The organism is Modicisalibacter radicis (assembly GCF_900961225.1).
Lineage (GTDB): Bacteria > Pseudomonadota > Gammaproteobacteria > Pseudomonadales > Halomonadaceae > Modicisalibacter.
Genome location: NZ_CAAHFN010000033.1, coordinates 56,425 through 140,136, shown reverse-complemented (window position 1 = coordinate 140,136; position 83,712 = coordinate 56,425). Strand labels below are relative to the sequence as shown.

Genomic DNA, 83,712 nt, shown 5'->3' with positions numbered 1-83,712 from the left:
CCGCCTTCGGCGGCTACAAGAAGTCCGGCGTGGGTCGCGAGACCCACAAGATGGCGCTGGAGCACTATCAGCAGACCAAGAACCTGCTGGTCAGCTACGACACCAACCCGCTGGGCTTCTTCTGAGCGCTAAAAGCAGCCGTGTCATGTCAGCGGAGGCGACCCGAGGGTCGCCTCCGTTCTTTCATGGCCAGTCTGCAATAGCACTGGGCTGGTGACGTCGACTTCCCTCGGGAGTAACCGGCCTGTACCTTGGTCGATTCGACATCGCAACACAGGAACGATGGCCCCATGCTAACGAGACAGACCTTACTCCCCGGCCGGCACGTCTGGCAGTTGGCGCTGCTGATGGCCATGGCGATGCTGGTGTCGGGCTGCGGCATCAACAACATCCCGACCTACGACGAGCAGGTCAAGTCGGCGTGGTCGCAGGTCGAGAACCAGTACCAGCGCCGCGCGGACCTGGTGCCGAACCTGGTCGAGACGGTCAAGGGCTTCGCCGCTCAGGAGCAGGAGACGCTGACCGCGGTGATCGAGGCGCGCTCCAGGGCGACCTCGATCCAGGTCGATGCCTCGTCGCTGGACGATCCGCAGAAGATGCAGCAGTTCCAGCAGGCCCAGCAGCAACTGAGCGGTGCCCTGAGCCGGCTGATGGCGGTTTCCGAGCGCTACCCCGAGCTGAAGTCCAACCAGAACTTCCTGGCCCTGCAGTCGCAACTGGAAGGCACCGAGAACCGCATCGCCGTGGCGCGGCGCGACTTCATCCAGGCGGTCGAGCGCTATAACACCGAGATCCGCACCTTCCCGGGACGGCTGTGGCACAGCCTGCTCTACAGCGAGATGCCGCTGCGCGAGAACTTCGAGGCGACGACCGAAAACGCGGACCAGGCCCCGCAGGTGGAGTTCTGATGACTCATTGTCTACGCATTGTCCTGTTTGCACTGTTGCTGTCGCCGGCGCTGGGCGCCCAGGCCCAGCAACAGCCCGAGTTCCCTGAGCTGACCGGACGGGTGGTGGACCAGGCGGGATTGCTGGACGCCTCGGTCGAGCAGCAACTGAGCGAAAAGCTCAAGGCGCACGAAGACGCCACCACCGAGCAGCTGGCGGTGGTCACGGTGAACGACCTGCAGGGGCGTTCCATCGAGGAGTATGGCTATCAGTTGGGACGCCACTGGGGGATCGGCCAGGCCGAGGAGGACAACGGCGCGCTGCTGATCGTCGCTCCCAATTCCCGCGAGGTACGCATCGAGGTCGGTTATGGCCTGGAGGGCCGGCTGACCGACGCGCAATCCTCGGCGATCATCAATCAGGCCATCACCCCGGCCTTTCGCGAAGGCGATTACGCCGGCGGCATCACCCGGGGTGTGGAGGCGATGATCCAGGTGCTGGGCGGCGACCCGATGGCCGCCAGTGAAACCGCCGAAGCCCGTGGCGGCGATCCCCGCGGGCCGGCTTCGATCTTCTTCTTCATCATGCTGGCAGTCGTCATGGCGCTGGTACGCGGCGGGGGCGGCGGCAGAGGTCGCGGTGGCCGCTCGGGGCTGCTGGCCGGCGCATTGCTGGGTGGCGCCCTGGGGCGTGGCGGCTCCGGTGGTGGCTTCGGCGGAGGCGGTGGCTTCGGTGGCGGAGGCGGCGGCTTCGGCGGCGGCGGTGCTTCCGGTGGCTGGTAAGGGCCAAAAGAGCTTACCGGCGGCCAGCCCGCCGACGATTACCTCAGGATTCGGAGCAGACAAGCCATGGCACTATTGAGTGAAAGCGAGCAGCGGCAGGTAGCCGAGGCGATCAACCGGGTCGAGCGCGAAACCGACGCCGAACTGGTCACCGTGCTCGCCCCCCAGGCGGACAATTACGCCTACATCCCGCTGCTGTGGGCGGGCATCCTCGCCCTGGTGGTCCCCGGCGCGATCAATTACTTTCCCGGCTGGCTGAACGCCTACGAACTGCTGCTGACCCAGTGGGCGACGTTCATCGTGCTGGGGCTGGTCTTTCGTCTGCCGCGTATCACCACGCGGCTGATCCCGCGCTCGGTGCGCTATTGGCGGGCCGCCAACCTGGCCCGTCGGCAATTCCTCGAGCAGAAGCTGCACCACACCCATGGCGGGACGGGGATGCTGATCTTCGTCTCGGAAGCCGAACGCTACGTGGAGATCCTGGTCGACCGGGGCATTTCCAGCCGCCTGAGCGACGACACCTGGGAGTCGATCGTGGCGGCGTTTACCCGTGACGTGAAGGGCGGGCAGACCCTCAAGGGCTTTCTGGGCTGCATCGAGTCCTGCGGCGAGCATCTCAAGCAGCACGTGCCGGCGACCCACGAGCGCAACGAGCTGCCCAATCACCTGGTGATTCTCGACTAGGCCGCTTGTTGAATGTGGCGATGACGTTTAGAAGAACGGGGCGCGACTCAGTCGCGCCCCGTTCTTCTTTGCATGGCCTATTTCCGGATTGCGCGGAACCGCGCCCAGCGAGGTCTCAGACGATGTGCTGAAGCATCTTCTCCATGCTCAGGTTGTACGCTCCCGGCTGCAACACCGCCTCGATCTCCAGAGCGCCCTCGCCCCGGTTGCCGTCGTTCGCCAGGTCGATGATCGTTTCGGGAATGGTCCGCTTGTGCTCGTCGAGACTCACCAGTACCCGTGGATGAAGGCGGTCGTCGGGGTCGACCGAGAGCACCATGCCGACCATGCCGTTGCTCAGCTCTATGATCGTCCCGGGCGGGTAGATGCCGATGCACTCGATGAAGCGAATCACCAGGGCATCGTCGTAATGGTTGCCGCGTGCCTTGTAGAGAATGCGCAGGGCCTCCGAGGGCGGCCGGGCCTTGCTGTAGGGGCGGTCGCTGGTGATCGCGTCGTAGGTGTCGACGATCGCGATGATTCGGGCGATCAGGCCGATTTCCCCGCTGTGCTTGCCGTACGGGTAGCCGGTGCCATCGAGACGTTCGTGATGATCCCGGGTGGTGGTCTTGACGGCAAGCGGGATCTCGATGTCGTCGACCAGCATCCGATAGCCCTGCAGGGCGTGGGTACGGATGTGCGCGAACTCGGCGGCGGTCAACTTGCCCGGCTTGTCGAGGATCTCCCGATCGAGTTTCATCTTGCCGACGTCGTGAAGCATGCCGGCCAGGCCCAGTTCCTCGATCTGTGGGCGGTCGTAGCCCAGATGGCGGCCGAAGATCATCGCCATGACGCCGACGTTGAGACAGTGCTCGGCGGTATATTCGTTCTCGTTCTTGATCCGCGAAAGCCAGCTGAGCGCACTGGGATTGGCAAGCACCGATTCGGCGAAGCGCCCCACGGTGTCCTTGACCTGGGGGATGTTGCGATGCCAGGTCTGCTCGTCGTGCATCATGCGCCGGAACATCTCGCGTGCTTCGGTGAAGGCCGGGCTGACGCGGCGCAGCTCCTCTTCGGCGGGGCGTTCGATGGGATGAGCGCGATAGACCCGATACCTCGGATCGGCCGCGGGGCCGGGGCGCTCCAGGGGGATCGCGCGCTCGCGAAGCAGCGACTGGACTTCCGGGTTCGAGCGCCCGGGGTCGACGTAGACGCGCCGGCACAGTCGACGCAGCCGCTCCAGTTCGTCGGCCTCGCTCAGGCGCAGGCCCTCGATGAGAAACGGCGTCTCGATCCAGGGGCGATCGAGATCGCTGACATACATGCCGATCTGGAGGTGGTCGACCGAGATCGCGCACAGGTGTTCAACGGATCGCTCGGGCGCCTTGAGCTCCTGCATGGCCTGACCTCATGCTGTAATGAATCCAGTCATAGCAGAAGCGCCTATTGGGCGGTAGACGCCGTTAGGTCAAAGGGCCATCGCCGGTATCCATGCCGGCGAGTGGCTTTGTATCTGCTTTCTACACCACAATGCTGGGACAGCGCTTGGTAGAAAGAGTAACGGCGGCGATCGATAGAACTTGAGCCTGCCGCACATCGATCATGTCAGCCGTAGGGTCGTTGTCAGCCGAGAACGTCGCCCCTTCGGGCTCTTCCTAAGCGGTCCTGGCTATCATCGCGGGCGATGAGATGCGCTGGTTCGAACTGTCATCGCGGGGCTGATGCGGCGATCTTGGCGTGCCGGCTGGCGTCTCCGCCAGTTCGAAGGTCGCCATTGCATCGAGTAGATGCCGGGCGCGTTCGCGCAAGTCGTTGGCGATTGTGGCGCTACTGCCGACCAGCAAGGCATTCTGTTGGGTGTCCTGATCCATCTGGGTCACCGCATGGCTGACCTGGGTGACGCCTTCGCTCTGCTCGCTACTGGCGCTGCTGATCTCACCCATCAGGTGGGTGACGCGCTGGATCGACGCGACCACCTCGCTGGTGGTTTCACCGGCTCTGGCGACCAGTTGCGAGCCCTCTTCGGCGCGGCTCAGGTTGCCGGTGATCAGTTCGTTGATTTCCTTGGCCGCCTCGGCGCTTCGCTGGGCGAGCTGACGGACCTCACTGGCGACGACGGCAAACCCGCGGCCATGCTCGCCGGCTCGTGCCGCTTCTACCGAGGCGTTGAGTGCGAGGATATTGGTCTGAAAAGCGATTGAATCGATCACTGTGATAATTTCGGCGATTTCCTTGGAGCTACGGTTCAGGTCGCCCATGGTCTCGACCACTTGGGTCATGACCTCGCCGCCTTGCTCGGCGATGCGCGAGGCGTTACTCGCCTGTTCGTTGGCCAGCCGCGAGTTTTCGGCATTCTGTTGCACGGTGCTGCCGAGCTGCTCCATCGACGAGGCGGTTTCGGTCAGGGCGCTCGCCTGCTGTTCGGTACGCGTAGCGAGTTCATTGTTGCCTTCGGCGATCTGCTCGCTGCCGGTGGCCACTGAATTGGCCGAGGCGCGTACGTTGCTCACGGTCGCCTGGAGCTGCCCAGCCATGGTGACCAACGAGGCCATGATGCTATGACGGTCGCCTTGGCGCAGGTCGACCCGGGTCGACAGCTTGCCCTGGCCGATGGCCTCGGCAAACGCCCTGACCTCGCCCGGCTCGGCGCCCAGCTGGCGCAACAGCCAGCGGGTCAGCAGGGCTGCCACCAGTAATCCAATGGCGATGGCCACGGCACTCAGCAGAATCATGAATATTTCGAAGCCACTGGTAAGTTCGCGTGCGGCCGCTGTCTCCGTGATGTTCATGCTTTCCTGAAGGTCGATGAACTCGTTGATGGCCACCAGCCAGTCGCTGAATGCCGGCCCTGTCTCGTCGAGTAGCAGCCGCCGCGCGACTTCGATATTGCCGGCCAGGCGCTGTGCTATGACCTGCTCGGCCAATGGAAGGGCACGATCCTGGATCTGCTGGATAGCATCCAGTGCCTGCTGCTCTTCGGCGGTGATATCGTCACGTTGATTGAAAAGAGCCCGCATCTCGCTGTCGGCCTGGGCATAGTTCGCCTGGAGGCGGCTAATATCCTCGATGGCCGCGGCGACTCGGGCCTCGTCCTGCCATAGGGTAACGTCGCGCAAGGCGATCGCTCGATCGTGAACGCTGCCACGGTAGTCGATGGCGTGGCGCTGCTTGACACTGTTGACGTCGTTGATGGTGGTCAGGTGCTGATCGATACTGTTGACGCGCTGAATGCCGATGACGGTCAGAACGACAATCAGCAGCAGGACGGTGGAAAAGCCTGCGACAAGCCGAGCACGCAGGCTAAGATTATGTAATGACGGGGTTTTTGAGCTGCTCACGTCTGCGGATCCTCGGGATTTTAGTCTTTGCGCTGCCGTGCTTTCGGCAGTCATGGATTGGGAAGAACCCCCGGTAATAATTTTTATACCGTCGCTGGGTTGCTGGTTGAGACAAGGTCATGAGCGACTGCTGTGTATCCGACAGTCGCGCGAGGGATCAGGGCCTGCTGGAAACCATGGCTGCAGGCGACGTGATCAAGTTAACGGCAAGAATCGGTAGGCCTTTAACGGATCGGTTCGGTGTGCGCTGGGATCAGGTAGAGACAGAATTTTCTGGGCAGGGGGCTGCATAGATGGCGTTACTGGCCGATAATTCCATGGCGGAGCGGTTACAAGCCAAAGCGCCACGACACCAGACACAACAATAGCTGCAGGGAACGAAGACCATGCCATTCATACAGTTCAGCGCCGTTTGGCGGCGTGGTGCCGGGGCCGTGCTGGTTGCCGTGTGCATCGCGGCTATCGGCTGGAGTTCGACGGTGTCGGCCGGGACCAACCCGCGTTATGCCGGTATCGTCGTCGATGTCGCCAGTGGCGAAGTGCTCTACAACGACCGAGCCGACGAACCGCGCTACCCGGCGTCGTTGACCAAGATGATGACGCTCTATCTGCTGTTCGAAGCCATCGAGCGTGGCAGCCTGACGCTCGATGACACCCTGTCGGTGTCGGCCCATGCCGCCGCTCAGCCGCCGACCAAGTTGTGGCTCGAGGCCGGCGAGCGGTTACCGGTGGAAACGGCGATCCTGGCGCTGATCGTGCGCTCGGCCAACGACGTCGCCGCCGTCGTCGCCGAGGGGCTTGCCGGCAGCGAGCCGGCATTCGCCCGCCAGATGACCGACAAGGCGCGTGCGCTGGGCATGCGCGAAACCACCTTCCGCAATGCCTCGGGGCTACCGGACGAGGTTCAGGTCACCACCGCGCGCGACATGGCCCGGCTGGCATTGCACCTGATGCAGGATTTCCCCGGCTACTACGACTATTTCGCCAGCACGCAATTCGCCTACCGGGGCAAGATCTACCGTGGCCATAATCGCGTCCTGACGCGTTACCCCGGCGCAGACGGATTGAAGACCGGCTTCATCCGTGCTTCGGGCTTCAATATCGCCACGTCGGCGGTCCATGACGGCCGGCGCATCGTCTCGGTGGTGATGGGGGGCTTCACGGCCCAATCGCGCGACGACCATGTCATCGATCTGCTCGACCGCGGTTTCGCCCGGGCGGCGCTGATGGATCGCGGCGACTGGGTCGCCAAGACGGCGATCTTCGACAACGAGCCCGCGGTGGTCGCGCATCCGGCGCAACCGGCCGACGAGGATCCGATCGGCCAGCTGATCGCCGGTCTCGACAGGCAGGACGCGGGCACCGTCGGTTGGGCCGTGCAGGTCGGCGCCTTCAGCGATTCCAGTCAGGCGAGGGCGCTGGCAAGCCGGGCGGCCGGTTATGTGGATGCCGCCGGCGCCGCGCCGAGCGTCTCGGTGACCCCGACCGAGAATGGCCAGCCGCTGTTTCGCGCGCGGGTCATCGACCTCCAGGAAAACCAGGCCCGCCAGAGCTGCCGCAATCTGCAACAGCAGGGGATCGACTGCGTGGTGGTTGCCGGGGTCGGCGGCTGAGCCGAGTCCCGGGCGTCAGCGACGCACCTCGCCTTCTCCCTGCTTCTATCAATGCCCCGCCTCGGCGGGGCGTTTGCGTTGAAGGCCCCTTGCCAGCCATGGACGCCCGGTTTCATTCGCTGCATTGGCCGAGGTTGCGGCCAGCGTTGAATGGCGATCGTCCCGCTTTGGCGGTGGCTGCTATCATCTAGAAACCGGACTGTCATCCAAGTGTCATGTGGGCGTCACCCGGCAACGGCATCATCTCGTCTAGCAAGAAACACAAGAAGCAGCACACAACAGGAGATGAAGGTTCATGTCGATCAGTCGTCGTCGCTTCCTGCAGGGCTCGCTGGCCGCGGGGGCCGCCGCTTCGTTCCCCGGCTTCTATATCAACAAGGCACTGGCGCAGGAGCAGACCCTGCGGATCTATGCCTGGGCCGGCTATTTCAGCGATGAAATGCTCGCCGACTTTCGCGAGAAGACCGGCATCAATGCCACCTTCACGCCCTACGGCACCAACGATGAATTGATGAATTCGCTGCGCGCCACCGATGGCAGCGGCTTCGACGTGATCATGCCCACCGTCGATCGCGTGCCGGGCTACCTGGACTACAACCTCGTCCAGCCGCTCGATCAGTCGCGCATCCAGTGGCAGGGCTGCCTGGACAGCGCGCTGGAGGGTTCGGAGGTCGGTGGCGTGGTCGACGGCAAGCGCTACTTCGCGCCCAGCGACTGGGGCACCGAGGCGATCGCCTTCGACCGTCGCTATGCGGCCGTCGATCCCGACAACCTGAGCTACGGTGACCTGTGGAACCCCGACAACGGCCAGGGTGTCACGGTACGCAGTCATTCCGCGCTGGTGGGCATCGGCCTGTGGCTGCAGGGTCAGGGCAAGCTGCCGCGTCCGTTGCTCGAGTCGTACCGGAACGAAGAGGCGATGCGCGCCAACTTCGAGGTGATTCTCGAGGAGGCGGTCAAGCACAAGAACATGATCGCCCAGTTCTGGTCGACCGAGAACGAGGCCCAGGCGGCGTTCCGCACCAATGGCGCGGTGATCGGCCAGACCTGGGACAGCACCGCCTTCCGCTTGCAGGACGAGGGCATGGATATCGCCTATCGGGCACCGAAGGAGGGCGCCCTGGCGTGGATGGAAGGCTTCGTGATTCCCAGCAACGCCCAGAACGTCGATGCGGTCTACGAGCTGATCAACTGGTACTACACGCCGGAAGCCGGGGCGATGTTCGTCGAGTCGACGGGTTACAACTCCACGGCCAAGGGCGCCGAGAAGCTGCTGCCCGAGGCGTCGCGGCAGTTCTTCGAGGCCTCCTACTCCAAGCAGGATCTCGCCAACCTGTGGTGGTGGCCGATCCAGGAGCCCTGGTACGTGGCGCTGCGCAACGAATATCAGGATCGCTACCTCTCGGCCTGATTCTGGCCGACGGGCGTGCGAACGAACCGGCTGGTTAGAGCTCGTTTCCAAACCTCAGTGATGATGGGCGCCGGGGGATAAGGTGAAGCGAGGGTCCTTTGCCATGGATGGCAAAGGTAGCGCCCAGGGAAGGGTTCACAGCGCCCTCGCGAAGTCTTACCCCCGGAAAAGCCCACTTAGTCTGCCGGGTTGTGAAAGAAACTCTTAGCCCTTGGCCGGTTCGTTCGTGCAGGGCGATCATTCGGCCGCCCCGGATTTCGACAATAACCGACAAGAAGAGCGCCTATGGACGGTAGCGTCACGCTGGACCGGATAGTCATGCGTTTCGGCGATTTCACGGCCATCGAGCCGACTCGGCTGACGATCGAGTCCGGCGAGTTCTTCAGTTTTCTCGGCCCCTCGGGATGCGGCAAGACGACCCTGCTCAATATCGTCAGCGGCTTTCTGTCGCCGAGCGAGGGGCAGGTATATATCGGCGGCGAGCCGATGGTCGGCGTGCCGGTCAACCGGCGACCCACGGCGATGATCTTTCAGAACCTGGCGCTGTTCCCGCTGATGAGCGTCTACCAGAACATCGAGTTCGGGCTCGAGGTGCGGGGTATGGAAAAACGCGCGCGGCGGCAGCGCTCGGACGAACTGCTCGAGCTGGTGGCGCTTTCCGGCAGCGGCGACAAGCCGATCTCGGCGTTGTCGGGGGGCCAGAAGCAGCGCGTGGCGATCGCCCGGGCACTGGCGGTGGAGCCGCGGGTGCTGCTGCTCGACGAGCCGCTATCGGCGCTCGACCTGAAGCTGCGCCAGCACATGCGCAACGAGCTCAAGGCGATCCAGCGCAAGACCGGCATCACCTTCATCTACATCACCCATGACCAGGGCGAGGCCTTGGCCATGTCGGATCGGGTCGCGGTGATGTCGGCGGGGCGCATCCAGCAGGTGGCCGATCCCGAGACGCTCTATCACCGACCCGGGACGGGATTCGTGGCGGCCTTCGTGGGCGAGAACAATCGCCTGCCGGGAATCGTCGTCGAGGTGACCGAGACACTGGTCACGCTCGAGGTGGCGGGCCTCGGGCGGCTGACCGGACGCGCCGGGCAGGCCGCGCTGGCCGTCGGCCAGCGCGCGGCGTTGTACGTGCGCCCCGAGCAGCTCTTGCTGCTCGACGAGACGGCAGCGGGGACGGCTGCACCGGCGACACTGGAGGCCGAGGTGGAGTCGGTCAACTTCGAAGGCGCCTGGCGCATGCTCGAGGCGCGACTCAGTGCGACCGGCGAGCGGCTGCGGATCCTGCTGGGGCAGGGTGGCGATTCCCGGCAATCGCTGGCCCCCGGTGCGCACGGGCGCTTCGGCTACGATCCGCAGCAGGCGATCGTGCTGGCCGACGACGACTCGCCGCGACTCGACGCCGAGACCGGCGAAGTGGTGTCCGGACAGCCGCGGGAGCGCTCCCATGCTGCGTCAGCTTAGGGCACGCTTCGGCGGCCCGGTGGCCATGGCCATCGTCGGCCTGCTGTGTATCTGGCTGATCGCCATGGTGGTGCTGCCGCAGCTGCAGATGATCGACTACTCGCTGCGCCCCAATCTGCTGCCGGCCGAGCAGGGCGGGCCCCGGGATCACTGGAGCCTGACCAACTACGCCACGCTGTTCGACAACCGGATTCACCTGGCGATCTTCTTCAAGACCCTGTGGTCGAGCGTGCTGGTGACGGTACTGACGCTGCTGGTCAGCTACCCCATCGCCTATTATCTGGCCAAGATCGCCACTCCGGGGCAGGCGGCGCTGTGCCTGCTGCTGCTGATCATCCCGTTCTGGATCAACGAGATCCTGCGCACCTTCTCGTGGTTCATCATCCTGGCATTCCGTGGTCCGCTCAACGAGCTGCTGCTGACGCTGGGGCTGATCGAGCGGCCGGTGCGCTTCCTCAATGGCGATGCCGGCGTGCTGGTGGGGATGGTCTACGCCTACATCCTGTTCATGATCTTCCCGCTGTACAACGCCATCGAGAGCCTCGACGGCAACCAGGTGCGTGCCGCCCGCGACCTGGGCGCCGGTACCCTTCGTACCCATTGGCGCATCGTCATTCCCCATGCCAAGCCGGGCATCGCCACCGGCTGCATCATGACCTTCATGCTCGCCGCGGGCAGCTATGCGGTGCCGGCGCTGCTGGGCTCGCCGGGTAGCCGCTGGTTCACCCAGATCATCTACAACTGGTTCTTCGAGGGCGGCGACTGGAACCAGGGCGCGGCCTATGCCTTCCTGCTGCTGGTGCTGTGCATCGGCTTCATGTCGCTGGTGATGCGGCTTTTCAAGGTGGGGCTGGCCGACATTGCGAAATAACCACAAGAGAGTCGCCCGATGAGTGCGCAACGTTTTCTCGACTGGGGGCTGCGGCTGTATATCGGCGTGTTCTTCGTCTATCTGTTCCTGCCGTTGGTGATCATGGGGGCGGCGACCTTCAACGACAGCCGCTTCCCGACCATCACGCCCTGGCGCGGCGCGACGCTCAAGTGGTTCGCCGAGCTGGCAGGCGACGCCGGCATGTGGGCGGCATTGGGCAACAGCCTGCTGGTGGCCATCGGCGTGCTGTGCCTGGCGGTGCCGATCGGCGTCGCCTGCGCGCTGTTCCTGACCACGGTGGAAAGTCGCGCCAAGCCCTTCGTCTACGGCCTGATCCTGTCGCCGTTGCTGACCCCGGGGGTGATCATCGGCATCTCGACGCTGATCTTCTGGCGCCAGTTCGGCGTTGCCGGCGGTACGCTGCTCACGGTTCTGGGCCAGACCACCTTCATCTCGGCCTATGTGATGCTGATGGTCATGGCGCGCCTGCAGCGCTTCGACCGGACCCTGGAGCGTGCGGCCCTGGATCTGGGCGCTTCGCCCTGGCAGGCGTTTCGTCGGGTACTGCTGCCGTTTCTCAAGCCGGCGATCCTGTCGGCGGCGGTGATCGCCTTCCTGCAATCCTTCGAGAACTACAACACCTCGCTGTTCGTGGTCGGCTACGACACCACCCTGACGGTGTATATCGCCTCCAAGGTGCGCACCGGACTGACGCCTGCAGTCAATGCGCTGGGCCTGATCCTGATCCTGATCACCGTGGCGTTGGCGGTGGGCTACGAAATCAAGCGACGGCGCGAGGCCCGCATGCGCCCGCCGCTCGCATGAGGCAGGCTCGAGACAGGCAAACGGCGACTCCCTGGAGTCGCCGTCGTGTTACTGCAGGGCTGTGCGGCCGAGGCCGCCGGGCTCAGGCCGGCTCGGCCTGGGGCTGTTTGGCCTCGATCGCGGCACGCACGCCCTTGCCGTAATCGGGATGAACCCGATCGAAGAGCGCCAGTTGGCGATCGACGATGAATGACGGAACTCCCGCCATGTGATCGGCGATGTTGCCGAACAAGCGCTGACGCTGACCTTCGTCGAACAGCAGGAACAGCGCTCTGGGCTGGCTGAAGTCGTCGTTGCCGAGGCGATGATCGTGGCGATCGGCATCGCCCTCCAGCGGCAGCGGCGGTTCGAGCACGTCCGGGCGCTCCTGTGGGCCACCGAACGAGTTGGGCTCGTAGTAGGCGTCCGGCTGCGGATTGTTGGCGAAGAAGCGCATCGGACCATCCTTGTGATAGTGATGCACCGGACTGCGCGGCTGGTTGACCGGCAGTGCCTCGTAGTGGGTCCCCAGACGATAGCGATGGGCGTCGGCATAGGAGAAGACCCGCGCCTGGAGCATCTTGTCCGGTGAGAAGCCGATCCCGGGGACCGTGTTCGAGGGGCTGAACGCGGCCTGTTCGATCTCGGCGAAATAGTTGTCCGGGTTGCGGTTGAGTTCGAGCGTGCCGACATCGATCAGCGGGAAGTCGCCATGTGGCCAGACCTTGGTCAGGTCGAACGGGTTGAAGGCGGTCTGCCTGGCTTGGTCCTCGGTCATCACCTGGATACACACGCGCCAGCGGGGGTAGTCACCCTTTTCGATCGAAGTAAAGAGGTCTTCCTGGGTGGTCTCGCGGTTCTTGCCAACGATCCCTTCGGCCTCGGCATTGGTATAATGGCGATGGCCCTGCTGGGTCTTGAAGTGGAACTTGACCCACACGCGCTGATTGTCGTCGTTGATCAACGAATAGGTATGCGACCCGTAGCCATTGATGTGGCGGACGTCGGTCGGCAGGCCGCGATCGGACATCAGCATGGTGACCTGATGCAGCGATTCCGGCGACAGCGACCAGAAGTCCCAGGCGGCCGTGGCCGAGCGCATGTTGGTACGGGGGTGGCGTTTCTGGGTGTGAATGAAGTCGGGAAACTTGTAGGGATCGCGGATGAAGAATACCGGTGTATTGTTGCCGACCAGGTCCCAGTTGCCCTCCTCGGTATAGAACTTCAACGCGAAGCCGCGCACGTCGCGTTCCGCGTCGGCCGCGCCCTGTTCCCCGGCGACGGTCGAGAAACGCGCCAGCATCGGCGTCTGGGTGCCGAGCGTGAAGACCCTGGCCTTGGTGTAGCGGGAAATGTCATGGGTGACGGTCAGCGTGCCGTAGGCGCCCCAGCCCTTGGCATGTACGGTACGCTCGGGGATGCGCTCACGGTTCTGGTGGGCCAGCTTCTCGATGAGCTGGTAGTCCTGCATCAGCAAGGGCCCCCGCGGCCCCGCTGACTGGCTGTTCTGATTGTCACCGATCGGGGCGCCGGCCGATGTAGTTAGCGTTTTCCGGTCGCTCATGGCAAACCGTCTCCTCTGCAAACTGGGTATCCGATTACCTGCGTTTACAGAATACTGAACGCCATATTGAACGATAAATCGGCTTTCGCTATGCCAACGATAGGCAAGTCTGGCACTCTGCATTTACTTGAGTTAACGCACCGATCATGAGGGCCGGGTTGAAAGGGCGGAAACGTGAACCAGTGAAGCGCGTGCTGCGGTCATTCGGCGCGGGTATCAAGTCGATGCACATGCGATTGCTGCTCGGGCTGGCGCTGGGCTGGATCGCGATCGTGTGCGTATTGCTGGTTGCTGCCTGGTTTTCCGGCCAGCGCCAGATCCGCGAGGTCAACGACAACCACCTGAAATACGAAGCGAGGCTCATCGCCGAGCAGGTCGACCAGGAGCTATCGCTGCGGCTCGACGCCCTGCAACGGCTCGGCGATACGCTCGACCCGGTCATGGCGGACGACCCTGCCTATGCACGTGCCAAGCTGGCGCAGAACGATGTGCTGCTGGAGCTGTTCGATGCGTTGATGGTGGCGGACGGCAATGGGCACGTGGTATCACGCTGGCCCGAGCCGCAGACTCCGCGCCGCGTCGATATCTCGGATCGCATGTATTTCCAGTTCATCAGCTCCGTGGAGCGCCCCTACATCAGCGAGCCGTTCGTCGGCCACTTCAGTCATACGCCCCTGATCATGCTGGGGACGCCGCTCAAGGACTCCGATGGGCAGTTCGTCGGCATGCTCGGGGGCGTCATCAATGTCCTGAAAGGCAGCCTGTTCGATCGCTTGCGGCATATTCGCATCGGCAGCGAAGGCTATGCCAGCATTATCACCGCTTCCGGACGGGTCCTGGTGCATCCGCAAAGCAACTGGATACTGAAGTCGGCCCCCTCGGCCGAACAGAATCCGTGGCTGGATCTGGCGCTTTCCGGCTGGGAAGGCACCGCGTTGGGGCCAATCGCCGACGGCAGCATGGCGTTGCAGGCCTATGAGCAGGTGTGGCCGGCGAACTGGGTGGTCGGCGTCTTTCTGCCGAGTGATCAGGCCTATGCGCCACTGGAGTGGTTCGTCCGGCATCTATGGCTGGTGGGGAGCGTCACGGTGCTGGTGATGCTGGCTTTGCTCTGGTGGTTGCTTCATCAGGCGCTCAGGCCGTTGCATCGTCTGGAGCGCCAGATCGAGGCCGTGGGCCAGGGGTATCGCGATTTCGTCGATGTGAATACCCGCGCGCTGGAGATACAGCGGGTCGCCGATACCTTCAATCGCATGGCGAGCAGCCGGCGCGAGACCGAAACGCGGCTGCACGATCGGCAGGCGTTCCTCGATGCCGTGCTGGCGTCGTCTCCGGTGGGGATGTTCGTCTACAATCTCGATGGCGAGATTCGCTACGTCAACCCGGCCATGATCGAGCTGACCGGTTACAGCCTGGATCAGTTTCGCGACAAAGGGCATGCCGAGCGCGCCCACCCCGACGACCGCGACGATGTCGCCGATCTATGGCGCTCGAGTCTGATGTCGGGGCGCGACTTCCAGCGCCAGTACCGCTACCTCAAGGCCAATGGTGAAGTGATCTGGGTCGAAGTCCACGCAAGCCTGGTGCGGCTGGAAACCGGACTTCCGCTGGGCTTCGTGGGCACGCTCAAGGACATCACCGAACATCAGCAGGTCGCGGCATTGCAGCGTTGGGAAGCCGAACATGATCCGCTGACCGGACTGCTCAATCGGCGCGGTTTCGAACGCCGGCTTGAAGAGGCCCTGGCGGACTGGGTCAAGGGCCGCGTTCCGGCGGCGCTGATTCTCTTCGATCTGGATCACTTCAAGCCGATCAACGACGAGGGCGGGCATGCCCTGGGCGACGAGATGCTCAAGATGATCGCCGACACGATCGGTACCAGGGTGCGCAAGAGCGACTTCCTGGCCCGTTATGGCGGCGATGAGTTCGCCGTGCTGATGCCCGGGTGTGGCCTGGAACAGGCGCGTCAGACGGCAGAGGCCCTGCGCCGGGCAGTCGAGACGCTCAGCGTCTCGCACGATGGCGCGACCTATCGTGTCACCCTCAGCCTGGGCGTCACGGACCTGCGCAGCGGCGACAGCAACAGCGATCACCCCATGCGGCGTGCCGACCGGGCGAGCTACCTCGCCAAGGAAGGGGGTCGCAACCGCATCGTGGTGACCGATGACTGACAGCAGCGCGCCGGGGCTGAATGAAGCGCCCTCGGCCCAGCGTTTTACGTCTCACTACTGCAGGGCTTTGCTGATATAGCGTCTGCCCTGAATCATCTGGCGAATGGCGCCGGGCAACTCATCGGGGTCGCCCTTGAGGACATAGCCTTGAGCGCCCGCCGCCATGGCCTGCTCGGCATAGTGCCGCTCGCCATGGCCGGACAGGATGGCGCACGGCAGCCCGGGATGGCGGGCTTTCACCGACGCGACCAGGTCGAGCCCGCTGACCCCGGGCAGCGACAGGTCGATCAGCATGAGATCCGGCGAGGCCTGAGCGATCTCCTCCAGTGCCGCTTCCGCGGAACTGGCGGTGGCGCAGACCTCCAGATCCGCTTCCTGCGAAATGAACACGTGGAGCATTTTCTGCATGATGGCATGGTCTTCGACGATGAAGACCCGTGCCGCGTTCTCTTTGTTCATGGTCAATCCTTTGAAGAAACGGCGCTACTTCCCAATGGCGCCGAGGCGCCCGGCTATTGCGAAGCCGTTTCCGCCGCTGCGTGACGTGTCGGCATCGTCACCAGTATAGAAGTACCCGCGCCGGGTGCCGTATCGATCTCCATGTAACCACCGAGCAGGCGCAGCCGTTCGCGTATGCTGAACAGCCCGAACCCGGGGTGCTCATCCTGCTCCACTTCCATGACCGCGAGGTCGAAGCCGTGCCCCGAGTCGCTGACGCGGATGCGGATCTGCTCCTCCGTCTGGTCGAGTCCGATTCGGGCATGGTCCACGTCGGCGTGCTTCTTGACGTTGAACAGCAGCTCCCGGACGACCTGGAAGAGCAGGACGCGCATGTCTTCATCGGGTATCTCGGGCGGCCGATGGGTCTCCACGTCCACGTCGAGATCGTGCAATTGCTTCATCTGCCGCTTCAGCCACCCGAGCGCCTCGACGAGCCCCTCCTTCTTGAGAATGGGCGGGCTTAGGTCCACGGTCAGCTGACGCGTCGTCTCGATGGCCTGCACCACCCATGACTGGGTCCCCGCGAGGAGTTCCTGCACGTTCTCGTCACCCGATGCCTTGAGCTTGTCCTGAGCCATGCGCAGCCGCATCTGCAGGCCATAGAGCAGTTGCTGCAGGTCGTCATGCAATACCTGGGAGACGCGCCGACGCTCCTCCTGCTCGGCCATGGTCAGTCTCGACGCCAGATCGCGTACCTGCTGCGTACGCTCCTGAACGCGTGCCTCGAGGGTCTCGTTGATCTCCTTGAGCGCCTGCTCGGCGAGTTTCTGCTCGTTGATATCGGTATTCATGCCGACCCAGCCATGGATCGTGCCGTCGGGGTCGCGCAAGGCGCCTGCCCTGACCTCGGTCCAGCGATAGCCTCCGCTGGGTGCATGGTAGAGCCGGAATTCGGCATGAAAGGGCGTGCTCGTCTCGATTGCCTGCTGCCATTGCGCCTTGGCACTCGGGCGATCGCTGGGTTCGACGGCGCTGGCCCAGCCCCAGCCCTTGAACTGATCGAAGCTCTGTCCGGTGTAGGCGCGCCAGGAGGGCGAATCCTCGAAGATGCGGCCCCTGGCATCGGTGGTCCAGATGATCTGGGCCGAGGTGGCGACGAGCACGCGGAAGCGTTCTTCACCGGCGCGTAGCTCCTCTTCGAAGCGCTTGCGCTCGGTGATGTCGATGAAGGTGATCACCACGCCGTCGATACGATCGTCGACGTTGCGGTAGGGGCGTACGCGGGTCAGATACCAGCGATCTTCGTGGTCCTTGACCTCATGCTCGACGGGGGTGAGCTGGTCGAGTACCGCCTGGGCGTCGTCGGTCAGGCCGTCGTAGCCCAGGCGATGGGTCAGGTCCGAAAGCGGCCGGCCGCGGTCGGCGGTGCGAATATTGAACAGCGCACCGACCTGGGGGGTGAAACGCAGGATACGCAGCTCGCGGTCGAGGAAGATCGTGGCGATGTCGGTGGCCGTCAGCAGGTTCTGCAGATCGCTGGAGAGCTGGCTGAGTTCCTCGACCTTGTGGCGGTTTTCCTGATTGACCGTGGCGAGCTCCTCGTTCATCGACTGCAGCTCCTCCTTGGAGGTCTCGAGCTCCTCCATCGTCGAGCGCAGCTCCTCGTTGGCCGACTGCAGTTCCTCGTTGGCCGCCTTCATCTCTTCCTGACCGGTCTCGTACTCCTCGATCACCGCTTGCAGGCGCTGCTTGTTGAGATCGAGCTCCGCCTCGAGTTCCTGCGACGAGGCCTCGTGCTGGGCATCGCTGGTGTTCGTGGCCGTGCTGCGAGTCTCCGTGCGTTCCTCGAAGATCACCAGAATCAGTCCCTGGTCCTCGCACTCCTCGGCGGGGCGTACGTGCATGATGACGTTGCGTTGCTCGCCCTCCAGGCGCACCGCGATCGGCTTCGAGCGGACCGATTGGCCATCCTTCTCGGCTGCCACCAGGGCGGCGCGCAGATCGAGGCGCAGCTCCTCGCGCAGGAGCTTGAAGACGGACGAGGTCGGCTCCCCGCCGGGATGGGTCAGAAAGCGCCCGGCATGCTCCGAGAAATGCACGATCTTGTGATCGGCATTGACCAGGATGCTCGGCGGCGCATAGCGCTCGACCATCTTCTGATGCAGCGAACCATATGTCTGCGGCGCGCGTGGATTCGTTTCCGTGGGTTTCTCCTCCGCGGGGCGGCGGGACTGGGTCAGTGGAAACACCGGCAGGTGCAGGCCATGGGTGGGTACGTTGCGCTTGCGGTACAGGCACAACGGCTTGTTTTCGGTATGGAACAGGTCGGAGCGATCGGCCGTTTCCGAAGTGCCCAGCAGGAGGTAGCTGTCGGCATTCAACGCATAATGAAAGACCTCGATCACATCCTGCTGCACGTCGCGTTGCAGGTAGATAAGCACATTGCGACAGGCGACCAGGTCTAGCCTGGAAAACGGCGGGTCGCCGAGCAGATTGTGCGGGGCGAAGACCACCAGCTCGCGGACTTCCCGGCGAATCCGGAACCCCCCGTTCTCCTTGACGAAAAAACGGCCTAGGCGCTCGGCGGAGACGTCGATCTCGATCGCCCCCGAGTACAGCCCATCGCGCGCGGTCTTCAACGAGTGGTCGTGAAGGTCGGAGGCAAAGACTTGCAACTGGGGCGGATTCGCGTGGTGCGATGCCGCCTCCAGCAGCAGCATGGCCAGTGAATAGGCTTCCTCGCCGGTCGCGCAGCCCACCGACCAGATGCGGATCTGATCCTCGGGGCCCTTGTCGGCGAACAGCTGCGGAATGACGTCTTTCTCCAGCGTCTCGAAGACTTCGCGGTCGCGGAAGAAGTTGGTCACGGTGATCAGGAATTCGTCGGCCAGCGCGTGGGTTTCCTCGGGCTGTTCGCGCAATAGCGCGAGGTACTGACCGAGATCCTCGATATGATGGAGCTGCATGCGGCGCTGAATGCGGCGCATCACGGTGGAACGCTTGTAGCGGGTGAAGTCGCGCCCGCTGCGCGCGCGGACCTGGGCGAAAATCTTCTGCTGGATCGAGCGCTGGGTCTCATCCAGTTCCACGCCCTCCGTGGGCACCACGACCCTGGGGCGGGTCGTGGCGTAGCGAATGATCTCGTCGGCGATCTGTGCCAGCGGAAGAACCCGGTCGATGAGCCGGGTGGAGAGCGCACTCTGCGGCATGCCGTCGAATTCCGCCTCGCGGGGATCCTGGATCACCGTCATGCCGCCGTGCGCCTTGATCTCCTTGATGCCCAGCGTACCGTCCGAGCCCGTGCCGGTGAGGATCACCCCCACCGAATCGCCATCGAAGGTGTTGGCGAGCGTGCGGAAGAAATGGTCGATGGGCGCTCGCTCGCGGCGCCTGTCTTCGAGTTGCGAGAGCCGCAGGTGCGTGTCGACGGTATTGAGGTTGCACCCCGGCGGGATCACGTAGACACGATCCTGCTGCAGTGGCACGGTTTCCGTGACCTGCTGGACAGGCAGCTTGGAGTAGGGCTGCAGCAGGTCGGCCAGATGGCTTTCGTGCTCCGGCGACAGGTGCATGACGACGACGAAGGCCAGCCCCGAGTCTTCGGTGACGTTCGAAAAGAACTGCTTGAGCGCCGCGAGGCCGCCGGCCGAGGCGCCGATGCCCACGACGGTCGTCGGCCTGCGGCTGTCCGTCATGCGCCCCGTGTCGTGCTGACGCTCTTCGCTCATGGCTTCATCCTCGCTCATCGCCCCACGCTGGCTTCCCTGCTCGAGGCCCCGACACATGGTGCCGGGGCGATCTGGAGCAATCCGGTCCGTCACTATAACGTGGCACAAGCCCTGCGTCGCAAACCGGCGTGTGTTGACCCGAGTGGTGAGTGCCGGCCCTGGAGCGCATGGCCTGGCTGAGCCATTGCGAACGAAAAAAGCGCCGTCAGGCGCTTTCGAACTTCTTTCACGAATCGCTGGCCATGCCCGCCATGGCAAGGGGGCCCGGCTTTGCCTTGCCACCGGCGCCTGAATTGCCGGGCGTGTGGAAATGTGTTCCTGGCGGAACTACTTGACCCCGGCGCTGGGCAGGTAGTCGTTCAGTTTTCCGATGCGGTAGATGTCATGCATGTAGCCATCGAATTTTGACAGGACATGCGTAAAGAGGATCAGTGCATAAATGATAACCATCAAATTGAAACTGCTGTTGGCCCAGGAAAGAGAATCGATCGTCACCTCGTAGGCCATGGTGTAAACGCCCAGGCCGCCGAGGAATAGCACCGCAAGCGAGTTGACGATGATGACCGTGAGAAGCGTCCCCCTTATGTCCTTCGCCGGAGGGGCGGTTTTCCAGAAGGGCAGATGACGTATCCTTATTTCGCCATTGACGAGCACATGGTGCTTGCGGCGCAACAGCGCTTCCGCATTGTACTGGGCCTTTTCAGTGGAAAAGGCAGCCAGTATCACTCTGGGGTCGAGACCGCGTCCGTAAATGGCACCCGCCGCCTGCAGGAAATCGGAGGAACTACCCGTCGCCGCCTGTTCCCGCGCCTTGAGGGCCAGGCCTTTTAGATCCTCCCTCATTGCATACGTCTTGTTGTCTTCCTCTTCGATGCTTTGGCTCTGGTTGCAATAGATGTCGTACAGTTGATAGATGGATACTGCAACCCCGGCGTAAATCAGAAACAGAATCAAGAATTCCAGCATATCCAGTCACCTTTGAATTAATGCACCAACGCCCAGAGAAGCCACGCCATCAACGTAAGGCCCTGATGGTGCTCCGCTGCATCGTCCAGATCAACCGAGAATGCACTGGATGCGCTGTTTTACCGCACTTGTTTTTTCAAGGGACCCGCCGGAGCTTTAGAGCACCAGATTGAGTTCGAGGACGTGGCGGATTCGCTCGCCATCCCAGTCATAGCCCAGATGGCGGCCCTGCCGGGTGGCGGACATTACCGGCGGGCGCAGCACCGCCGCGCATTCGCCATCAGGATCCCTCACGCTGGGGTAGACGATGCCATCCGAGTGAGCGTCCCGGGCTTGCCGGCCAAACGCCTGCCCAGCCCTCCAATCGTCGGGGGACAGCAGGGGGGTGGCATCCGGGGTACTTCGCAGGTCGTGAAGATCGCCGGCAAGATCGGACAGGTAAACGCGCTGTTGCAGCTGCATGGGCGGCTCGCTGGAGTCGTGCATGAATCGCTCGGCGTGATAGCGCGTCTCGGCAATGGCCGTAGCCTCGCTCAAGGCGCAGTAGTAGACCCCGAAGGTGCCATCACTGAAGCGCGAACCCTGGCCGTTGAAATGGCAGAAAGCCGCCATGACGGGTGTCCAGCCGGGACCGTAGCGGCGATCCTCTTCCCTGACCATGTGGATGGCCCCGGCCTCTTCGCGCAGCCGGGCGGAGGTCTCACCCTCGAGCTGGTTGAGAAGATCCCGGTCGTTGGGTGAAGCCACACGCTCGAACAGGTCAATGGGCGGAAACCGGGAGGGCACGACCCGATAGCTGGGCCGCCACTGTACGGGTGAAAGCGCGAATGTCATGCGTGGCCGCCGCCCCGGGCGGCATCGAGATACTGGCGCACCACATAGAGGTCGGATACCAGCCCGCTGCGCAGCCGCTCCAGAGGCGCTTGCCCGGAGAACAAGGGGTTGCGGTTCGGCCGTCGCAGCCAACTGTCCGCCGCATCGCTACGCGGCAACAGAATCTGCAACGCCTTGTAGATCCCCAGTATCAGGGACATGCGTTCCAACTGGTTCACATCCAGGGCAGCCTTGTCCGGGTCCTTTTGCCAGCGGCGGTAGGTGGAACCGGGGACGCCGAGGAGCAGGGCGGCTTCCTGCTCCTTCAACTGCCAGTCTCTGGCGATGTTGGGGTAGGAGCGCATGGCAGCGGCGCTCATGTTCTGACGCTGCTCATGTGACATTTTGGCGATAGCCATAGTGCCTCTCCGTCCAGATGGCGATTCACTGTCATTATCCGCCATTTGGTGAATCCTGTCATTTCCCGACTGACCCCTTTCGCTCGCCAGGGGCCCCATTGCAGGGCGGTGACACACGCCCGCAAGAGTCCGTCGTGATGCCAGCATTCATGCGGCTCGGGCAGGTGTGCATGCCTCGCCCGGAAGCGGCTGATTTTTCCAAGCTGGGCTACGAGTCACGAGAATATGAGCGCAACACTGGCAGTGTTGCGCTCATTCCAGCCGAGATGCGGGGCTGCCGCCTCGCGGTGTCAGCTGAACCGATCGGCGATGGAGAGAGAGGCCCATCAGGATTCTATTTTTTAATATAAGCTGTTGTTTTTTAAAAAATAAATATTTGGCATGGAGGTCGATTATACCAATCGATATACCATGAACCCTTAATTAGCTACTCATGGGGCTACCCGAATTGTGACAGCGCAGGGGGGCTGGCCGCTTACGGCCAGGAGCAGACGTTAAGCCAGAGTAGATATAACGCTTGGGCTCAGCGGCCGATTTGGAGGCGAAGTGCGCCGGAAAAGCGGTCCGCTGCAGCCCCTGGTTATTTTCAAAGTACGATCATATCAGCCACTTGGTATCCCTGGTTCGTCACCTCAAAGATTTCGCCCTTATGACCACGCTCAATAAGCAAACTTTCCTCAACCAACTCTTGAATGGCCGCTTCCCATCTGGCCACTTCTCGACGGTCTTTGGACTGAATTAGATTTTTTCCATTGGTCTGAACGTCTGTACCCCCGATGTATCTCAGGTACATGACATTTCCATGGGGATCTGAACTGGCCTCTTTGAGTAAGACTCTCGCTTCATCTGACAACTCGGGAAGCCCACGCGAAGATTCGACAGGAACAGATGTATGTTGTCCCGATGCCTCTAGAAACATTGGGTGTTCATTGAGCTTGAGCTGGAGATGCCGGTAAAACTTTTGACGAAAATCTGAGTGGCTATCATAGCCCTCATATAATCCGCGTTTTTGGCAGGATCCTTTGAAACGCTTGAGATGCTGAAATTGTTCTAAATCTACCGAATCCATTGCGACAGGCTGACTCGAAAAGTAAAGCATTGCGGGTTTGCCTGTTCCGATGTGCCGCTCGATCTCTTCAACGGTTCCACTCGCATATTCAGAAGTTTCAGTTCCAATTCTGGTCCAGAAAACCCCAACCAAAAGATCACATTTGTCTAGAACTTGATTATTAATTATCTCTTGCGGAGAGGAGCCCATTTCAGGAGATGAGTGCGATTCCCAGCCTAAAGGTAGAAGTACGATGTCTCTTGTCATTGAATGGACCGCATTCCATTCGTAAATCACATCTCTGACAATTGAGCGCTCTGACGCAACATCCCCAGGTGAGGCAATCATCACATTGTAAACTCTTGCGTCATAGCTCATTTTCTATCCTCACTCCTTGAACATAACGCTGACAGTACCGGCACCCTTGTCGAAGCGGCGGAGGAGCGTAGACGAGGGTGTCCGAGTGACTGTAATTGTTATAAATACTCATCTTAGGCGGTAAGCTCATCTATTTTAGATAGTACTTCGCTCGCTCTTCGATCTATGAATGTTTTATAATCATCTTTTTGATAAATAGTTTTATTAATGGGTAATACATTGCTTGATAGTACGTCAGTGAAAGTATCTTGCGGGACTAATTTTTCAAAATAGATAGATGGCGCCTTTCTTGAAATCGCCTTATTAGAATCAGACGAAAGGAAGCAAAAATTCAAGACACAAAAAATATCATCATGATGCACACTTTTAGATTTTAAGTATGCCTGCGGAAAAACGTGATGATATTCTTTTCTGTTGTAGCTTGCGAGCGACGTTCCTAAATCCACCCGTTGATTTTTCACAAGGTCAACAGGATGGTATTGCGCCATCAGAAGCAGAAAAGCCCTAGTCAAAGGATTTGCTTTAGAGAACTTTGTGTTTATTAGCGTATTTTCTGTGACGGTGTACTCATAAGACGAAAAGGCGTTCGACTCACCATCTGCTATTTCCTTAATCCTCTCAATATCCGAGTCCATTTTTGCATTTGACTGACCAGAGGTATATCTATTAGAAAATGATGTTTTCCAGAAATACTGCTTAACTTGTGATATTTGCTGTGCAGTCGGCCTTTTAATAGAGTCAAAAAAGCAGGTTATGGGTATCAATTGCTGGGCATATGGCAAAAAGTCCAAATGCAGACACTTCAAGTCAGTTGCCAGGAAGTCAATGGCTTTCTTTATCGCATCAACAATCCTATCCCAGTTGTCGCGTACATCTTCCCCTTTAAGGCTAAGTATATTTTTACTTATAGTTGTTCCCTGGATTACTCCGGATATTATTTGCAATATTACTTTGTGCTTAATCCCGCCAAAGCCCTTATCTTCCAACTCTCCCAACAACCCGTTGCTGGCCTCAAGAAGGTGAAAGTCATCGGTCCATGTCCAAGCGGTCATCAAATCCAAGGGGCCAAGCTTTGTCCCTGTATTATTGATTCTTTCGAAAATTAGACCGACATCCTCCCTGTTTCGATTTTCAATCGTGACGACGGGGACTTCATAATTTAGGAATTGAGAAGCGAGAGATTGAGCCCTTTGGTGATACTTTGAATCCAAGCTACCCAAGGCAGGTATCAGAGTCTGTACATCAAGCAGAGACCTCAATGGTATAGCCGCGCCGACATTCTTAACTTCATTGTTTGGAATAAAGGAAGAAGAGATAAAATCGTAACTAATTTCAAAAATATCAGGATTGGGGTTATACCCTGTATCATCAGGTTCCTGAACAGTTTGTTGGCTGAAAACGCCATAAATACTTGCCATGCGCTGTTGGCCATCCAACGCATAGTTTACGGGGTAGTTTTCTCCTCTCTCTGGAATCTTATATCCTGCAATGTTTCTCGTGGACTTCAACTTTTCTTCCGTACTCCACAACAAAACACTACCTATTGGAAATTCAGCAACGACACTTTCCAGCAACTCAATTACCTGGCTTTGATTCCAAACGTAACCACGTTGAAACGCTGGAATTTTGATGTCGCCCTCATCGATCCGTCTAATAAGGCGGTCAATTTTTTGTGCTGTTGGCGTTAGCTCTGCAGTTCTCATAGCTTTTCTGTGGCACTCCATTGGTTACGTTGGATTTATAACAGGTATTAGACAGCGCGCTCGTTTATTGTCTTGAACGCGCATTCAGCTTTCCTCGGGCCATTCGCTCTGGGGCGGAAGCGGTCAGCATTTTCAAAGCCTGCCGGAAAAAACTTCCGCATCGACTTGCCGCTCCCCATTTCGTTGCTCTATGCAGCGCCCCGAGTCTTTTGTCGGGTGGCAGCAAAATGCATCAGACCGCATCATTTTTCTGACCCCTGAACCGCTTCGCAGCCCAGTAACAGCGGGGCCTGGCACCCCCTGCAAGGTTGCATCAAAACCGGCCCATTTAGCCCGCAGGCGGGCGGGGAGTCGACAGCGCGCCGGCGCCGAATGCCGCAGCCGGGGCGTTTCGGCCCCAGGAGCGGCAATAGCCACCCCTGTTTGATGCCTTCGAGAACACACTGGCCCATACGGGATCATTCAGGAATGCCTAATTCGTCTATCGGCAAAGGCATGGCCGCGCTTGAATACGTCTCGCCTGCTCGGCTGATCTAGAACGCGTAAAACTGCATGATTCCGCATGATTTAATGCACCCCGTGGGGACTGCCCGCGCCCAGTAGTGGCGCGGCTCGTAGTGCGGTGCATGAGTGCCTAAAAACCGACCCACTTAGCGCGCAGGCGGGGCGGGGTGTCGACAGCGCGCCGTGGGGCGACGGCGCCCAGCATCGAGGCTGGTGGCCACGGCGGCCGATGCCGGGCAGGAGAGGCCGAGAGGCGCCGTGCTGGCTCCTCGACAACGACGAGACGAATCACGTCTCGCTACGATAAGCTCGAACGAATCATCAGGGGGACGTTCCCCGCCTTGATGCCATCACGACCCCACGAGGACACGCCACGATGGACCTTGCCGTATGGATGACCTACCTCGGTGTCATCACCGCACTCATCCTGTTTCCGGGCCCTGTCGCCTTGCTTTGCATGCATCATGGGCTGCGTCACGGTCGGCGACGCGCCTTGGCGACGGTGGTGGGGGGCGCCATGGCTTCGCTTGCCTTGATGGCGCTGTCGTCCCTGGGGCTGGGGGCGATCCTCGCGACCTCTGAAACCGCCTTCCTGGTGTTGAAGGCCGCCGGGGCGGTCTATCTGGTCTACCTGGGCGTGCAGGCATGGCGGTCGCCTTCCGAGCCAATGGCCGACCCGGCGGCGGAGCCGGATGCCGTGCCGGCGGGTCATCGCTCCCGGTTCCGGCTGTTCGGCAAGGGCTTTTCCGTGGGGATCAGCAATCCCAAGGATCTGCTGTTCTTCGGTGCGCTCTTTCCCAATTTCATCGACCTGGGCCAGCCGCAATGGTCGCAGTTCGCGATTCTGGCCATGACATGGCTCGCGGTCGATCTGGCGACGATGACCACCTATGCCTCGGTGGGTTCGACGGTCAGCCGCTGGTTCGGCACGTCGCGCCGCGTGCGCCTGTTCAACCGCACCACCGGCGGGCTTTTCATGGCTGCGGGAGGGGCGTTGGCCACCTCACACCGCTAAGGTGTCACCAAGGAACAGGAATCCCATGGAATCGAAAGCCCTGCACCGGCCCATCGCGGTCTTCGATGCCGGAATCGGCAGCTATGCCATCGTGGCGGAGATACAGCGGCGCCTATCCCGTCAGGACGTGATCTACTTCGCGGATCGCGCCAGTTTCCCCTATGGGAGCAAGGCGCCCGATGAGCTGGCCCGGGTCATGGAGCGGACGTTGCGCTTTCTGGAGACGTTCGAGCCCTCGGCCATCGTCGTGGCGTCCAACGCCCCATCGATCACCGTGCTCGAATCGGTGCGCCCCATGACGCGACTGCCGGTCTTCGGCGTCTTTCCACCCCTGGAGGCGGCGCTGGCATGCTCGGCCACTCACGCCGTGGGCATCATGGGCGTCGAGTCGCTGGTCGAAAGCGAGATGCTGGAGAGCTTCGTGGCATCCCATGATCTTGCCGGTGCCCGTGTCGAGCTGATCAATGCCTCGAGCATGGTGGAGCTGGTCGAAAGCGGGGCGTTTCTGTTCGATCCGCCGGGCACCCAGGCGAGCGTCGACGACTTCGTGAAGACCCTCTTTCAGCGCAAGCCCGACATCGACGTGCTGACGCTATCGAGCACGCACCTGCCATGGCTCAAGGCGTTTTTCGAGCGTGCGCGCCCGCAATGCCGGTTTCTGGACCCTGCCGAGAGTGTGGTGGCGAGCCTCGGCACGGGCACCCCGGGCACGGGTACGGTCAGGACGCTGGTCACGGAAGACACGCGTTACTCCGTCGACGATTTCCGGCGCATGCTGGATCGGCTGGGCGTCGATCTCACGCTCGAGGTCGTCCAGGTGCCACAGTGAGTGTATATATCGTCGGTGACTTCCACCCATCCCATTCGAGGGCCGGGGCGTGTGGGAAGTGCTGGGAAGGGTGAAATGGCGCCCCCATCAGGATTCGAACCTGAGACCTTCCCCTTAGGAGGGGGATGCTCTATCCAGCTGAGCTATAGGGGCTTTGCTTGCAGGGCCTTGTGCCGGGCGACGGTCGATACATGCGCCCGAACGTGGCGCATTATAAGCGCCTGACAGCACGAGATAAACCTCTGTGCATGGCGCGTATCGTCGCATTCAGGCGAGTGACTCGGATCGAGGAACGGCTTTCAGCGGGTAGACGGGGCGTGCGTCCGCGCTCAGGTAGCGTTCGATCAACGCCGTCACCGGCATCGGCTCGCCGAGGAGAAAGCCCTGTGCCAGGTCGCAGCCCAGTCCGCGCAGCTTTTCCAGTTGCTTGTCGCGTTCCACGCCCTCGGCCAGTACCTGGCGCTGCATGGCATGGGCCATGTCGATGATGCCGCCGACGAACTGCCGCTGGTCCTCGCGTGTATCGAGATTCCGGATCGCGCTGCGATCGATCTTGAGCGTGTCGATCGGCAGGTGGTTGGCGTAGGTGATCGAGGAGATGCCGGAGCCGAAGTCGTCGAGGGCGATCGAGGTGCCCAGCAACCGCGCCTCGAGCAACTGGCTGCAGGCCAGGTCGAGGTCGTGGAAGTGGCTCGACTCCAGCACCTCGATGGTCAGGTAGGGCACCGTCAGCTTGAGCGCGTCGCGGGTTTCGACGATGGCGCGCAGGAAGCTGCCTGTCTCGATCTGGTCCTGGGAGAGGTTGATGCTGACCGGGGTGGCGTGGCCGGCATCCTGGAGGCGCTTGGCCATGTGGCCGGCTTCGCGTACCAGCCACTGGCCGAACGGCAGGCTCAGCGAGGAGTGCATGATCACGTTGATGAAATGCTGTGGCCCGAGTACCCCCTTCTGCGGGTGGCGCCAGCGCGCCAGCGCCTCGAAGCTGTGGGTCTGGTTGCTAGCCAGGTCGATGATCGGCTGGTAGTAGAGCTCGAGTTCGCCCTTCTCGAAGGCGTCGCGGATCCGCTGGAAAGCATCCTGGCTGCGCGACTCGACGAAGCGTCGGGCCTTGGCGATACGGTTCTTGCCGCCGAGCTTGGCCTCGTACATGGCATGGTCGGCGTTGTCGATCAGGGTCGGTGGGCTCTGCCGATAGTCGCTGGTGAAGGCCAGGCCGATCGAGACCGAGACGTTGACCTGCTCGCCGTTGGCGAGCAGGAAAGGCTGGGTCAGGTCGTCGATGATCTTTTGCCCGACCTTGAACGCCTTGTCGCTATTGCCCATGCCGCCGAGAGCGATGACGAACTCGTCGCCGCCGAAGCGCGCGACGATATCGGTACTGCGCATCAGCCGCTTGAGTCGTCGACTGACCTCGACCAGCAGTTCATCGCCGGCGGCGTGTCCATAGCTGTCGTTGATCGGCTTGAAGTCGTCGAGATCCATGAACAGCACCGACAGGCCGCTTTCGACGTATTGCAGGCCGGCCAGGTGGCTCTCGAGCATCACGGTAAAATGCTCGCGATTGTAGAGTCCGGTCAGCGGGTCGTAGATCGCCATACGCTCGAGGCGGGCCTGGTTGAGACGCTGCTGGGTGATGTCGCGGAACACGCCGACATAGTTGATCACCTCGCCGGCGTCGTTGCGCACGGCCGATATGGTCGAGTTCTCGATCAACTGGCTGCCATCCTTGCGGGTGTTCCAGATGTCGCCGGACCAGAAACCGTGCTTGTCCACCGCGGCAAACAGCGATTGATAGAAGGTGGCGTCGTGCTTGCCGGACGACAGCATGTGAGGCTTTTCGCCGATGATCTCGTCACGCTCGTACCCGGTCAGTGCGGTAAAGGCCGGATTGGTGTCGACGATCGTCCGTTCGGCGTCGGTGATGAAGATGCCATCGTGGGTGCTGTCGAATACTGCCTTGGCGAGCCCCTGCCGATGCTGGTCGGTGATGTCGCGATGGGTGGCGATCACGTAGCGGTGGCCATCGGTGCTCTCGGTCACCGACAGGGTCAGTTCGTCCCAGAGCTGGCCACCGTCGCGGCGACGCAGCGCCAGCGTATGGGTCGACGGGGTACGGTGGGTCAACACCTCGCTCAGCCAGATCTCGATATCCCGGGAGGCGAAAACGCTATGCGCCGGAGCCAGCGCCTCCTGGCGGGCGTAGCCGGTGAGCTGCTCGAAGCCGGCATTGACGTGCAGCACCGGGAAGCCGGCGGCCTCGCCGTCGATGATCGTGATCGCGATGCCGGGTAGCTCCAGCACCTTCACGATGGGTTCCAGCAGGGGAGGCAATTGGCCCAAGGGGGATACTCCTGTGCAGCCGGCGATCCTCTGGTAATCGATTGGTTATCGGCCGTCGTGGCGAATACTTGAGCATGACGCCAGCCGGTGGTGAAAGCTAGACTGGCGACTTTCCTGGACAAGGGTGAAAACGGTGAGCGTTCGCGACCGCATATTCGATGGCCTGGCCGACAAGTTCGCCGATAGCCTGTACGGCAAGCCGCGCGGCGAGCTGCGCCTGGCACTGCTCGACGAGCTGCTGCCACGCACCCTGGCGCTGCATGGCCAGCCGGCGCTGGATGCCGGCGGTGGGCTGGGCCAGATGAGCGCCTGGCTGGCACGGCGTGGTCACCCCGTGACGCTGGCCGAACCCTCCGTCGAGATGCTCGAGCGGGCGCGTCGTGAACATGGCGATCTGCCGATCGATTTTCTGCGAGCGCCGCTACAGGAACTAGGGCAAGTCGCGCCCGGGCCGTGGCCATTGATCGTCTGCCACGCGGTGCTGGAATGGCTCGCCGAACCCCGCCGGGCGCTGGCGACGCTGAACCGGCTGCTGGCGCCGGGGGGGCAGCTTTCGCTGATGGTCTTCAATCGCGATGCGCTGCGGTTTTCCAATGTCGTCAAGGGCAACCTGGAGAAGGCGCTGGACGATCGGCTGGCGGGTACCGGTCAGCGCCAGCGGCTGACGCCGATCTCGCCGTTGACGCATGCCCGGGTCAGCGGCTGGTTCGCCGAAGAGGGCTTGGTCGTCGAGCACGTCGCCGGTATCCGGATCTTTCACGACTACCTGCGCGAACGCGATCCGGACGACACGACGCTGAGCCGGCTGTTCGAGCTCGAACGGCGTTATTGCGACGTCGATCCGCACTGGCGGTTGGGACGCTACCTGCTCTATCACCTGCGCAAACCCGAAATCCCTGGAGATGGGACATGAGCGCGACGACGCCCGTCTGCCAGTTGCTCGAGCGCCAATCCGGCGATTACCGCGGCTGGCTGTGGGTCGCGCCGCCGGCCGATCCCTGGTTGACGACGCAGGCGCCGGGGCCGCTGTGGAGCGCCGACCTCACGCTGGCTCGACAATGGCGGGCGGTTGGCCTGACGGCATACGACTCGCTCGAGCCCCGGCTCGACACGCCGCCCGGTGCCGTGCTGTTCTGGCCCAAGACCCATGCCCTGGGCGAATGGTGGCTGCTGGCGCTATGCCGCCGGCTTCCCGAGGGCACGCCGCTACAGGTGGTGGGCGAGAACCAGGGCGGCATCAAGCGGGTGCTCAAGGTCTTGGCGGCACTGGGCCTGGGCTGCCGCAAGCTCGACAGCGCGCGCCGCAGCACGCTGTTCGAGACGCGCGTCGGGCCGGTCGCGCTGGACCCCGATGCGGTCTGGCAGCGCTTCGAGGCGGCCGGGCTCGCGCTGGCCAGCCACCCCGGGGTGTTCGGCCACGGCAAGCTGGATGACGGCACGCGACTATTGCTCGAGAACCTGCCCCATGAACTGGGTCGCCGGGGCGAGCGCGTGCTCGATGTCGGCTGTGGCGACGGCATCATCGCCGCCAGCCTGGCACAGCGCGGCGCCGAGGTCACCGCGCTCGACGTCAGCGCCTTCGCCGTGGAGGCGACGCGGCGCACGCTGGCCGCCAACGCGCTGGAAGGCACGGTGGTGCAGAGCGATGTCTATGACGGGCTGGCCGATGGGGAACGCTTCGCCGCCATCGTCAGCAATCCACCCTTCCATCAGGAGCGGGCGATCGACTACGGCCCGGCGGCGCGGCTGATCGCCGAGGCGCCCGAGCGGCTCGAGCGTGGCGGCAGCCTGCTGTTGGTGGCCAATGCGTTTCTGCCCTATCCCGACCGCCTCGAGGCGGCCTTCGGGCGCTTCTCGATTCTCGCCGACGACCGGCGCTTTCGCGTGTATCGGGCGATTCGCCGCTGACGACTAGCGGCTGGCGCCGGGATCGCGATAGTCGATGGCGGTGACGATGTAGTGCGTCTCGCCGCCCGGCGCGGCGACCGTGACCTCGTCGTCGAGCGCCTTGCCGAGCAGGGCGCGGGCCAGCGGCGCGTCGACGCTGATCCAGCGCCTGGCGGTATCGGTCTCGTCGTGGCCGACGATGCGGATTGCCAGCTCCTCGCCGTCCTCGTCTTCCAGGGTGACGAAGGCCCCGAAATACACGCGCCCGGTATCCGCCGGCAGCCGGTCGACCACCTGCAGTTCGTCGAGCCGCTTGCCCAGGTAGCGGATGCGCGCGATGACCCGGTTGAGTTCCTTCTTGTTGTAGGTGTAGTCGGCGTTCTCGCTGCGATCGCCCAGCGCCGCGGCCTCGCCGACCTTGGCCGAGATCTCGGGCCGGCGTACCCGCGACAGGTGATCGAGGATGCCGCTGAGCCGGGCATGGCCTTCGGGGGTGATCAGGTTGCTCTTGGCTTCCTGGCGCGGATCCTTGGCGGGATCGCGCCAGCGCGTCATGTTGCGGCCTTTCATGATAGTCGGATCGTCATGGCGGTTGCGGTGATCCGGCCAGCCTACGCAACCCGGCGGTCGAGGCCAAGCTGCAGGCGGGATTCGACGAAGACCGCATAGTGAATCATACAAACGTTCGTTATGTTGCTGGACAGTGGGATACGCGACGAGCCGCCTGGCTCGTTTCACCGCCGTCGAGGCGGACCTGTCGAGGAGTCGAACGATGCTTTGTAAACGCCTGCTGAAAGCGGCCGTGCTGGCCGCCACGTTGGTAACCGCCGGGGCCGCCATGGCGCAGCCCGACCCGGTCTATCCGCTGATCAAGCGCTGGGCGCAGATCAATTACCATATGCAGGGGGACGCGCAGGAAAAGGCCTTCGCGCAACTGGCCGGCGACGCCGACCAACTGGCGACGGCACAATCCGACGATGCCCGGGTGCTGACCTGGCAGGGCATCATCCTGGCCTCGCAGGCGCGCGCCCAGGGCGGGCTGGGTGCCCTGGGGCTGGCCAAGCAGGCGCGTACGGCGCTCGAAAGGGCGATCGAACTCGATTCCCGTGGCGATGACGGTTCGGCCTACGTGACCCTGGGCACGCTCTACGCCAGGGTGCCGGGCTGGCCGGTCGGCTTCGGCGATGACGAGAAGGCCGAGCGACTGCTCGAGAAAGCCGTGGAGATCCGCCCGCAAGGCATCGACACGCTGTATTTCTACGCCGACTACCTGCACGAGCAGGGCCGTGACGCCGCGGCGCTCGAGTATGCCCGGCGTGCCGAGGCGGCACCCGGGCGCCCGGGGCGGGATGCTTCCGATGCGGGGCTGCGCGAGGAGATCCGCCAGTTGCTGGCTGAACTCGGCCAGGGCAAGTAGGAAGCGAATGCATTCGCGACGAAGCCCGCAATCTGTCGGGAGCAGGTTCCTTTCCACGAGCCAGACCCAGTCTCGCATGGCGGTGAACGGCGGCATCCTTGCCGGGACGCGACTTGGAATCCGGCCACCGGCCCGGGATAATGGGGCGCATTGTGCCCGCGCCCGGGTCAGACCCGGCCGATTGGAGAGTCCATGACCGACGATGACAACTCGCAGGCCGTCGCGCGCTTTACCGGCGCCGATGTCGAGCGGCTGGAAACCGAGTCGCTCTACCGAGGTTTCTTCAGCCTCGAGCGTCGCCACCTGCGCCATCGCCTTTTTCACGGCGGCTGGAGCCGTGTGCTCGACCGCGAGGTGCACGTGCGCCGCGATGCGGTCGGCGTGCTACTCTACGATATCGAACGCGACAGCGTCGTGCTGGTCGAGCAGCTTCGTGCCGGAGCGCTTGACGACCCGCACAGCCCCTGGAAGCTCGAGCCCGTTGCCGGGCTGGTCGAGCCCGGCGAGAACCCGGCCGAGGTGGCGCGCCGCGAAGCCGTGGAGGAAGCGGGCTGTCACATCGAGGAGCTGATCGAGCTGTACAGCTATTACCCCAGTCCCGGGGGCAGCGACGAACGCGTCACGCTGTTCTGCGGGCTCGTCGACAGCCGCGAGCTGGGCGGCGTGCATGGTCTGGAGGAAGAGGACGAGGACATTCAGGTGCATGTGCTGCCGTTCGCCCGCACCAGGGAGTTGTTCGAGGCGGGGCGGCTGGATAACGCCATGTGTCTGATCGCCTTCCTCTGGCTGACACGCGAGCGGGCCTCACTGCGAGCAAGGAGATAAGCCGTGGCCAGAACCGCGTATGTCACCGATTTGAAAACGCTGCAGGGCGAATGTACCGCCAACTATCTGCGCCTGACGCGATTGCTGGGCGAGCTGCAGGCCGGCGAGGTGCGCGAGGTGCCGCTGAACGGCGCGGCGGGCTGTTTCGGCACGCTGTGGCTGGAAGTCGCCGAGCGTGCGCCCTACACGACCATCGTGCGGGTGGCTCAGACCGGGGTGCTCGACGGCATCATCGATTCGCCGCGCATGAACGTGCATCTCTATCACGACGTGCGCATGGCCGAGGTCACCGACTTTCAGCGCCAGCGCCACTTCAGCGGGCGTTACCGCTACCCCAATCCGCGCATGCATCAGCCCGACGAGAAACTCCAGCTCAACCGGTTCCTGGGCGAGTGGCTCGAACACGGTCTGGCGCACGGCCGCGCGACGGACCTCTCGACGACGCGTTGATGGCGCCCGGCAGGCCGCGAACGGCGCGTGGCTGCCGACTGATTTCCCTCTCGTCTTCAAGCCCTCGGCCGGAACGCCATGCCGTCTGGCGGGTATACACGCTCTTGCGAGCCATGGAGTGAACGTACGATGCGGCTGGTTCAAGTCACCGATTGCCACCTGCATGCCGATCCCGCGGCACGCTCGCGGATGGGCGTGCCGTATCGCCAGCTTCACGCGGTACTCGAACGGGCGCGCTCGCTGCGACCCGATCTGCTGCTGGTGACCGGCGACATCAGCCAGGACGAGTCACCGGCCTCCTATCGCCATGCCGCCGAAGCGTTCTCTGCGCTCGACTGCCCCTGGTTCTGGCTGCCCGGCAACCACGACCGGCCGCAGTACATGGCCGAGGAGCGTGAGCTGCTCGACGAGGTCGACCTGGGCGAATGGCGTCTGCTGCTGCTCGATTCGCACGTCAACGGCCAGGCCCATGGCGAGCTCGGTCAGGTCCAGTTGCAGACGCTGGCCTACGCCCTGGAGGACGACGACCGTCCCACCCTGCTGGCGCTGCACCACCCGCCGGTCGAGGTGGGCTCGGCATGGATGGATGCCATCGGCCTGGCCGACCGCGAGGCCTTCTGGCAGACCCTCGCCGCCTACGCGCAGGTGCGGGCGATCCTGTTCGGGCACATCCACCAGGCCTACACCGCGCGGCATGCCTCGGGGCAGGGCGAGATCGTCATCTACGGCTGCCCGGCGACCGCCGACCAGTTCCTCGCCGGCTCGCCCGAGTTCGCCATCGACGAGGCCTCGCGGCCGGGGTTGCGCGTGATCGACCTGGAGGCGGCGGGGATCACTACCTGGGTCGAACGTATCGACAGTTGATATTCCTTAATGCGATTAAGGAATGTTTCTTAATTCTTTGACGTTATCATTGCTCGCTGGGTACCGTATCTCCGTTCGCTTTCCCGCGTCCGGATCCGGTGTGGCCTTTTCACGCTGGGGAGGCGGGGATCCATTGCTTAGAGAGGTCGCAAGCCGAGATGCTTTCCCCCGAACGCCAGACCCACTTGAAGCAGCTTGAAGCCGAGTCGATCCACATCATCCGTGAAGTGGCCGCCGAGTTTCGCAACCCGGTGATGCTGTATTCCATCGGCAAGGACTCCTCGGTGATGCTGCACCTGGCGCGCAAGGCCTTCTACCCGGGCACGCCGCCGTTCCCGCTGATGCACGTCAACACCACCTGGAAGTTCCGCGAGATGATCGAGTTCCGCGATCGCATGGCCCAGGAGGTGGGCATGGAACTGATCGAGCACATCAACGAGGAGGGCCGCGCGGCGGGCATCAACCCCTTCGAGCACGGCAGCGCCAAGTACACCGACGTGATGAAGACCCAGTCGCTCAAGCAGGCGCTGGACAAGTACGGCTTCGACGCCGCCTTCGGCGGCGCGCGGCGCGACGAGGAGGCCTCGCGGGCCAAGGAGCGGGTCTACTCGTTCCGCGACAAGTACCACCGCTGGGACCCCAAGAACCAGCGCCCCGAGCTGTGGAACATCTACAACGCCAAGATCAACAAGGGCGAATCGATCCGCGTGTTCCCGCTCTCCAACTGGACCGAGCTCGACATCTGGCAGTACATCTATCTGGAATCGATCCCCATCGTGCCGCTGTACTACGCCGCCCCGCGCCCGGTGGTCGAGCGCGACGGCATGCAGATCATGGTCGACGACGAGCGTCTTCCGCTCGAGGAAGGTGAAGTGCCCGAAGAGAAGTGGGTGCGCTTCCGCACCCTGGGCTGCTACCCGCTCACCGGCGCGGTGGAATCCAAGGCCGCCACGCTGCCCGAGATCATCCAGGAGATGCTGCTGACCCGCACCAGCGAACGCTCGGGCCGCGCCATCGATCACGATCAGGCGGGGTCGATGGAACGGAAGAAGCGCGAGGGATACTTCTAGCGCGCCGTAGGCGCGCTGGAAAGCCGTAAGCTGTAAGCCATAAGCTTTAAGCAGCCCGGAGGACGCCGCCATAAATTTCGAGAAACTCCGGGTCTGGAAGCGCTCAGCCAGGCTATCGGCCGAGCTTTATAAGACCCTGCGGGATTTACGTGACTTCGGTTTCAAGGATCAGATCACGCGTTCAGGCTTATCGGTCCCCAGCAACATCGCTGAAGGCATGAGCCGGTCTTCGACGAAGGATAAGCGCCACTTTCTGGTTATCGCGCGCGGCTCGTGTTCCGAATTACGCACCCAGATCTATATCGGCATGGAAATCGATTACATATCTCAGGACAAAGGCCGTGAATGGCTACAGGAAACGCGCGAAATCTCCTCCATGCTCGCTGGCTTGATCGCCACCCTGGACAACGAATAGACGCAACGCCGCAAGCAGCGGTTGGGGTTTACTTACCGCTTAAAGCTTACGGCTTACAGCTCAGGATCTTGCTATGTCACATCAATCAGCCCTCATCGCCGAGAACATCGAAGCCTACCTCCAGGAACACGAGAACAAGGACCTGCTGCGCTTCATCACCTGCGGCAGCGTCGACGACGGCAAGTCGACGCTGATCGGCCGGCTGCTGCACGACTCCAAGATGATCTACGAGGATCAGCTCGCCGCGATCACCCAGGCCTCCAGGACCAGCGGCACCACCGGCGACAAGGTCGACCTGGCGCTGCTGGTCGACGGGCTGCAGTCCGAGCGCGAGCAGGGCATCACCATCGACGTCGCCTACCGGTACTTCTCCACCGACCGGCGCAAGTTCATCATCGCCGACACCCCGGGCCACGAGCAGTACACCCGCAACATGGCCACCGGCGCCTCCACCGCCAGCCTGGCGGTGATCCTGATCGACGCCCGCCATGGCGTGCAGACACAAACAAGGCGGCATAGCTTCATCGCCGACCTGCTGGGCATCCAGCACCTGGTGATCGCCATCAACAAGATGGACCTGGTCGAGTACTCCCAGGCGCGCTTCGACGAGATCGTCGCCGAGTATCGGCGCCTCGCCGACAAGCTCAACGCCCGCGACATCCGCTTCGTGCCGATCTCCGCGCTGGAGGGCGACAACGTCGTCAACGCCAGCGAGCGCATGCCCTGGTACTTTCAAGAAAACTACCAAGGCGAGCCGCTGCTCGAACTGCTCGAGACGGTCGAGATCATCCACGACAGCAACCTCGCCGACCTGCGCCTGCCGGTGCAGTACGTCAACCGGCCCAATCTGGACTTCCGCGGCTATGCCGGCACGCTGGCCGCCGGCATCCTGCGCCCCGGCCAGGCCATTCGTGCCCTGCCTTCCGGCAAGACCAGCAAGGTCGAGCGCATCGTCACCTTCGATGGCGACCTCGAGGTGGCCTACCCGGGCCAGGCGATCACCGTCACCCTGGAAGACGAGATCGACATCTCCCGGGGCGACTGGCTGGTGGAAGGCGATGCCGAGATCGCGCTGTCCAATGCCTTCGTTGCCGACATCGTGTGGATGCACGACAGTGCACTCGAGCCCGGCAAGCTCTACGATCTGAAGCTCGCCACCCGCGACCTGACCGGGCAGGTCAGCGCCATCGACTACCAGGTCGATGTCAACACCCTCGAACATCACGGCGCCGAGCGGCTGAACCTCAACGCCATCGGCCGCTGCCGGGTCGAGCTGACCGCGCCGATCCCGGTCGACGACTACCGCGCGAGCCCCGGCACCGGCAGCTTCATCGTCATCGACCGGCTGACCAACGTCACCGTCGGCGCGGGGATGGTGCGTGGCGCACTGGAGGGTGACAGCACACCCGGCGAAGTCGACTGGCAGGCTTTCGAGGTCGAGCTCAACGCCCTGGTGCGCAAGTACTTCCCGCACTGGGAAGCCAAGGACGTGCGCGAGCTGATGGGCAGGTAGACGGCAAAAGCCTCGCGCTGAAAGTCACAGCGCCCTGTCGGCGTCAGTTCGCGGCGCCGGCGGGTCGCTGCGTTTCAGGGCTTGTTGGCGACGATCACCGCGCGACGCGGCGCCGGATGCCCTTCGATGGTGCGCGTGCGATCTTCCGGGTCGAGAAAGTCGGCCAGCGACTGGAAGGTCATCCACTCGGTGCGGCGCTGCTCGTCGAGACTGGTCGGTGCCTCGTCGACGACGCGCACGTTGGTGAAGCCGCAGCGCTCCAGCCAGTGGCAAAGAGCGGCCGAGGAGGGCAGGAAATAGACGTTGGGCATCCGCGCGTAGCGCTCGCCGGGCATCAATACCGTCGTCGCATCACCCTCGACGACCAGCGTCTCCAGCACCAGTTCGCCCCCCGGGCGCAGGGCACCGCGCAATTGCAGCAGGTGATCGAGCGGCGAAGCACGATGATAGAACACGCCCATCGAGAACAGCGTGTCGAAGGCCTCGAGGTTGGCCGGAACGTCCTCGATGCCCGCCGGCAGGAAGTGGGTGCGCCCGCCGTCGGCGCCACCGACGAAATGGCGCACCGCCTGGAACTGGTAGTAGAAGCGCGGCGAAGGGTCGATCACCAGCACGAATGCCGCGCCGGCGCTGGCCATGCGCCAGGCGTGATAGCCGTTGCCGCCGCCGACGTCGAGCACCCGGCGGCCCGCCAGCGGCGCCAGGTGCGGGGCGACGCGTTGCCACTTCCAGTCCGAGCGCCACTCGCTGTCGATGTCGATGCCGGCCAGCCGGTAGGGGCCCTTGCGCCACGGCATCAACGCCTTGAGCAGGTTGTGGCAGCGCCGCCGGTCGGCGTCGTCGAGCGCGACGTCGACACTCACGGTATCGCGATCGAGCGCCACGTCGCGGGCGTCCGGCAGCTCGGGGAGCTTGGCAACCGCCTTCGCCCAGCCCGGCAGGTCGCCGTGGCGGCGCCGGTCCAGCCCGCGTGCGAACTGTTCGGGAAGACGCGCCAGCCAGGCGTGCAACTGCTGATCGACGAAGGCGTGATAGAGCGCCTGCTGGGCGCGGTCGGTATCGGCCATGTTCAGCGCGGCCCCTCGGCCATGCCCCGGGCGTCCCTGTACCGGGCGTCCCGATACTGGGCGTCCCGATACCGGGCGTCCTTGAACGCGATCATCGAGGCGAAGTTGAGATACTGGAACCAGGTCGTGGTGCGGGCGAAACCGGCCCGCGCCAGGCGCGCATGGTGGGCCTCGAGGGTGTCCGGCACCAGCACGTTTTCCAGTGCGGTACGCTTCTGGCTGATCTCCAGCTCGCTGTAGCCGTTGGCGCGCTTGAAGTCGTGGTAGCGTTCCACCAGCCAGGCGTTCTCGGCCTCGTCGGCGGCGACGATCTTCTCCGAGAGCACCAGCACGCCACCCGGCTCGAGCGTCTCGAACAGTTTCGTCATCAGCGCGTCGCGTTCGCCGGGGGCGAGAAACTGCAGGGTGAAGTTGAGCACGATCATGCTCGCCGGGCGGTAATCGAGATGGCGAATATCGCCCTCGACGATCTCGATGGCGTGTTCGGGACATTCGGCGGCGAGCGTCTCGCGGGCGCGGGCGACCATCGCCGGCGACAGGTCGACACCGGTCAGAGAGAACGCTTCGGGCGGCAGGCGCCCGGCCAGCGCCAGGCCCACCGCGCCCAGCGAGCAGCCCAGGTCGTAGACATGCCCGCCGTGGCGCAGGTGGCGCTCGGCGATCACCCCGAGCATGCCGAGGATCTGGCCGTAGCCGGGGATCGAGCGGCGCACCATGTCGGGGAAGCAGGCCACGACCTGCTCGTCGAAGGAAAATGTCGCGACCCGGTCGAGGGGTGTCGTGAAGATCGCGTCACGGTAAGATGCATCACTCATGGGCGTTCGCTAAGCCGACTTGTTGAAGGTGGATGAAGCTGGAAGCTGAGAGCCGTGCGGCAGGCGCTGACAGTTTACCCAGCGTCCGAGCGGCTTGCATCCGCCGCGACGCCGCCCAGCCACGACCGCCGGTCGTGGACCCGCATGGATCCGTTCAAGGAGGAGCCGATGACCGAAGCCACGACGATCGACCAGCATCCCGCCTGGAAGGCGCTGCTCGAGCACGCCGCAACGATGCGCCAGGTGCATCTCAAGGACCTGTTTCACGAATCCGACCAGCGCTATCCGGACTTCAGCCGCCGGGCCGCGGGCCTGATGCTGGATCTGTCCAAGCAGCGCTGGCGTCGCGAAACGCTGGACAAGCTGCTCGAGCTGGCGCGCGTCGCCGGCGTGCCCGAGGGCATCGAGCGGTTGCTGGCCGGCGAGCGGGTCAACCTGAGCGAGGATCGCCCGGCGCTGCACACCGCGCTGCGCCTGCCGGCGGATGCGCGCCTCGAGGTCGAGGGCGAGGACGTGGTGCCGGGCGTGCATCGCACCCTGGAGCACATGGCGGCAATGGTCGACAAGTTCCATGCCGGGCAGTGGCGCGGCGCCACCGGCAAGGCGGTCACCGACGTGGTCAACCTCGGCGTGGGCGGTTCGGACCTGGGGCCGCTGATGGTCTCGCACGCATTGGCCGACTACCGGCCACGGGACATCCATCCGGTCGAGGTGCATTTCGCCTCGACCATGGACGGCTCCCAGCTGGCCGACTATCTGACGCGTTTCAATCCCGAGACCACGCTGTTCGTGCTGTCGTCGAAGTCGTTCACCACCATCGATACGTTGTCCAACGCGCGCACTGCCCAGGACTGGCTGATGGGGCATCTGGTCAACGGCCGCGGCGATCGCGACCTGGTCATGCGCCAGCACTTCATCGGCGTCTCGGCGAGTCCCGAGAAGATGAGCGAGTGGGGTATCTCCGAGGCCAACCAGCTCGAGTTCTGGGAGTGGGTCGGCGGCCGCTATTCGCTGTGGGGGGCCATCGGCCTGCCGATCGCCGTGGCGGTGGGCATGGACAACTTCCGCGAACTGCTCGCCGGTGCCCACGAGATGGATCGCCATTTCGCCAGCGCGCCCCTCGAGGACAGCCTGCCGGTGCTGCTCGCCCTGGCGGGCATCTGGAACGTCAACTTCCTGGATATTCGCGCCCACTCGATCCTGCCCTATGACGGCCGGCTGGAGTTCTTCGCCAGCTATCTCGAGCAGTTGGAGATGGAGTCCAACGGCAAGTCGACCACCAACGACGGCCAGACCACCCCGTATTCGACCTGCCCGGTGCTCTGGGGTCAACTGGGCCCCAACGCCCAGCACGCCTTCTACCAGTTGCTGCACCAGGGCACCCAGCCGGTCGAGTGCGACTTCATCGCGCCGATGCGCCGCTACGACCGGGTCGAGGACGACGCCACCCGTGCGCTGCTCAAGGAGCAGCACCGCCTGACCCTGGCCAACTGTTTCGCCCAGTCGCGGGTGCTGATGCTCGGCGACGAGGCGATCGAGGACGACGGCCCGCGCCCCAATCACAAGCGTTATCGCGGCAACCAGCCGTCGACCACGGTGTTGCTCGATCGCCTGACACCGCGCACGCTGGGCTCGCTGGTGGCGCTCTACGAGCACAAGGTGTTCGTCCAGGCGACCATCTGGAACATCAACCCGTTCGATCAGTGGGGCGTCGAGCTGGGCAAGAAGATCGCCACCCAGACCGAGCGGGTGCTCGCCAGCCACGAAGGCCTCGCGGCGCTCGACGAGTCCAGCCGCCACTTGATCGAGGCGGTCTGGCGCGCCGAGGAGCAACACTGAATGCTGTTTATCTGTCCAGGTTTTAGGGTATGCTGAGTGGCCCCTTGCAGGCAGCGCCGGTCGACGGAGTGCTCTATCTGCACGGATTCAACAGCGGTAGCGATTCGCCCAAGGCGCGCCTGATGCGCGAAGCCTGCGCCCGGATCAAGCATCGGGGCGGGCCGTTGCCGTGCCGCACGCCGCACCTTTCGCACCGGCCCGCCGAAGCCCTGGCGAGCGCCGAAGCGGCACTCGCCGAACTCGGCGACAACGTGCTGCTGGTGGGCAGTTCGATGGGCGGCTTTCTGGCCAGCGTCCTGGCCGAGCGTCACGCGCTGGCGGCGGTGCTGATCAATCCGGCGGTGAACGCCCCGCGGCTGGTCGACGCCTGGCTGGGCATGGCGTTCGTCAACCCCTACAGCGGGGAGCGCTTCACCATCGAGTCGGCGCATCGCGACGAGCTCAAGGCGTTGACGCCGGCGTCGCTGACCCCGGAGCGTTACCTGCTGCTGCTGGGCAGCGCCGACGAGACGCTCGACTGCCGCGAGGCGTTCACCGCCTATCGCGGCTGTCGCACGCTGATCGAGCCGGGCGGCGATCACGGCTTCAGCCGGCTGGCGGCCCATCTGCCGGCGGTGCTGGCCCACGGCGGGCATGTCGCCGGCGAGTCGCTGGCGGCCATTCAATGATTCTCGATAGCCTGATGGACAATGCATGACGCAATACAGTGCCACCTCCATTGAAGTCCTTTCCGGTCTCGAGCCGGTGCGCAAGCGCCCCGGCATGTATACCGACACCACGCGCCCCAACCATCTGGTCCAGGAAGTCGTCGACAACAGCGTCGACGAGGCGCTGGCCGGCCATGCGCGGGAAATCCGTGTGCGCCTCTACGAGGATGGTGGTATCGAGGTGACCGACGACGGGCGCGGCATGCCCATCGACATTCATCCCGAGCATGGCCTTTCGGGAGTCGAGCTGATCCTCACCAAGCTGCACGCCGGCGGCAAGTTCTCGCAGTCGAGCTATCGCTTCTCTGGCGGGCTGCACGGGGTCGGCGTATCGGTGGTCAATGCGCTGTCCACCCGCCTGGAGGTGGAGGTCTGCCGGGACGGCGAGCGACACGCCATCGCCTTCGCCAAGGGCGAGAAGGTCGAGGAGCTGTCGGTGATCGGCAGCTGCGCCAAGCGCGCCACCGGCACCGTGGTGCGCTTCTGGCCGGAACTCGACTACTTCGATTCGCCGCGGCTGTCGCTGCCGAGGCTCAAGCACCTGTTGCGCGCCAAGGCGGTGCTGTGCCCCGGGCTCAAGGTGGTCCTGGTCGAGGCCGACGGCGCCGAGAGTACCTGGCAGTACGAGGACGGCCTGCGCGACTACCTGGCCCAGGCCACCGACGGCTATGAAGTGCTGCCGGCGTCGCCCTTCGTCGGCCACTTCGCCGACGACGAGCAGGCCGTCGACTGGGCGATCCAGTGGTTGCCCGAAGGCGGCGAGCCGCTGATGGAATCCTACGTCAACCTGATCCCCACGCCGCTCGGCGGCACCCACGTCAACGGCCTGCGCTCGGGGCTGCTCGAGGCGCTACGCGAGTTCTGCGACTACCGCAGCCTGCTGCCGCGCGGCGTCAAGCTGACCGCCGACGACCTCTGGGAGCGGGTCTCGTTCGTGCTCTCGGTGAAGATGCTCGACCCGCAGTTCGCCGGCCAGACCAAGGAGCGGCTTTCCTCGCGCACGGTCGCCGCGTTCGTCTCCGGGGTGGTCAAGGACGCCTTCTCGCTGTGGCTCAATCACCACGTCGACCAGGCCGAGGCGCTCGCCGAGCTGGTGATCAGCGCCGCCCAGCGCCGCCAGAAGAGTGCCAAGAAGGTCGCGCGCAAGAAGGTCACCTCGGGCCCGGCATTACCCGGCAAGCTGGCCGATTGCTCGGGGCAGGACCCGGTGGCCAGCGAACTGTTCCTGGTCGAGGGCGACAGCGCCGGGGGCAGCGCCAAGCAGGCCCGCGATCGCGAGACCCAGGCGATCCTGCCGCTGCGCGGCAAGATCCTCAACACCTGGGAGGTGGAGTCCCACGACATCTACGGTTCCCAGGAGGTCCACGACATCGCCGTGGCGATCGGCGCCGACCCGGCCAGCGCCGACCTGACCAAGCTGCGCTATCACAAGATCTGCATCCTCGCCGACGCCGACTCCGACGGCCTGCATATCGCCACGCTGCTGTGCGCGCTGTTCGTGCGCCATTTCCCGGCGCTGGTCGACGCCGGCCATGTCTATGTCGCCATGCCGCCGCTGTACCGCATCGACCTGGGCAAGGAGGTGCATTACGCGCTGGACGAGAGCGAAAAGGCGGCGATCCTCAAGCGTCTCGAGGGCAAGCGCGGCACCGTTAACGTGCAGCGTTTCAAGGGCCTGGGCGAGATGAGCCCGCTGCAGCTGCGCGAGACCACCATGGCGGTGGATACCCGCCGGCTGGTGCAGCTGACCCGCGTCGACGGCGACGGCACCAGCGAGATGCTCGACATGCTGCTGGCCAAGAAGCGCGCCGGCGATCGCAAGAGCTGGCTCGAGGATTACGGCAATCTGGCCGATATAGAAATATGAACAAGCTGTAAGCCGTAAGCTTTAAGCTGTAAGCAACCCCATGATATTAGGGTTTTTCTTACGGCTTATAGCTTATAGCTTATAGCCCGTTGATCGGAACCCTGGGTAGAGAAGTTTCCGGTCATCCTTGCAAGGGCGAATTCTATGACCATGGATATCCAGGTCGCGGAGGGCGACGTCGAACGCCTGTCGCTCCGCGAATATACCGAGAAGGCGTACCTCGACTATTCGATGTACGTGATTCTCGACCGCGCGTTGCCGCATGTCGGCGACGGCATGAAGCCGGTCCAGCGGCGCATCATCTACGCCATGCGCGAGCTGTCGCTGACCGCCAACGCCAAGTACAAGAAGTCGGCGCGCACCGTCGGCGACGTGCTGGGCAAGTTCCACCCCCACGGCGACAGCGCCTGCTACGAAGCGATGGTGCTGATGGCGCAGTCGTTCAGCTACCGCTACCCGCTGGTCGACGGCCAGGGCAACTGGGGCAGCCCCGACGATCCCAAGTCGTTCGCGGCGATGCGCTATACCGAGGCGCGGCTGTCGAAGTTCTCCGAGGCGCTGCTCTCCGAGCTCGGTCAGGGCACCGTGGACTGGATGCCCAACTTCGACGGCACCATGAACGAGCCGGCGGTGCTGCCGGCGCGGTTGCCGCACGTGCTGCTCAACGGCGCCACCGGCATCGCGGTGGGCATGGCCACCGACATTCCGCCGCACAACGTGCGCGAGATCGTCGACGCGACCTGCCATCTGCTGCGCCACCCCGAGGCCACGGTCGGCGACCTGGTCGAATACGTGCCGGCCCCGGACTTTCCCACCGAGGCCGAGATCATCTCCTCACGCGCCGATCTCGCCAAGCTCTACGAAAGCGGTCGCGGCTCGGTCAAGTTGCGCAGCCGCTATACGCTGGAGGAGGGCAATATCGTGGTCACCGCGCTGCCCTACCAGGTCAGCGGCTCCAAGGTGCTCGAGCAGATCGCCGCGCAGATGCAGGCCAAGAAGCTGCCGATGGTCGCCGACCTGCGCGACGAATCGACCCACGAGAACCCCACCCGGCTGGTGATCGAGCCGCGCTCCAACCGCGTCGACATCGACGCACTGATGGCGCACCTGTTCGCCACCACCGATCTCGAGAAGGGCGTGCGCGTCAATCTCAACGTGATCGGGCTCGATGGCCGTCCGCGGGTGCTGGCGCTCCACGAGATCCTCGGAGAATGGCTGAAGTACCGTCGCGCCACGGTGCGGCGACGCCTCGACTACCGGCTGGGCAAGGTCGAGGATCGCCTGCACATCCTGGAGGGCCTGCTCGCCGCCTACCTCAACATCGACGAGGTGATCCGCATCATCCGCGAGGAGGACGAGCCCAAGCCGGCGCTGATCGATGCCTTCGGGCTCTCCGAGCGTCAGGCCGAGGCGATCCTCGAATTGCGCCTGCGCCACCTGGCCAAGCTCGAGGAGTTCAAGATCCGCGGCGAACAGGACGAGCTGCTCGCCGAGCGCAAGCGCCTGAAGGAGCTGCTGGGCAACGATGCGGCGCTGACCGACCTGATCGAACGCGAACTGCGCGAGGCCGGCGAGAGTTTCGGCGACGCCCGGCGTTCGCCGATCGTCGAGCGTGGCGAGTCGAGGGCGCTCTCCGAGGTGGAACTGATGGGCGCCGATCCGATCACCGTGGTACTTTCCGAGAAGGGCTGGATCCGCTCCGCCAAGGGTCACGAGATCGATCCGGCGGGGCTGTCGTTCAAGTCCGGCGACCGTTACCACCTGGCGGCGCGCGGCAAGACCAACCAGCCCCTGGTGCTGCTCGACGACAGCGGTCGTACCTATACGCTCGCCGCCCACAACCTGCCCAGCGCACGCAGCCAGGGCGAGCCGATCACCGGGCGCGTCAATCCGGCCGCCGGCGCGCACATGGTCGGGTTGATGCTGGCGCCGCCCGAGAGCCGCTACCTGCTGGCCTCCGACGGTGGCTACGGCTTCGTGGTGCGGCTCGACGAGCTGGTCGGCAAGAACAAGTCCGGGAAATCGGTGCTCAGCGTGCCCAAGGGCTGCAACGTGCTGCCGCCCCAGGCGGTGCCGCGCGGCGGCGAGGCGCTTGTGGCGCTGGTCTCCAACGAGGGGCGTCTGCTGGTCTTCGCCATCGACCAGCTCCCCGAGATGGCCAAGGGCAAGGGCAACAAGATGCTGGACATCCCCGGCCCACGGGCGGCGCGCCGCGAGGAGTTCGTGCGCGACCTGGTGGTGATGCCGGCCGATGCGGCGCTGGTGATCCACGCCGGCAAGCGCAAGCTGACGCTCAAGGCGAGCGATCTCGACTACTACGCGGGCGAGCGTGGCCGGCGCGGCAGCAAGCTGCCGCGCGGTTTCCAGAAGGTCGATCGGCTCGAGGTAGACTCTTGAGCTTCGGGCTTCGGGCTTCGGGCTTCGGGCTTCGAGCTTCGGGTGTTCGTAGTCCGTGGCCCGGTGCTCGAGACTGTTCATGAACTGAGGTGGTAATGACGCAACGCATTCTGATCCGCGCCACCGGCATCGCGCGCCCCGGTCAACTGGCCGGGCTGGGCCGGGCGATGGCCCGCTGCGGCGCGCGGCTGCTCGACATCAACCAGAGCGTGACCTTCGGCAGGATCTCGCTGGAGGCGCTGGTCGGCCTCGATCGTGAGAGTGAACTCGAGGCGGTGCTGGCCGAAGCCGGCGAGAGCCTGGGGCTCGATGTCGAGGCGACTCAGGTCAGCGCCGAGGAGTACCATCGCTGGAGCGTCCAGGCCAGCCGGCCACGCCTGATCCTGACGCTGCTTGCGCCGCGCCTGCCGGCGGGCATCCTCGCCGAGGTCGGCGCGCTGACCGCCGAGCATGGTCTGACCGTGGAACTGATCCACCGCTTGTCCGGGCGCGAGCCGTTGGATGGCGAGGCGCCGGCGCACGGCGCGTGCATCGAGTGCTGGCTGCGCGGCGACGAGGTCGACCTGCCGGCGCTGCGCGAGAAGGCCTTGAAGCTCGGCGCCCTGCACGGCGTGGACATTGCCCTGCAGGAAGACTCGATCTGGCGCCGTCACCGTCGGTTGATCTGCTTCGACATGGATTCGACGCTGATCCAGGCCGAGGTGATCGACGAGCTGGCGCGCCGCCACGGCGTTTTCGATGAGGTGGCCGCGGTCACCGAACGGGCGATGCGCGGCGAGCTGGATTTCCAGCAGAGCTTTCGCGAACGGATGGCCAAGCTCAAGGGCCTCGACGAATCGGTGCTCGTCGAGATCGCCGAGCAACTGCCGTTGATGGATGGTCTGGAACGGTTGATGACGCAGCTAAAGCGGCTGGGCTATCGTACGGCGATTCTCTCCGGGGGCTTCACCTACTTCGCCCGTCACCTTCAGGAGCGCCTGGGCTTCGACGAGATCCACGCCAACGAATTGCTGATCGAGAATGGCAAGGTCACCGGCGAGGTGCGCGAGCCGATCGTCGACGCCGGACGCAAGGCGCAACTGCTGCGCGAGATCGCCGAACGCGAGGGCCTGACGCTGGAACAGACCATCGCCGTGGGGGATGGCGCCAACGATCTCGAGATGCTGGCCACCGCGGGGCTGGGCATTGCCTTTCGCGCCAAGCCGCTGGTCAAGAGTCGGGCGCGGCAGTCGATATCCACACTGGGGCTCGACGCGGTGCTCTACCTGATCGGCTACCGGCAGGCAGATCTCGAGGCCGCAGGCGAGCTCGAAAAATGATGCAGAAACCACAACGATAGCCGCAGCGGCTGCGCTTGCATCGCACGGCAGCCGGCGCTGATTGATTCGGGAACGCGCATGGAGTCGATGACCGAGACGCCGAACAGCGTCGTCGAGCATGAAAGTGAAATCGAGGCGCTGCTGGAGGGCCTCAGCCAGCCCGGCGACGTATCGCTGGTGTTCGAGGATGACGACGGCAGCACCGAGCCGGTTTCGGTGCTGCTGGCCGCCATCGAGCCGCGGTCGCGGCTGATCCTCGACGTGACGGCGGCACCCGAGGTCGTCGGCGGGCTGCGCGCCGAGCGCTCCTTCCGGCTGACCGGCCAGGCCCGGGGGGCGATGGTCTCGACGCCGCCGCTGACCGCCATGCCGCTCGATGGCGCATCGGGCCGGGTGCGCTTCACCTGCGGCTACCCTGAGTGGCTCGATGTCTGGCATCGGCGCAACGCCTTTCGCGCCGAGATCGGCCCCGGCATGACGGTCGCCATCGAGCTGGATCTGGCCAGCAAGGACAGGACCGTGCATGGAGAGCTGGTCAACCTGTCGCTGGGCGGCTGCCTGATTCGCCTGCCGCTTGGCGAAGCGGCCGACCTGACCCAGGGCGAGTCGCTCAAGCGCCTCGAGGCGATCTTTCCCAGCGGGCAGCGGTTCACCAGCCCCGGCGAGGTGCGTCACGTCCAGGCCGACGATCGCGGGCAGCAGGCGATGGTCGGTGTCGCCTTCAACGAGGCCACGCCGCGCCTCGAACGCCAGGTCTGGTTCCTGGTCAAGGAGATCGAGCGCGAGAGCGCCAGGATCGGCATCGAGGGCAAGTCGCTGTCGCCCTCGGCGTTGTTCAAGGCGCCGGACAAGGCTCCCGAGATCCCGGCCAGCAAGGTCGCCAAGCCGCGCTACGCCACGCCGATGGCACGCCGCCTGGCCAAGGTCGCCGATTTTCTCAATGCCGAGATGCTGCTGCTCAAGCAGGGCAGGCCGATCGACAGCGCGCTGTTGTCGCGCAACGCCGATCTACTGCTCGGCCTGCTCGATGAGGATCGGGAGGCGCTGTTGTTCGCCAGCGTCTGTCTGGTCCGTGAGCCCACCGTGGTTCAGCACGGCCTGGCGGTCGCCATCCGCCTGGTCGATCTGCTCGACACGCGCAGTGCGCCGCGGGAGCTGCGCAAGGCGGTCATCGCCTCGGCGATGGTCCACGATCTGGGCAAGGCGCTGTTGCCCGAGAGCCTGCTGGCCAGCCCCGCCCTGGACGCCGAGCAGCGCGCCCAGCTCCACCAGCATGTCGGCTGGCTTGCCGCGCGTCTCGGCGATTGCCGCTGGCTGGATGCGGGAGTCTTCGCCAACGTGGCGCTGGCGCTCAACGAGCGGCTCGACGGCAGCGGTTACCCCGAGGGCAAGCGCGGCGCGGAGATGCCCGAGCTCAGCCGCATGGCGGCGGTGGTCGACGCCATCGATGCCATGGGCCGTTCGCGTGCCGACCGCGCGGCCTGGTCGACGGCGGCTATCTATCGCCACTTGCTGGCACAGGGGCAGGCCTACGACGTGCAGTGGGTGCAGCGCTACGTGCGCCATTTCGGCGTTCATCCGGTCGGCAGCCTGGTGCGCTACTCGAGCGGCGCGGTGGCCTGGATTCACCGCCTCGACGCGCAGCGCCAGCCGGCGCTGGTGCACGTGGTGCGTAATCACTACAGCCCCAACAAGCGCATCGACCAGTGGGCCCAGGACCGCGACATCGCCCAGCTCGGCAGCATCGAGGCGGGGCTCGATCCGTCCTCCGAGGTGCTGAGCCCCCTATAGCGCTGTTAGGTGCTGTCTGTAAAGTCGACGAGCGAAGTCAAGACAAGGCAAAAATCGGTGAAAGAGCGGAGTTTACGGGGTGTAAATGAGCATCTTGAACCGATTTTTAACGCTGTATTGTCGAGCGCAGTACTTTTCAGACAGTGCCTAGTCGCGAGCGAGCGCGTGACGGGCTTGGCAGGCACTGGGGCGCAGGCCGAATTCGCGCTTGAAGGCGGTGGCGAAGTTGGCGGCGCTGGTATACCCGGCCCGCGCCGCGGCGGCCTCGACGCCGATCCCCTCGTGCAGCAGCGCCTGACGTGCGGCTTCCAGGCGCTTTCTGCGCAGGTAGCGTCCCAGGGCCTCGCCGTGGTGGGCCCGGAAGCGTCGCTGCAGACTGCTCAGGCTCATCCCCAGCCGCTGCGCCAGCTCGGCCTGGGACAGGCTCAGCGCCTGACCGCTAGCGAGCAACGCCCCCAGGTGCTGCAAGCGCCGGTCGCCCGCAACGGCGGCGTGGCTTGCCGGGCCGCCATCGAGCCCGGCCGCCGCCAGGGCTTCCCCGGCCAGGGTCAGCGCACAACCGGTGAGCCGTAGATGGTCGGCGCGACTCGCCCGTTCCCGCCATGGGTGCTCGAAGAGCTGCATGACCAGGGCGAGCAGCGCCGCCGAGGGGGCCCAGCGGGTCAGTGTCGTCTCTGCGGTCGTTGGCGATGTCTCGTCGCTCGCGTAGCCGTGCCGGGCCAGCCAGGCCGGCGTCAGGCTCAAGGTCAGCGTGCGCTCATGGCCCCCGGCGCGCCCCTGGCGGACGAAGCGTTCGGGGCGCGGCAATGCGACCACCACGCCGCTGGTCGGCGTCGGCGCAGGCGCCTGGGGGCCCAGGGTCACCGCATGGTGGCCGAAGCGCACCCGCGCTTCCCCGGCGATTACCAGCGCGATCTTGATCCCCGCCGGCAGTTCGGCGCTGCTGACCAGGTCGTAGCGGTCGCGGACATCGGCGAGGCGCAGCCACATCCCGGGCTGGACCTCGCTTATGTGCATGCGCCCCTCGAGCAGCGGGGCGCTACGGTTCCACGTCGCGGCCTCGAGGTTCTGGCGGTTGACCAGCGGCGCCGACAGCTCGCGCAATCCCCGCGCGTCGATACAGGGGGCGCCCGACTCGCTGCCGGCGGGGCGCGTCATGACACCGGTCATGGCCAAACGTTCCTCCCTGTCTCTCACGGCCGATGAAAGGCCGCGTTTGCAAAGCGATCCGACCTCTGCGCAAAGGCGAGGTCCCGCGTCAGCTGGAATAATGCGAGCCCTGTATTTCAATTGCAATATATTCTCATTGGCGTTGCGAAAGCGCATCCGCTCGAAGCACGCATCCGGGTGGATCATGACGGGGAACGACATGACGACAGACAAACGCATCATCGGCTGGGCGGTGACGGCCGCCGGTGGCCTGGCCACCGTCTTGGGCGCGGGCCAGGCGCTCGCTCAACAGGAACAGGACGCCGGGCGCCTGGAGACCATTACCGTCGAGGGCAACCGGCTCTACGAGATGCTGCCCTCGGAGGTGACCCGGGGCTATACCGTGGATGCCGCCACCGTGGGTACCAAGACGCCGGCGGCGTTGCGCGACATTCCGCAGTCGATAAGCGTGGTGACCCGCGACGCCATCGAGGATCAGAACTTCACGACCCTCGACGAGCTGGGTCGGCGCACCCCGGGGATGCGGGTGCTCAGCAACGACAACGGACGCTCGTCGATCTACGCTCGCGGCTATGAATACGACGAATTCAACATCGACGGTCTGCCGGCGCCGATGACCAGCATCAACGGCTCGGTACCGTCGCTGGTCGCCTTCGACCGCGTGGAGATCATGCGCGGGCCGTCGGGTCTGTTCAACAGCACCAGCGAGATGGGTGGCATCGTCAACCTCGTCCGCAAGCGTCCCACCACTACGTTCCAGGGGCACGTCAGCGGCAGCGTGGGCAGCATCGACCAACGCGCAACGCAGGCCGACCTGTCGGGGCCGATCGACGCCGAGGGACGCATTCGCGGCCGCCTGGTGATCGACCACACCGAGCACGCGCAGTTCGTCGACCACAACGATAACGAGCAGAACGACATCTACGCCGCCGTGGACGTCGATCTCGACGAAGCGACCACCCTGGGGCTGGCCTTCATTCGCAACACCAAGTCCATCGCGGTCAACAACGGCCAGCCGGTGGACAGCGACGGCGAGCTGCTCTACGGGCGCCGTTCGGCCTTCTATGGCGCCGACTGGAACGCTTTCGAAAGCCAGTCCAACGACTGGATCGCCGAACTGACCCACCGCTTCGCGGGAGGCGGCTACGGGCGCATCGCGGCACGCTACTCCGACCGCAACGCCGCCTACAATTACGCCTTCGGCGGCAGCGCCCTGGCGGCCGACGACACGCTGACGGTGGCGGGCATCGGCAGCCGCGTCGACCAGCAGGCGCTGTCGCTGGATGCCAGCTACAGCCAGCCATTTTCAGCGTTCGGCCAGGTCAGCGAGTTCGTCGTCGGCAGCGACTACAAGCGTTACGAGACGGACATCGAGTCGGGGCGCTCGCGCAGTGTGGCCGGCGGGCGCGTGACCCTCGATGAACTCAACGATCTCGCCTACGTCGATATCCTCGGCGCGGCGCGGGCCAGCGGCGGCGGTTACAGCCACGGCGATACCACACTCGAGGAGGCCGGCGTCTACTCCAAGCTGACCTTGCGCCCGGTGCAGTCGCTGGCGCTGATCGCCGGCGGGCGGCTGAGCCACTACGACGTCGACTATGCGGACCGGGTGGCCGACGACAGCCAGAGCCGCAACGACACCAGGCTGACGCCCTATGCCGGTCTGGTCTATGACCTTGGTCCCGACCACTCGCTCTATGCCAGCTATTCACAGGTCTTCAAGCCCCAGACCGAATACGATGCCAGCGGCGATCTGCTCGAACCGCGCGAGGGCGACCAGTACGAGGTCGGGATCAAGGGCAGCTACTTCGGCGGCGACCTGAATGCACGGCTCAGCGCCTTCCGCCTCTACGACGAGAACCGCGCGGCGACGCCCGACGACACCGGCGCCGACTATGTCGTGGCGGTGGGCAAGATGCGCATCCAGGGCGCCGAGCTGGAACTGACCGGAGCGCTGACGCCGCAGTGGGACGTCATCGCCGGCTACACCTACATCGACACCGAAATCCAGGCGGCGTCCACCGATCGTGACGACGGTGTCTTCCTGCTGATGCCCAGCAACATCGTCAATCTCTGGACGCAGTACGGCTTCAGCGGTGGCATGCTGGACGGGCTGCATGTCGGTGGCGGGGTGACCGCGATGAGCGATTTCAGCTCGTCGAACGGGGTCGAGGCGCCGGGCTACGCCGTGGTCGATGCGATGCTCGGCTACGACTTCACCTCGCATGTCAGCGGCCAGCTCAACTTCAACAACCTCTTCGACCGGGAGTACTACAATCGGGTCGGCGGGGTGAACACCTTCAACATGGTGGGCGCGCCGTCCAACGTCGTCGCCTCGCTGCGCTATGACTTCTGAGTACCGCGATTCGCGCCACGCTCCGGCGTGGCGCGCCGGCGTTCGCCGGGGCCCGGGCGGCCTCGGCGTCGCATTCCTGTTCATGCTCTGTCTGGTATCGGCCATGGCCCACAGTGCGGATCTGCCCGGGGTGACACTGCCCGGCAGCCAGCAGTTCACGCTGCATTCCCCCGAGACCGGCGGCGACTACCTGATCCAGGTCGGCGTGCCCGAAGCCGCGCCGCCCGCGGAGGGTTACCCGGTACTCTACGTGCTCGACGGCAATGCGCGTTTCGCGCTGGTCCAGAGCGCGCGCGAGACGCTGAGTCGGCACGGGCCCTTCGATGCCGGCAGTCCGCTGCTGATCGTCGCCATCGGCTACCCCGATACGCCGCGCTTCGATCTGCGCCGGCGTACCGAGGATTACACGCCGCCGGCGCCCGGCCTCGCGGCCAGCGGTGGCCCCGGCGATGGTCCGCAGGGCGGGGCGGCGCGTTTCCTGGCCTTCATCGAACGGCGGCTCAAGCCGCTGATCGACGAGCGCTTCACGGTCGACCATGAGCGTGAAGCGCTGTTCGGCCACTCCTACGGTGGGCTGTTCGCCCTGCATGTGCTGCTCACCCGGCCGGAAAGCTTCGACCGTTACATCGCCATCAGCCCCTCGCTGTGGTGGAACGAGGACTACCTGCTCACGCAGTTGCCCGAACGGCCGATCGATGGGGCTCCCGGCGTGACGGCTCCACGGGTGCTGATCGGCGTCGGCGGCCGCGAGCAGACGCCGCGCCCCGGGGAGCAGGGCACGGTGCGCGGCGAGCGGCGTCGCGCCAATGCCATGGTCGACAATGCGCGGACGATGGCCGAGCGGCTGCAATCGCTCGCGCCGCGGTGGCAGACGCGTTTCGTGCTGTTCGAGGGCGAAGACCACGGTAGCGTGATGTGGCCGGCAACCCGCCGCGCGCTGGCCTTCGCGCTGGACGAGCCGGCGCGGGCGAAGTGGGACTGAACCGCCGGGGCCACGGCGAGGTTGTCGCCAGGGGTGGGATGCGAGCCCTGCCTTGAGCCACACTGGAGGGGACAGGCACGCTTATCGTCGTACGCCCGAAGGAGGTGACGCATGGCTCGACCCGACGACACGCTTTCGCGTCCGGGCTTCACGCCCCCCTACATTCTCGAACGGCTGCGCGAACACGGCAGCCCGCGTCAGCGTCGCTGCGCCGAGGCGACGCTGACCCACGACCACAGCTTTCGCGCCCTGCGCGGCCCGCAGGCGGCGGAGCGACTGCCGGCGGCCTCGGCGCCGGGCCGGCCGGCCCGCTACATTTACACTGCCGAGCACCGCGAGACCCTGCCCGGTCGGCTGGTGCGCGAGGAGGGCCAGCCGGGCATCGACGACCCCGCGGTCGAGGAGGCCTATCGCTGGCTGGGCGCGACCTACCGCTTCTTCTGGGAGGTCTTCGAGCGCCATTCCATCGATGCCGAGGGCATGCCGCTGATCGGCACGGTGCACTTCGGCCAGGACTACGACAACGCCTTCTGGAACGGCACCCAGATGGTCTTCGGCGACGGCGATGGCGAGCTCTTCCGGCGCTTCACCGTCGCCATCGACGTGGTCGCCCACGAGCTGGCCCACGGTGTCACCGAGCGCGAGAGCGGGCTGGTCTACGCCGGCCAGTCCGGGGCGCTCAACGAATCGCTGTCCGACGTCTTCGGCAGCCTGGTCAAGCAGTTCCACCGCGGCGAGCGGGCCGCGCAGGCCGACTGGCTGATCGGCGCCGAACTGCTCACCGAGGCGGTCCAGGGGCGGGCGCTGCGTTCGATGGCCGAGCCGGGCAGCGCCTTCGACGACCCGGTGCTGGGCCGCGATCCCCAGCCGGGGCACATGGATCAGTTCGTCGTCACCCAGGCCGATAACGGCGGCGTGCACATCAACTCGGGGATTCCCAATCGCGCCTTCTACCTCGCCGCCCAGGCGCTGGACGGTTACGCCTGGGAAGTGGCCGGGCGGGTCTGGTACGCGACGCTGCGCGATCCCCGGCTGAGCCCGGACATCGATTTCGCCGGCTTCGCCGCCCTGACCGTCGACAATGCCGACCGCCGCCATGGCCGCCAGAGTCGCGAGGAGCAGGCGGTCCGCGATGCCTGGCGGGCCGTCGGCGTCATGCCATGAGCCGTGTGGACGACCCGCACCGGCCGCGACTGGGGCCCGGCAGCCGCCTGACGATTCGCCGCGAAGGGGGGCTGGCCCACTTTCCCGGCCTGGCGGCGCCGCGCTGCATCGAGGGCGACAAGTGCACGCCGGGCCAGCGGCGCTGGCTGGAGCGGCTGCTTGGCGAGGTGCTGGAAGGCGGGGCGGTGGAGGCCTCGCGAACGCAAGCCGAGGGTCAGCCGAGCGGCGCCGACCGGCGGGTCTTTCGGCTGGCGATCGACGAGCCGGGCGAGGCGGCCGGCGGTGGCGCGGATGACACGCTACCTCCGCGCTGGACGCTGATCGTCGACGAGACCCGGGCGCCGGGCTCGCTGGTGACGCTCTGGCGGCATGGCGAGCTGGGCGAGGAGCCGTGACGGTGACTTAGAGCGCGTTTCACAATTGGCATCACCCGTGGCTGAAAGGCATCATTATCCTTTCGTCAGGCGTCCGCTCATGGCGCACCATCCTGGCCTACAGTGAGCAGGTGGTTGAACGGCGACGGATTTGACGACAACGACGACGACCGAGGTGCCCATGTCCTTCACCCCCGAGATGTTCGAAGAGCTCAACCTGCTCTGCCTCTACAACCTCGATACCACCCAGGAGGGCCTCAAGGTGCACTCCACGGCGGATGCCCAGCGCGTGGCCGCGGCGCAGCGGCTGTTCGAACGGGGCCTGGTGACCCACGCCGATGGCGGCTACCTGACCGGGCTGGGGCATGACGCCGCCGAGCAGGCGCAGCGCCTGCTGACGATCATGGCCACGCCGGCGGTGACCACAGGCTAGCGGGCGCACGGCCAGCCCCGGCTCGCGGGGCTACAACGGGGTCTTGCTGGTCTCGCCGGGGACTTCGCGTACCAGGCGCGGCAACAGAAAGCCGGCGACGCGCTCGCGCAGCGCGGCATGCAGTTCGCGTGCCTCGCCGTCGGGCACGTCGAAATGTGCCGCGCCGGCCACCGGGTCGAGCACGTGCAGGTAGTAGGGCAGCACGCCGACGGCGAACAGGGCCTCCGACAGCTCGGCCAGCGTGGCCGCGTCGTCGTTGACGCCGCGCAGCAGCACGCTCTGGTTGAGCAGCGTCACCCCGGCGGCCTTGAGCCGGGCGCAGGCGGCGCCGAGCGCAGCGTCGATCTCGCGGGGATGGTTGATGTGCAGCACCATCACCGTCTGCAGGCGGGTCGCGGCGAGCCAGCCGAGCAGCGAATCATCGACCCGCTCGGGAATCACCACCGGCAGGCGGGTGTGGATGCGCAGCCGGGTCAGGTGCGGAATTTCCGCGAGTCGCTCGCACAGCCAGGCCAGGCGCCTGTCGCTGGAGACCAGCGGGTCGCCGCCGGAGAGGATCGCCTCGTTGATCGTCGGATCGTCGCGCAGGTAGCCGAGCGTCTCCTGCCACTGCTCGCGGGACGGCGAATTCTCGCCGTAGGGAAAATGACGGCGGAAGCAGTAGCGGCAGTTGATCGCGCAACTCGGGCTGCCGATCAGCAGCACGCGCCGGGCGTACTTGTGGATCAGCCCGCGCCGCGGGGTATGCGCGGCCTCTTCCAGCGGGTCGTCGACGAAGCCGGCGACGGCGTCGCGCTCGGCGTCCAGCGGCAATACCTGACGCAGCAGCGGGTCGTGCGGATCGCCGGGACGCATGCGCGCCAGGTAGGCCTCGGGGACACGCACCTCGAACAGTGCATGGCCGGCCCGCGCGCCGGGCAGCCAGCTTTCGTCCAGGTCCAGCCGAGCGAGCAGCTCGCGCGGGTCGCGGACCACGCCGCGCAACTGCGCCTGCCAGCTGCGTTCGACGGCGACCAGGTCATCGCCGGGTCGGCTTGCGCGCTGCAAAAGGTTCGGGCTTCGGGTTATCATTTGCCACCATTCAAGGAAGCGAAGGCCCGCGGGGGCGCTTCGCCGTTTCGTACATGCGCGTGGCAGGCCGGAGCCCGGACCACGCCGAGACCATCAGCGAGGAATCATGGCGAGCTATTCTACCAACGAATTCAAGGGCGGTCTGAAGGTGATGCTGGACGGCGACCCCTGCTCGATCGTCGAGAACGAACTGGTCAAGCCGGGCAAGGGCCAGGCGTTCAGCCGGGTCAAGCTGCGCAACCTGATCACCGGCCGCGTCTGGGAGCGTACCTTCAAGTCCGGGGATTCACTGGAAGCCGCCGACGTGCTCGACCTGGACATGGAGTACCTCTACAACGACGGCGAGATGTGGCACTTCATGAAGACCGACGGCTCGTTCGAGCAGTACGCGGTCGACAAGCGCGGCCTGGGCGACACCGAGAAGTGGCTCAAGGAGCAGGTGGCCTACACCGTGACGCTGTGGAACGACAACCCGATCAGCGTGACCCCGCCCAACTTCATCGAGCTGGCGGTCACCGAGACCGACCCCGGCGTCAAGGGCGATACCGCCCAGGGCGGCTCCAAGCCGGCGAAGCTCTCCTCGGGCGCGGTAGTGCGGGTGCCGCTGTTCATCAACGAGGGCGAGGTGCTGAAGGTCGACACGCGCTCCGGCGAGTACGTCTCTCGCGCCTGATTATCTCGGGCTACGAGCTACGGGCTACGGGCTACGGGCTACGGGCTACGAGCTACGAGCTACGAGCTACGAGCTACGAGTTTGCGAACTTTCAGCATGTGACTGATGCTGGTTTTCGCGGCTCGCGGCTCGCGGCTTTGAAGGCCACGCCAAGGCGTGGCCTTTGCCGTTCTGGAGACTGTATCGATGGATGACTGGCAACCTTCGGCGCGTATCGAGACGCTGCGGGCGCGGGCGCGGCTGCTTGCGCGGGTGCGGGCGTTCTTTGCCACGCGTGAAGTGCTGGAGGTGGAAACGCCGGTGCTCGGCCACGGCGGCAGCACCGACGTGCATCTCGCTGCGCTGTCGTTGACCGCGACCACCGGCGCCGGGCACGAGCGGTTGTGGCTGCAGACCTCGCCGGAGTTTGCCATGAAGCGCCTGCTGGCGGCGGGCAGCGGGCCGATCTTCCAGCTGGCGCGCTGCTTTCGCGACGGCGAAGTGGGCCCGCGCCACAATCTCGAATTCACCATGCTCGAGTGGTACCGCCCGGGCTTGGCGCTGGCCGAGCTGATCGACGAGAGCGTGGCGCTGGTGCGCGAGTTGCTGCCCGAGGCCGGGCCTCGTCGGCTGCGCCGTTATCGCGAACTGTTTCGCGAGCAACTGCAGGTCGACCCGTTCACCACGCCGCTCGAATCGCTGCGCCGGCTGGCCGGCGAGCACGGCGGGCTGGACATGAACGATGCTGACCGCGACGGCTGCCTCGACCTGTTGATGGGCCTGGTGATCGAGCCGACGCTGGGCCGCGAGGGGATCGACGTGGTGATCGATTACCCGGCCAGCCAGGCGGCACTGGCACGCCATCATCGCGACAGTGAAGGCGAACGCGTCGCGGCGCGCTTCGAGCTCTACGTGGCCGGCCTCGAACTGGCCAACGGTTACGACGAGCTCACCGACGCCGCCGAGCAGGCGCGACGCTTCGCCGCGGACAACGCCCGGCGGCGCGAACTGGGCAAGCCCGAAGTGGATGTCGACGCGCGATTGCTCGCCGCGCTCGAGGCCGGCATGCCGGCGGGTAGCGGCGTGGCGCTGGGCATCGACCGGCTGCTTCAACTGGCGCTGGGCAAGGCCCGCGTCGAGGAAGTGATGGCGTTCGCCAGCCCGCGCTGTTGAGGTCGGGGCGCTCGCGGCGCGCTACGTCGTGTAGGTGCCGGGGATCGCCTCGTCGTCGTCGCGATCCGCCACGGCCCCCGGCGCGGTGCCCAGGCTCTCGCCCATGCTCACCATGGTGGCGTCGGCGCTCAAGTCCTGGCGGAAGGCGATCGGCGAGGCACTGCACAGGATGACCGTCGAGCCGAGCTTGAAGCGACCCATCTCCTCGCCCTTGGCGAGCCGGACCGGCGTGTCGAAGCGGGTGGTCTCGACGTTCCCCGACAGCGGGGTGACCTGGCCCGACCAGACCGTCTCGATTGCCGCGACGATCATCGCCCCCACCAGTACCATCGCCAGCGGCCCGTGGGGCGTGTCGAAATGGCACACCAGCCGTTCGTTGCGCGCGAACAGGTCGGGCACGTGGGCCGCCGTGGCCAGGTTGACCGAGAACAGCCGCCCCGGCACGTAGGTCATCGAGCGCAGGGTGCCGTCGAGCGGCATGTGCACGCGATGATAGTCGCGCGGTGAAAGGTAGACCGTGGCGAAGCTGCCCTGGCTGAACGGCGCGGCCGCGTCGGCATCGCCGCCGAGCAGTGATCTCAGCGAGTAGGTCTGGCCCTTGGCCTGGATCAGCGTGCCGTGCTCGATACGCCCGGACTGCGACAGCACGCCGTCGGCCGGGGAAACAAGGCCTTCACCGATCGGCCGGGCGTCGGGCTTCAGCGCGCGGGTGAAGAAGTCGTTGAAGCAGGGGTAGGCGCGTGGATCGGGCTCCCGGGCCTGGCTCATGTCGACATCGAAGGTGCGAATGAAACGCTCGATCAACAGATCCTTTAGCCACGGCGAACGACACTCGGCAAGCTGGCCCACCAGCCGTGAAATCAGATGATGGGGCAGGGGATACTGGATGAGGGAAAACAGTTCGGCGCGATCCACGGCTCGGTACCCACGGCAACGAAGAGAGCCCGCCACCTTAGTCGCCGCGGCGGGGCGGTGCAATAGAGTGGACACGGCGAGCTGACATAAGCCGGGCCATGCAAGTCCCCTCAGCAAAAGGCCTCGCTGCCTAGGGCGCTCGACCTTGGGTCTCACTGCCTGCCCAGACGACCCACTGTGATCTTACCGATGATTGTAACCGCCCCTTGGCGGGTGCTACCTGTCAGTCCGCCTGACAGCATTGCGCTAGCGTGCTTTCCATAAAAATATTTTAAATTCAAAAGCTTGTATAAATCATTGCGGGGCGTGGAGATTCAGGGTTGATCTGGGAAGCGTTCAGGTACTATGGTTATTGAAACGAATCGATGCGTTTCATAAGCGATGCAGTAGTCTTTTGATTGGTGAAGGTGAAGCGGCACCGGTAAGGCCTGGATTGAGCGCTGGTGCATCGCTTGGCGGTAGCGTGGCCTGAGGTAGGCGGTCTCAATGACCAAGAGCAACACGTGCCACATCAAGTATGGAGTTGCCATGACTCCCAGCTTTGCTGGGCAAGATCAGATCTCATCATGGGCGCCAATAATCGCTTCGCCGACGGTACGCTGGTGGAGCGCACTACCTGTCAGCGTCGGAGTTATAAGTTCGCAGATCATCAAAACAGGTTGCCCCCCCCGACCCGCATGGCCTTCCCTTGTTGATGACGAAACATACAAGAGACTTGGCCAAGGCTTGCCGCGCCTTAGAGAAAGCGTGGTTAGCAAAATGTCGTTAGCTTTGTCAATTTCCAGGAAAAATCAGAAGCGTTTCGATCTTTGCGAGGCGCTATTAAATAGTTGAGGTATCTTGTTGATTTGGAGAAGGTGTTATGCATTATAGTAATTTGATTATTGGTGGTGGTCCGGCGGGGTTGAATCTTGGCTTGGAACTTTATAAGCGGGGCTTGAATTTTTTTATACTTGAAGGGCGGGAGGCTGTAGGTGGTCAATGGGATAAAATACCTGTCTGCGGCCAGCTAATATCTCTAAATAAGAAATACGTGCCGGGTAATAGTCATAGCTATCGTATGCGTTATGATTGGCATACCTTAAGTAGCATTAGTGAAGAAGATGTTGAAAATGATCCAAGGCTTTTGTTTACGAATTGGACCTCAGATCATTGGCCTTCAGCCAAGCTGTATAAAAAATATCTGCAATATGTGGCAAGGGCTACGGGGCTCTTACCCTGCATTAGACAAAATGCACGTGTCACTAGGGTTTCAAAAAAAGATGGTGTTTTTGTTGTCGAGATAAATAAATCTGAAATCTGTACTGCGGACCGTGTTTTTTGTGGAACAGGGAAGACTGATTCTGTTATGCCTGATATCAAGGGCCTTAACGCTAATACTTGTAAAATGTATGAGGATTTTGATCCTGCTACAGCGTAAAAAAAATATAGAAATAAGACTGTAATGATTCTGGGAAGAGGGAATTCTGCGTTCGAGATTGCGCATTTTCTTATCGATATCACTGCTGAAACACGTGTGGTCACGCGTTCGTTACCATCTTTTGCAAGACAAAGCCATAATGTTCACGATATACGCTCTCAGGTTGCGGATGTGTTTGACCTCATGCAACTAAAGGCAAACAATAATATAGTAAGCGATCGTGTCGTTGAAATAAACAGAATCGAAAGTGGTCCAAATTTGGGGAGGTTGAAGGTAAGGTATGAAACTCCATGTCCGCACTGGAATCCGCCTAGGTGGATGAGGCGCACGGGCATTGTCGATGAGGTCATCGTGTGTTGTGGGTTTAATTATACCATGTCGAATGTATTTGATATGGAGGCCGTGAATCCTGTTTGTGATGACCAAGGGAAGTATTGTTTGTTAAATTCAACATGGGAGTCGGTTAATGTTCCAGAGCTTTATTTTATCGGTGCTCCCACGCGTGTGAATGATCCGGATGCTGCCTCGGGGTTTGTGCATGGCTTTCGTTGCAATATCCTCGCTTTGGGGGAGTTGATTTCGGAAAAAGCTTCCGGTAAGCCGATATCTCCTCTTTTTGAATGCGAAATAAATATGAATCATCCTGGGGATGGTTTGGAAAAGGTTAGTGTCTATCTTGTGGAATTAGTTAGCAAGTCTATGCCTTTATTTGAGCTTTTCGAATACTTCGGTAGTATGATTACTTTCGAGAACCTTGAAGATGGGGGGGCAGCTAAGGCAAGTGTTTGGCCATCATTTCCACGGCAGTACAACAACGAGCGTTGGGGCGGAATTTCAGCGCGTGTTGAGGTCATCTTCGAGTACGGTTTCCATCAGTATGGCGAGGGTGATTTGCCGACTCATTATTTTACCTTGCCGGCTGATCATTTTGACACCTCAAAAAGTGCCTATATTCATCCAGTATTTCATGTGTATCATGATGAGCAGGAGGTGGGCCAGTTTCATATGCAGGAAAGCCTTGTTGGAAGGTGGGATTATGACGATTATGTTGACGAAGAAACTAATGTCGATCAGTATAAAAACGTAGCTTTCAATGCTTGTGCTTCTGCTCTGGGACTCTCTGAAAGACGGTGTGTGCTGCCAGTATATGAAGAGTTTGTCGATGAATGCTACCCTATTATGGATAATTCCGAAGTGGAGATGGCACTGGCTGTCCAGCCGTCACTTTCATTGCTTAAGACAAAGTGAAAACACACTCTTGTATAATGATAAATACTCTTTGTTCTGCTGCTTAGATTTGGGGCATTAATGGCTGCAAGTTATGGATAGTCACAACTTCTTGAGTGGCATGTCGGGGTTAATTATTACCAGTGCGATACTCATCGCAGTTCCCGGCCCTAGCGTCATGTTCTTTATTGGGCAGGTTGTTGCAGCGGGACGATGGCACGCTGCACGTAGTGTGCTCGGCAATGCCTTGGGGATGTCGTTGATTGCGATCATCTTATCATTGGGAATTGGCGAACTAATCACTCGGAGTGACTACACACTCTTGGTGATTCGCCTGATTGGCGCACTGATTCTTATCATGATTGGTCTACAATACCTCCGCATGCGGGATCCACCTAATAAGGCGGAAGGCACTGATCAAGCCGCTAACCCCCGTTCCCTTGTCTCCGGGATCATAGTAGGTCTTACAAATCCCAAGGCCTTGATTATGTTCGGCGTCGTGGTTCCAAGTTTCTTGGCAGGAGGGGCAAGAAGCCCCGCTTCTGTGCTGCTTCTTTATTCGTCCATACCTATTCTATTGGGTATCATGATCGATTTGGTTTGGGTCATGACAGCACATACCCTCAGCCGAAATGTGATCATGAAAAGGATGAATATGCGGGCGATCAACAGGATCGGAGGGGGGCTCATTATTGTTATGGCGATCATCCTGGTCTGGGAGTCACTGACTCCTCTGTTCTCATGAATACACAACATGATCTTTTTTTGCCGTCGCGCGGCCAGAGGCTTTCATCAATGGCTTGGGTCTTGACGTTGCATTAGAACGTTGTAATGATTATGTGGAGGCTGGTGCAGATGCCGTGTTAGTCCACTCCAAGCAAACTACCAATCAGGAAATCACTGATTTTATTGAACGATGGGAGGGGAGGGCGCCGGTGATTATCGTTCCAACAACCTATCCTGATTGGCATGTCGACGATATGGCCAGGTTAGGCATTGCGACTGTCATCTATGCAAACCAAGGGTTGAGAGCCACTGTGTCCGCGCTAAGTGAAATATATGGCCGCATTTTGGAAGCGGGTAAGACGACTGGAATTGAAGATGATATTGTACCTGTGCAGCGAATTTTCGAGCTCCAGCATTTAAAGGAATGGAAGCAACTTGATAAGTCCTGAGGGCTAAGTCCAGGAGCCACTATTGCAAGCGACGGCGCAGGATAACAAGCTCCCAATTTGTATATGGTGGCTTTTTATAGGTACCTTGCTCAATCGGCTGGGCACGCTTGTTCCTGCATTCCTTACTCTCTATCTACAGCTACAGAAAGATGCAGACACTACTGTTGTTGGACTGCTCATTGGAACGTGGGGAGCAGGGGCAACATTTGGTGCATTGGTAGGCGGTGTTGTCTCTGATCGCTTTGGGCCAAGAGGGGCCATCGCATCAGCGCAAGTGATAACATTGCTATCCTGCATTGGGCTTTTCCTGAGTAGCGATGTAGTTTCCCTTGTACCTATCATATTCTTTTTAGGATGTGCTTCGAGCTTTTCCCGGCCAGCTGCCGGGGTGGTTATCTCCAACGAGCTCCCGTCAACGAAGCACATTAGAGCCTTTGGCATCGTTTACTGGGCTTCCAATATCGGTTCTGCATTTTCTTTCATCATTAGTGGCATGCTTGTGGAATTATCACCAGGGTTTCTTCTTCTGTTTAATTCCTGCACTGCTTTTCTCTATCTTCTTATTTCAACGCGCCTTCCTCGAAATGATTCAGTGGCTGAGAAGAGGTCATCATATGGTCAGGTAGTCCTAAAAACCTTTTCTCCCTTTCTTAACCCAAAGGTATTGGCCTTTCTATCACTCGTTCTTGTGCTGTCACTGATCTACTTGCAGAAGCAATCGACCTTACCCTTGGATATGACCGAGAAGGGAATATCTCCCACCGCATTTGGCGTTGTGCTGTCACTGAATGGGGTCCTTATCATCGTCTTCCAGCCGCTGGTGACGTCCCTCTTTCAGAATGTGGATGAGAAATATTGTTTCGCTTTAGCCGCCTTGCTGCTGGGATGTGGATTTGGACTCAATGCCGTCTCAACCACTAGCGTGTCGTTTGCATTATCGCTAACCGTATGGACGGCAGGTGAGATACTCCTTATTCCCCAGGTGTCATCATTCCTCCTCAAGATTTCGCCCGAAGGTGAGAATGGCACCTACCAGGGCGCCTTCTATTTTGTGTGGAGCCTTGGGTTGGCCCTTGGTGCGCCTGTTGGATTGGCGATATTCCATGCCTTTGGGGGAGGTGTGGTGTGGGGCGCATGTCTTGTTGCAGGTATATTAGTTGCAGTGCTGTTTATGCTTTCACTGCACAAAATTAGAGGCAGTGAAGCTGAAAGGGGCCACCTGGCACGGGAAGGACGCGATGGAGGAGCGCCCGGATAGTCGTCGCTCATTCTGTTCTCCTAATGGCTGAGTGATATCCGTGCATCTCAGAAGGATATCACCACAGATCTTCGAAGTGACTCTTCTCGTGTTTCGCGGCATTCAAATACGCCCTCCTGAAGCGAAGATCGTCTGAAGTGGGGTACAAGCGGGGCCGTGCAAGATACTGGACTGACGGGAGCTGCTAGAAGACTACTCCGAGTTTATGGGCGCGCTATAAGCGCGCCATCCCTCGGGACAGGGAGCGCCCTGCCATAGGCTGACCATTGCTTCGCTTGCCGGAAACAGGGGAGTGGGAAGGTCTGAGGGCGGAAACCACGCCCACTGGGCAAAGACATCCGGTTCGGTCACTTGCGGTTCGGCGAGGTTGTCATCGAGAGAAACCTGCGCCGCGCCGGTGATCGCCGTGCGGCGAGCGGTCAGTTGTTGCAGTATCGCGAAGATGGCGACCGGTCGTTGCGTGACAATGCCGGTTTCTTCGCGTAGCTCGCGCAGGGCGGCGGTCTCGAATGTCTCGCCGGGTTCGACGTGGCCGCCCGGCAAGCACCAACTGGGTGTTTCACCGGCCTTGATCCGGTAGCCGAGCAGGAGATTGCCATCGGCGCGGGTGACGATGACGCCGACACCGACGCTGGACGACGTGGACTGAGCCATCAGGCATGCTCCTCGAGTGCTTCCAGTACGGAACTGGCTGCGTAGTGGCCACTGATGAAGGCCGCCACGATACCACGGAACAGGCCACAGGCGTCGCCGACGACCCAGGTGGGGCGATCGGGGATGCGCAGTTCGCCATCGACTTTCGGGTACCAGCCGATCCCTTCCAGGGTCGGGCCGATCAGCCTCGTCTCGTCATGCTCGATGGCCGGGAAGCTGTGAATGAGTTGCCGCAAGCCCTGGAGCATGGCCTGGGCCACCTCCTTGCCGTAAATGGCGTCCATCGTCGAGGTGGCGCCTTCTTGCCCTTCGAGCCACGCCTTGAGCGGGATCTCGTAATAGGCGCCGGGTTCGCGCAGTGCGGTGGTGATTGTTTCGATGGTTCGTTTTGCCAGGGCTTCATCGAGGATGCGCGTGTTGAAGCCGACGTTGGATCGTTGCGAGGGCGGGCCATCGGAATGCCCGGAGACCGTCCATAACCCCTGGGTCTGGGTGAGAACGGTCCGGCCGTTGCGGCAGGCACAGAAGGTTCGCCATTCGATGGCGTCGGACGCGGTACGCAGTGTCAGCTTGGGATCCAGGTTGGCCAGAGGCTGAAAGAACGCCAGTTCGCTGGGTTGTTCGATGCGAAACCCGACCTCCAGTCGGCGGAAGGTTTTTTTGATGTCAGCGTCGATGTCGAGTGCGCCGAAACGGCCGGTCGCCCAGATCAGCGTACCGGTGGCGATTTCGTAATGCCGCCGAGTGTCTTGCAGCCCTAGATGGTGTCGTTTCGTCGACGCGTCATAGCGATTACTCGTCAGGCGAGTCCGAGAGGCGATGTCGGCCTCGAGCCCGCTCACCAGACCGAACACCAGCTCCAGACGCGCTTGGAGTGAAAGATAGTCGGAAGGGTAGCCCTTGAGCGTCCAGTCGCCGACACCCGGGGTATAGGCATTGGCATCGGCGGGGAAGGGCGGGGTATCCAGGCCATGGGCGTTGAGCAGGTCACAGGTCCAGATATAGGCGTCATGCAGCGCTTCACGCCTGGGCAGGCGCCACAGGTGCGTCGCGGAAGGGAAGAACGAGAACTTGCCGTCCGAATACAGTCCGGCGCCACCATGGCCCTGGGTCAGTTCGGCTTGCGCGGTCTTGTCCCGCTCGGCGATAGCGTGGCCCTGGTCGATGAGGATGACCCGATGCCCCCGGCGAGAGAGTCTTTGCGCGGCGGCCAAGCCCGCGGGGCCGGCGCCGATGATGGCGACATCGTAGCGCTGCATGATGGGCGCTCTCGGCTAGCTGATGGAGGTCATGAGCCCCGAAAAGGCGTGTAATGGCCGCTGCAAAGCGTGTCGTGGTATCGTTGAGCCGCTGACAATAGCGTCGATACGAGCCGTTTCGTATCAGGAAATATCCTAATCCTCTCGAGTGGCTTTCGGCAAGGATGTCATCAATGTCTTCAGTTTCCTCTCCACGACCGGGGCGGCCGCGCAGCGCCTCGGCGGCCCCGAAGGCCATGCGGGCCGCGTTGGACCTGGCGCTCGAAGGGGGCCTTCCGCATGCCACCGTCGAGCGCGTCTCCGCCGTGTCGGGGGTGGCCAAGTCGACCCTCTACCGGCGCTGGCCGAATGCCCCGGCGATCGTCATGGATGCCTTCTTCGACGAGGTGGGGCCGATGATCGCCTATGACGCGCAGTTGCCCATCATCGAGAGCTTCTGCCAGAGCGTCGGGGCATTGGTGGAGGCCCTGAAAGGGCCGCGCGGGCAGCTGCTGCGGGAGTTGCTGGGGGCCGCCCAGGCCGACCCCGACCTGAGCGAGGCGTTCGTGGAACGCTGGATCGCGCCCAGGCGCCAACTGGGCCACGAGGCCATCGAGGCGGCCGTCGCACGAGGTGAGCTACGGCCGGAAGTCGACCCAGGGCTGGCCCTGGACCTGATCTACGGGGCGGTCTACTACCACTTGACGGTGTCGTTCAGCGACATCGATCAGTGCTTCGTCGCCACGCTGGTGGATCGGGTGCTGAGCCCCTACCTCACCGCCCGGGCATGACGCCCGTTCACTACTTCTCGATAGGCGTGTCGTCGCGGTTGCCCCACTCCTTCCAGGAGCCGGGGTAGCCGCGCATGTGCTCGAAGCCCAGCGCCCTGCCGACCAGCCAGGTGAAGCCGCTGCGATGGTGGCTCTGGCAGTGGGTGACGATCTCCATGTCCGGCGTCAGCCCCAGCGCGTCGAGCTCGGTGATCAGCTCGGCATAGTCGCGGATACGCAGGCCGCGCTGACGATCCATCGCCTCGGTCCACTCCATGTTGACCGCCCGCGGGATGTGGCCGAGATGCTTGTTCTGGCCCTTCTCGCCGCGGTACTCCTCCGGCGAGCGGGCGTCCCACACCGCCAACTGCTTGTCGTCGAGGCGCTCGAGGAGCTCCTCGCGGTCGATCATCACCGCCGGGTTGAGAATCTCCGCCTGATAGTTGCTGGGCTGCGGCTGGCGTGGCTGCCGAGACTGGGGCAGACCGGCGGCGCGCCAGGCGTGGATGCCGCCGTTGAGGTAGGAGTAGCGGGTGTGGCCGATCAGCTCCAGCGTCCACAGCAGGCGCCCGGCCCAGCCGCCGCCCTCGTCGTCGTAGGCCACCACATGGGTGTCGCGGGTCAGGCCCAGCGAGGAAAACAGCTTGGATAGCGCCGCCTCGTCGGGGACCTCGTTGGGCACCTCGCCGCTGCCAGCCATCAACCGGTTGTAGTCGAGGAAGACCGCGCCGGGGACGTGGCCTTCACTGTAGCTGTCGGCCTTGAGCGGCACGTCGACGATCAGCAGCTGGGGCGATTCGAGGTGCTCGGCGAGCTGTTCGGGCTCGACGATCAGTGGCAGCAGATTCGCTTCGGAACTCATCGGGGTTTCCTCCTGCGAGAAGACATGTCCGGTCGGGTTGCTGCGATCATGGCACAGCCGGCGCCTCGTGGGCGACCCGGGGCGATCACCGGCTCAGCCGGGTGCCAGGCCATCGAGGATGCGCCGATAGCTGGCGAAGCGTTCGGCGCTGATCGCTCCGCGTTCGACGGCGTCGCGCAGCGCGCAGCCCGGCTCCTGACGGTGTCGGCAGTCGCGGAAACGGCAGCGGCCGAGGTAGTCGCGAAACTCGATGAAGCCGTCGGTGATCTGCTGTTCGTCCAGGTGGCTCAGGCCGAATTCGCGGATCCCCGGCGAATCGATCAGCTCGCCCCCCGCCGGCAGGCGGTAGAGGCGCGCGGTGGTGGTGGTATGCGTGCCCTTGCGGGAGTCCTCGGAGAGCGCGCCGATGCGCAGCGCGGCATCCGGCAGCAGTTCGTCGATCAATGAGGACTTGCCGACCCCGCTCTGGCCGACGAACACCGAGGTGCGCCCGGTGAGTCGTTCGTGCAGTGCGCCCAGCCCGCCGTCACGGCGCGTGCTGGCCTCGATCACCGCGTAGCCCAGTGCTTCGTAGCGTGCCAGCAGGCGCCCCTGCTCGCCGCCATCGGCGGGCAGCAGGTCGGTCTTGTTGAGCACCAGTACCGGTTCGATGCCGGTGGCCTCGGCGGCCACCAGGTAACGGTCGATGAGGTTGGCGAAGGGCGCCGGTTCGACGGCGAAGACGATCAGGATCTGGTCGATGTTGGCGGCCACCGGCTTGAGCTGGCCGCGCGGATCGGGGCGCTCGAGGACGTTGTCGCGGGCGTCGCGGGCGACCACCACGCCGCTGCCGTCGCTCGCCTCGCGCCACACCACGCGATCGCCGGTGACCAGGCTGTCGAGATTGGCGCGCAGGTGGCAGCGGTGCAGGGCATCGTCGTCGACGCCGCCGACATCCAGGCTGCGGCCGAAGTGGGCGATCACCCGGCCGGGCTTCTCGACGCCATATTCGCCGGCCTCCAGCGCGTCGCTCTCGTGGACGTCGTGCCTGGTGGCGCGCGCCTGACGCTCGGCCTGGATCTTCTCGATGCGCCAGCGCTGCTGGCGCGACAACTTGCGTTTGCTCATGCGACCTCGGCTGGGCGTACAATGGCCCTCATTGTAACCAGCCTGGCCGCGGCTGTCCGACCCCCTGTTAGCCGGGGGCGTGCGCAGCCTGTCGGGTCAGGCTAGCCAGCCTAGAGAGAGGACTATTCGATGCCCGCGCAAGCCGCCCCCCGCAACGATCTGCTGGTCTGGATCGACCTCGAGATGACCGGCCTGGACCCGAACAAGGAGCGCATCATCGAGGTGGCCACGCTGATCACCGATGGCGAGCTCAACCCGGTGGCCGAAGGGCCGGTGCTGGCGGTCAAGCAGTCGGACGAGTTGCTGGGCGCGATGGACGAGTGGAACACCAAGACCCATGGCGAGTCGGGGCTGACCGCGCGGGTCAAGGCCAGCACCGTCGACACCGCCGAGGCCGAGCGCCGCACGCTCGAGTTTCTCAAGCAGTACGTGGCGCCCAATTCATCGCCGGTGTGCGGCAACAGCGTTCATCAGGACCGGCGCTTTCTCGAGCGCGAGATGCCCGCGCTGCTGGCGTTCTTCCACTACCGCAACCTCGACGTCTCGACCCTCAAGGAACTGGCCAAGCGCTGGAACCCCGCGGCGCTCGAGGGCTTCGAGAAGCGCAATACCCACCAGGCCCTCGACGACATTCGCGAGTCGGTCGACGAGCTGCGCCACTACCGGCGGACCTTCCTCAATCTCGAGCCGCCACGCCGCGACGAGGAGGAGTAGCTACAAGCGGTAAGCTTTAAGCGGTAAGAAAAAACCTGGCCGGGACGGCTCGTTGCAGACCCATCCGGTTTACGGCTTATGCGTCGCTGGCGATTCGTGCCTGGCGCCTGGCCCGCTGCCGATCGAGCGCCCAGCGCACGTGCTCGCGCACCAGGTCGGAGGGGTAGGCGAGCCGTGCCTGCAGGGCGGCTTCGACGGCCCGGCTCCAGGGGGCGTTGCCCAGCCCCACGGCGACGTTGCGCAGCCAGCGTTCGTAGCCGATGCGGCGGATCGCGCTGCCCTGGGTCTTGTCGAGGAACTCCTCTTCGCTCCAGGCGAACAGGGCCAGCAGCTCGGCACGATCGAGATCGTGGCGCGGGGCGAAATCCTCCTCGGCGCTGGCCCGGGTGAAGCGCGTGAACGGGCAGACCAGCTGGCAGTCGTCGCAGCCGTAGACCCGGTTGCCCATCGCCGCGCGGTACTCTTCGGGAATGCTGCCGTGCAGTTCGATGGTCAGGTAGGAGATGCAGCGCCGCGCGTCGACCACCTTGTCGTCGACGATCGCGCCGGTGGGGCAGGCGGTCTGGCAGGCGGTGCAGGAGCCGCAGTGCTCGCTTTCGAAGGGCGCGTCCACCGGCAGCGGCAGGTCGGTGTAGAGTTCGCCGAGGAAGAACAGCGAGCCGGCCTGGGGGTTGAGCAGCATCGAGTTCTTGCCGAACCAGCCGAGCCCGGCCTTCTGGGCCAGGGCGCGCTCCATGACCGGCGCGGAGTCGACGAAGGCGCGATAGCCATAGGCGCCGACCGCATCCTCGATGCGCTTGGCGAGGTTCGCCAGGCGCTTGCGAATCAGCTTGTGATAGTCGCGACCCAGGGCATAGCGTGACACGTAGGCGCGCCTTGGCTGGCCGAGCACCTTGGTGGTTTCGACTTCAGGCGGCAGGTAATCCATGCGCACGCTGATCACCCGCAGGGTGCCGGGAATCAGCTCCGCGGGCCGGGTGCGCCGGGTGCCGTGCTTGGCCATGTAGTCCATCTCGCCGTGGTGGCCGGCTGCCAGCCAGCGCTCGAGATAGCGCTCGTGATTGCCCAGGTCGGTGTCGGTGATGCCGACCTGCTGGAAGCCCAGTTCGCGGCCCCACTGCTTGATGCGCTCGGCCAGCTCGGGGTAGTCGGGTTGTGCGTGTTCGCCTGAAGTCATCGAGTCACGTCGGTCGGGCGGCAATGCGAGCCACTGCGAGGAACGATCACCCCCGTCAGGCTGTCATCGCCGGGCAGGGCTATTCCTGGGAGAGAAGCGCGCAGCCTACACTATTGCCCGTACATGGTCATACCCGGAGGGACCGCATGTCGAGCCATTCTATCCATTCCCCCAGCTCCGCCGATACGTCACCCCGGTATCCGCTCTATCTGGCCGCCCAGGTGCGCGACATCGACGCCCGGGCAATTGCCCTGGAGCGGGGTGGCGACGGCTTCGCACTGATGCAGCGCGCGGCGATGGCCGCCTATCGTGAACTGCGCGCGCACTGGCCCGAGGCGCGCCGGTTGAGCGTGCTGTGTGGCTCGGGCAACAACGCCGGCGATGGCTACGTGCTTGCCGCGCTGGCCGCCGGTGACGGCCTCGAGGTACAGCTTGTCGCGCTGCGCGACCCCGCCGCGCTGAAGGGCGAAGCGGCACGCGGCGTCGAGATGGCGCGCGGTGCCGGGCTCGCCGTGCAGCCATGGGCGGAGGATGCCGCGCTCACCGGCGAGGTGGTCGTCGATGCCCTGCTGGGAACCGGACTGGGCGGCGAGGTCCGCGAGCCCTACGCCACGGCCATCGACACGATCAATGCAAGCGACCGGCCGGTACTGGCGCTGGACATCCCCTCGGGGCTGGCCGCCGACAGCGGCGCGGTGCTGGGCGTGGCCGTGCGCGCCACGCTGACCGTGACGTTCATCGCCGACAAGTTCGGCCTGCACACCGGCCAGGCCGCGGACCATGTCGGCGCGCTGGTGCTCCGCCCGCTCGGCGTCGACAGTGGCGGGCATGCGGATATCGTGCCGGTCGCCGAGCTGCTCGATGCGAGCCTGATCGCGACGGCATTGCCGCCGCGGGCACGGGCCAGTCACAAGGGCGATTTCGGCCACGTGCTGGTCGTCGGCGGCGCGCCGGGGCTGGGCGGGGCGGCGCTGCTTGCCAGCCAGGCGGCGGCGCGGCTGGGGGCCGGCAAGGTCAGCCTGGCCACTGCGCCGGAGCACGTCGGGGCGAGCCTGATCCGCACGCCGGAGGTCATGGCCCGCGGGGTGCGCGGGGTGGGTGACGCCGCGTCGATGATCGAGGCGGCGGACGTGGTGGTGATCGGTCCCGGGCTGGGGCGCGATGCCTGGGGGCAGGGGCTGATGCAGGCCGCGCTGGACAGCGGCAAGCCGTTGGTGATCGACGCCGATGGGCTCAATCTGCTGGTCGAGTGCTGGCCCGAACTGCGTCGCGACGACTGGCTGTTGACCCCGCATCCCGGCGAGGCAGCGCGCCTTCTGGGCATGAGCGGCGGCGAGGTCCAGGCCGACCGGCTGGCGGCGAGCCGTGCGCTCCAGGCGCGGCGCGGCGGCACGCACGTGCTCAAGGGCGCGGGGAGCCTGGTGGCCGGCCCCCGGGGCATCGGCGTGTGCCCCTACGGCAACCCGGGCATGGCCAGCGGCGGGATGGGCGACGCGCTTTCGGGGATCCTCGGCGCGCTCGTTGCCCAGGGCCTGGCGCTGGAGTCCGCGGCGCGGGTCGGCACGCTGCTGCATGCCCGTGCCGCCGATGAAGCGGCGAGCGTGGACGGCGAACGTGGCCTGCTGGCGGGCGATCTGGCATGCTATGCGCGAATTTTGGCGAATGGCCGACCGCGACGCGACGATGAAGATCTCCTTACCCGATGAAGCCGCCCATGTGGCGTTCGGCGAATCCCTGGGCCGGGCGCTTGCCGGGCGCGGTGTCGTGCATCTGCAGGGCGAGCTGGGGGCCGGCAAGACCACCCTGGCGCGCGGTATCCTGCATGCCTATGGGTATCGTGGCGCGGTCAAGAGCCCGACCTATACGCTGGTCGAGCCCTATCGGCTGGCCGGCCTGCGGGTCAATCATTTCGACCTCTATCGGCTCGGCGATCCCGAGGAGCTGGAGTTCATCGGCGCGCGCGATCTGTTCGACGCCGATTCGCTCAATCTGATCGAGTGGCCGAGCCGTGGCGCCGGCTGGCTGCCCACGCCCGACCTGGTGGTTTCCCTGAGCGTTTCGGGACCGGGTCGCCAGGCCCATATCAAGGCGGAGACTGCGTATGGCGAGGCCGTCATCGACCGGTTATCGGCCCCGTCCGTCGACTAAGGATACACGCTAGACCATGACTTTCTGGATTCGGCAGAAGTGCCGGGCTCGCCGGGCGGGCCTTCGTCGCGGGCTGGCTGCCGTGCTCTGTGCCCTCGCGATGGCTGGCGCCGCGCCGCCGACATGGGCCAGTGATGTCGACAACGTCCGGCTATGGGCGGCGCCCGATCACGTGCGGCTGGTCTTCGACATGGCCGGCGCGCCGCAGGCCAACATCTTTTCCCTCGACAACCCGCGACGCCTGGTGATCGATCTCGAGGATAGCCGGCTCGAGGCCAATCTGGCCGGCGTCGATCTCGAGGGCAGCGCGATCAGCGAGATTCGTAGCGGCACCCGCAACGGCGACGACCTGCGGGTGGTGCTCGACCTCGAGCGCCCGGTCGAGCCGCGGCATTTCACCCTGGCGCCCAACGACCAGTACGGTCACCGTCTGGTGGTCGACCTGGAGTACCCCGGCGAAAGCGCCATCGAGGACCCCATCGACCCCATCGAGTCGATGATCCGCGAGCAGGAGATCGCCGCCGGGCGCGCCCAGACCGAGGCCATTGCCAGCGGCCGGCCCGCAGAGACAGTCGATGCCGCGACGGCCGCCAAGCCGCATCCCAAGCGCGACATCATCATCGCCGTGGACCCAGGCCACGGGGGCGAGGATCCCGGTGCCATCGGCGCCAAGGGCACCCGGGAAAAGGACGTGGTGCTGGCGATCGCGCGCAAGCTCAAGTCGCTCATCGATGCCACGCCCGGCTTCAAGGCGATACTGACCCGCGACGGCGACTACTATGTGGGGCTGCGCCAGCGCACCCTGCTGGCACGCGACCAGAAGGCCGATTTCTTCGTCTCGATCCATGCCGATGCCTTCAAGAGTCCGCGACCGACCGGCAGCTCGGTATTCGCGCTGTCGCAGAGCGGCGCGACCTCGGAGACCGCCAAGTGGCTGGCGGCCTCCGAGAACCGCTCGGACCTGATCGGCGGCGTCGATGGCAGCCTGAACCTGGCCGACAAGGACGAAACGCTGCGCGGGGTGCTGCTCGACCTGACCATGACCGCCACGCTCAACGATTCGCTGGCGGCGGGCGGCCAGGTGCTGGACCAGCTCGATACCATCAATAGCCTGCACAAGGCGCGGGTCGAGCAGGCCGGCTTCGTGGTGCTCAAGTCGCCGGACATTCCCTCGCTGCTGGTCGAGACGGGGTTCATTTCCAACCCGCAGGAAGAGCGCCGGCTGCGCGATCCGGGCTATCAGGGCCAGCTTGCCCGGGCGATCTTCAAGGGCATCGATGCGCATTTTCACCAGAATCCGCCACCGAGTAGTCTGATCGCCTGGCAGCGCGACCAGGGGCGGGGCGGCCAGGCCAACGAGTATCGCATTCAGCCGGGTGATACCCTGTCGGAGATCGCCTCCCGCCATCAGGTGTCGCTGAGCACGTTGCGCGAGGCCAACGAGCTCGACAGCGACTCGATTCGCGTTGGCCAGGTGTTGCGCATTCCACGCGGCTAATCATTGAGCAGTCGATATGATCCAGACACGACGCATCCAGATTCTCGACCCGCGCCTGGCCAACCAGATCGCCGCCGGCGAGGTGGTCGAGCGCCCCTCGTCGGTGCTCAAGGAGCTGGTCGAGAACGCCATCGATGCCGGCAGCCGGCGCATCGAGATCGACCTTGAAAGCGGCGGGGCGCGGCTGATCAAGGTGCGCGACGATGGCTCGGGCATCGACGAGGCCGATCTGCCGCTGGCCCTGTCGCGCCACGCGACCAGCAAGATCGTCTCGCTCGAGGAACTCGAGGGCGTGACCAGTCTGGGCTTTCGCGGCGAGGCGCTGGCCTCGATCAGCTCGGTGTCGCGCCTCGAACTGGTGTCCAACACCGCCGACGACCCGGCGGACGGCTGGCGGGTGGTCGCCGAGGGCCGGCAGATGGAGCCGCGTGTTTCGCCGGCGCCGCATCCGCGCGGTACCTCGGTGACGGTGCGCGACCTGTTCTTCAATACCCCGGCACGGCGCAAGTTCCTGCGCACCGAGAAGACCGAGTTCGGCCATGCCGAAGAGGCCTTCCGGCGCCTGGCGCTGTCGCGCTACGACGTCGGCTGGGTGCTGCGCCACAATCAGAAGACCGTTCACCAGTTGCGCCCGGTGAACGACGATGCGGGCAGCGAGCGGCGCATCGCCGCACTGCTGGGGAACAAGTTCCTCGACAATGCGCTGCATATCGATCTCGAGGCCACCGGCATGCGCCTGTGGGGCTGGGTGGGCCTGCCGACACACTCCCGGGCCCAGGCCGACCAGCAGTATTTCTTCGTCAACGGCCGGGTGGTGCGCGATCGCCTGGTCGCGCACGCCATCCGCCAGGCCTATCGAGACGTGCTGTTCCATGGCCGCCAGCCGGTGTTCGTGCTTTATCTGGACGTCGATCCCAGCGTGGTCGACGTCAATGTTCACCCCACCAAGCACGAGGTGCGCTTTCGCGACGGCCGACTGGTGCACGACTTCCTGTTTTCCAGCCTGCACCGGGCCCTCGGCGAGGTCCGCCCCCGGGATGGCTCGGCCGCGCCGACGGGCGGGCCGAGCGCCGATGAGCGGGCCGAGCCAGCCGCCGGGGCTGGCGCCGCCGAGCCGCGTTGGCAGCAGCAGCCCATGGCGCTGCGTTCGCCTGCCGGCGGCGAGCGCGAGAACCGTCCTGGCGCCTCGCGGGTGCGTGAATTCATGGCCGGTTACCAGGCGCTGCACCCCGAGCATGAGGCCAGCCTGTTGACACCTCGGCCCGAGGCGGCCCCGGGCGGCACGGCGGCCGCCACCGCGCTCGACGAGCGCAGTCGCCTGGCGCCCGAGCGGACCACGCTGCCCGACGACGACCCGACCCAGGCGCCGCCGCTGGGTTATGCCGTGGCCCAGCTGCACGGCGTGTATATCCTTGCCCAGACCGCGCGCGGTCTGGTGATGGTCGACATGCATGCGGCTCACGAGCGGATCGTCTACGAGCGCATGAAGACCCAGGTGCATGGCGGCGCGCTCGACGCCCAGCCGCTGCTGGTGCCGGTCTCGCTGGCGGTCAGCGCCAACGCCGTGGAGACTGCCGAGAGCTGCCGCGAGGCGTTTACCCGGCTCGGCGTCGAGCTTGATGTCGCCGGGCCGGAAACCCTGCTGGTACGGCAGGTGCCGACGCTGCTGGCCGAGGCCGATGTCGAGCCGCTGATCCGCGACATGCTCGGCGACCTCGAGCGCTATGGGCGCTCGGACAGGCTCGAGGCGCATATCAACGAACTGCTGGCGACCATGTCGTGTCACGGCAGCGTGCGCGCCAATCGTCGCCTGACGGTGCCGGAGATGAACGCGCTGTTGCGCGACATGGAACGCACCGAGCGCAGCGGCCAATGCAACCACGGGCGGCCGACCTGGACCGAGATGTCGATGGCCGAGCTCGACAAGCTTTTCATGCGTGGCCAATGAGCGGCGCGAGCGACGAGCGCGACCGGCGGCCACTGGCGATCCTGCTGATGGGCCCCACGGCGTCGGGCAAGACCGACCTGGCGATGGCGCTGCACGAGCGGCTGGGCGCGGAGCTGGTCAGCGTCGATTCGGCGATGGTCTACCGCGGAATGGATATCGGCACCGCCAAGCCCTCTGCCGCCGAACTGGCCCGCGCTCCGCACCGACTGATCGACATTCGTGACCCTGGCGACCCCTATTCGGCCGCCGACTTTCGCGACGATGCGCGGCGCGAGATGCGCGAGATCGGCGCCGCGGGCAGGATTCCGCTGCTGGTCGGCGGCACCATGCTCTACTACCGTAGCCTGCTGGGCGGGATCGCCCGGCTGCCGGCCGCGGACCAGGCGCTGCGCGCCGAACTCGAGGCCTGGGCGGCCGAGCGCGGCCTGGGCGCCCTGCACGAGGAGCTGGCGCGGGTCGACCCCGAGTCGGCGGCGCGCATTCATCGCAACGATCCCCAGCGACTGATGCGTGCCCTGGAAGTGCAGCGGCTGAGCGGTCGACCGATGAGTGCGCTGTGGCAGGAGCAGCAAGCGGAAACCTTGCCCTGGCGTACGTTGTCCATAGGACTCGCGCCCATGGATAGGGCGGTGCTGCATGAGCGCATCGCCCGGCGCTTCGACGCCATGCTCGAGCAGGGCTTCATCGACGAGGTGGCCGGCTTGCGCGGGCGGGGGGACCTGAGTCCCGAGCTGCCGGCCCTGAAAAGCGTCGGTTACCGCCAGGTGTGGGAGTACCTTGAGGGTTGGTACGATCGAGTTACGCTGCGTGAGAAAGGCGTGATCGCGACGCGACAACTGGCCAAGCGTCAGCTGACCTGGCTGCGCTCCTGGCCGGGGCTGAGCTGGATCGATTCGTGCGCGCCTGCGCCGCTCGACGAAGCCTTGAAAATCGTGCGCCAGTGCGGCACTTAGCGTAAGATGAGGCTTTCGTCGTGGTGGGGTTTTGCCGGCGGCGTGGCCCAGGCCTCATAAAGCCCTGTGGGGCGACCATTAAAATGACATCAACTAGAGACAGTTAGGGAGAGCAAAATGTCCAAAGGGCAGTCCCTTCAAGACCCGTATCTGAACATCCTGCGCAAGGAACGCATTCCGGTGTCCATCTTCCTGGTCAACGGAATCAAGCTGCAGGGGCAGATCGAGTCCTTCGACCAATTCGTGATTCTGCTGCGTAACACCGTCAGTCAGATGGTCTACAAGCATGCCATCTCGACGGTGGTGCCTTCACGCAACGTGCGCCTGCCGGCACAGGATCCCGCCATGGCCGGGCAGGAAGATTGATCGCGAGGTACTGATTGTTTTTTGAACGTCCCGACGCCGGTGAAACGGCGGTTCTCGTCCATGTCGACTTTCAGGACGAGCAAGAGCGCGAAGATCCGGGTGAATTCCTGGAACTGGTGCGTTCCGCGGGCGCCGAGCCGGCGACCCTCATGCAGGGGAGCCGGCGTCGGCCCGATCCGCGTGCCTTCATCGGCAGCGGCAAGGTGGAGGAGCTGCGCGAGCTGCTCGCCGTCCACCACGCCGAGCTGGTGATCTTCAACCATACATTGAGTCCCTCCCAGGAACGTAACCTCGAGCGCTCCCTGAAGTGCCGAGTGCTCGATCGTACCGGATTGATCCTCGACATCTTCGCCCAGCGTGCGCGGACCCATGAGGGCAAGCTGCAGGTCGAGCTGGCCCAGCTCGAGTACATGTCCACCCGGCTGGTGCGGGGCTGGACTCACCTGGAGCGTCAGAAAGGCGGCATCGGCCTGCGCGGGCCGGGTGAAACCCAGCTCGAGACCGACCGCCGGCTGTTGCGGGCGCGCATCAAGGCGATCCACAAGCGGCTCGACAAGGTGCGCAGCCAGCGCGCGCAGAATCGCCGGGCGCGCTCGCGGGCCGAAATCCCCAGTGTCTCTCTGGTGGGGTATACCAACGCCGGCAAGTCGACGCTGTTCAACGCCTTGACCGCTTCGACGGTGTATACCGCCGATCAGCTGTTCGCCACCCTCGACCCGACCCTGCGCCGGCTCGACGTGGCCGATGTGGGGCCGGTGGTGATGGCCGACACGGTGGGCTTCATCCGCCATCTGCCGCACAAGCTGGTGGAGGCCTTCCAGGCCACGCTGCAGGAGGCCAACGAAGCCTCGCTGCTGATCCACGTGATCGACTGTGCCGACCCCGAGCGCGAGCAGAACATGGCGGAGGTCAATTCGGTGCTCGAGGAGATCGGCGCCAGTGAAGTACCCTGCCTGCGGGTGATGAACAAGATCGACCTGCTCGACAGCGCGCCGCGCATCGAGCGCGATGGCCACGGCGTGCCCGAGGAGGTGTGGCTGTCGGCGCAGCAGGGCAGCGGCTTCGACCTGCTGCATCAGGCGCTGTCCGAGCGCCTGGCCGAGGACCTGCTCGATCTGGACCTGACGTTGACGCCCGATCAGGGTAGGCTACGGGCGGGGTTGCACGAGTTGGACGCAGTCCGTGGCGAGCGCTTCGACGATCAGGGTCGCAGCCTACTGACGATTCGCCTGCCACGGCGCGAATTCATGCAACTGCTCGCCCGGCTGGGCGAGAAAGCCGAGGATTACCTGCCACCGGAGGAACTGGCGCCACCGGTCTGGGCCGATGGTGTCCGAGGATGATAGCGAGGCCGCCGTCTTCATCGCAGACGGCGGCCTCGCCGCACATCGCAATTTTGCTTAGTGGAGACGACGTATGGCTTGGAATGAGCCGGGTGGGGGTGGCAAGCAGCACGACCCCTGGAGTGGCGGTGGCCGACGTGGTGGCGGCGGTAACGGCAATGGTGGTGGCAACAACAACCAGGGCCCGCCCGATCTGGACGAGGCGTTGAAGAAGTTTCAGGACAAGCTCAACCGCATGCTCGGCGGTCGCGGCAAGCGCGGCGGTGGCGGCGGCAATGGCGGTGGCGGCGGCAAGCGCAGCACCTTCGCGCTGCCGGGGCTGCTGGCGATCATCGCCCTGGCGGTCTGGGCGGCTTCGGGCTTCTATCTGGTCGACCAGTCGGAGCGCGGCGTCGTGCTGCGCTTCGGCAAGTTCCAGCAGATCGTCAGCCCGGGTCTGCACTGGAACCCGCCGATCGTCGACGACGTGCGCATGGTCAACGTGACCCGGGTGCGCTCGGTTTCCCAGACCAAGTCGATGCTGACCCGCGACGAGAACATCGTCCAGGTCGAGATATCCGCCCAGTTCCGGGTGGCCGACCCGCGCGACTACGTGCTCAACGTGCGTACGCCCGAGCTGTCGATCGAGAATGCCCTCGATTCGGCCTTGCGCCATGTGGTCGGTGGCACCGAAATGGACCAGATCCTGACCTCCGGCCGTGAACTGCTGGCCGACACGGTGTCGACCCGCTTGCAGTCCTACCTCAACAGCTACGGCCTCGGGGTGAGCATCCAGGCGATCAACGTCGAGTCGACCTCGGCGCCGGATGCGGTCCAGGACGCCTTCGACGACGTGATCAAGGCCCGCGAGGATCGTCAGCGACTGATCAACGATGCGATCGGCTACGCCAACGCGATCATTCCCGAGGCGCAGGGCCAGGCGCAGCGCATGATCGAGCAGGCCCAGGGCTATCGCGAATCGGTGGTCGCCAAGGCCGAGGGCCAGACCAACCGCTTCAATTCGTTGCTGACCGAGTACCGTCAGGCACCCCAGGTGATGCGCGACCGCATGTATCTGGAAAGCATGACCGAGGTGCTGTCGAAGACCAGCAAGGTGTTGGTCGACATCGATCAGGGCAGTCCGTTGATGGTGCTGCCGCTCGACAAGCTGAACCGTGGCGACGCCAATGGCTCCGGTTCGCAGCAGGACATCAACGTCACGCCGTCATTGATCGAGCAGATGCGCAACAACTCGACAGGTAGCAGCAGCAACTCGTCGCAGACGAGTGGTATCCGCAGGGAGGCTCGTCAATGATCAATAATCGTTCCCTGCTCATCGTCGCCGGCCTGGCCGCGGTCGCTTGGGTGGGCAGCAACAGTCTGTATATCGTCGACGAGACCGAGCGTGCCATCAAACTGCGGTTCGGCGAGATCGTCGAGGCCAATATCCAGCCCGGGTTGCACTTCAAGGTGCCGGTCACCAACACGGTGCGCACCTTCGATACCCGCGTGCTGACCCTGGATACCGATACCAGCCGTTACCTGACGCTGGAGAAGAAGGCAGTGATCGTCGACTCCTACGTCAAGTGGAAGATCGTCGATCCGGCGCGATACTACGAAGCGACTTCCGGTGACGAGCAGACCGCCGAGCGGCTGATTTCGCCGCGTGTCGACGAGGCGCTGCGCAATCAGTTCGGCCGGCTCGAATTGCAGGAGATCATCGCCGAGCGTCGCGACGAGCTGATGTCGGCCCCTACGGAAAATCTCGACCAGATCATGCGCGACGAGCTGGGGGTGGCGATTCTCGATATCCGCATCAAGCGCATCGACCTGCCCGACGAGGTGACCCAGGCGGTCTACGAGCGGATGCGCACCGAGCGGCATCGCGAGGCGCGCGAGTATCGCGCCCAGGGGCAGGAGCAGGCCGAAAAGGTGCGGGCCAACGCCGAGCGTCGCCGTCAGGTGCTGCTCGCCGAGGCGCAATCCAAGGCGGAAACCCTGCGCGGTCAGGGCGATGCCGAAGCGGCATCGATCTATGCCCAGTCCTATCAGCAGGATGCCGAGTTCTTCCGCTTCTATCGCAGCCTCGACGCCTATCGGGCCAGCTTCGATGGCAAGGACGACCTGCTGGTGCTGGAACCGGACAGCGACTTCTTCCGCTATCTGAACAGCGCCAGTCCGCGACCCGAGCAGAACGACGACGGGGGCGGATCCTAGGCGATCGTCTCGCCCCCCGGGGTACACCCGGGGGGCAAACATGCTAGAATCCGACAACCGGGCGTGGCCCGGTTTTTTTGTGGCCATTCATCTCTGGTAGACAGGCAAAGGCTCATGACCATCGCTGATCGCTGGCTGCTTCCTGACGGCATGGATGAAGTGCTTCCGCCGCAGGCGACCCGCATGGAGACGCTGCGTCGGGCGCTGCTCGATCTCTATTACCGCTGGGGCTACGACCTGGTGATGCCGCCGCCGGTCGAGTTTCTCGATTCGTTGCTGACCGGCACCGGTACCGATCTGGATCTGCAGACCTTCAAGCTCACCGACCAGCTCACCGGGCGCATGATGGGCGCCAGCGCCGACGTGACCCCGCAGGTGGCGCGGATGGACGCGCACTCGCTCAAGCATCGCGGTCCGGCGCGGCTGTGCTACTGCAGCCACGTGCTGCGTGCCAAGGCCGACCAGCATCAGGGCGGCCGCAGTCCCGTCCAGGTGGGCGTCGAGCTGTTCGGTCACGCCGGTCTGGAAGCCGATCTGGAGATACTCAGGCTGGCGCTGGCCAGCCTGGTTACCGCCGGTTCGCGGGAGATCCACCTGGCGCTGGGGCACATCGGCATCTATCGCGCCCTGGTCGAGGCCGCGGCGCTGTCCCGCGAGGCGGAGCTGGCGCTGTTCGAGGCCATCGAGCGCAAGTCGCCGTCGGAGACCCGGGCGCTGGTCGATGCGCAGATTCACGACCCGGCCATCGCGCGCATGATCAAGGCGCTGCCCGGCCTGCACGGGGGGCGCGAGGTGCTCGATGAAGCGCGCGAGGTCTTTGCCGAGGGGCCGGCGGCGCTCGACGACGCGCTCGACCAGTTGCAGGCGCTCTGCGAAGGGGTGGCCCATGGCTCCGATGACGTTACCCTGTACCTCGACCTGGCGGATCTGCGCGGTTATCAGTACCACACCGGCATGATGTTTGCCGCCTACGTGCCGGGCTACGGCCAGGCGCTGGTCAAGGGCGGGCGTTACGACGATACCGGGCGGGCGTTCGGTCGGGCGCGTCCCGCCACCGGCTTCTCGATGGACCTCAAGCTGTTGGCTACGCTGATCGAGCAGCAGCCGCCTTGCGACGGGATCTGGGCGCCGGCCGGCGAGGCTGGCGAAGCAAGCGAACTCAACGCGGTCATCGCGCGTCTGCGCGAGGCGGGGGAGCGGGTGGTAAGGGCCCTGCCGGGCCAGCATACCGGCCCCGTAGAGCATCGATGCAACCGCCGCCTGGTGCGCCTGGGTGACGATTGGCAGGTATCACCCCTGGCATGACAGCGAGACGCCTGCCGACTCTTCGGCCAGGCAGATTCTTCGATCAAGAGACGAGAGTAATGGGCAAGAAC

The 83,712-nt window shown here is 64.0% G+C and carries 73 protein-coding genes, 1 tRNA gene and 1 pseudogene (1 of these 75 only partly in view); 52 read left to right on the top strand and 23 right to left on the bottom strand.

From position 1 onward, the window contains the following. The 4 genes from HR9077_RS02230 to HR9077_RS02215 all read left to right on the top strand — a co-directional run. A partial coding sequence (locus HR9077_RS02230) for an aldehyde dehydrogenase family protein (RefSeq protein WP_136063872.1) occupies window positions 1–125 on the top strand: 125 nt, incomplete at its 5' end. Window positions 126–290: 165 nt separating this feature from the next. Continuing rightward, complete coding sequence (locus HR9077_RS02225; protein WP_136064683.1) at window positions 291–908, top strand: LemA family protein; 618 nt, start codon at window positions 291–293, stop codon at window positions 906–908. Further along, the gene (locus tag HR9077_RS02220) at window positions 908–1,669 is read left to right on the top strand and encodes a TPM domain-containing protein (protein ID WP_136064681.1); all 762 of its coding nucleotides are present in this window, start codon (window positions 908–910) and stop codon (window positions 1,667–1,669) included. Before HR9077_RS02225 ends, HR9077_RS02220 begins: the two co-directional genes overlap by 1 nt. Window positions 1,670–1,735: 66 nt before the next feature. Further along, window positions 1,736–2,353, top strand: a complete 618-nt coding sequence (locus HR9077_RS02215) for a TPM domain-containing protein (protein WP_136064679.1) — start codon at window positions 1,736–1,738, stop codon at window positions 2,351–2,353. 115 nt (window positions 2,354–2,468) lie between these two features. On the opposite strand, the gene HR9077_RS02210 is transcribed toward HR9077_RS02215, so the two are convergent. After that, on the bottom strand, window positions 2,469–3,731 hold the full coding sequence (locus tag HR9077_RS02210) for an HD-GYP domain-containing protein (RefSeq protein ID WP_136064677.1): 1,263 nt from the start codon (window positions 3,729–3,731) through the stop codon (window positions 2,469–2,471). A 256-nt stretch (window positions 3,732–3,987) separates the two neighbouring features. Then, a complete protein-coding gene (locus HR9077_RS02205; protein ID WP_244612987.1) occupies window positions 3,988–5,670 on the bottom strand; it encodes a methyl-accepting chemotaxis protein in 1,683 nt (560 codons plus the stop codon). Window positions 5,671–6,056: 386 nt separating this feature from the next. On the opposite strand from HR9077_RS02205, the gene HR9077_RS02200 reads away from it, so the two are divergent. From HR9077_RS02200 to HR9077_RS02180, 5 genes are all read left to right on the top strand, one after another. Next, a complete protein-coding gene (locus HR9077_RS02200) occupies window positions 6,057–7,283 on the top strand; it encodes a D-alanyl-D-alanine carboxypeptidase (protein ID WP_136064673.1) in 1,227 nt (408 codons plus the stop codon). A gap of 295 nt (window positions 7,284–7,578) precedes the next feature. Next, window positions 7,579–8,694 (top strand): extracellular solute-binding protein, encoded by a 1,116-nt coding sequence (locus tag HR9077_RS02195; RefSeq protein WP_136064670.1) that lies wholly within the window; start codon window positions 7,579–7,581, stop codon window positions 8,692–8,694. Between the two features lie 285 nt (window positions 8,695–8,979). Beyond that, complete coding sequence (locus tag HR9077_RS02190; protein WP_136064668.1) at window positions 8,980–10,155, top strand: ABC transporter ATP-binding protein; 1,176 nt, start codon at window positions 8,980–8,982, stop codon at window positions 10,153–10,155. After that, complete coding sequence (locus tag HR9077_RS02185) at window positions 10,139–11,026, top strand: ABC transporter permease (RefSeq protein WP_210725834.1); 888 nt, start codon at window positions 10,139–10,141, stop codon at window positions 11,024–11,026. Before HR9077_RS02190 ends, HR9077_RS02185 begins: the two co-directional genes overlap by 17 nt. 18 nt (window positions 11,027–11,044) lie before the next feature. Continuing rightward, window positions 11,045–11,851, top strand: coding sequence for an ABC transporter permease (locus tag HR9077_RS02180; RefSeq protein ID WP_136064666.1), 807 nt, complete (start codon window positions 11,045–11,047; stop codon window positions 11,849–11,851). An 82-nt stretch (window positions 11,852–11,933) separates the two neighbouring features. Here the strand turns inward: HR9077_RS02180 and HR9077_RS02175 are convergent, their stop codons facing one another. Next, on the bottom strand, window positions 11,934–13,394 hold the full coding sequence (locus tag HR9077_RS02175; RefSeq protein WP_136064664.1) for a catalase: 1,461 nt from the start codon (window positions 13,392–13,394) through the stop codon (window positions 11,934–11,936). 182 nt (window positions 13,395–13,576) lie between these two features. Here HR9077_RS02175 and HR9077_RS02170 point away from each other — a divergent pair, with 182 nt between their 5' ends. After that, a complete protein-coding gene (locus HR9077_RS02170) occupies window positions 13,577–15,565 on the top strand; it encodes a sensor domain-containing diguanylate cyclase (RefSeq protein WP_244612986.1) in 1,989 nt (662 codons plus the stop codon). Window positions 15,566–15,619: 54 nt separating this feature from the next. Here the strand turns inward: HR9077_RS02170 and HR9077_RS02165 are convergent, their stop codons facing one another. The 7 genes from HR9077_RS02165 to HR9077_RS02135 all read right to left on the bottom strand — a co-directional run bounded on the left by HR9077_RS02165 (window position 15,620) and on the right by HR9077_RS02135 (window position 25,061). Further along, window positions 15,620–16,024 carry a response regulator gene (locus HR9077_RS02165; protein WP_136064660.1) on the bottom strand — a complete coding sequence of 135 codons (405 nt, stop codon included), beginning with the start codon at window positions 16,022–16,024 and terminating at the stop codon, window positions 15,620–15,622. 53 nt (window positions 16,025–16,077) lie between these two features. Beyond that, window positions 16,078–19,734: a chemotaxis protein CheB gene (locus tag HR9077_RS02160; protein ID WP_168380878.1), complete on the bottom strand. Its 3,657-nt coding sequence runs from the start codon at window positions 19,732–19,734 to the stop codon at window positions 16,078–16,080. 327 nt (window positions 19,735–20,061) lie between these two features. Further along, window positions 20,062–20,700 carry a hypothetical protein gene (locus HR9077_RS02155; protein ID WP_136064656.1) on the bottom strand — a complete coding sequence of 213 codons (639 nt, stop codon included), beginning with the start codon at window positions 20,698–20,700 and terminating at the stop codon, window positions 20,062–20,064. Window positions 20,701–20,856: 156 nt separating this feature from the next. Continuing rightward, entirely contained in the window at window positions 20,857–21,534 is a 678-nt protein-coding gene (locus HR9077_RS02150; RefSeq protein WP_136064654.1) for an RES family NAD+ phosphorylase, read from the bottom strand. Next, entirely contained in the window at window positions 21,531–21,932 is a 402-nt protein-coding gene (locus HR9077_RS02145; RefSeq protein WP_136064652.1) for an MbcA/ParS/Xre antitoxin family protein, read from the bottom strand. The genes HR9077_RS02150 and HR9077_RS02145 overlap by 4 nt, the downstream gene beginning before the upstream one ends. A 586-nt stretch (window positions 21,933–22,518) precedes the next feature. Beyond that, window positions 22,519–23,358 (bottom strand): DUF4062 domain-containing protein, encoded by an 840-nt coding sequence (locus HR9077_RS02140; RefSeq protein ID WP_136064650.1) that lies wholly within the window; start codon window positions 23,356–23,358, stop codon window positions 22,519–22,521. 113 nt (window positions 23,359–23,471) lie between these two features. After that, entirely contained in the window at window positions 23,472–25,061 is a 1,590-nt protein-coding gene (locus HR9077_RS02135) for a GmrSD restriction endonuclease domain-containing protein (protein WP_168380877.1), read from the bottom strand. Between the two features lie 880 nt (window positions 25,062–25,941). Between HR9077_RS02135 and HR9077_RS02130 the strand changes: the two genes are divergently transcribed. Both HR9077_RS02130 and HR9077_RS02125 read left to right on the top strand, forming a co-directional pair. After that, window positions 25,942–26,580: a LysE family translocator gene (locus HR9077_RS02130; protein WP_136064646.1), complete on the top strand. Its 639-nt coding sequence runs from the start codon at window positions 25,942–25,944 to the stop codon at window positions 26,578–26,580. A gap of 25 nt (window positions 26,581–26,605) precedes the next feature. Beyond that, on the top strand, window positions 26,606–27,409 hold the full coding sequence (locus HR9077_RS02125) for a glutamate racemase (RefSeq protein WP_136064644.1): 804 nt from the start codon (window positions 26,606–26,608) through the stop codon (window positions 27,407–27,409). A gap of 76 nt (window positions 27,410–27,485) precedes the next feature. On the opposite strand, the gene HR9077_RS02120 is transcribed toward HR9077_RS02125, so the two are convergent. Further along, window positions 27,486–27,562 (bottom strand) — tRNA-Arg (locus HR9077_RS02120). A 114-nt stretch (window positions 27,563–27,676) separates the two neighbouring features. Beyond that, complete coding sequence (locus HR9077_RS02115; protein WP_136064642.1) at window positions 27,677–29,749, bottom strand: putative bifunctional diguanylate cyclase/phosphodiesterase; 2,073 nt, start codon at window positions 29,747–29,749, stop codon at window positions 27,677–27,679. A gap of 133 nt (window positions 29,750–29,882) precedes the next feature. Here HR9077_RS02115 and HR9077_RS02110 point away from each other — a divergent pair, with 133 nt between their 5' ends. Then, the gene (locus tag HR9077_RS02110) at window positions 29,883–30,662 is read left to right on the top strand and encodes a methyltransferase domain-containing protein (RefSeq protein ID WP_136064640.1); all 780 of its coding nucleotides are present in this window, start codon (window positions 29,883–29,885) and stop codon (window positions 30,660–30,662) included. Further along, window positions 30,659–31,657 (top strand): class I SAM-dependent methyltransferase, encoded by a 999-nt coding sequence (locus HR9077_RS02105; protein WP_136064638.1) that lies wholly within the window; start codon window positions 30,659–30,661, stop codon window positions 31,655–31,657. The genes HR9077_RS02110 and HR9077_RS02105 overlap by 4 nt, the downstream gene beginning before the upstream one ends. A 3-nt stretch (window positions 31,658–31,660) precedes the next feature. On the opposite strand, the gene greB is transcribed toward HR9077_RS02105, so the two are convergent. Beyond that, complete coding sequence (gene greB, locus HR9077_RS02100) at window positions 31,661–32,206, bottom strand: transcription elongation factor GreB (protein ID WP_136064636.1); 546 nt, start codon at window positions 32,204–32,206, stop codon at window positions 31,661–31,663. A gap of 202 nt (window positions 32,207–32,408) precedes the next feature. On the opposite strand from greB, the gene HR9077_RS02095 reads away from it, so the two are divergent. The 7 genes from HR9077_RS02095 (at window position 32,409) to cysN (ending at window position 38,190) form a co-directional block, all read left to right on the top strand. Then, a complete protein-coding gene (locus HR9077_RS02095; protein ID WP_136064634.1) occupies window positions 32,409–33,053 on the top strand; it encodes a TRAP transporter TatT component family protein in 645 nt (214 codons plus the stop codon). A gap of 192 nt (window positions 33,054–33,245) precedes the next feature. Continuing rightward, entirely contained in the window at window positions 33,246–33,878 is a 633-nt protein-coding gene (locus tag HR9077_RS02090) for an NUDIX domain-containing protein (RefSeq protein ID WP_136064632.1), read from the top strand. A gap of 3 nt (window positions 33,879–33,881) precedes the next feature. Continuing rightward, window positions 33,882–34,328, top strand: a complete 447-nt coding sequence (locus HR9077_RS02085; RefSeq protein WP_136064630.1) for a DUF1249 domain-containing protein — start codon at window positions 33,882–33,884, stop codon at window positions 34,326–34,328. 129 nt (window positions 34,329–34,457) lie between these two features. After that, window positions 34,458–35,192 carry a metallophosphoesterase gene (locus tag HR9077_RS02080; RefSeq protein WP_136064628.1) on the top strand — a complete coding sequence of 245 codons (735 nt, stop codon included), beginning with the start codon at window positions 34,458–34,460 and terminating at the stop codon, window positions 35,190–35,192. Window positions 35,193–35,320: 128 nt separating this feature from the next. Beyond that, entirely contained in the window at window positions 35,321–36,262 is a 942-nt protein-coding gene (gene cysD, locus HR9077_RS02075; protein WP_280178398.1) for a sulfate adenylyltransferase subunit CysD, read from the top strand. Between the two features lie 70 nt (window positions 36,263–36,332). Beyond that, complete coding sequence (locus tag HR9077_RS02070; RefSeq protein ID WP_136064696.1) at window positions 36,333–36,677, top strand: four helix bundle protein; 345 nt, start codon at window positions 36,333–36,335, stop codon at window positions 36,675–36,677. Between the two features lie 73 nt (window positions 36,678–36,750). After that, window positions 36,751–38,190, top strand: coding sequence for a sulfate adenylyltransferase subunit CysN (cysN, locus tag HR9077_RS02065; RefSeq protein WP_136064624.1), 1,440 nt, complete (start codon window positions 36,751–36,753; stop codon window positions 38,188–38,190). A gap of 74 nt (window positions 38,191–38,264) precedes the next feature. Here cysN and cmoB read toward each other — a convergent pair whose 3' ends face one another. Both cmoB and cmoA read right to left on the bottom strand, forming a co-directional pair. Then, window positions 38,265–39,257 carry a tRNA 5-methoxyuridine(34)/uridine 5-oxyacetic acid(34) synthase CmoB gene (gene cmoB, locus HR9077_RS02060; protein ID WP_136064621.1) on the bottom strand — a complete coding sequence of 331 codons (993 nt, stop codon included), beginning with the start codon at window positions 39,255–39,257 and terminating at the stop codon, window positions 38,265–38,267. A gap of 2 nt (window positions 39,258–39,259) precedes the next feature. Further along, on the bottom strand, window positions 39,260–40,072 hold the full coding sequence (gene cmoA, locus HR9077_RS02055; protein ID WP_136064619.1) for a carboxy-S-adenosyl-L-methionine synthase CmoA: 813 nt from the start codon (window positions 40,070–40,072) through the stop codon (window positions 39,260–39,262). Window positions 40,073–40,240: 168 nt separating this feature from the next. Between cmoA and pgi the strand changes: the two genes are divergently transcribed. The 6 genes from pgi to HR9077_RS02025 all read left to right on the top strand — a co-directional run bounded on the left by pgi (window position 40,241) and on the right by HR9077_RS02025 (window position 49,992). Then, a complete protein-coding gene (pgi, locus tag HR9077_RS02050) occupies window positions 40,241–41,911 on the top strand; it encodes a glucose-6-phosphate isomerase (RefSeq protein WP_136064617.1) in 1,671 nt (556 codons plus the stop codon). Between the two features lie 29 nt (window positions 41,912–41,940). Further along, complete coding sequence (locus tag HR9077_RS02045) at window positions 41,941–42,579, top strand: YqiA/YcfP family alpha/beta fold hydrolase (RefSeq protein ID WP_136064614.1); 639 nt, start codon at window positions 41,941–41,943, stop codon at window positions 42,577–42,579. Window positions 42,580–42,604: 25 nt separating this feature from the next. Continuing rightward, window positions 42,605–44,485: a DNA topoisomerase IV subunit B gene (parE, locus tag HR9077_RS02040; RefSeq protein ID WP_136064612.1), complete on the top strand. Its 1,881-nt coding sequence runs from the start codon at window positions 42,605–42,607 to the stop codon at window positions 44,483–44,485. A gap of 144 nt (window positions 44,486–44,629) precedes the next feature. Further along, window positions 44,630–46,882: a DNA topoisomerase IV subunit A gene (gene parC / locus HR9077_RS02035; protein WP_136064610.1), complete on the top strand. Its 2,253-nt coding sequence runs from the start codon at window positions 44,630–44,632 to the stop codon at window positions 46,880–46,882. Window positions 46,883–46,977: 95 nt separating this feature from the next. After that, window positions 46,978–48,201 carry a phosphoserine phosphatase SerB gene (serB, locus tag HR9077_RS02030; RefSeq protein ID WP_136064608.1) on the top strand — a complete coding sequence of 408 codons (1,224 nt, stop codon included), beginning with the start codon at window positions 46,978–46,980 and terminating at the stop codon, window positions 48,199–48,201. Window positions 48,202–48,279: 78 nt separating this feature from the next. Beyond that, window positions 48,280–49,992, top strand: a complete 1,713-nt coding sequence (locus tag HR9077_RS02025) for an HD domain-containing phosphohydrolase (protein WP_136064606.1) — start codon at window positions 48,280–48,282, stop codon at window positions 49,990–49,992. 147 nt (window positions 49,993–50,139) lie between these two features. Here HR9077_RS02025 and HR9077_RS02020 read toward each other — a convergent pair whose 3' ends face one another. Beyond that, window positions 50,140–51,162, bottom strand: coding sequence for a helix-turn-helix domain-containing protein (locus HR9077_RS02020; protein WP_168380875.1), 1,023 nt, complete (start codon window positions 51,160–51,162; stop codon window positions 50,140–50,142). Between the two features lie 199 nt (window positions 51,163–51,361). Between HR9077_RS02020 and HR9077_RS02015 the strand changes: the two genes are divergently transcribed. The 5 genes from HR9077_RS02015 (at window position 51,362) to HR9077_RS01995 (ending at window position 56,471) form a co-directional block, all read left to right on the top strand. Next, window positions 51,362–53,518 carry a TonB-dependent siderophore receptor gene (locus HR9077_RS02015; RefSeq protein WP_136064602.1) on the top strand — a complete coding sequence of 719 codons (2,157 nt, stop codon included), beginning with the start codon at window positions 51,362–51,364 and terminating at the stop codon, window positions 53,516–53,518. 103 nt (window positions 53,519–53,621) lie between these two features. Then, on the top strand, window positions 53,622–54,500 hold the full coding sequence (locus tag HR9077_RS02010; RefSeq protein WP_168380873.1) for an alpha/beta hydrolase: 879 nt from the start codon (window positions 53,622–53,624) through the stop codon (window positions 54,498–54,500). A 111-nt stretch (window positions 54,501–54,611) separates the two neighbouring features. After that, window positions 54,612–55,664: a M4 family metallopeptidase gene (locus HR9077_RS02005; protein WP_136064598.1), complete on the top strand. Its 1,053-nt coding sequence runs from the start codon at window positions 54,612–54,614 to the stop codon at window positions 55,662–55,664. Beyond that, entirely contained in the window at window positions 55,661–56,059 is a 399-nt protein-coding gene (locus HR9077_RS02000; protein ID WP_136064596.1) for a protealysin inhibitor emfourin, read from the top strand. Before HR9077_RS02005 ends, HR9077_RS02000 begins: the two co-directional genes overlap by 4 nt. A gap of 160 nt (window positions 56,060–56,219) precedes the next feature. Then, the gene (locus tag HR9077_RS01995; protein WP_136064594.1) at window positions 56,220–56,471 is read left to right on the top strand and encodes a TIGR02647 family protein; all 252 of its coding nucleotides are present in this window, start codon (window positions 56,220–56,222) and stop codon (window positions 56,469–56,471) included. Window positions 56,472–56,501: 30 nt separating this feature from the next. Here the strand turns inward: HR9077_RS01995 and epmB are convergent, their stop codons facing one another. Then, window positions 56,502–57,542 (bottom strand): EF-P beta-lysylation protein EpmB, encoded by a 1,041-nt coding sequence (epmB, locus tag HR9077_RS01990; protein ID WP_136064592.1) that lies wholly within the window; start codon window positions 57,540–57,542, stop codon window positions 56,502–56,504. A 106-nt stretch (window positions 57,543–57,648) separates the two neighbouring features. On the opposite strand from epmB, the gene efp reads away from it, so the two are divergent. Together efp and epmA are read left to right on the top strand one after the other, a co-directional pair. Next, window positions 57,649–58,215, top strand: a complete 567-nt coding sequence (gene efp, locus HR9077_RS01985; protein WP_136064590.1) for an elongation factor P — start codon at window positions 57,649–57,651, stop codon at window positions 58,213–58,215. A 186-nt stretch (window positions 58,216–58,401) separates the two neighbouring features. Then, entirely contained in the window at window positions 58,402–59,367 is a 966-nt protein-coding gene (epmA, locus tag HR9077_RS01980) for an EF-P lysine aminoacylase EpmA (protein ID WP_136064588.1), read from the top strand. 21 nt (window positions 59,368–59,388) lie between these two features. Here the strand turns inward: epmA and asd are convergent, their stop codons facing one another. Further along, on the bottom strand, window positions 59,389–60,282 hold the full coding sequence (gene asd / locus HR9077_RS01975) for an archaetidylserine decarboxylase (protein ID WP_136064586.1): 894 nt from the start codon (window positions 60,280–60,282) through the stop codon (window positions 59,389–59,391). A gap of 862 nt (window positions 60,283–61,144) precedes the next feature. On the opposite strand from asd, the gene HR9077_RS22375 reads away from it, so the two are divergent. The 5 genes and pseudogenes from HR9077_RS22375 to HR9077_RS01955 all read left to right on the top strand — a co-directional run bounded on the left by HR9077_RS22375 (window position 61,145) and on the right by HR9077_RS01955 (window position 65,362). Continuing rightward, window positions 61,145–61,702: an NAD(P)-binding domain-containing protein gene (locus tag HR9077_RS22375; RefSeq protein WP_210725833.1), complete on the top strand. Its 558-nt coding sequence runs from the start codon at window positions 61,145–61,147 to the stop codon at window positions 61,700–61,702. 24 nt (window positions 61,703–61,726) lie between these two features. Continuing rightward, entirely contained in the window at window positions 61,727–62,950 is a 1,224-nt protein-coding gene (locus HR9077_RS01970) for a hypothetical protein (RefSeq protein ID WP_210725832.1), read from the top strand. A gap of 73 nt (window positions 62,951–63,023) precedes the next feature. Beyond that, window positions 63,024–63,674, top strand: coding sequence for a LysE family translocator (locus HR9077_RS01965; RefSeq protein ID WP_136064584.1), 651 nt, complete (start codon window positions 63,024–63,026; stop codon window positions 63,672–63,674). Window positions 63,675–63,702: 28 nt separating this feature from the next. Further along, window positions 63,703–64,104 (top strand): annotated as a pseudogene (locus tag HR9077_RS01960) (isocitrate lyase/phosphoenolpyruvate mutase family protein); the annotation flags it as partial. Window positions 64,105–64,126: 22 nt separating this feature from the next. Further along, the gene (locus HR9077_RS01955; protein WP_136064580.1) at window positions 64,127–65,362 is read left to right on the top strand and encodes an MFS transporter; all 1,236 of its coding nucleotides are present in this window, start codon (window positions 64,127–64,129) and stop codon (window positions 65,360–65,362) included. A gap of 192 nt (window positions 65,363–65,554) precedes the next feature. Here HR9077_RS01955 and HR9077_RS01950 read toward each other — a convergent pair whose 3' ends face one another. Then, window positions 65,555–66,016 carry a nucleotide triphosphate diphosphatase NUDT15 gene (locus HR9077_RS01950; RefSeq protein WP_136064578.1) on the bottom strand — a complete coding sequence of 154 codons (462 nt, stop codon included), beginning with the start codon at window positions 66,014–66,016 and terminating at the stop codon, window positions 65,555–65,557. Continuing rightward, window positions 66,016–67,275: an FAD-dependent oxidoreductase gene (locus HR9077_RS01945; RefSeq protein WP_136064576.1), complete on the bottom strand. Its 1,260-nt coding sequence runs from the start codon at window positions 67,273–67,275 to the stop codon at window positions 66,016–66,018. Before HR9077_RS01945 ends, HR9077_RS01950 begins: the two co-directional genes overlap by 1 nt. A 173-nt stretch (window positions 67,276–67,448) precedes the next feature. Between HR9077_RS01945 and HR9077_RS01940 the strand changes: the two genes are divergently transcribed. Beyond that, window positions 67,449–68,045, top strand: coding sequence for a TetR/AcrR family transcriptional regulator (locus tag HR9077_RS01940; RefSeq protein WP_168380871.1), 597 nt, complete (start codon window positions 67,449–67,451; stop codon window positions 68,043–68,045). 10 nt (window positions 68,046–68,055) lie between these two features. Here HR9077_RS01940 and HR9077_RS01935 read toward each other — a convergent pair whose 3' ends face one another. Beyond that, window positions 68,056–68,886 (bottom strand): sulfurtransferase, encoded by an 831-nt coding sequence (locus HR9077_RS01935; RefSeq protein WP_136064572.1) that lies wholly within the window; start codon window positions 68,884–68,886, stop codon window positions 68,056–68,058. A gap of 93 nt (window positions 68,887–68,979) precedes the next feature. Continuing rightward, a complete protein-coding gene (rsgA, locus tag HR9077_RS01930; RefSeq protein ID WP_136064570.1) occupies window positions 68,980–69,993 on the bottom strand; it encodes a small ribosomal subunit biogenesis GTPase RsgA in 1,014 nt (337 codons plus the stop codon). 129 nt (window positions 69,994–70,122) lie between these two features. Here rsgA and orn point away from each other — a divergent pair, with 129 nt between their 5' ends. Beyond that, the gene (orn, locus tag HR9077_RS01925; RefSeq protein WP_136064568.1) at window positions 70,123–70,707 is read left to right on the top strand and encodes an oligoribonuclease; all 585 of its coding nucleotides are present in this window, start codon (window positions 70,123–70,125) and stop codon (window positions 70,705–70,707) included. Window positions 70,708–70,783: 76 nt separating this feature from the next. On the opposite strand, the gene queG is transcribed toward orn, so the two are convergent. Next, window positions 70,784–71,884, bottom strand: a complete 1,101-nt coding sequence (gene queG / locus HR9077_RS01920) for a tRNA epoxyqueuosine(34) reductase QueG (RefSeq protein WP_136064566.1) — start codon at window positions 71,882–71,884, stop codon at window positions 70,784–70,786. Between the two features lie 146 nt (window positions 71,885–72,030). On the opposite strand from queG, the gene HR9077_RS01915 reads away from it, so the two are divergent. From HR9077_RS01915 to HR9077_RS01865, 11 genes are all read left to right on the top strand, one after another. After that, window positions 72,031–73,590, top strand: a complete 1,560-nt coding sequence (locus tag HR9077_RS01915; RefSeq protein ID WP_136064564.1) for an NAD(P)H-hydrate dehydratase — start codon at window positions 72,031–72,033, stop codon at window positions 73,588–73,590. Next, window positions 73,568–74,032: a tRNA (adenosine(37)-N6)-threonylcarbamoyltransferase complex ATPase subunit type 1 TsaE gene (gene tsaE, locus HR9077_RS01910; protein WP_136064561.1), complete on the top strand. Its 465-nt coding sequence runs from the start codon at window positions 73,568–73,570 to the stop codon at window positions 74,030–74,032. The genes HR9077_RS01915 and tsaE overlap by 23 nt, the downstream gene beginning before the upstream one ends. 16 nt (window positions 74,033–74,048) lie before the next feature. Further along, complete coding sequence (locus HR9077_RS01905) at window positions 74,049–75,530, top strand: N-acetylmuramoyl-L-alanine amidase (protein WP_136064559.1); 1,482 nt, start codon at window positions 74,049–74,051, stop codon at window positions 75,528–75,530. Window positions 75,531–75,546: 16 nt separating this feature from the next. After that, window positions 75,547–77,478, top strand: a complete 1,932-nt coding sequence (gene mutL / locus HR9077_RS01900) for a DNA mismatch repair endonuclease MutL (protein WP_136064556.1) — start codon at window positions 75,547–75,549, stop codon at window positions 77,476–77,478. Continuing rightward, window positions 77,475–78,431 (top strand): tRNA (adenosine(37)-N6)-dimethylallyltransferase MiaA, encoded by a 957-nt coding sequence (gene miaA, locus HR9077_RS01895; protein WP_136064554.1) that lies wholly within the window; start codon window positions 77,475–77,477, stop codon window positions 78,429–78,431. Before mutL ends, miaA begins: the two co-directional genes overlap by 4 nt. 117 nt (window positions 78,432–78,548) lie before the next feature. Beyond that, complete coding sequence (hfq, locus tag HR9077_RS01890; RefSeq protein ID WP_136064552.1) at window positions 78,549–78,797, top strand: RNA chaperone Hfq; 249 nt, start codon at window positions 78,549–78,551, stop codon at window positions 78,795–78,797. A 14-nt stretch (window positions 78,798–78,811) separates the two neighbouring features. Continuing rightward, window positions 78,812–80,140 carry a ribosome rescue GTPase HflX gene (gene hflX / locus HR9077_RS01885; RefSeq protein WP_136064550.1) on the top strand — a complete coding sequence of 443 codons (1,329 nt, stop codon included), beginning with the start codon at window positions 78,812–78,814 and terminating at the stop codon, window positions 80,138–80,140. A gap of 73 nt (window positions 80,141–80,213) precedes the next feature. Then, window positions 80,214–81,434: an FtsH protease activity modulator HflK gene (hflK, locus tag HR9077_RS01880; RefSeq protein WP_136064548.1), complete on the top strand. Its 1,221-nt coding sequence runs from the start codon at window positions 80,214–80,216 to the stop codon at window positions 81,432–81,434. Beyond that, window positions 81,431–82,336, top strand: coding sequence for a protease modulator HflC (hflC, locus tag HR9077_RS01875; RefSeq protein WP_136064546.1), 906 nt, complete (start codon window positions 81,431–81,433; stop codon window positions 82,334–82,336). Before hflK ends, hflC begins: the two co-directional genes overlap by 4 nt. A 114-nt stretch (window positions 82,337–82,450) precedes the next feature. Beyond that, a complete protein-coding gene (locus HR9077_RS01870; protein WP_136064544.1) occupies window positions 82,451–83,641 on the top strand; it encodes an ATP phosphoribosyltransferase regulatory subunit in 1,191 nt (396 codons plus the stop codon). 59 nt (window positions 83,642–83,700) lie between these two features. Further along, a protein-coding gene (locus HR9077_RS01865; RefSeq protein WP_136064542.1) for an adenylosuccinate synthase crosses the window boundary here: on the top strand, window positions 83,701–83,712 show its 5' portion. Its footprint extends 1,284 nt past the window's final position; only the first 12 of its 1,296 coding nucleotides appear in the window; the start codon lies at window positions 83,701–83,703; its stop codon lies beyond the right edge, outside the window.

Excerpts from the sequence above, each read along its gene's own strand:
- parE (WP_136064612.1), top strand. The coding sequence starts at position 42,605 with ATGACGCAATACAGTGCCACCTCCATTGAAGTCCTTTCCGGTCTCGAG.
- HR9077_RS01945 (WP_136064576.1), bottom strand. The coding sequence starts at position 67,275 with ATGCAGCGCTACGATGTCGCCATCATCGGCGCCGGCCCCGCGGGCTTG.
- HR9077_RS02105 (WP_136064638.1), top strand. The coding sequence starts at position 30,659 with ATGAGCGCGACGACGCCCGTCTGCCAGTTGCTCGAGCGCCAATCCGGC.
- HR9077_RS02220 (WP_136064681.1), top strand. The coding sequence starts at position 908 with ATGACTCATTGTCTACGCATTGTCCTGTTTGCACTGTTGCTGTCGCCG.
- cmoA (WP_136064619.1), bottom strand. The coding sequence starts at position 40,072 with ATGAGTGATGCATCTTACCGTGACGCGATCTTCACGACACCCCTCGAC.
- HR9077_RS02215 (WP_136064679.1), top strand. The coding sequence starts at position 1,736 with ATGGCACTATTGAGTGAAAGCGAGCAGCGGCAGGTAGCCGAGGCGATC.
- HR9077_RS02045 (WP_136064614.1), top strand. The coding sequence starts at position 41,941 with ATGCTGAGTGGCCCCTTGCAGGCAGCGCCGGTCGACGGAGTGCTCTAT.
- HR9077_RS01970 (WP_210725832.1), top strand. The coding sequence starts at position 61,727 with ATGATTCTGGGAAGAGGGAATTCTGCGTTCGAGATTGCGCATTTTCTT.
- HR9077_RS02155 (WP_136064656.1), bottom strand. The coding sequence starts at position 20,700 with ATGCTGGAATTCTTGATTCTGTTTCTGATTTACGCCGGGGTTGCAGTA.
- epmA (WP_136064588.1), top strand. The coding sequence starts at position 58,402 with ATGGATGACTGGCAACCTTCGGCGCGTATCGAGACGCTGCGGGCGCGG.
- HR9077_RS02200 (WP_136064673.1), top strand. The coding sequence starts at position 6,057 with ATGCCATTCATACAGTTCAGCGCCGTTTGGCGGCGTGGTGCCGGGGCC.
- hflK (WP_136064548.1), top strand. The coding sequence starts at position 80,214 with ATGGCTTGGAATGAGCCGGGTGGGGGTGGCAAGCAGCACGACCCCTGG.
- greB (WP_136064636.1), bottom strand. The coding sequence starts at position 32,206 with ATGAAAGGCCGCAACATGACGCGCTGGCGCGATCCCGCCAAGGATCCG.
- cmoB (WP_136064621.1), bottom strand. The coding sequence starts at position 39,257 with ATGGCCGATACCGACCGCGCCCAGCAGGCGCTCTATCACGCCTTCGTC.
- HR9077_RS02140 (WP_136064650.1), bottom strand. The coding sequence starts at position 23,358 with ATGAGCTATGACGCAAGAGTTTACAATGTGATGATTGCCTCACCTGGG.
- HR9077_RS02080 (WP_136064628.1), top strand. The coding sequence starts at position 34,458 with ATGCGGCTGGTTCAAGTCACCGATTGCCACCTGCATGCCGATCCCGCG.
- HR9077_RS01935 (WP_136064572.1), bottom strand. The coding sequence starts at position 68,886 with ATGAGTTCCGAAGCGAATCTGCTGCCACTGATCGTCGAGCCCGAACAG.
- HR9077_RS02125 (WP_136064644.1), top strand. The coding sequence starts at position 26,606 with ATGGAATCGAAAGCCCTGCACCGGCCCATCGCGGTCTTCGATGCCGGA.
- HR9077_RS02090 (WP_136064632.1), top strand. The coding sequence starts at position 33,246 with ATGACCGACGATGACAACTCGCAGGCCGTCGCGCGCTTTACCGGCGCC.
- pgi (WP_136064617.1), top strand. The coding sequence starts at position 40,241 with ATGACCGAAGCCACGACGATCGACCAGCATCCCGCCTGGAAGGCGCTG.
- rsgA (WP_136064570.1), bottom strand. The coding sequence starts at position 69,993 with ATGAGCAAACGCAAGTTGTCGCGCCAGCAGCGCTGGCGCATCGAGAAG.
- HR9077_RS01965 (WP_136064584.1), top strand. The coding sequence starts at position 63,024 with ATGGATAGTCACAACTTCTTGAGTGGCATGTCGGGGTTAATTATTACC.
- HR9077_RS02130 (WP_136064646.1), top strand. The coding sequence starts at position 25,942 with ATGGACCTTGCCGTATGGATGACCTACCTCGGTGTCATCACCGCACTC.
- HR9077_RS02185 (WP_210725834.1), top strand. The coding sequence starts at position 10,139 with ATGCTGCGTCAGCTTAGGGCACGCTTCGGCGGCCCGGTGGCCATGGCC.
- miaA (WP_136064554.1), top strand. The coding sequence starts at position 77,475 with ATGAGCGGCGCGAGCGACGAGCGCGACCGGCGGCCACTGGCGATCCTG.
- HR9077_RS02175 (WP_136064664.1), bottom strand. The coding sequence starts at position 13,394 with ATGAGCGACCGGAAAACGCTAACTACATCGGCCGGCGCCCCGATCGGT.
- hflC (WP_136064546.1), top strand. The coding sequence starts at position 81,431 with ATGATCAATAATCGTTCCCTGCTCATCGTCGCCGGCCTGGCCGCGGTC.
- HR9077_RS02005 (WP_136064598.1), top strand. The coding sequence starts at position 54,612 with ATGGCTCGACCCGACGACACGCTTTCGCGTCCGGGCTTCACGCCCCCC.
- HR9077_RS02025 (WP_136064606.1), top strand. The coding sequence starts at position 48,280 with ATGGAGTCGATGACCGAGACGCCGAACAGCGTCGTCGAGCATGAAAGT.
- epmB (WP_136064592.1), bottom strand. The coding sequence starts at position 57,542 with ATGATAACCCGAAGCCCGAACCTTTTGCAGCGCGCAAGCCGACCCGGC.
- HR9077_RS01870 (WP_136064544.1), top strand. The coding sequence starts at position 82,451 with ATGACCATCGCTGATCGCTGGCTGCTTCCTGACGGCATGGATGAAGTG.
- HR9077_RS02135 (WP_168380877.1), bottom strand. The coding sequence starts at position 25,061 with ATGAGAACTGCAGAGCTAACGCCAACAGCACAAAAAATTGACCGCCTT.
- HR9077_RS22375 (WP_210725833.1), top strand. The coding sequence starts at position 61,145 with ATGCATTATAGTAATTTGATTATTGGTGGTGGTCCGGCGGGGTTGAAT.
- HR9077_RS02210 (WP_136064677.1), bottom strand. The coding sequence starts at position 3,731 with ATGCAGGAGCTCAAGGCGCCCGAGCGATCCGTTGAACACCTGTGCGCG.
- HR9077_RS02190 (WP_136064668.1), top strand. The coding sequence starts at position 8,980 with ATGGACGGTAGCGTCACGCTGGACCGGATAGTCATGCGTTTCGGCGAT.
- HR9077_RS02010 (WP_168380873.1), top strand. The coding sequence starts at position 53,622 with ATGGCCCACAGTGCGGATCTGCCCGGGGTGACACTGCCCGGCAGCCAG.
- HR9077_RS01940 (WP_168380871.1), top strand. The coding sequence starts at position 67,449 with ATGTCTTCAGTTTCCTCTCCACGACCGGGGCGGCCGCGCAGCGCCTCG.
- tsaE (WP_136064561.1), top strand. The coding sequence starts at position 73,568 with ATGAAGATCTCCTTACCCGATGAAGCCGCCCATGTGGCGTTCGGCGAA.
- HR9077_RS02015 (WP_136064602.1), top strand. The coding sequence starts at position 51,362 with ATGACGACAGACAAACGCATCATCGGCTGGGCGGTGACGGCCGCCGGT.
- HR9077_RS01950 (WP_136064578.1), bottom strand. The coding sequence starts at position 66,016 with ATGGCTCAGTCCACGTCGTCCAGCGTCGGTGTCGGCGTCATCGTCACC.
- HR9077_RS01905 (WP_136064559.1), top strand. The coding sequence starts at position 74,049 with ATGACTTTCTGGATTCGGCAGAAGTGCCGGGCTCGCCGGGCGGGCCTT.
- efp (WP_136064590.1), top strand. The coding sequence starts at position 57,649 with ATGGCGAGCTATTCTACCAACGAATTCAAGGGCGGTCTGAAGGTGATG.
- HR9077_RS02000 (WP_136064596.1), top strand. The coding sequence starts at position 55,661 with ATGAGCCGTGTGGACGACCCGCACCGGCCGCGACTGGGGCCCGGCAGC.
- HR9077_RS01915 (WP_136064564.1), top strand. The coding sequence starts at position 72,031 with ATGTCGAGCCATTCTATCCATTCCCCCAGCTCCGCCGATACGTCACCC.
- HR9077_RS02195 (WP_136064670.1), top strand. The coding sequence starts at position 7,579 with ATGTCGATCAGTCGTCGTCGCTTCCTGCAGGGCTCGCTGGCCGCGGGG.
- HR9077_RS02165 (WP_136064660.1), bottom strand. The coding sequence starts at position 16,024 with ATGAACAAAGAGAACGCGGCACGGGTCTTCATCGTCGAAGACCATGCC.
- HR9077_RS01995 (WP_136064594.1), top strand. The coding sequence starts at position 56,220 with ATGTCCTTCACCCCCGAGATGTTCGAAGAGCTCAACCTGCTCTGCCTC.
- HR9077_RS02160 (WP_168380878.1), bottom strand. The coding sequence starts at position 19,734 with ATGAGCGAAGAGCGTCAGCACGACACGGGGCGCATGACGGACAGCCGC.
- hfq (WP_136064552.1), top strand. The coding sequence starts at position 78,549 with ATGTCCAAAGGGCAGTCCCTTCAAGACCCGTATCTGAACATCCTGCGC.
- HR9077_RS02020 (WP_168380875.1), bottom strand. The coding sequence starts at position 51,162 with ATGACCGGTGTCATGACGCGCCCCGCCGGCAGCGAGTCGGGCGCCCCC.
- mutL (WP_136064556.1), top strand. The coding sequence starts at position 75,547 with ATGATCCAGACACGACGCATCCAGATTCTCGACCCGCGCCTGGCCAAC.
- HR9077_RS02145 (WP_136064652.1), bottom strand. The coding sequence starts at position 21,932 with ATGGCTATCGCCAAAATGTCACATGAGCAGCGTCAGAACATGAGCGCC.
- HR9077_RS02180 (WP_136064666.1), top strand. The coding sequence starts at position 11,045 with ATGAGTGCGCAACGTTTTCTCGACTGGGGGCTGCGGCTGTATATCGGC.
- HR9077_RS02095 (WP_136064634.1), top strand. The coding sequence starts at position 32,409 with ATGCTTTGTAAACGCCTGCTGAAAGCGGCCGTGCTGGCCGCCACGTTG.
- cysN (WP_136064624.1), top strand. The coding sequence starts at position 36,751 with ATGTCACATCAATCAGCCCTCATCGCCGAGAACATCGAAGCCTACCTC.
- parC (WP_136064610.1), top strand. The coding sequence starts at position 44,630 with ATGACCATGGATATCCAGGTCGCGGAGGGCGACGTCGAACGCCTGTCG.
- serB (WP_136064608.1), top strand. The coding sequence starts at position 46,978 with ATGACGCAACGCATTCTGATCCGCGCCACCGGCATCGCGCGCCCCGGT.
- HR9077_RS02150 (WP_136064654.1), bottom strand. The coding sequence starts at position 21,534 with ATGACATTCGCGCTTTCACCCGTACAGTGGCGGCCCAGCTATCGGGTC.
- HR9077_RS02225 (WP_136064683.1), top strand. The coding sequence starts at position 291 with ATGCTAACGAGACAGACCTTACTCCCCGGCCGGCACGTCTGGCAGTTG.
- queG (WP_136064566.1), bottom strand. The coding sequence starts at position 71,884 with ATGACTTCAGGCGAACACGCACAACCCGACTACCCCGAGCTGGCCGAG.
- orn (WP_136064568.1), top strand. The coding sequence starts at position 70,123 with ATGCCCGCGCAAGCCGCCCCCCGCAACGATCTGCTGGTCTGGATCGAC.